This window comes from Bradyrhizobium sp. SZCCHNRI2009 (assembly GCF_032485115.1).
Lineage (GTDB): Bacteria > Pseudomonadota > Alphaproteobacteria > Rhizobiales > Xanthobacteraceae > Bradyrhizobium.
Window position 1 is genome coordinate 403,701 of record NZ_JAUEUH010000002.1, and the last position, 112,886, is coordinate 516,586.

Annotated in this window: 107 protein-coding genes, 1 tRNA gene and 1 pseudogene (2 of these 109 cut by a window edge); 64 read left to right on the forward strand and 45 right to left on the reverse strand. The window is 65.8% G+C overall.

Annotation, left to right across the window (positions count from 1 at the left end):
* Positions 1-320, reverse strand: partial view of a pantoate--beta-alanine ligase gene (gene panC / locus QX041_RS09385; RefSeq protein WP_315753003.1) — the beginning only. Its footprint begins 532 nt before the window's first position; the window shows 320 of its 852 coding nt (coding positions 1-320); it begins with the start codon at positions 318-320; its stop codon lies off the left edge, out of view.
* Positions 321-582: 262 nt separating this feature from the next.
* On the opposite strand from panC, the gene QX041_RS09390 reads away from it, so the two are divergent.
* The 4 genes from QX041_RS09390 (at position 583) to QX041_RS09405 (ending at position 4,524) form a co-directional block, all read left to right on the forward strand.
* Positions 583-1,506, forward strand: coding sequence for a division plane positioning ATPase MipZ (locus tag QX041_RS09390; RefSeq protein ID WP_315718368.1), 924 nt, complete (start codon positions 583-585; stop codon positions 1,504-1,506).
* A gap of 412 nt (positions 1,507-1,918) precedes the next feature.
* Complete coding sequence (locus QX041_RS09395) at positions 1,919-2,806, forward strand: alpha/beta fold hydrolase (protein WP_315718369.1); 888 nt, start codon at positions 1,919-1,921, stop codon at positions 2,804-2,806.
* 132 nt (positions 2,807-2,938) lie between these two features.
* Positions 2,939-3,697, forward strand: a complete 759-nt coding sequence (locus QX041_RS09400; RefSeq protein WP_315718370.1) for a VWA domain-containing protein — start codon at positions 2,939-2,941, stop codon at positions 3,695-3,697.
* A 110-nt stretch (positions 3,698-3,807) separates the two neighbouring features.
* On the forward strand, positions 3,808-4,524 hold the full coding sequence (locus tag QX041_RS09405; RefSeq protein ID WP_316165104.1) for a DnaJ domain-containing protein: 717 nt from the start codon (positions 3,808-3,810) through the stop codon (positions 4,522-4,524).
* A gap of 235 nt (positions 4,525-4,759) precedes the next feature.
* Here QX041_RS09405 and QX041_RS09410 read toward each other — a convergent pair whose 3' ends face one another.
* Positions 4,760-6,508 (reverse strand): D-alanyl-D-alanine carboxypeptidase, encoded by a 1,749-nt coding sequence (locus tag QX041_RS09410; protein WP_316165105.1) that lies wholly within the window; start codon positions 6,506-6,508, stop codon positions 4,760-4,762.
* A gap of 429 nt (positions 6,509-6,937) precedes the next feature.
* Here QX041_RS09410 and QX041_RS09415 point away from each other — a divergent pair, with 429 nt between their 5' ends.
* On the forward strand, positions 6,938-7,279 hold the full coding sequence (locus tag QX041_RS09415) for a phasin family protein (protein ID WP_315718372.1): 342 nt from the start codon (positions 6,938-6,940) through the stop codon (positions 7,277-7,279).
* A 91-nt stretch (positions 7,280-7,370) separates the two neighbouring features.
* On the opposite strand, the gene QX041_RS09420 is transcribed toward QX041_RS09415, so the two are convergent.
* Positions 7,371-9,146: a pilus assembly protein gene (locus tag QX041_RS09420; RefSeq protein ID WP_315752999.1), complete on the reverse strand. Its 1,776-nt coding sequence runs from the start codon at positions 9,144-9,146 to the stop codon at positions 7,371-7,373.
* Between the two features lie 490 nt (positions 9,147-9,636).
* Here QX041_RS09420 and clpS point away from each other — a divergent pair, with 490 nt between their 5' ends.
* The gene (gene clpS, locus QX041_RS09425) at positions 9,637-9,969 is read left to right on the forward strand and encodes an ATP-dependent Clp protease adapter ClpS (protein ID WP_008960690.1); all 333 of its coding nucleotides are present in this window, start codon (positions 9,637-9,639) and stop codon (positions 9,967-9,969) included.
* Between the two features lie 410 nt (positions 9,970-10,379).
* Positions 10,380-12,767, forward strand: a complete 2,388-nt coding sequence (gene clpA, locus QX041_RS09430; RefSeq protein ID WP_315718374.1) for an ATP-dependent Clp protease ATP-binding subunit ClpA — start codon at positions 10,380-10,382, stop codon at positions 12,765-12,767.
* A gap of 87 nt (positions 12,768-12,854) precedes the next feature.
* On the opposite strand, the gene QX041_RS09435 is transcribed toward clpA, so the two are convergent.
* From QX041_RS09435 to bla, 5 genes are all read right to left on the reverse strand, one after another.
* Complete coding sequence (locus QX041_RS09435; protein ID WP_316165439.1) at positions 12,855-13,616, reverse strand: sulfite exporter TauE/SafE family protein; 762 nt, start codon at positions 13,614-13,616, stop codon at positions 12,855-12,857.
* A gap of 5 nt (positions 13,617-13,621) precedes the next feature.
* Positions 13,622-15,049 carry an MFS transporter gene (locus QX041_RS09440; protein ID WP_315753020.1) on the reverse strand — a complete coding sequence of 476 codons (1,428 nt, stop codon included), beginning with the start codon at positions 15,047-15,049 and terminating at the stop codon, positions 13,622-13,624.
* A gap of 99 nt (positions 15,050-15,148) precedes the next feature.
* Complete coding sequence (locus tag QX041_RS09445) at positions 15,149-15,475, reverse strand: cytochrome c (RefSeq protein ID WP_315718375.1); 327 nt, start codon at positions 15,473-15,475, stop codon at positions 15,149-15,151.
* 41 nt (positions 15,476-15,516) lie between these two features.
* Entirely contained in the window at positions 15,517-15,678 is a 162-nt protein-coding gene (locus QX041_RS09450) for a hypothetical protein (RefSeq protein WP_315718376.1), read from the reverse strand.
* Between the two features lie 141 nt (positions 15,679-15,819).
* Positions 15,820-16,719: a class A beta-lactamase gene (bla, locus tag QX041_RS09455; RefSeq protein WP_316165107.1), complete on the reverse strand. Its 900-nt coding sequence runs from the start codon at positions 16,717-16,719 to the stop codon at positions 15,820-15,822.
* 94 nt (positions 16,720-16,813) lie between these two features.
* Here bla and QX041_RS09460 point away from each other — a divergent pair, with 94 nt between their 5' ends.
* Positions 16,814-17,698 (forward strand): LysR family transcriptional regulator, encoded by an 885-nt coding sequence (locus QX041_RS09460; RefSeq protein WP_316165440.1) that lies wholly within the window; start codon positions 16,814-16,816, stop codon positions 17,696-17,698.
* A 78-nt stretch (positions 17,699-17,776) separates the two neighbouring features.
* Here the strand turns inward: QX041_RS09460 and QX041_RS09465 are convergent, their stop codons facing one another.
* Positions 17,777-18,733: a helix-turn-helix domain-containing protein gene (locus QX041_RS09465; protein WP_315718378.1), complete on the reverse strand. Its 957-nt coding sequence runs from the start codon at positions 18,731-18,733 to the stop codon at positions 17,777-17,779.
* A 191-nt stretch (positions 18,734-18,924) separates the two neighbouring features.
* On the opposite strand from QX041_RS09465, the gene QX041_RS09470 reads away from it, so the two are divergent.
* Positions 18,925-19,941 carry a carbon-nitrogen hydrolase family protein gene (locus tag QX041_RS09470; protein ID WP_315718379.1) on the forward strand — a complete coding sequence of 339 codons (1,017 nt, stop codon included), beginning with the start codon at positions 18,925-18,927 and terminating at the stop codon, positions 19,939-19,941.
* A gap of 15 nt (positions 19,942-19,956) precedes the next feature.
* On the opposite strand, the gene QX041_RS09475 is transcribed toward QX041_RS09470, so the two are convergent.
* Both QX041_RS09475 and QX041_RS09480 read right to left on the reverse strand, forming a co-directional pair.
* The gene (locus tag QX041_RS09475; protein WP_315718380.1) at positions 19,957-20,418 is read right to left on the reverse strand and encodes a PEGA domain-containing protein; all 462 of its coding nucleotides are present in this window, start codon (positions 20,416-20,418) and stop codon (positions 19,957-19,959) included.
* 114 nt (positions 20,419-20,532) lie between these two features.
* Positions 20,533-21,468: a glycine reductase gene (locus QX041_RS09480; protein ID WP_315718381.1), complete on the reverse strand. Its 936-nt coding sequence runs from the start codon at positions 21,466-21,468 to the stop codon at positions 20,533-20,535.
* Between the two features lie 192 nt (positions 21,469-21,660).
* Here QX041_RS09480 and QX041_RS09485 point away from each other — a divergent pair, with 192 nt between their 5' ends.
* The 8 genes from QX041_RS09485 to nadC all read left to right on the forward strand — a co-directional run bounded on the left by QX041_RS09485 (position 21,661) and on the right by nadC (position 28,821).
* A complete protein-coding gene (locus QX041_RS09485; RefSeq protein ID WP_409977993.1) occupies positions 21,661-22,626 on the forward strand; it encodes a transglycosylase SLT domain-containing protein in 966 nt (321 codons plus the stop codon).
* A 121-nt stretch (positions 22,627-22,747) separates the two neighbouring features.
* A complete protein-coding gene (locus QX041_RS09490; RefSeq protein ID WP_316165108.1) occupies positions 22,748-23,494 on the forward strand; it encodes an AzlC family ABC transporter permease in 747 nt (248 codons plus the stop codon).
* The gene (locus tag QX041_RS09495; protein WP_315718383.1) at positions 23,491-23,835 is read left to right on the forward strand and encodes an AzlD domain-containing protein; all 345 of its coding nucleotides are present in this window, start codon (positions 23,491-23,493) and stop codon (positions 23,833-23,835) included. The genes QX041_RS09490 and QX041_RS09495 overlap by 4 nt, the downstream gene beginning before the upstream one ends.
* A gap of 78 nt (positions 23,836-23,913) precedes the next feature.
* Positions 23,914-24,396, forward strand: a complete 483-nt coding sequence (gene tsaA, locus QX041_RS09500; protein ID WP_315752989.1) for a tRNA (N6-threonylcarbamoyladenosine(37)-N6)-methyltransferase TrmO — start codon at positions 23,914-23,916, stop codon at positions 24,394-24,396.
* A 15-nt stretch (positions 24,397-24,411) separates the two neighbouring features.
* Complete coding sequence (locus QX041_RS09505) at positions 24,412-25,371, forward strand: NrtR DNA-binding winged helix domain-containing protein (protein WP_316165109.1); 960 nt, start codon at positions 24,412-24,414, stop codon at positions 25,369-25,371.
* Between the two features lie 68 nt (positions 25,372-25,439).
* Positions 25,440-26,426, forward strand: a complete 987-nt coding sequence (gene nadA / locus QX041_RS09510) for a quinolinate synthase NadA (protein ID WP_316165111.1) — start codon at positions 25,440-25,442, stop codon at positions 26,424-26,426.
* Positions 26,423-27,976: an L-aspartate oxidase gene (locus tag QX041_RS09515; RefSeq protein ID WP_316165112.1), complete on the forward strand. Its 1,554-nt coding sequence runs from the start codon at positions 26,423-26,425 to the stop codon at positions 27,974-27,976. The genes nadA and QX041_RS09515 overlap by 4 nt, the downstream gene beginning before the upstream one ends.
* Positions 27,973-28,821, forward strand: coding sequence for a carboxylating nicotinate-nucleotide diphosphorylase (nadC, locus tag QX041_RS09520; protein WP_315718388.1), 849 nt, complete (start codon positions 27,973-27,975; stop codon positions 28,819-28,821). Before QX041_RS09515 ends, nadC begins: the two co-directional genes overlap by 4 nt.
* On the opposite strand, the gene QX041_RS09525 is transcribed toward nadC, so the two are convergent.
* The 4 genes from QX041_RS09525 to QX041_RS09540 all read right to left on the reverse strand — a co-directional run bounded on the left by QX041_RS09525 (position 28,822) and on the right by QX041_RS09540 (position 31,914).
* Positions 28,822-29,247, reverse strand: coding sequence for an HIT family protein (locus QX041_RS09525; RefSeq protein WP_316165113.1), 426 nt, complete (start codon positions 29,245-29,247; stop codon positions 28,822-28,824). It lies immediately after the preceding gene.
* Positions 29,248-29,307: 60 nt separating this feature from the next.
* A complete protein-coding gene (locus tag QX041_RS09530) occupies positions 29,308-30,516 on the reverse strand; it encodes a GNAT family N-acetyltransferase (protein ID WP_316165115.1) in 1,209 nt (402 codons plus the stop codon).
* 102 nt (positions 30,517-30,618) lie between these two features.
* Positions 30,619-31,371, reverse strand: a complete 753-nt coding sequence (locus tag QX041_RS09535; RefSeq protein ID WP_316165117.1) for a glycerophosphodiester phosphodiesterase — start codon at positions 31,369-31,371, stop codon at positions 30,619-30,621.
* A 75-nt stretch (positions 31,372-31,446) separates the two neighbouring features.
* Positions 31,447-31,914 (reverse strand): RidA family protein, encoded by a 468-nt coding sequence (locus QX041_RS09540; protein ID WP_315752981.1) that lies wholly within the window; start codon positions 31,912-31,914, stop codon positions 31,447-31,449.
* Between the two features lie 205 nt (positions 31,915-32,119).
* On the opposite strand from QX041_RS09540, the gene QX041_RS09545 reads away from it, so the two are divergent.
* Positions 32,120-32,977 carry a cell envelope integrity EipB family protein gene (locus QX041_RS09545; RefSeq protein ID WP_315718393.1) on the forward strand — a complete coding sequence of 286 codons (858 nt, stop codon included), beginning with the start codon at positions 32,120-32,122 and terminating at the stop codon, positions 32,975-32,977.
* Positions 32,978-32,985: 8 nt separating this feature from the next.
* Here the strand turns inward: QX041_RS09545 and QX041_RS09550 are convergent, their stop codons facing one another.
* Together QX041_RS09550 and QX041_RS09555 are read right to left on the reverse strand one after the other, a co-directional pair.
* Entirely contained in the window at positions 32,986-34,293 is a 1,308-nt protein-coding gene (locus QX041_RS09550; protein ID WP_316165118.1) for a DNA polymerase IV, read from the reverse strand.
* Entirely contained in the window at positions 34,290-34,589 is a 300-nt protein-coding gene (locus QX041_RS09555) for a DUF3572 domain-containing protein (protein WP_316165120.1), read from the reverse strand. Before QX041_RS09555 ends, QX041_RS09550 begins: the two co-directional genes overlap by 4 nt.
* 217 nt (positions 34,590-34,806) lie before the next feature.
* Between QX041_RS09555 and QX041_RS09560 the strand changes: the two genes are divergently transcribed.
* The 7 genes from QX041_RS09560 to QX041_RS09590 all read left to right on the forward strand — a co-directional run bounded on the left by QX041_RS09560 (position 34,807) and on the right by QX041_RS09590 (position 40,726).
* Complete coding sequence (locus QX041_RS09560; protein ID WP_008964019.1) at positions 34,807-35,172, forward strand: response regulator; 366 nt, start codon at positions 34,807-34,809, stop codon at positions 35,170-35,172.
* 12 nt (positions 35,173-35,184) lie between these two features.
* Positions 35,185-36,606, forward strand: a complete 1,422-nt coding sequence (locus tag QX041_RS09565) for a PleD family two-component system response regulator (protein WP_315718396.1) — start codon at positions 35,185-35,187, stop codon at positions 36,604-36,606.
* Positions 36,607-37,483: 877 nt separating this feature from the next.
* Positions 37,484-37,654, forward strand: a complete 171-nt coding sequence (locus QX041_RS09570; protein ID WP_315740306.1) for a hypothetical protein — start codon at positions 37,484-37,486, stop codon at positions 37,652-37,654.
* 465 nt (positions 37,655-38,119) lie between these two features.
* Positions 38,120-38,527: a DUF1127 domain-containing protein gene (locus tag QX041_RS09575; protein ID WP_316165121.1), complete on the forward strand. Its 408-nt coding sequence runs from the start codon at positions 38,120-38,122 to the stop codon at positions 38,525-38,527.
* A 467-nt stretch (positions 38,528-38,994) separates the two neighbouring features.
* Positions 38,995-39,396, forward strand: a complete 402-nt coding sequence (locus tag QX041_RS09580; RefSeq protein WP_315827259.1) for a DUF1127 domain-containing protein — start codon at positions 38,995-38,997, stop codon at positions 39,394-39,396.
* 254 nt (positions 39,397-39,650) lie between these two features.
* Complete coding sequence (locus QX041_RS09585; protein ID WP_316165122.1) at positions 39,651-40,349, forward strand: aspartate/glutamate racemase family protein; 699 nt, start codon at positions 39,651-39,653, stop codon at positions 40,347-40,349.
* 146 nt (positions 40,350-40,495) lie between these two features.
* Positions 40,496-40,726 (forward strand): hypothetical protein, encoded by a 231-nt coding sequence (locus tag QX041_RS09590; RefSeq protein WP_316165124.1) that lies wholly within the window; start codon positions 40,496-40,498, stop codon positions 40,724-40,726.
* Between the two features lie 64 nt (positions 40,727-40,790).
* On the opposite strand, the gene QX041_RS09595 is transcribed toward QX041_RS09590, so the two are convergent.
* The 8 genes from QX041_RS09595 to topA form a co-directional block, all read right to left on the reverse strand.
* Positions 40,791-42,143 carry a globin-coupled sensor protein gene (locus QX041_RS09595; RefSeq protein ID WP_316165125.1) on the reverse strand — a complete coding sequence of 451 codons (1,353 nt, stop codon included), beginning with the start codon at positions 42,141-42,143 and terminating at the stop codon, positions 40,791-40,793.
* A gap of 223 nt (positions 42,144-42,366) precedes the next feature.
* Positions 42,367-42,534: a 50S ribosomal protein L33 gene (gene rpmG, locus QX041_RS09600; protein ID WP_015666342.1), complete on the reverse strand. Its 168-nt coding sequence runs from the start codon at positions 42,532-42,534 to the stop codon at positions 42,367-42,369.
* Positions 42,535-42,624: 90 nt separating this feature from the next.
* Positions 42,625-43,980, reverse strand: coding sequence for an LLM class flavin-dependent oxidoreductase (locus QX041_RS09605; protein ID WP_316165127.1), 1,356 nt, complete (start codon positions 43,978-43,980; stop codon positions 42,625-42,627).
* Between the two features lie 324 nt (positions 43,981-44,304).
* The gene (locus QX041_RS09610; RefSeq protein ID WP_315827254.1) at positions 44,305-45,642 is read right to left on the reverse strand and encodes an amidohydrolase; all 1,338 of its coding nucleotides are present in this window, start codon (positions 45,640-45,642) and stop codon (positions 44,305-44,307) included.
* Between the two features lie 44 nt (positions 45,643-45,686).
* Positions 45,687-46,445 (reverse strand): NUDIX hydrolase, encoded by a 759-nt coding sequence (locus QX041_RS09615; protein ID WP_316165129.1) that lies wholly within the window; start codon positions 46,443-46,445, stop codon positions 45,687-45,689.
* Positions 46,446-46,485: 40 nt separating this feature from the next.
* A complete protein-coding gene (locus QX041_RS09620; RefSeq protein ID WP_315711344.1) occupies positions 46,486-46,932 on the reverse strand; it encodes a DUF983 domain-containing protein in 447 nt (148 codons plus the stop codon).
* On the reverse strand, positions 46,929-49,310 hold the full coding sequence (gene rnr, locus QX041_RS09625; protein ID WP_315752971.1) for a ribonuclease R: 2,382 nt from the start codon (positions 49,308-49,310) through the stop codon (positions 46,929-46,931). Before rnr ends, QX041_RS09620 begins: the two co-directional genes overlap by 4 nt.
* Positions 49,311-49,314: 4 nt before the next feature.
* Positions 49,315-52,086 carry a type I DNA topoisomerase gene (topA, locus tag QX041_RS09630; RefSeq protein WP_315711346.1) on the reverse strand — a complete coding sequence of 924 codons (2,772 nt, stop codon included), beginning with the start codon at positions 52,084-52,086 and terminating at the stop codon, positions 49,315-49,317.
* 225 nt (positions 52,087-52,311) lie between these two features.
* Between topA and QX041_RS09635 the strand changes: the two genes are divergently transcribed.
* Positions 52,312-52,521, forward strand: a complete 210-nt coding sequence (locus QX041_RS09635) for a hypothetical protein (protein WP_315712655.1) — start codon at positions 52,312-52,314, stop codon at positions 52,519-52,521.
* Positions 52,522-52,534: 13 nt separating this feature from the next.
* On the opposite strand, the pseudogene QX041_RS09640 reads toward QX041_RS09635, so the two are convergent.
* Both QX041_RS09640 and QX041_RS09645 read right to left on the reverse strand, forming a co-directional pair.
* A pseudogene (locus tag QX041_RS09640) lies at positions 52,535-52,728 on the reverse strand (transcriptional regulator); the annotation flags it as partial.
* A gap of 126 nt (positions 52,729-52,854) precedes the next feature.
* Positions 52,855-53,466 carry an FMN-dependent NADH-azoreductase gene (locus QX041_RS09645; RefSeq protein WP_316165131.1) on the reverse strand — a complete coding sequence of 204 codons (612 nt, stop codon included), beginning with the start codon at positions 53,464-53,466 and terminating at the stop codon, positions 52,855-52,857.
* 97 nt (positions 53,467-53,563) lie between these two features.
* Between QX041_RS09645 and QX041_RS09650 the strand changes: the two genes are divergently transcribed.
* Positions 53,564-53,962 (forward strand): helix-turn-helix domain-containing protein, encoded by a 399-nt coding sequence (locus QX041_RS09650; protein ID WP_315711348.1) that lies wholly within the window; start codon positions 53,564-53,566, stop codon positions 53,960-53,962.
* Positions 53,963-53,965: 3 nt separating this feature from the next.
* Here the strand turns inward: QX041_RS09650 and dprA are convergent, their stop codons facing one another.
* The 5 genes from dprA to QX041_RS09675 form a co-directional block, all read right to left on the reverse strand.
* Positions 53,966-55,084: a DNA-processing protein DprA gene (dprA, locus tag QX041_RS09655; RefSeq protein WP_315827249.1), complete on the reverse strand. Its 1,119-nt coding sequence runs from the start codon at positions 55,082-55,084 to the stop codon at positions 53,966-53,968.
* A gap of 62 nt (positions 55,085-55,146) precedes the next feature.
* Entirely contained in the window at positions 55,147-56,541 is a 1,395-nt protein-coding gene (locus tag QX041_RS09660) for a patatin-like phospholipase family protein (protein WP_315752969.1), read from the reverse strand.
* Between the two features lie 147 nt (positions 56,542-56,688).
* Complete coding sequence (plsY, locus tag QX041_RS09665) at positions 56,689-57,285, reverse strand: glycerol-3-phosphate 1-O-acyltransferase PlsY (protein ID WP_315711352.1); 597 nt, start codon at positions 57,283-57,285, stop codon at positions 56,689-56,691.
* Between the two features lie 30 nt (positions 57,286-57,315).
* A complete protein-coding gene (locus QX041_RS09670) occupies positions 57,316-58,617 on the reverse strand; it encodes a dihydroorotase (protein WP_315711353.1) in 1,302 nt (433 codons plus the stop codon).
* Positions 58,618-58,640: 23 nt separating this feature from the next.
* Complete coding sequence (locus tag QX041_RS09675; protein WP_315740287.1) at positions 58,641-59,594, reverse strand: aspartate carbamoyltransferase catalytic subunit; 954 nt, start codon at positions 59,592-59,594, stop codon at positions 58,641-58,643.
* Between the two features lie 151 nt (positions 59,595-59,745).
* Between QX041_RS09675 and QX041_RS09680 the strand changes: the two genes are divergently transcribed.
* Genes QX041_RS09680 through QX041_RS09690 form a run of 3 tightly spaced genes read left to right on the forward strand, consistent with a single transcriptional unit; the run spans position 59,746 to position 62,958 of the window.
* Positions 59,746-60,471, forward strand: a complete 726-nt coding sequence (locus QX041_RS09680) for a M15 family metallopeptidase (protein ID WP_316165441.1) — start codon at positions 59,746-59,748, stop codon at positions 60,469-60,471.
* Between the two features lie 22 nt (positions 60,472-60,493).
* Complete coding sequence (locus tag QX041_RS09685; RefSeq protein ID WP_316165133.1) at positions 60,494-62,137, forward strand: acyl-CoA dehydrogenase family protein; 1,644 nt, start codon at positions 60,494-60,496, stop codon at positions 62,135-62,137.
* Positions 62,134-62,958, forward strand: coding sequence for a CPBP family intramembrane glutamic endopeptidase (locus QX041_RS09690; RefSeq protein ID WP_316165134.1), 825 nt, complete (start codon positions 62,134-62,136; stop codon positions 62,956-62,958). The genes QX041_RS09685 and QX041_RS09690 overlap by 4 nt, the downstream gene beginning before the upstream one ends.
* A 10-nt stretch (positions 62,959-62,968) precedes the next feature.
* On the opposite strand, the gene QX041_RS09695 is transcribed toward QX041_RS09690, so the two are convergent.
* From QX041_RS09695 to QX041_RS09705, 3 genes are all read right to left on the reverse strand, one after another.
* Entirely contained in the window at positions 62,969-63,892 is a 924-nt protein-coding gene (locus QX041_RS09695; protein WP_315752963.1) for an AEC family transporter, read from the reverse strand.
* 3 nt (positions 63,893-63,895) lie between these two features.
* On the reverse strand, positions 63,896-64,381 hold the full coding sequence (gene ruvX, locus QX041_RS09700; protein WP_316165136.1) for a Holliday junction resolvase RuvX: 486 nt from the start codon (positions 64,379-64,381) through the stop codon (positions 63,896-63,898).
* 147 nt (positions 64,382-64,528) lie between these two features.
* Positions 64,529-65,371, reverse strand: a complete 843-nt coding sequence (locus tag QX041_RS09705) for an oxidoreductase (protein WP_315827242.1) — start codon at positions 65,369-65,371, stop codon at positions 64,529-64,531.
* A 49-nt stretch (positions 65,372-65,420) separates the two neighbouring features.
* Between QX041_RS09705 and QX041_RS09710 the strand changes: the two genes are divergently transcribed.
* Entirely contained in the window at positions 65,421-66,020 is a 600-nt protein-coding gene (locus QX041_RS09710) for a TetR/AcrR family transcriptional regulator (protein ID WP_315827241.1), read from the forward strand.
* 174 nt (positions 66,021-66,194) lie between these two features.
* Here QX041_RS09710 and QX041_RS09715 read toward each other — a convergent pair whose 3' ends face one another.
* Positions 66,195-67,142, reverse strand: a complete 948-nt coding sequence (locus QX041_RS09715) for a cyclase family protein (protein WP_315827240.1) — start codon at positions 67,140-67,142, stop codon at positions 66,195-66,197.
* Between the two features lie 227 nt (positions 67,143-67,369).
* The gene (locus tag QX041_RS09720; protein WP_315827239.1) at positions 67,370-68,260 is read right to left on the reverse strand and encodes a LysR family transcriptional regulator; all 891 of its coding nucleotides are present in this window, start codon (positions 68,258-68,260) and stop codon (positions 67,370-67,372) included.
* A gap of 103 nt (positions 68,261-68,363) precedes the next feature.
* Here QX041_RS09720 and QX041_RS09725 point away from each other — a divergent pair, with 103 nt between their 5' ends.
* The 9 genes from QX041_RS09725 (at position 68,364) to QX041_RS09765 (ending at position 77,470) form a co-directional block, all read left to right on the forward strand.
* Entirely contained in the window at positions 68,364-69,350 is a 987-nt protein-coding gene (locus QX041_RS09725; RefSeq protein WP_316165138.1) for a nitronate monooxygenase, read from the forward strand.
* Positions 69,351-69,359: 9 nt separating this feature from the next.
* Positions 69,360-70,436 (forward strand): nitronate monooxygenase, encoded by a 1,077-nt coding sequence (locus QX041_RS09730; protein ID WP_316165139.1) that lies wholly within the window; start codon positions 69,360-69,362, stop codon positions 70,434-70,436.
* A gap of 107 nt (positions 70,437-70,543) precedes the next feature.
* Positions 70,544-70,831, forward strand: coding sequence for an Asp-tRNA(Asn)/Glu-tRNA(Gln) amidotransferase subunit GatC (gatC, locus tag QX041_RS09735; RefSeq protein ID WP_315711367.1), 288 nt, complete (start codon positions 70,544-70,546; stop codon positions 70,829-70,831).
* 64 nt (positions 70,832-70,895) lie between these two features.
* Positions 70,896-71,132, forward strand: coding sequence for a hypothetical protein (locus QX041_RS09740; protein WP_316165140.1), 237 nt, complete (start codon positions 70,896-70,898; stop codon positions 71,130-71,132).
* On the forward strand, positions 71,129-72,604 hold the full coding sequence (gene gatA, locus QX041_RS09745; RefSeq protein WP_316165141.1) for an Asp-tRNA(Asn)/Glu-tRNA(Gln) amidotransferase subunit GatA: 1,476 nt from the start codon (positions 71,129-71,131) through the stop codon (positions 72,602-72,604). Before QX041_RS09740 ends, gatA begins: the two co-directional genes overlap by 4 nt.
* Entirely contained in the window at positions 72,595-72,897 is a 303-nt protein-coding gene (locus QX041_RS09750) for a hypothetical protein (RefSeq protein WP_316165144.1), read from the forward strand. Before gatA ends, QX041_RS09750 begins: the two co-directional genes overlap by 10 nt.
* Positions 72,898-73,796: 899 nt before the next feature.
* Positions 73,797-75,251 (forward strand): Asp-tRNA(Asn)/Glu-tRNA(Gln) amidotransferase subunit GatB, encoded by a 1,455-nt coding sequence (gene gatB / locus QX041_RS09755; RefSeq protein WP_316165442.1) that lies wholly within the window; start codon positions 73,797-73,799, stop codon positions 75,249-75,251.
* A 1,403-nt stretch (positions 75,252-76,654) separates the two neighbouring features.
* Positions 76,655-76,921 (forward strand): hypothetical protein, encoded by a 267-nt coding sequence (locus QX041_RS09760; protein ID WP_315711373.1) that lies wholly within the window; start codon positions 76,655-76,657, stop codon positions 76,919-76,921.
* Positions 76,922-77,116: 195 nt separating this feature from the next.
* Positions 77,117-77,470 carry a hypothetical protein gene (locus tag QX041_RS09765; protein ID WP_315752952.1) on the forward strand — a complete coding sequence of 118 codons (354 nt, stop codon included), beginning with the start codon at positions 77,117-77,119 and terminating at the stop codon, positions 77,468-77,470.
* A gap of 129 nt (positions 77,471-77,599) precedes the next feature.
* On the opposite strand, the gene QX041_RS09770 is transcribed toward QX041_RS09765, so the two are convergent.
* Positions 77,600-77,693, reverse strand: a tRNA-Ser gene (locus QX041_RS09770).
* A 744-nt stretch (positions 77,694-78,437) separates the two neighbouring features.
* Here QX041_RS09770 and QX041_RS09775 point away from each other — a divergent pair.
* Entirely contained in the window at positions 78,438-79,967 is a 1,530-nt protein-coding gene (locus tag QX041_RS09775) for a porin (RefSeq protein ID WP_316165146.1), read from the forward strand.
* Positions 79,968-80,536: 569 nt separating this feature from the next.
* Positions 80,537-81,631, forward strand: a complete 1,095-nt coding sequence (locus tag QX041_RS09780) for a hypothetical protein (RefSeq protein ID WP_315752950.1) — start codon at positions 80,537-80,539, stop codon at positions 81,629-81,631.
* Between the two features lie 66 nt (positions 81,632-81,697).
* Here QX041_RS09780 and QX041_RS09785 read toward each other — a convergent pair whose 3' ends face one another.
* Positions 81,698-82,219 (reverse strand): MarR family winged helix-turn-helix transcriptional regulator, encoded by a 522-nt coding sequence (locus QX041_RS09785; RefSeq protein WP_316165147.1) that lies wholly within the window; start codon positions 82,217-82,219, stop codon positions 81,698-81,700.
* A 400-nt stretch (positions 82,220-82,619) separates the two neighbouring features.
* Between QX041_RS09785 and QX041_RS09790 the strand changes: the two genes are divergently transcribed.
* The gene (locus QX041_RS09790) at positions 82,620-84,149 is read left to right on the forward strand and encodes a porin (RefSeq protein ID WP_315752949.1); all 1,530 of its coding nucleotides are present in this window, start codon (positions 82,620-82,622) and stop codon (positions 84,147-84,149) included.
* Between the two features lie 674 nt (positions 84,150-84,823).
* A complete protein-coding gene (locus QX041_RS09795) occupies positions 84,824-86,353 on the forward strand; it encodes a porin (RefSeq protein ID WP_315827232.1) in 1,530 nt (509 codons plus the stop codon).
* Between the two features lie 80 nt (positions 86,354-86,433).
* Here QX041_RS09795 and QX041_RS09800 read toward each other — a convergent pair whose 3' ends face one another.
* Positions 86,434-88,785 carry a lytic transglycosylase domain-containing protein gene (locus QX041_RS09800; RefSeq protein ID WP_316165149.1) on the reverse strand — a complete coding sequence of 784 codons (2,352 nt, stop codon included), beginning with the start codon at positions 88,783-88,785 and terminating at the stop codon, positions 86,434-86,436.
* Positions 88,786-89,095: 310 nt separating this feature from the next.
* On the opposite strand from QX041_RS09800, the gene dapA reads away from it, so the two are divergent.
* Genes dapA through QX041_RS09820 form a run of 4 tightly spaced genes read left to right on the forward strand, consistent with a single transcriptional unit; the run spans position 89,096 to position 91,544 of the window.
* On the forward strand, positions 89,096-89,986 hold the full coding sequence (dapA, locus tag QX041_RS09805; protein WP_315752947.1) for a 4-hydroxy-tetrahydrodipicolinate synthase: 891 nt from the start codon (positions 89,096-89,098) through the stop codon (positions 89,984-89,986).
* A 27-nt stretch (positions 89,987-90,013) separates the two neighbouring features.
* On the forward strand, positions 90,014-90,430 hold the full coding sequence (gene mscL / locus QX041_RS09810) for a large conductance mechanosensitive channel protein MscL (protein WP_315711385.1): 417 nt from the start codon (positions 90,014-90,016) through the stop codon (positions 90,428-90,430).
* The gene (gene smpB, locus QX041_RS09815; RefSeq protein WP_315711387.1) at positions 90,430-90,903 is read left to right on the forward strand and encodes an SsrA-binding protein SmpB; all 474 of its coding nucleotides are present in this window, start codon (positions 90,430-90,432) and stop codon (positions 90,901-90,903) included. The genes mscL and smpB overlap by 1 nt, the downstream gene beginning before the upstream one ends.
* Positions 90,904-90,959: 56 nt before the next feature.
* Positions 90,960-91,544: a peroxiredoxin gene (locus QX041_RS09820; protein ID WP_316165150.1), complete on the forward strand. Its 585-nt coding sequence runs from the start codon at positions 90,960-90,962 to the stop codon at positions 91,542-91,544.
* An 18-nt stretch (positions 91,545-91,562) separates the two neighbouring features.
* On the opposite strand, the gene QX041_RS09825 is transcribed toward QX041_RS09820, so the two are convergent.
* A complete protein-coding gene (locus tag QX041_RS09825) occupies positions 91,563-92,246 on the reverse strand; it encodes a uracil-DNA glycosylase (protein WP_315711389.1) in 684 nt (227 codons plus the stop codon).
* Complete coding sequence (locus tag QX041_RS09830; protein WP_315711390.1) at positions 92,227-92,880, reverse strand: NYN domain-containing protein; 654 nt, start codon at positions 92,878-92,880, stop codon at positions 92,227-92,229. The genes QX041_RS09825 and QX041_RS09830 overlap by 20 nt, the downstream gene beginning before the upstream one ends.
* Positions 92,881-93,227: 347 nt before the next feature.
* On the opposite strand from QX041_RS09830, the gene rpoZ reads away from it, so the two are divergent.
* From rpoZ to QX041_RS09895, 13 genes are all read left to right on the forward strand, one after another.
* A complete protein-coding gene (gene rpoZ, locus QX041_RS09835) occupies positions 93,228-93,620 on the forward strand; it encodes a DNA-directed RNA polymerase subunit omega (protein WP_006612728.1) in 393 nt (130 codons plus the stop codon).
* Between the two features lie 169 nt (positions 93,621-93,789).
* Positions 93,790-96,090, forward strand: coding sequence for a bifunctional (p)ppGpp synthetase/guanosine-3',5'-bis(diphosphate) 3'-pyrophosphohydrolase (locus QX041_RS09840; protein ID WP_315711393.1), 2,301 nt, complete (start codon positions 93,790-93,792; stop codon positions 96,088-96,090).
* Positions 96,091-96,171: 81 nt separating this feature from the next.
* Positions 96,172-96,954: a pyridoxine 5'-phosphate synthase gene (locus QX041_RS09845; protein WP_315827226.1), complete on the forward strand. Its 783-nt coding sequence runs from the start codon at positions 96,172-96,174 to the stop codon at positions 96,952-96,954.
* Positions 96,951-97,370, forward strand: coding sequence for a holo-ACP synthase (gene acpS, locus QX041_RS09850; RefSeq protein ID WP_315711397.1), 420 nt, complete (start codon positions 96,951-96,953; stop codon positions 97,368-97,370). Before QX041_RS09845 ends, acpS begins: the two co-directional genes overlap by 4 nt.
* 285 nt (positions 97,371-97,655) lie before the next feature.
* A complete protein-coding gene (gene lepB, locus QX041_RS09855; RefSeq protein WP_315711399.1) occupies positions 97,656-98,417 on the forward strand; it encodes a signal peptidase I in 762 nt (253 codons plus the stop codon).
* A complete protein-coding gene (gene rnc, locus QX041_RS09860; protein WP_316165152.1) occupies positions 98,414-99,508 on the forward strand; it encodes a ribonuclease III in 1,095 nt (364 codons plus the stop codon). Before lepB ends, rnc begins: the two co-directional genes overlap by 4 nt.
* Positions 99,498-100,424, forward strand: a complete 927-nt coding sequence (gene era / locus QX041_RS09865; protein WP_315711401.1) for a GTPase Era — start codon at positions 99,498-99,500, stop codon at positions 100,422-100,424. The genes rnc and era overlap by 11 nt, the downstream gene beginning before the upstream one ends.
* Positions 100,425-100,426: 2 nt before the next feature.
* Positions 100,427-100,807, forward strand: coding sequence for a hypothetical protein (locus QX041_RS09870; protein WP_315752942.1), 381 nt, complete (start codon positions 100,427-100,429; stop codon positions 100,805-100,807).
* Positions 100,808-101,054: 247 nt separating this feature from the next.
* Positions 101,055-101,795 (forward strand): DNA repair protein RecO, encoded by a 741-nt coding sequence (gene recO / locus QX041_RS09875; protein ID WP_315711403.1) that lies wholly within the window; start codon positions 101,055-101,057, stop codon positions 101,793-101,795.
* 293 nt (positions 101,796-102,088) lie between these two features.
* A complete protein-coding gene (locus tag QX041_RS09880) occupies positions 102,089-103,837 on the forward strand; it encodes a phospholipase D-like domain-containing protein (RefSeq protein WP_316165154.1) in 1,749 nt (582 codons plus the stop codon).
* Positions 103,838-103,867: 30 nt separating this feature from the next.
* Entirely contained in the window at positions 103,868-104,914 is a 1,047-nt protein-coding gene (locus tag QX041_RS09885; protein ID WP_315827221.1) for a DUF2278 family protein, read from the forward strand.
* Between the two features lie 148 nt (positions 104,915-105,062).
* Complete coding sequence (locus tag QX041_RS09890) at positions 105,063-106,049, forward strand: glutathione S-transferase family protein (RefSeq protein ID WP_316165156.1); 987 nt, start codon at positions 105,063-105,065, stop codon at positions 106,047-106,049.
* A 9-nt stretch (positions 106,050-106,058) separates the two neighbouring features.
* Positions 106,059-106,469: an ACT domain-containing protein gene (locus tag QX041_RS09895; RefSeq protein ID WP_316165157.1), complete on the forward strand. Its 411-nt coding sequence runs from the start codon at positions 106,059-106,061 to the stop codon at positions 106,467-106,469.
* Positions 106,470-106,490: 21 nt separating this feature from the next.
* On the opposite strand, the gene QX041_RS09900 is transcribed toward QX041_RS09895, so the two are convergent.
* On the reverse strand, positions 106,491-107,549 hold the full coding sequence (locus QX041_RS09900; protein WP_315711411.1) for a LysR family transcriptional regulator: 1,059 nt from the start codon (positions 107,547-107,549) through the stop codon (positions 106,491-106,493).
* A gap of 155 nt (positions 107,550-107,704) precedes the next feature.
* Here QX041_RS09900 and QX041_RS09905 point away from each other — a divergent pair, with 155 nt between their 5' ends.
* From QX041_RS09905 to QX041_RS09915, 3 genes are all read left to right on the forward strand, one after another.
* Positions 107,705-109,366: an acetolactate synthase large subunit gene (locus QX041_RS09905; RefSeq protein ID WP_315711412.1), complete on the forward strand. Its 1,662-nt coding sequence runs from the start codon at positions 107,705-107,707 to the stop codon at positions 109,364-109,366.
* Between the two features lies 1 nt (position 109,367).
* Positions 109,368-110,969 (forward strand): FAD-binding protein, encoded by a 1,602-nt coding sequence (locus QX041_RS09910; protein ID WP_315711413.1) that lies wholly within the window; start codon positions 109,368-109,370, stop codon positions 110,967-110,969.
* Between the two features lie 111 nt (positions 110,970-111,080).
* Positions 111,081-111,704, forward strand: coding sequence for a glutathione S-transferase family protein (locus QX041_RS09915; RefSeq protein WP_316165158.1), 624 nt, complete (start codon positions 111,081-111,083; stop codon positions 111,702-111,704).
* 3 nt (positions 111,705-111,707) lie between these two features.
* On the opposite strand, the gene QX041_RS09920 is transcribed toward QX041_RS09915, so the two are convergent.
* Positions 111,708-112,496 (reverse strand): IclR family transcriptional regulator, encoded by a 789-nt coding sequence (locus tag QX041_RS09920; protein WP_316165159.1) that lies wholly within the window; start codon positions 112,494-112,496, stop codon positions 111,708-111,710.
* Positions 112,497-112,527: 31 nt separating this feature from the next.
* Positions 112,528-112,886, reverse strand: the 3' end of a protein-coding gene (locus QX041_RS09925) for a glucose 1-dehydrogenase (protein ID WP_315711418.1). 403 nt of this gene lie beyond the right edge of the window; 359 of the gene's 762 nt are visible here — the last part of the coding sequence; the start codon falls outside the window, past its right edge — the gene reads right to left on this strand; it ends in the stop codon at positions 112,528-112,530.

Genomic DNA, 112,886 nt, shown 5'->3' on the forward strand with positions numbered 1-112,886 from the left:
AAGCCGTCCGGATACATCGCCTTCGCGTCGGGATGCCAGATCAGATCGACGCGCTCGGCCGCGAGTTTCGCAACATCCTCCTTCCAGGTCCGGGGGTAGGACCCGAAATCCTCCGTCGGCGCGAACTGAGTCGGGTTGACGAAGATCGAGACGACCACCTTGTCGGCGCGGCGCTTCGCCAGCCGGACCAGCGAGATGTGCCCTTCATGCAGGGCGCCCATGGTCGGCACGAGCGCGATGCTGGCTTTTCTCGCGCGCAAGCTGTCGAGCTCGCGGCGGAGGGCGGAAACGGTGCGGGCGACGCGCGGGCTTCGTGACATTTTTGCTCGATCTCACAGCGAAAAATTGCGGTTGCACTGTTCGGCCTTGACGCTCGGGCGACTGCCCTTAACAAGAACGCGACACGCCGCTCAGCATACTTGAATACGCCTGTTAGCACGTCTCCGCGTCCGATGCGGAGTTGGTAAACGCGCGCGTCAAGTAGTAGCGGAGGATGCGTCCCCCGTGGGATTCACGATGACGATGCATTTCACTTGACCGCAGACGACCGTGACTCGAAGATGATCGTAAGAGGTCGACAACATGCTGGTGCAAACTAGCCAAGGACAATCGGGCTCGGCCCACGTGGTTGTGCTTGGAAACGAGAAGGGCGGGTCGGGCAAGTCGACCACCGCCCTGCACATTGCCGTGGCACTCCTGAAGGCCGGCCAGCGTGTCGCCACGATCGATCTCGATTGCCGCCAGCAGAGCTTCACCCATTACATCAACAACCGGAGCGCCTGGGCGCGCCGCACCGGCCTGCGCCTCGAACTGCCGACGCACTACTGCATCCAGCTCGGCCGGACGTTGCAGATCGACGAGAACGAGAACACCGAGTTCCAGCAGTTCATGGAGGCCGTGAGCGCCGTCGAACGCTCGTTCGATTTCATCGTCATCGATACGCCCGGCAACGACAGCTACCTGATGCGCCTGGCGCATTCGATGGCGGATACGCTGGTCACGCCGATCAACGACAGCTTCCTCGACTTCGACGTGCTGGGAACGGTCGATCCCGCGACCTATGCCGTGACCGGCGAGAGCCACTATGCGGAGATGGTGCGTGACGTCCGGCGCAAGCGCCGCCAGGTGGACGGTGCGATGACCGACTGGATCGTGGTCCGCAACCGGCTGTCGATGCTCGGCTCCCGCAACAAGCAACTGGTCGCCGACGGCCTCAAGGACCTGTCGCTGCGGCTCGGCTTTCGCGCCATCGACGGCTTTGCCGAACGCGTCGTCTACCGTGAGTTCTTCCCGCGCGGACTGACCGCGCTCGACGACATCGACGAGGCGACCCTGGGCACCCGCCCCAATCTCGGCCACGTCACGGCCCGGGAGGAGGTCACCAGCCTGCTGCGCCAGCTCAAGCTGCCGCTGGACGAGCGCGGCCGCCGCCGCGCCGCGAACCGCGCCGAATGGTTCGCCCAGGTCGACAAGCCACTCGACCTGCACGACATCATCAGCGCCTGAATACCGTCCGCATTCGGGCGAGACCTCGCCTGAGACATTGTGCGCGTTGAACGTGCGCCCGGCTTGGTTAAACAATCTGCGGACAGCGGTGGCGGGTAACGGCGCGCCCGGCCTGTTTGGGGGCGGACGGAGGAAGATTTGTCTCAGGTCAACGCCGCAGCCGCCAATTTCGCTAGATTACCGTCAAATTCATGACTGATTTGAACCTGACGTTCAGGGCTCAAGTCGCAAGAGACGGGCGGCGGAACCCAGCTATGCTGCACAGCAACTAGGTGCGGCGCACAACGAACGGGCGACGGATACACAACATTTGGTCTTCCTGTCACAGCGCCGTTACATATATTAAACAGAACGGGTCGCGAGAGTCTTACAGGTTCAAAACTACCTTTGATTGTGCTCCCGAGGGACGAACATGAAGCGTGGAATAACCGTTCTTGTGTCTGTCAGCGTGCTGGCGGCGGTCGGCTACTTCACCGCGAGCAAGTGGGCTATCCGGCACGAGACCATCAGGTTCTATGACGCCTCGCGCGACAACCGGCTGGTCGAGGTCGCCGTGGCCGTCCGGCGCGACAAGGAGATGCAGGCCGAAGCCGGCATGATCAAGCTGCCGGTCGCGATCCTCAATCACGGCAACACCGTCAAGTTCACCGAGTACTCGTTCCTGGCCAACGTATTTGCTGCGCGCGGCTACATGGCGGTCAGCATCCAGCACGACCTGCCGACCGATGCGCCGATGGTGACGAAGGTCGGCGAGCCCTATGTCGGCCGGCTGCCGCAGATCCAGCGCGGTGTCGCCAACATCCGGTTCGCCGTCGAGCAGATGCACCAGGTGCAGCCGAATGCCGACTATGATCATCTGACGATGGTTGGTCATTCGATGGGCGGCGACATCTCGATGTATTTCGCCAAGCAGTATCCCGAAGACGTCCGGAAGGTCGTCACGCTCGACAACCTCCGCGTCCCGTTCGTCACCGACGGCAAGTTCAAGATCCTGTCGTTCCGCTCGAAGGACCCGCAATTCAAGACCGATCCCGGCGTGATCCCGAGCGACGACATCTGCGAGAAGGAAGGCATCACCGTCGTCAAGACGGACTTCCAGCACAACGACATGCGCGACACCGGACCTGACGACGCCAAGTCGTCGATCCAGGCCATGCTGGACAAGTTCCTCGCCGATAGCGACAGCACCAGCGACATCGGGCCGGTCGAGACCAAGACCCCGTTGCTCGATCCGGGTCCCGTCGCGCCTTATGCGCCGGTTGGCAAGACCGCGACGCCGGCCAAGCCGCTGACGCATTGAGCGCGCAAGCCGCCGGGGCGCGCGCCAGCCTCGCCTGATCCTTGCCTGCCACGTCGGCGGGCAGATGCGTTGTCGTCGTTGAAGCCGTCCGTCCGCCTGCCCACATGATGCGCGTCCGAGCAAGGTGCGTGCATGGTCGATGATCGTTCGAAGCCCGGTTCTGCCCCGTTGACCTCGGCCGAAGAGGGATCGCGCCAGCAGCGGTTGCCCGACAATGAGCGTTCCACGGCAGACGCCGTTGCGGCGTTCGTTGCGCAGGCCAAGGCCATGGCTCCAGCCGCTCAGGGAACCAGAGGCCGTCTCGTCTTTGCGCTTGATGCGACCCTGAGCCGCCAGCCAACCTGGGACATGGCCTGTGCCCTGCAGGCCGACATGTTTCGCGAGGCCGCCGCACTCGGCAGCCTCGATATCCGGTTGGTGTACTATCGTGGCTTCGATGAATGCCGCGCCACTGGCTGGATATCCGACAGCGCTGAGCTCGCCCGGCTGATGGGCAAGATCGATTGCCGCGGCGGCCAGACCCAGATCGGCAAGGTTCTTGCCGAGGCGCGGCGCCATGCGACAGCATCCGGAATCCGCGCCGTCGTGTTCGTTGGCGACGCGATGGAGGAGAATGTCGACGTGCTCTGCGCAAAGGCCGGCGAGCTCGGCCTGCTGAAGGTTCCGCTGTTCATGTTCCAGGAGGGCAATGAGCCCGCGGCCGAGCAGGCGTTTCGCGAGATGGCGCGGCTGTCGGGGGGAGCATGGTGCCGTTTCGATCCCGGCGCATCCGCGCAGTTGCGCGACCTTCTGCGCGCCGCCGCGGCCTACGCGGCGGGTGGCCGCGCGGCGCTGCTCCGGCTGGCCGGCTCTGAAGCGGGCGCGGCGCGCCTGATCGGGCAGATGAAGTAGAGATCGATTTCGGAGGCCGCCAACGTCAAGCCCGGCGCAGCGGCTCGAGCCTGCCGGTCGCGGACGCAGCCGATCATGCTTTTTGTCCCGGCACGCCCTATATTCGGGTCATGACACTGATCGCTGGCGCCGTCGCCGTCATCACCCTTTATCTGTTGCTGCAGATGTTCCGGAACGCGAATCCGGCGGCGCTGGCGCGCGCGATCAAGGTTGCCGGCGGTATCGGCTGCCTTGCGGTGGCAGCCTTCACCGGCCTCCGCGGCGAGCTTGTGGTGGCGATCCCGATCGGGTTGTTCGGGGCGGGGCTGCTCGGCTGGTCACCCGGTGGTCTCGGCAATGTCGGCAGCATGTTCGGGCTGGGTGGGCAGCGCTCGTCCGGTCAGAGCTCGCGAGTGCGCTCGCAATTCATCGAGATGGTGCTCGATCATGACAGCGGGCAGATGCAGGGCCGCTTTGTCGCCGGCGCCCATGCCGGCCGGTCGCTGGACGAGTTCGATCTGCCGCAGCTCGCCGCGATGACGCCGAGCCTCGATGCCGACAGCGTCGCTCTACTTGAAACTTATCTGGACCGCCGGTTTCCCGCTTGGCGTCAGCACGCGCAGGGCGATGCGGCAGGGCGGCAGGGCCGCGCGGCGTCGAGCTCCAAAATGACGGAAGAGGAGGCCTATCAGATCCTTGGCCTGCAGCCGGGCGCGGGGCGAGACGAGATCGGGCGTGCCCACCGCGCGCTCATGAAGAAACTGCATCCCGACCAAGGGGGGTCGACGTACCTCGCCGCCCGGGTGAACGAGGCCAAGGATACTCTGCTTCGTACGCATCACGGCTAACTCCGGCAACGCCACCAACGCCACAACACCGAACCCGCTTTCAACGCAACTTTGTCGACGCCGGCGGCTCTCGCCCTTGCCAGGCACGATCGTTCGTCATGGTGAAAAAGTTCTAGCGGGAAATCCTTGACGAGTGGTTTGCACCCGTGCGTCCCGCCGTCGATCGCGTGGTCCGCAAACGAAAAGGCCCGCGCTGTGTCGCGCGGGCCTCATCGGAACAGGATCAGTGCCGGCGTTAGTTGTGCACGGTCATGCAGGAGATGTCGGCGCGCTTCAGCTTCTTGCAGACGGCCTCGGCCTGATCACGATCGAGCCCGGCGAAGCGGGCGCGGATCAGCTTCTTGTCGCCCTTCGCAACCGTCTCGGTGAAGGGATCGGCCTTGCTGAGGAGACCTTGCGCCGAGCTGCGGGCCGCCTCGATCCGCTTCTGGGCCTCGGCCTCGTTGTCCAGCGCTCCGACCTGGATGATCCAGCCGCTGCGCGTGACGGAAGGCTTGCTCGGAAGCTCCGGCGCAGCGCTCGCGGAGGCGATCTGCGTCGGCGCCGGCTGGGCCGGAGGCGCCGCATAGGCCATGGCCTGCGACGAGCCTGCCGGCAGGCTGGAGGCGGGCAGCACGCCGAGAATGCCGTTGCCGGTGCCATGGCCCGGCGGCTGCGGCGGCATGTCGGGACGGGCGGCCTCGGTACGGGCGATCGGCGGCGCCGGCTCGATGGCCTCGACACGCTGAGCGAAGGGTGCGGGAGCAGGGGCGGCCGGCTGCGGCGCGGCGGTCGCGAGCTTGACCGCGCCGGCCTTGACCTGGACCGTCCTGACCTTGACCGGCTTCATCGGCTCGGTCGAGCCGGGAACGATCGACATCGGCTGGCTCTGGATCACGCCGGAGGTCATCGGCGCCGGCTCGACCTTGGCCTCTCTCGGTGCCGCCGGCGGCAGGGCCGCGGTGGCTTCCGAGAGGGTTGAGATGATCTTGGAGGCGCGGCTCGGGGCCGGCGTCTCCGGCGCCGCCGAGGCGAGCTGCATCGTGCCCTGATCGGCATCGCCGCTGTCGGAGCCGCCGCGCTCGCCGATCGCCGCCACGGTGCGCCGGGTCGCGCCCTTGTCGAGATTTTCGGCGAGCAGGTTGCGCATGATGGCGTCACGCGAGCCGCCGCTGCGGCCGCCGAGTACGACGCCGATCAGATGGCGGTTGCCGCGGCGCAGCGAGGTCACGATGTTGAAGCCGGAGGCGCGGGTGTAGCCGGTCTTGATGCCGTCGATGCCCTCGACATTGCCGAGCAGATGATTGTGGTTGCGGATCGACTGGCCGCGATAATTGAACACCACCGTCGAGAAGTAGCGGTAGTACCGCGGGAAGCGGTCCTGGATCGCGCGGCCGAGGATCGACTGGTCACGCGCCGTCGTGATCTGCGCGTCGGCCGGGAGGCCGGAGGCGTTCACATAGGTGGTGCGGCTCATGCCGAGCGAGCGCGCCTTGCGCGTCATCATCTTGGCGAACTCGTCCTCGTCGCCGCCGATCGCTTCTGCGATGACCACGGCGGCGTCGTTGGCGGAGCGCGTCACCAGGCCCTTGATCGCGTCCTCGACGCGGATGCTCTGGCCGGGGCGCAGGCCGAGCTTGGTCGGCGACTGCTCGGAGGCGTGCTCGGACACCGGCATCTCGGTGTCGAGCTTCATCTTGCCGGAATCGAGCCGCTCGAACAGCAAATAGAGCGTCATGATCTTGGTGAGCGAGGCGGGGTGCCGCAAGGCGTCGGGATTGGTCGCCGTCAGCGTCGCGCCGGAATTGCCGTCGACGACGATCGACGCGAACGCCGGGCTGTAGCTGCCCTCGTCATTATGGGGCGAGTGACGCGCGTGATGCTGCCGATGGCGCCGACGCGCCTCCGCGCTGTCGACCGTGACCACTGCTGCCGTCGCGAGGGTGATCAGTCCGTAGACGCCAACTCGCAACAGGCGCGAGGAAGCCATTTTTTTGCGAAGCATGAAATCCCCGTCCAATTTCTGACGTGATCACCGGCTCGTAAGGCGAAATTGTGCCGAACGCCCCCGTAACCGTGCCTGTCGGACCTCCCGATCGCGCCGTGACGCTGCCAAGCATCGAAGGCCTCGAACTGAGGTTTTGTTAAGACGCTGTTTTAGAACAGCTTTACGGTTCGGCCGACGCTGGCCGGGACCACCGGAGAGGTTAGGACGGTCGAGTTGCCAAAGGATTAAAGAAACCTTGCGGCGATGGCTGGTATTTCTGCCGAACTGCCCCGGCTTGGGGCGTCCGACGGTGCGTCGAGACCGCAATGCCCGGGATGGTGCATTGCACAAGATTCTTGATTTTTTTGTGCGCTGCACTATATTATGAATGCGTCAGGGAGCCGGGGCTTCCCTGAGGGCGCTCAAAATCAGGGAAAGGAATGCCACATGTTTAAGGTTGAAGACTTTCAGAACTACGGCAAAGAGCAGTTCGAGACCGTCGTGAACTCCGCGACCACCGTGCAGAACGGCCTTCAGGCCATCGCCACCGCGTATGGCGACTACACCAAGAAGTCGTTCGAGGACACCAAGTCGTTCGTCGAGAAGCTCCAGGGCGTGAAGTCGCTCGACAAGGTGCTCGAGGTGCAGACCGAGTTCGCCAAGTCGGCCTACGAGACCTTCGTCGCCGATTCGCAGAAGATCGCCGGGCTGTATTCGGATCTCGCCAAGCAGGCGTTCAAGCCGCTGGAAGGCATCGCCGCGAAGTTCACCCCGCCGGCCGCGCACTGACCGTTCGCGCCTGCAGGGAGCACAAAGCCCGGCTTGCGCCGGGCTTTTTTGTTGGCTGAAGGTGGAGCGCTGTCGGTGCCCGGCGCTTCTGTTATTTGGCGACGCGCAGCTTCGACAATGCGGTGCCGATCGAGTTGAACGTGGTCACGATCTGGCTCGAGCTCGTCAGCATGTAGAACTTGTCGGGACTGCTGGCGCAGTTCTGCAGCACGGCCGAGGTCGGATCGGCGGGCGAGCTCGTGTTCACCTGGATCGTGTAGATCGTGTACATCGCGTTGCCCTTCGAATCCTTGGTGTTCTTCAGGTTCGAGCAGAGCAGGGCCTGGCGCGCGTCGATCGGGTTGCCCGAGGCTTGCGACGAGCCGTTGCCGTATTCGGGCCAGCGGTCCTCGGTGTTCAGGCCGTCCGACAGCAGGATGATGACACGGTTATAGGTGGTGTTGACGTCCTCCGCCGGCGCGCCCAGCACGCCGTTTGGAATCAGCGACTGCACGGCCCAGGCAAGTCCGATCGCCTGGTTGGTGCCGCCGGTCGGCTGCATGGCGTTGACCGCGCTCTTCAGCGAGCTCCAGCTGTAGCTGAGCGGCACGATTTCCGCGAGTTTCGTGGAGGCCGTGCTGCTGCAGTACTGGATGTTGTTCTCCATGTGCTGGTTGGCCGGGAACAGCGTCGTCACGTCGGAGGTCGCCGGTGACACGGCATTTGCGTCGTTCGGCTGGGTGCGGTCGGCGACGCATCCGGTCCAGGTGCTCTTGGTGTTGGCGACCCAGGTGTGGGTGAAGGTGTTGACCTTGCACACCGTGCTGGATCCGCTTCCCGTGCAACTACACGTGTTGTTCGGAAGATTGCTGCCGCTGGTCGGGCAACTGCAATAGCTGCCGGTGCACCAGTTCACCCGCGTGCTGGTCTGAACGCTGTTCCAGCAGCCGTTGTAATAGCTGTGCGAGGCGGAATCGTAGCCCGGGCAGATGTAGCCCGTGTAGCTCCCACTCGTCGGAATCCGCGAGGCGCTCGAACTCCCGGTCGCCGGGTCGCTGGTGCAGGAGAAGTAGGGAAAGCCGTTGCCGGACTTGAACGGACAGGAGGATCCCGGTCCCACCATGTCCCATTGCGATTGCGTGTAGCTGCCGTTCGGGATTGCGGCCTGATAGGAGCCATTGGCAGGCTGGATCGTGGGCGGATTCTGCCAGTCGGTCCAGTCGATCCAGTCCTTGGCGTAATTGCTTGCGCCGACGTTCACGACCTTGGCGAATGGAACGACCGAGATGTAGACGTCGCCCGGGGTCTTGGCCAGCGCGCTGAGCTGGTCGATCAGCCCGCCGCTGCCGGCCACGGCGTTCTGCAGCGCGGACATCTTGCCGCTGGATGCCATCGAGCCGGTATTGTCGAGCGCGAGCGCCACCCGCATCTTCACGTCGCCCCAGGTCGATGTCGTTTTGGCGCCGAAGTCCATGGTCGGAAAGCCGGCAATCTTCATGAACTGGGTGACGATCTGACCGTTGGCCGACAATTGGATGTTGGAGGCCGACGAGCTGGTCGAGGCGGTATAGCTGGCCGTCACGGTGACGTTCTGTGCGTCCGTGCTGGTGTAGAGCGCCTTGAAATAGGCGCTTGCCTTGGTTCCGATGTCGGCTGCGCTGATCGTGCCCTGCGCCAGGTCGCGCGACAGCATCAGCGAGGTGGAGTCGAGCGCCGCCTGCATCGACGACCGCGCGGCATTCAGCCGGCTGTAGTCGACGCCTGCCCCGACGAAGGCCAGGATGGGGACGAGCGCGATGGCGAACAGCATGGAGATATTGCCACCGCGGTCGCAGGCGAACCGTCGGACGGCGCGGCGGCAGAGTCGAATGAAGGAGACATCGGTCATGTCGCTCACCAATTATGGTTTTCTGCAGGTGTTTTCGGTTCGGCTTCGTCAAGGACGGGTAAATCGAAACCGCGAAACACCGGGCCAATGCCCGCAGCGTGGCGCCGCGCCCGCAACCGGGCTGGTTCCCTGTCAATGCCCGCTGAATGGGCTTTGTAAAATGCGACCGGTTTGATTAACCTTGCGCCTCATCGCCGGGGCAGGGAATCGGTCCTGCCGGAGCGTCGGTCCGTCCTGGGCCTGCGCTTGCGGCAAACCGGGCGCTGACCCATATTCCCGGTGTCGGTCCGACCGGACCGGTCGGCTGGGACAGGCGATCTGGAAAGCAGGACCGGGTGGCGGAAAGCGGCCCGGCAGGGGACAGGTCGGGGGGCACCCCTTATTGAGAGCAACCCGCCGAGGGAAACTCTTTATTGGGAGCCTCGCAGCCATATCTAACGCGTGCAAGATGTCGCAGCCAACTTCCAGATTGAACCGATCCGCGCCCAGGATGAGCAATAACGACAACAAGTCCGGTGGCACCGGTGGCCCGGTCACGTCCGTGATCACCAAGGTCAAGCCGAAGACCAAGCGCCCCAACCTCTACCGCGTCCTGATCCTGAACGACGATTACACGCCGATGGAGTTCGTCGTTCACGTCCTGGAGAAGTTCTTCAACAAGGACGTCGAGGCCGCGACCAAGATCATGCTCCACGTGCATCATCACGGCATCGGGGAGTGCGGCGTCTTCACCTACGAGATCGCCGAGACCAAGGTGACGCAGGTGATGGACTTCGCCCGCAAGCACCAGCACCCGTTGCAGTGTGTGATGGAGAAGAAATAGCCGGCTCCCTCCGCGAAGGGAGCCGCCGACGCGCGCATCTGCGAGCCAGGGGCGGGGGCTGGGGCGCTGCCCGATTGATCACCGCGAATCGGCATTGGACGAAGGGTCATCGAAAGCCGCAAATTGCCGCAGACGAGGTCAGCGCAATCCGGGCAGGTTTCACTTCTCGTCCGAAGAATTACGGCCGCTCTGGTCCTTATCTCTCCCCGCTCGGCGGCGCGCGCCGTTCGGTTGTCGCAGCCGGATTTGCCGCAATCGGAACGGGTTTTGCATTGACGATCCGGTGAACCCGTAATCGAGCGGCTCGGCCGGTCTTTTGTCGCACTCGGTTATAACTATATTTGACGAAGGTTGTTGTTGCCTGACCGGGCGGCGGCGATCATGATGGCAAGGGGCCACAGAGGACGCGCATGCCGACTTTTTCTCAAAGCCTTGAACAATCCCTGCATCGTGCGCTGGCGATCGCCAACGAGCGTCATCATCAATACGCGACACTGGAACACCTCCTTCTGTCCTTGATCGATGACTCCGATGCAGCGGCCGTGATGCGCGCATGCAGCGTCGACCTCGACAAGCTGCGCGGCAGTCTCGTGAACTACCTCGAAACCGAATTCGAAAATCTGGTCACGGACGGCAGCGACGACGCCAAGCCGACCGCAGGTTTCCAGCGCGTGATCCAGCGCGCCGTGATCCACGTTCAGTCGTCGGGCCGCGAAGAGGTCACCGGCGCCAACGTGCTGATCGCAATCTTCGCCGAGCGTGAGAGCCACGCCGCGTACTTCCTGCAGGAGCAGGACATGACGCGTTACGATGCCGTGAACTACATCAGCCACGGCATCGCCAAGCGCCCTGGTGTCTCCGAAGCGCGCCCCGTTCGCGGCGTCGACGAGGAGACCGAAGCCAAGGGCAACGAGGACTCCAAGAAAAAGGGCGAGGCGCTGGAAACCTATTGCGTCAATCTCAACAAGAAGGCGCGTGACGGCAAGATCGATCCGGTGATCGGCCGAAACTCCGAGATCAACCGCGCCATCCAGGTGCTGTGCCGGCGCCAGAAGAACAACCCGCTGTTCGTCGGCGAAGCCGGCGTCGGCAAGACGGCGATCGCCGAGGGCCTCGCCAAGCGCATCGTCGACAGCGAGGTTCCGGAGGTGCTGTCGGCCGCGACCGTGTTCTCGCTCGACATGGGCACCTTGCTCGCGGGCACGCGCTATCGCGGCGACTTCGAGGAGCGCCTGAAGCAGGTGCTCAAGGAACTCGAGGCGCATCCGAACGCGATCCTGTTCATCGACGAGATCCACACCGTGATCGGTGCCGGTGCGACGTCGGGCGGCGCGATGGATGCGTCCAACCTGCTCAAGCCGGCGCTGGCCTCGGGCTCGATCCGCTGCATGGGCTCGACGACCTACAAGGAGTATCGCCAGCACTTCGAGAAGGACCGCGCGCTGGTGCGCCGGTTCCAGAAGATCGACGTCAACGAGCCGTCGGTCGAGGATGCGATCGCGATCCTGAAGGGGCTGAAGCCGTACTTCGAGGACTATCACCGGCTGAAATACACCAACGAGGCCATCGAGGCCGCGGTGCAGTTGTCGTCGCGCTACATCCATGACCGCAAGCTGCCGGACAAGGCGATCGACGTGATCGACGAATCCGGTGCGGCGCAGATGCTGCTGGCCGAGAACAAGCGCAAGAAGACGATCGGCATCAAGGAGATCGAGACCACGATCGCCACGATGGCACGGATCCCGCCGAAGAGCGTGTCGAAGGACGATGCCGAGGTGCTCAAGCATCTCGAGCAGACCCTCAAGCGCGTGGTGTTCGGCCAGGACAAGGCGATCGATTCGCTGTCGGCCTCGATCAAGCTGGCCCGTGCCGGCCTGCGCGAGCCGGAGAAGCCGATCGGCTGCTATCTGTTCTCGGGTCCGACCGGCGTCGGCAAGACCGAGGTCGCCAAGCAGCTCGCCTCGACCCTGGGCGTCGAGCTGCTGCGCTTCGACATGTCGGAGTACATGGAGCGGCACACGGTGTCGCGCCTGATCGGCGCGCCTCCTGGCTATGTCGGCTTCGACCAGGGCGGCCTCCTGACCGATGGCGTCGACCAGCATCCGCACTGCGTGGTGCTGCTGGACGAGATCGAGAAGGCGCATCCGGACCTGTACAATGTGCTGTTGCAGATCATGGATCACGGCCGGCTCACCGACCACAACGGCAAGCAGGTCAACTTCCGCAACGTGATCCTGATCATGACCACGAATGCGGGCGCGGCCGACATGGCCAAGCAGGCGTTCGGCTTCCATCGCTCGAAGCGGGAAGGTGACGACCACGAGGCGATCAACAGGCAGTTCGCGCCGGAATTCCGCAATCGGCTCGACTCCATCGTCTCGTTCGCGCACCTCAACGTCGAGGTGATCGGAATGGTCGTCGAGAAGTTCGTGCTGCAGCTCGAGGCCCAGCTCGCCGACCGCGACGTCACGATCGAGCTGTCGGAACCGGCCAAGGCCTGGCTGATCCAGCACGGCTATGACGAGCAGATGGGCGCGCGGCCGATGGGCCGTGTGATCCAGGAGCACATCAAGAAGCCGCTGGCCGACGAGGTGCTGTTCGGCAAGCTGAAGGGCGGCGGTCACGTCCGTGTCGTCCTCGTCAAGGACGAATCCGGCGTCGAGGAGAAGATCGGCTTCGAGTTCGTCGAGGGCCCGGTCACGCCGAAGTCCGAAGTTCCGGCCGCGCGCAAGCGCAAGCCGAAGTCCGGCGGCGGCTCGAAGGGGCCGGCGCCGAAGGGACCGCTGGTCAAGGCGTAAGCCTGACGCGACGAGATGACTACGAAAGGCCGGCCATCGCGCCGGCCTTTTTCGTTTGACGCGGGGTTCTTTGATGCGACGTCCGGCTCAGGCCGGCTTGACGAAGAAATACACCGTCAGGCCGCAGCCGACGGCAATGATGAAGCGGCGCACGTGGGCTGGCGGGATGATCTGGCCGAGCCGCGCGCCGACGAAGCCGCCGGCCATGGCAGCGCCCATCATCGTCAGTGTCTCCAGCCAATGCACGCGGCCTGAGAACGCAAAGACGGCGGAGGCCGTCATATTCATGAGCGCAGCGAGCAGCACCTTCATGCCGTTCATGGCGCGAATGTCGCGCATGCCGTAGAACACCAGGGCCGCCAGCATCAGGATGCCGATGCCGCCGCCGAAGTAGCCGCCATAGATCGCGATCACGAACTGCACCGTCTGGATGGTCCGCGGCCCGAACCAGTGCGCGCCATCCTTCGGCGTAAAACGCATGCCGAATGCGAACACGATCGTGGCGAACAGCAACAGCCAGGGCACCAGCCGGCTGAAGGCGGCCGACGGTGTGACCAAGAGCAGCACGGCGCCGAGCGTGCCACCGAGCAGGCTGATGATCGACAGCCGCACGAGGTCGTGGCGCCAGGGCGCCTTTGCGTCGTTCAAGATCTCACGGGAGGCCCAAGCGCTGACGAACTGGCCGGGGCAGAGCGCGACGGTGCTGGAAGCGTTGGCGTCAATCGCGGGAATGCCGGCGGCAAGCAGCGTCGGGAAGGTCAGGAACGCGCCGCCGCCGGCCAGCGCATTGACGATGCCCGAGCCGAAGGCGGCGAGGGCGAGCAGGGCCAGCATCGTCCAGTCCGTCATCGCTGTCACGACTCGCCCTTCAGCCGCTGGCCGTCCTGGACGCGGACGCGCTCGGCGCCGCGCGCGCCGGCCGGCGACAGCCTGAGCATGCTCAGGAACGCGCCGACCAGCGCGAAACCGACCCCGGTCAAGAGCGACAGCCGCGTGCCGTCGGTCGCGTCGATCGCGAGAAACATCGCGACCAGGGCCGCGCCCGTGGTCTGGCCGAGCAGGCGCGCCGTGCCGAGCATGCCGCTGGCGCCGCCGGCGCGCTCGCGTGGCGCAGCGGCGATCATGGTGCGGTTGTTCGGCGTCTGGAACAGGCCGAAGCCGCAGCCGGCCAGCGCCATGCGCCAGACGACATCCCATGCCGACGGCTCGCGCGGCAGCAGGCCGAGCGCACCGAGCCCGCATGCGAAGATGACGAGACCGATGCCACCGAGCAGCCCGGCCGGCACGCGCTCGACCAGCCGCCCCGCAATCGGCGCCGTCAGGCCGACCGCAATCGGCCACGGCGTGATCAGCAGGCCCATCTGCACCGGCGAATAGCCGAAATGGCTTTCGAGATAGAAGGGGATCGCGACGAAGGCGAGCATCTGGCCGCAGAACGACGAGATCGAGGTCGCGATCGACAGCGCGAACACCGGAATGCGCAGCAGGTCGACCGGCAGCAGCGGCGAGGCCATGTGGGTCTGGCGCCAGACCAGCCACACGCCGGCCGTGACGGCGACGACGAACTCGATCGCGCAGGTCACCAGCGCCTCGCCATGGCCGAGGCTGTCCACGGCGGCGATCAGGAAGCCGAAGGCGACTGCGCTCAGCGCCGCGCTCTGCCAATCGAACATGTGCGGCGCGCGCGGCGTATGCGGCAGGAAGCGGAAGCCGAAGACGAAGGTGACGATGCCGAGCGGCACGTTGATCGCGAACAGCCACGGCCAGCTACCGACGGCGAGGATGCCGGCGGCGATGGTCGGACCGAGCGCGGCGGAGACCGCGACCACCATCGCATTGATGCCGATGCCGCGGCCGAGCAGAGCGTGCGGATAGGTGAAACGCACCAACGCCGAGTTGACGCTGAGGATGCCGGCGGCGCCAAAGCCCTGCAGGATGCGCGCGAGCGTCAGCAGCAGCAGGCTGTCGGCCAGCGCACAGAAGGCGGAGGCAGCCGTGAACAGCACGAGGCCGGCGAGATAGACCCGCCGATAGCCGATGATCTCGCCGAGCGAGGCCAGTGGCAGCAGCGAGATCGTCACCGCGAGCTGATAGCCGTTGACGATCCAGATCGAAAAAGCAGGACTCGCATGGAGGTCGCGGGCGATCGTCGGCAGCGCCACATTGGCGATGGCGCCGTCGATCACGGCCAGCACGATGCCCAGGGCGATCGTCACGATCGCCCAGGTACGCTGCGGCAGCGGCAGTCCGTCGGCGTGCAGACCCGTGGTCGTCGGCGTCATCATGCGGGCTCCGGTCGCAGCCGGGCCGCGGACAATGAACGGGAACGGGCAACCGGGCCGTACAAGTCCCGTTCCACGCCAGCGGAGCGCGCCGGCGCGTCACCGCCGTTTGGGGCGGACCTGGATCGCCTTGAGGTAATTGACCGCGGCCTCTGCCTCGGGCCGATCGAACTGGAAGCTCGGCATATCCTTGTGAATGGTCGACAGGCCGGCCTGCAGCCGCTGGGCGAAATCCTCGTCGTAGAGCTTGCTGTCACCGAAGGTCCTGAACGGGGGCGCGTCGGGGTGCCGGCTGGCGCCTGTGAGACCTACCGCATGGCATCGGCTGCAAAGGCTTTGCAAGAGCGCTTTTCCACGCTTCTGCTCGCTGTCCAGCGCATGGCTGGCGGTCGACGCGAACGCCAGCAGCAGGCAGGCGGACCCCATTCGTCGTCTCATGAACTCGTTCTCGCGTGTCTTGCGCCCGGCTACCAGCGGCCCTCGGCCTTGCTATAGGCATATAGGGCGATCAGCCCGATCGTCACCAGGGTCGAGCCGATCAGGACGATCCGGTCCCAGCGCAGCTGTGTCTCGTCGTCCCGCTGCAAGGTCAGCAGGGAGAACAGGGCCTTCATGGCAAAGCGGCGCATCGGATCGATCCCGGCAGCGGCCGCACATTCCGATGACGTGGGCCGGCCGCAGCTTAGCCTGCCCAATCGTTGCGCCGCCATGGCGAACATCTTGGGTCTGATGTCCGGCTTCCGGAGGGGCTCGGAAGCCGGATGCTGGAACTACCCAGCCTGTCCCATCACGACGTCTGCAACCGCCCGCGCGACTTTCGCGATCGTTGCGTTGCGATCCTCGGGAGACGCCTGTGAACCAGTCAGATAGGCCGTGACCAGAACCGGTTTGCGGCCCGGGGGCCAGAGAATGCCGATGTCGTTGGTCGTGCCGCGGTCCCCAGCGCCCGTCTTGTCGGCGACGCGCCAGTCACGCGGCACACCGGCGCGAAGCCGAGTGTCGCCGGTCTTGTTGGCGATCATCCAGTCCGTCAATCGCTGGCGCATATTCGTCGACAAGACCTCGCCAAGGAGCACGCGGCGCAGGTTCTGTAGCATGGCGGCCGGACTGGTCGTGTCGCGAGGGTCGTCGGCCAGCGCCTCGTTGAGCTCAATTTCCCAGCGGTCCAGGCGGCTGATCTCGTCGCCGATCGATCGGGCAAAACGCGTCAGACCCGCAGGACCGCCGATCTGCCGCAACAGGAGATTTCCCGCGGTGTTGTCGCTCTGGGTGAGCGCAGCTTCGCAGAGCTCGGCGAGTGTCATGCCGCGGCCGACGTGCTCCTTGGTCACCGGCGAATATGTTACGAGATCCTTCGCCTCGAACGGGACGCGCGTGTCGAGATGCAGTTCGCCGGCGTCGACGCGCTTCAGGACAGCCGCGGAAGCCAGACACTTGAACGTGCTGCACATCGGAAAGCGCTCGGCCGAGCGCAGGCCCGCCTCGAACCCGCTTTCGGAGTCGAGGACGGCGATGCCGAGCCGTCCGAGGCTCTCGCGCTCGATGCGGGCGAGTTCCCCTTCCAGATGCGCCCTTCGGTCGGCCGCCGCCTTCGCCGCAGGTGATGGCAGCCCGCTCGCCGCAGCCGCCATCCCGAGGATTCCAAAACCCAGACGCCGTCTCGTCAGCATGTTCATTCTCCAGTGACTGCGCGAACCTGCCGAACGAGGTGACGACTGACAAACGATCATTTATTCGTCGAGCCATGAGCAGAACTTGGTCATCATGCCCATCCGCAGCCATCTCCCTTTGAACGCCTTGCGGGCCTTCGAAGCATCCGCCCGGCATCTGAGCTTCACCAAGGCAGGCTTGGAGCTCAGGGTCACGCAGACCGCGATCAGTCACCAGGTGAAACAGCTCGAGCAGATGTTGGGCGCTCACCTGTTCCGGCGCCTGCCGCGTGGCCTCACGTTGACTGACGAAGCCCTGGCTCTGTTTCCCGTCCTCAACGATGCGTTCAGTCGCATCAGCGGCGCGATCGATCGCATCGAAGCGAAGGGAACCCGCGAGGTCGTGACCGTCGGCTGTGTCGGCACCTTTGCAACGGGATGGCTGTTGCAACGCCTCGACGGTTTTCGAGATGCGCACCCCCATATCGACCTGCGCCTCCTCACCAACAACAACCGCATCGATATCGCCGGAGACGGGCTCGACATCGCGCTTCGCTTCGGCGACGGATCCTGGCACGGCACTGAGGCCATCCATCTGATGTCTGCCCCGCTGTCGCCCGTCTGTCATCCCGATGTCGCGAGTCGTCTGCGCGCGCCGTCGGACCTCGCGGGCGAAAATCTCCTGCGGTCGTATCGCGCCGAGGAATGGCCATTATGGTTTGCAGTCGCGGGCGCTCCATGTCCGATGATCCAGGGGCCGATCTTCGACAGCTCCGTCGCGATGGCCGAAGCGGCCGCGCGCGGCGTCGGCGTTGGCCTGGTTCCGATCGCCATGTTCAACTGCGAGCTCGAGACGGGTCGGCTGGTCCGGCCGTTTGCGGCTGGGGTCGCCACCGGTTCTTATTGGCTGACCTGGTTGAAGTCGAAAGAACCGACGTCCGGCATGCTTGCCTTTCGTGACTGGCTGGTCGATGCCTTGCGCGCCGATCCGCCGCGCTGACGGCCGGGCGCCACCGCGCACAAGCCGAGGGCGCGAACAGCGCCACGAGGCGCGTGAGGCGGGCGCGTTGCCGCCAGCTCAGCGCTTTACGGCGCTGCGCCGCCACTCGCGTGGCGACAGGCCGAACTGCTCGCGGAACACGCGGCCGAAATGCGAGAGGTCATTGAAGCCCCAGCAAAACGCGATCTCGCTGATCTGACGATGCGCCAGCATCGGCGAGCCGAGATCGCGCCGGCACTGCTTGAGCCGCTCGGCCAGCACGAAGCGTTGGAACGACGTCTCCTCGTCCGAGAACAGATCATTGACGTAGCGCGTCGATAGCCCGAGCTCGCGTGCGATCTCCGGCAGTGAGAGGCCGGCGTCGGATAGTCGGGTGCGGATGTGCGCCTTGATCCGATAGAGCAGCGTTGCGCGATGGCTCGAGGCGGGCAGGGGTTGTGCGCGCAGCCGCTCGGCCAAGGTCATGGCGAGCAGGTCGGCGGCCTGGTTGGCCAGAGGTTCGGCATGCTCGGGGCCGATGTGCTCGACGCGTTCGCAAAGCCTCACGATGAACTCATGGGCGAGGGGCTGGAGCGGACTGTCGGGGCCGAAGCTGATCGCCGTCACGGTCTCCGTCGGGCCGATCCGGCGCTGCAGCATCTCGCGCGGGAGCTTGAACACGATCTGCTTGAACGCGGCGTCGAACTGCAGCTCATAGGGGCGGGTCGTGTCGTAGATCGCGAACTCGCCGGGCCGGATCACGGTGTCGCGGCCATCCTGGACGACGCCGCCGATTCCCTCACGTCCGAATGCGACGAGAACGAAGTCGGCATCCGCCCGGGAGATCCGCTGCGAGGTCCGGTGCACGCGCTGCCGGTCCGAGGCAACCTCGGAGCAGACAGCCCGTCCCAACGTGGTGTGGGTCACCGAGCCGCGAAACGCGCTGCCGAGATCGGACGTGCAATCGAGCCCGACATAGACGTCGCAGACGATGTCCTGCCACCGCGCCAGCCGGCGGTGGCCCGGGCTTCCGTCGGTGGTGAACAGGATCGGCATCGCTCCGTCTCCCCCTGCACCTGTGCCGGCTTGATCTGTGGCAATGCAGCAAATTCCGGGCCGGCTGGGATCTTCGTCTCGGCCGCAGTCGAATTTTCGTTCCCTGGCAGACGAGCGCGAAAGCCGGCTGGCGTCAATAGTCGGCCCGGTCGCGGCGCCACCGCCGCGCACGGCATCAGGGAGCAGCAGCGATGGGACTGGCACATCCGAAATACAAGGTGGCGGTGGTGCAGGCGGCACCGGCCTGGCTCGACCTCGACGCCTCGATCAAGAAGACCATCGCCCTGATCGAGGAGGCGGCCGACAAGGGCGCCAAGCTGATCGCGTTTCCGGAGGTCTTCATCCCCGGCTATCCCTGGCACATCTGGATGGACTCGCCGGCCTGGTGCATCGGTCGCGGCTTCGTGCAGCGCTATTTCGACAACTCGCTGGCCTATGACAGCCCGCAGGCCGAAGCGCTGCGGGCTGCCGTGCGCAAGGCCGGGCTGACGGCCGTACTGGGACTCTCCGAGCGCGACGGCGGCAGCCTCTACATCGCGCAATGGCTGATCGGCCCGGACGGCGAGACCATTGCCCGGCGCCGCAAGCTGCGGCCGACCCATGCCGAGCGCACCGTCTACGGTGAGGGCGACGGCAGCGACCTTGCTGTGCATGATCGTCCCGACATCGGCCGGATCGGTGCGCTGTGCTGCTGGGAGCATCTGCAGCCGCTGTCGAAATATGCGATGTACGCGCAGAACGAGCAGGTGCACGTCGCCGCGTGGCCGAGCTTCTCGCTGTACGATCCGTTCGCGCCGGCGCTCGGCGCCGAGGTCAACAACGCCGCCTCGCGCGTCTATGCGGTCGAGGGCTCGTGCTTCGTGCTGGCGCCGTGCGCCACCGTCTCGCAGGCGATGATCGACGAACTGTGTGACCGGCCCGACAAGCACGCGCTGCTGCATGTCGGCGGCGGCCACGCCGCGATCTTTGGTCCGGATGGCTCTTCGCTCGCCGAGAAGCTGCCGCCGGAGCAGGAAGGCCTGCTGATCGCCGAGATCGATTTGGGCATGATCGGCATCGCCAAGAATGCCGCCGATCCGGCGGGACACTATTCGCGCCCCGACGTCACCCGGCTGCTGCTCAACAAGAAGCCGCTCAACCGGGTCGAGCAGTTCGCGTTGCCGGTCGACACGGTCACTCCCGGCGAGGCGCCATCGGCGGCTGGCTGACAGGCTTGGCGGGCGCTAGGTCCCGGCCTCCGGTTGTGCCGGCGGCGGGGCCGACCGCCGCGGCGGCCGCTGCGGACGGCCTGCCGGCGCCGCCATGCGCGGCTGCAAGGTGACGATCACCGGGTTCGGCTTGTGGTCGGTCGCCGCGCCCGTCGCTGCGTCCACACCCATGCCGATCAGGCCGCCCGCCAGGATGTTGCCGGCGAAGCCGGCCGCGCCGGTCGCCGGGATGTCCTTGGTCAACGGGATGATCTGGGTCTCGTAGCCCGGTTTTTCGATGGTGACGGAGATGTCGGCATTGCGTTTGGCGACGAACGAGCAGGGCGTCGTGCAGGTCATCGGCGCTTCGAGACCGGCGATCGTGGCTTCGGCCCCGGACGGCGTCGACGCGACACTGATCGTCTCGGTTGTACCCCGCGTTACGGACGCGCAGCCTCCCAGCGCGGCGCACAGCGCCACCAACGCTACAACTCTCATTTGGTACTGCCCCCTTCAAACGCGGGGGAACTCAAGCGCAACTGGAGCGGGACGGCAAGCGCAATCAGCATTATCCGAAGAAATTCCCGGGCGAGTTTCGCGCGAGTGTGGCTTTCACACCTGCTTTCCACGAACCTGCCGCGCGATCGCCTTCTGCGCATCGAACTCGGCGCGCCGCCGTGCCAGCTCGTCCGGCGCGAGCATGGCGGGATTGCTGTAGTCGCGCTTCCAGCCGTGATCGTCGCTCCACTGCAAAGGCGATTGCACGGTCGTGCGTGCGGCTGGTGAACTCTCGAGGACACGCAAAGCCAACTCGAGCGTGAAGGCCTGTGAGGCCGCGTCGTGCGGCTTGCCGGCGGAATTGCCCAGCGGAAAATCCGAGAACAGGAAGCGCGGCGCGGCGGCGTGCTCGACGATGTCCTTGGCGCAGCCCATGACGACGGTCGCGACGCCGTTCGCTTCGAGATGCCGTGCCACCAGGCTCACGGTCTGGTGGCACACCGGACAGTTCGGCACCAGCACGACGGCATCGATCTCGTCGGCGCGGCAGCGCGCGAGAATCTCCGGCGCATCGGTCTCGATCGTGACGCGGTGGCTGCGATTGGTCGGCGCGCCGAAGAAGCGCGGTCCGACCGCGCCGATGCAGCCTTCACCTGCCAGCCTTAGGAGCTGTGGCAGCGGAAACCAGGTGCCGGAATCCTCGGCCGAGGTGTGCGCGCGATCATAGGCGATGTGGGAAATGCGCAGGTCGTGCTGCGCCGACGTGTCGCCGTCATAGACGGAGTAGAACTTGGCGCCGCCATTATAGGGCGCGCCGGGGCCTTGATCGCCTTTGGCGGGATCGAAAGGCGCGGCCGTGGTGACAACGGTGACGCGCGACTGCGCGAGCGGCTTGCGCAAGGGATGGAACGGCGCCGACGTGTAGTGAGCCCAGCGATAGGGCGTGTCATAGCCGATCGCGAGATAGTAGTCGCGCGTGCGCGCCATGTAGGACAATGGCGCATCGCTTTCGGGCGCGAAGCCGAGTCTGTCGTCGGTCGGTGCGGTCATCCGTCGCGCTCCCTGCGGCACTCGGGGATTGCTAGCCGGCTCGTTCGCTGTGTCAAGGCGCCGCGCGGTGGAACCCCGCATGGTCTTCGGCTTTGTCTGTCGGCAGAATTCAACCATTGCACCGCGCTCACGATGCTTTCCATGGTTTCGGTTGCTCGCATTGCCTGTCTCGGCCTTGCCTTGATGCTGACCATGCCCTTGTCCGGCGTGGCGGCGGAGCAGGCCTCCGACCGTGACGCTGCCGTGCCGGCTGATCCGAAGGACGGCGCCCGGCAGGATTCGCCGCAGGAGGCTGCCAAGCCGGCAGACGCTGCGGCAGAGGGCTCGGAGAACAAGTCCGAGGAGGCCAAGGAGAGCGGTACGCGCGAGGCGATCTGCCTGATGATCGAATCCGCAGCCAAGGCGAATGATCTGCCGCTCGAATTCTTCGCTCGCGTGATCTGGCAGGAGAGCCGCTTCCAGAGCGATGCAGTCGGGCCGGTCACGCGCAACGGCCAGCGCGCGCAGGGAATCGCGCAGTTCATGCCGGGCACGGCGAACGAGCGCCAGTTGCTCGATCCGTTCGATCCGGTTCAGGCGCTGCCGAAGTCGGCGCAGTTCCTGGCCGAGCTGCGCGACCAGTTCGGCAATCTCGGGCTCGCGGCGGCGGCCTACAATGCGGGGCCGCGCCGGGTGCAGGACTGGCTCGCCGGCAAGGGGCAGATGCCCTGGGAGACCCGCAACTACGTCTCCGCCATCACGGGAGCCACGATCGATGAGTGGGCGGCCGCCGGTAACGGCGGCAAGACGCCGCCGAGTCCGCCACCGACCTCGTGTCGTCAGCTGATGGCGATGTTGAAGCGCGCGCCGAATCCGTTCGTCACGGAGCTCGAGCAGCATGTGGCGCTGTCGGCCGCGAAACCGTGGGGCGTCCAACTGGCTGCAGGCTTCGACCGCAACAAGGCGCTCGCGATGTATTCGCGGGCGATCAAGGGGCTTGGCCCGGTCATTGGCGACCGCGACCCGAGCCTGCTGTCGTCGGTGATGCGCTCGCGCGGCAACCGCGCCTTCTACCAGGTGCGGATCGGCGCCGAGACACGGGCCGAGGCCGACGCGCTCTGCAGTCGGATCCGCGAGGCCGGCGGTGCCTGCTTCGTGCTGCGCAATCGCTCCGGATAGAGCTGCCGCAGCGCGGCGTGTGGGGGATGGCTGCGCCGGACGCAGACCCGCGCGCGCCTGATGGCGGTTGACGCGAGCGGCTTTCGCCAGCCTTATCGCGGTTCGTTCCGCTGGGCCGCCCGTGACACTTCCTCCGCTCGATTCGCCGCAATGGCATGGTTCACTGCGCGCCTTCGGCTGGGGGCTGCGCGCGACGTCAGCGACCATCCTGTCACTGGTGCTGTTCGTCACCTTCATCGGCATCGGCGCGCTCGCCCACGATACCCGTTTCAGCATGCTCTGGGCGATCCTGAGCACGGTGCTGGTATGGGCCGGTCCAGCGCAGATCATCCTGGTCTCCACGCTCGGCTCCGGCCAGACCATTCTGCAATCGGCGATCGCGGTCACGATGAGCGCGATCCGGCTGTTTCCGATGGTGGTGGCGGTGCTGCCCCTGATCCGCTCGCCGCAGACCAAGCGGCGGCACCTGGTGCTGATCGCCCATTTCACCGCCGTGACCCTGTGGGTCGAATGCTATCGCTTCCTGCCGCATGTGCCGCGCGATCGCCGCATCGCCTTCGTGCATGGGCTCGGCAGCGGCCTGATGGGGATTGCGCTGATCGCGACCATCATCGGGTATCTTCTCGCCGCCAATCTGTCGCAGACCTTCGGCGCCGCGGTGCTCTTGCTGACGCCGCTGGCCTTCCTGTTCTCGACCCTGCGCAACGCCAGGGAGCTTGCCGACGTGCTCGCGCTCGGTCTCGGCCTCGTGCTGTATCCTCTGGCCGCCCAGCTCGACAGCGGCGTCGACATCCTGGTCAGCGGCGTCGTCGCCGGAACGCTCGCGTTCGGCGCGCACAAATGGCGCGAGCGGCGGGGGCTGGCATGAGCGACTTCATCGGCGATTGGCATGCGCTCGTGGTGCTGCTGGTGGCGGGCGTGATCCCCAACCAGATCTGGCGCCTGCTCGGACTTTGGTTCGGCAGCGGGCTCGACGAGGGCTCGGACCTGCTGATGTGGGTCAAGGCGGTCGCGACCGCCATCTTGGCGGGGGTCATCGCCCAGATCCTGGTGCAGCCGCCGGGCGCGCTCGCCAGCGTGCCCTGGGGCCTGCGCTATGGTGCCGTCGTCGCCGGCCTTGCGGCCTTCATGGCGAGCCGCCGCTCGATCTTTGCCGGTGTCGTCTGCGGCGAAGCCGCGATGCTGGCCGGCAAATGGTGGCTCGGCTGAGTTGCGCGATCTTGCGCGACCGCAATTGCGGTGAGCCGAGGTTCGGATAGATTGCCGGGAGGATCCAAGGACTCCGCAATGACCACTGATTCCGATCTCCGTCCGGGAGAAGTCGCCGTCGACGCGCCACAGCCGCGCGACGCCACGTTGTATTTCATCGGCCGCATCCGCACGCCCTGGACCTCGCGGCTCGAGACGCCGCGGCAGGGCAGCTTCGAGGGGCCGGTGTGCCGGCTCGAGATCTTCGCGCCCTGGGTGCCGGCGCTGCAGGGCATCGACGCCTTCAGCCATCTCCAGGTGCTGTACTGGCTCAACCGGGCGCGCCGGGATCTCGTCAAGCAGAGCCCGCGCCATCATGACGGCGAGACCCGGGGCACCTTCGCGCTGCGCTCGCCGGTGCGTCCCAATCCGATCGGCGTGTCGACGGTCCGCTTCGTCGCGTTGGAAGGCAACACCGTGCTGGTGCGCGGTCTCGACTGCCTCGACGAGACGCCGCTGATCGACCTGAAGCCGGATCATTGCGCGTTCACGCCGGCGGCGAAGGGTGAGGATGACAAATAGGACCGACGGATCCGGATGTCGAAGGTGAACAAGCGGCCGCAGAAAACGGTGACGGCTCAGGATGCGATCACGGCGGACCTCGTCGCCGTGCTGGTGGCGGTGACCGACGGGCACCCGAAGATCATGACGATCGAGCATGCTGCGGCGCTGCCGAGCGGACCGTTTCAGTTCGCGCACCGCTCACTGCAGATGGGGCTGCGCGCCTGGGTCGAGGCGCAGACCGGCCATCCGCTCGGCTATGTCGAGCAGCTCTACACCTTCGCCGACCGCGGTCGCGGCGGCGATCCCGACGCGCCGCACCGCATCTCCATCAGCTATCTCGGCCTGACCCGCGAGGAAGAGGGGCGTGAGGGCGCGGATGCGCAATGGTCGTCGTGGTACGACTACTTCCCGTGGGAGGATCATCGCGACGGACCGCCGACGATCCTGGCCAAGATCATCGCGCCGAAGCTGAAGGCCTGGGCGCGAGCCGCCGACGAGCCGGCGCTGCAAAAGACGAGGTGGCAGCGCGCCGCCATCACCTTCGGTCTCGATGGCCGCGAGTGGAACGAGGAACTGACGCTGCAGCGCTATGAGTTGCTGTATGAGGCGGCGCTGATCCCCGAGAGCGTGCGCGAGAAGGGGGCCAGCCAGCCGATGCTGCCCGGGCGCGCCATGATCGGTGATCACCGTCGGATTCTCGCCACCGGCATTGCCCGCCTGCGCGCCAAGATCAAATACCGGCCGGTCGTGTTCGAGTTGATGCCGGAAGAATTTACACTGCTGCAATTGCAGCGCAGCGTCGAGGCTCTCGCCGGCCGGCTCGTGCACAAGCAGAACTTCCGCCGCCTCATCGAGCAGCAGGAACTGGTTGAAGAGACAGGCGCAATTGCTGCCGACACGATTGGCCGGCCGGCCAAGCTGTTCCGCTTCCGGCAGGGCGTGCTGGCCGAGCGGGCGGTGGTCGGAACCAAGTTGCCGCTCTCGCGATCTTGATCTCCCGCTCTTGACACAGCTTATGCTCAGGATAAGTATAAGCCATCTTATGCTCATGGAGAGTATAAATGGTCGATCTTGTCCTGCCCGCCGTCGCGCCGAATGCATCGCTTGCTGAGCGTCTGAGCCGGGTGATCCCGCCGCCGGAATGGGCTGTCTTCGAGGACGATGTCGAAGCCATTCTGGCGCTGAAGCGCCGGCGCAATGCCGTGGTGCTGGCGCACAACTATCAGACGCCCGAAATCTATCACGGCGTCGCCGACATCGTCGGCGACAGCCTGCTGCTGGCGCGCGAAGCGACCAAGGTCGATGCCGAGGTGATCGTGCTCGCCGGCGTCCACTTCATGGCCGAGACCGCCAAGCTGCTCAATCCCGACAAGACGGTGTTGATTCCCGACGTAGAGGCGGGCTGCTCATTGGCGGAGTCGATCACCGCCGACGACGTGCGGCTGATGCGCGCGCGCCACCCGGGCGTGCCCGTGGTCGCCTATGTCAACACGTCGGTGGCGGTGAAGGCCGAGTCCGACGTCTGCTGCTCCTCCGGCAACGCGCGCGCGGTGGTCGAGTCGCTCGGTGTCGATCACGTCATCATGCTGCCGGATGAATATCTCGCGCGGAACGTCGCCACGCAGACGAAGGTGAGGATCACGGCCTGGAAAGGGCATTGCGAGGTACATGAGCGCTTCAGCGCCGAGGACGTCCGCACGCTGCGCGACAACCATCCTGGTGTCACCGTGCTCGCCCATCCGGAATGTCCTCCAGAGGTCGTGGCGGAGGCGGACTTCGCCGGCTCCACCGCGGCGATGTCGGACTTCGTCGGAGCAAGAAGGCCGGCCCGGGTGGTGCTGCTGACAGAATGTTCGATGAGCGACAATGTCGCCGTGCTCCATCCCGACATCGAGTTCATCCGCCCCTGCAATCTGTGCCCGCACATGAAGCGGATCACCCTGAAGAACATCCGCCACGCGCTCGAGACCAACACGCACGAGGTCACGATCGATCCCGCGATGGCCGAGCGCGCGCGGCGCGCAGTGGAAAGGATGCTGGCATCATGAGCATCGATGTTTCGAAGTTGATCGGCCGTCCCGTGATCATCGGCGGCGGTGCCGCAGGTCTGATGACGGCGCTGCAGCTTGCGCCCGAGCCGGTCGTGCTGTTGTCGAAGTCGCCGCTCGGCGCGGAGGCGTCGAGCATGTGGGCGCAGGGTGGACTGGCTGCGGCGGTTGGCGATGACGATGATCCGGGGCTGCATCTGAAGGACACGCTCGCCGCCGGAGCCGGATTGTGCGGCGAGGCCGCCGCGCGCCGCATCATCGATGCGGCGCCGGCCGCGGTCGAGCGCCTCGCCCAGCTTGGCGTTGCGTTCGACCGAGGTGCGGATGGACGTTGGCGTCTGGGCCTGGAGGCCGCACACAGCCGCAACCGGATCGTGCATGCGACGGGCGACGGCACGGGACGCGAGATCATGCGCGCGCTGATCGCGGCTGTCAGGCGTTGTGCTTCGGTGACCTTGCTCGAAGGCGTCGAGGCGCGCCGGCTGATCGTCAATGACAACGCGATCCAGGGCGTGGCTGCGGCGCGCGGCGATGAGGCTCTGATCCTCGCCACGACGCGCGTCGTGATCGCAACCGGCGGCATCGGCGGCCTGTTCCTCGACAGCACCAATCCGGCCGGCTGTTTCGGCCAGGGCCTCGCGCTGGCGGCGCGGGCCGGGGCCGTGCTGTCCGATCTCGAATTCGTGCAGTTTCACCCCACCGCGTTCGACGGACCGTCGCGGCCGCTGCCGCTGCTCACCGAGGCGATCCGCGGCGACGGCGCCGTCCTGATCGACGACACCGGCACGCGCTTCATGGCCGACGAGCCCGGCGCTGAGCTGGCGCCGCGCGACGTAGTGGCGCGGGCGGTATGGCGCCGCCGTGCGCAAGGCCGCCGCGTGTTCCTCGATGCGCGCAACAAGCCGGGCAAGGATTTCGCCGCGCGCTATCCCGTGATCAGCGCGTTCTGCCGCATGGCGGGCATCGACCCCGCGCGCGATCCGATCCCGGTGCGGCCGGCCGTGCACTATCATATGGGCGGCATCGCTGTTGACACGATGGGACGCAGCACGGTCGAGGGCTTGTGGGCCTGTGGCGAGGCCAGCCGCACCGGCCTGCACGGCGCCAACAGGCTCGCCAGCAACTCGCTGATGGAAGCGATCGTCTGCGCGCAATGGGTGGCCGAAAGCGTGGCCGGCGCGCCGCAGCGTGCAGGCAAGCCGTGCGCGGTGGCTGCCATTCCGCCGGCGTCCGATCCGTCGGCCGCACGGCCGCTGCTGTCGCATGCGCTCGGCGTGATGCGCGAGCATCGCACGATCGCGGCTGCCGTCAGCGGCCTGCTTCCGCTGGCAGAGCAGGCCGGGCCCATGGCTGACCCGGCGCTGGTCGGCTTGATGCTCGCGGTCGCGGCCCATGCGCGGGAGGAGAGCCGCGGCGCGCATTTCCGCAGCGATCGTCCGGGCACGCTGCCCGTCGCGCAGCCATCCAGCCTCACTCTGCCCGAGGCGATCGCGGTTGCCCGCGACATTGTCGAGGCGGAGCAGACGCCGTCCAGGAGCGCAGTGCCATGACTCTCAATCCTCTCTCGCCTTTGCTCTACGAGCCGCTGGTGCGCATGGCTCTGCTCGAGGATCTCGGCCGCGCCGGCGACATCACCACCGATGCCATCGTCCCCGCCGAGCAGCGCGCATCGCTGAAGCTGCGGGCGCGCCAGCACGGGGTGATCGCGGGCCTCGATGTGGCGCGCTGCGCCTTCCAGACCGTCTCGCCGGACGTGCGCATGGAGATCGTGCGACCGGACGGCAGCGTCGTGACGCCGGGAGACGCGATCGCGACCATCAGCGGCCCGGCACGGGCGCTCCTGACCGGCGAGCGCGTCGCGCTCAACTTCCTCTGCCGCTTGAGCGGGGTCGCCAGCGCGACGGCGTCCCTGGTATCGGCGGTGAAGGGGACGAAGGCGCAGATCGTCTGCACCCGCAAGACCACGCCGGGCCTGCGCGCGCTGGAGAAATATGCGGTGCGCGCGGGAGGCGGCGGCAATCACCGGTTCGGGCTCGATGACGCCGTCCTGATCAAGGACAACCACATCGCCATTGCCGGCGGCATCAAGGCTGCCATCACGCGCGCAAAGGCCCATGCCGGCCATCTCGTCAAGATCGAGGTCGAGGTCGACACTCTGGCTCAGCTCGAGCAGGCGCTGACGCTGGGCGTCGATGCGGTGCTGCTCGACAACATGACGCCGGCGGAGCTCGAAACCGCGGTCGGCATGATCAGCGGCAAGGCCATCTCCGAAGCCTCGGGCCGGATCACCGTGGAGACCGCGCCCGCGATCGCCGCGGCCGGCGTCGACCTGATCTCGGTCGGCTGGATCACGCATTCGTCGGCCGCGCTCGACATCGGGCTCGACGAGGCCTGATCAGCCCTTCAGCGCCGCAATCAGCTTGGCGGCGTTCTCCTCCAGCACCTTCGGATCTTCCTTGCGGCTCGCCGGCGGCAGCAGGAAATCGCCGTTGCGGCGAGGCATGATGTGGACGTGCAGGTGGAACACCATCTGGCCGCCGGCATGCTCGTTGAACTGCTGCACCGTGATGCCGTCGGCGGCGAACGCGGTCTTGGCGGCACGGGCGATGGTGCGCACGGCACGGCCGACGTGGAGATAGTCCTCCTCGGTGATGTCGAGGATGTTGCGTGCGGCGGCCTTCGGGATCACCAGGGTGTGGCCGGGCACGCGCGGCATGATGTCGAGGAACGCCAGCACGTGGTCGTTCTCATAGACCTTGGTGCAGGGGAATTCGCCGCGCAGGATCTTCGCGAACGGATTGTTGGGATCGTAGGCGGTCATGGGCAGTCCCTTAAGCGGTTCCTCTTGGTGCGCCTTACTCTCACCGGCACGTGTCGCCGGTCAAGACGGCTCGTCCATGCCTTTCCGGAACGGGGCGGATTCGGCGAGTTCGCGGCCGGCTTCCTCGACATAGGCGCGCTCGCGCTTGAGATAGTCGTCAATGGCCCGGCGCAGGCCGCGGTCGGCGATGTAGTGCGCGGAGTAGGTGGTCTGCGGCAGGTAGCCGCGCGCGATCTTGTGCTCGCCCTGAGCGCCAGCTTCGACGACTTGGAGCTTGTGCTGGATCGCAAAGTCGATCGCCTGGTAGTAGCAGACCTCGAAATGCAGGAACGGGTGGTGCTCGATGGCGCCCCAGTTGCGCCCGAACAGTGTGTCCGAGCCGATGAAGTTGATCGCGCCGGCGATCCAGCGGCCCTCGCGCTTGGCCATGACCAGCAGCACGTCGTCGGCCATGCTCTCGCCGATCAGCGAGAAGAACTTGCGGTTGAGATACGGCCGGCCCCACTTGCGTGAGCCGGTCTCCATGTAGAATTCGAAGAATGCGTCCCAGGCGTCCTCGGTGATGTCCTTGCCGGTCAGCCAATGGATGGTGATGCCGGCGGCCAATGCGTCGCGCCGCTCGCGCTTGATCGCCTTGCGGTGGCGCGAATTCATCGTCGCCAGGAAATCGTCGAAGGTGGAAAAACCCTGATTGTGCCAGTGGAACTGCTGATCGGTGCGCTGCAGGAAGCCCTGCGCGGCGAGCCGCTCCCATTCGGCCTGCCGGGCGAAGGTGACGTGGACCGAGGACGCCTCGCTGATCCCGCACAGCGCCTTCAGTCCCTGGGCGAGGGCATTGCCGATCATGTCCCGGTCCTGGTCGGCGCGGATCAGCAGCCGCGGCCCTGTGGCCGGTGTGAACGGCACCGAGACCTGCAGCTTCGGATAGTAGCGCCCGCCGGCCCGCTCATAGGCATCGGCCCAGCCGCGGTCGAAGACATATTCGCCCTGGGAGTGGGACTTGAGGTAGCACGGCACGACGCCGAGGACCTCGTCACCCATCTTCGCCACCAGATGGCGCGGCGCCCAGCCGGTGCGCAGGGTGGCCGAGCCGGAGGCTTCGAGCGCCGAGAAAAACGCGTGTGAGATGAACGGATTGTAGGCGCGGCCGCAGGCGGAAGATGAGCCGGGACTGACGCGGCCCTCGGGATTGGCACAGGCGTCCCATGCTGCGGCCGGGACCTCGTTGATCCCGGGAACGGCTTCGAGCGTGATCTCAGGCGATGCCATCGAATCCTTGTCAAACGGGCCGGCACGGCACGCCCCGGCCGGGACGCCCCAGATGCCACGCCCTGAAGATCGTGCATCGCAGCAGCGAGTTCAAGGCCGGCGTCACGTCCCCGGCGTAAACCCCTCGAAGATCATCTGATCCGCATAGCGGGCTGCGGCGGCACGCTGCTCGGGGGTGCGGACGGTCCAAGTCAGCAGCGGGCAGCCGAACACGTTGCGCGCGATCCAGGGGGCAGGCGCAGGCAGCTGCTCGATCCAATAGGCGACGAAATGCGGCTGGCTGCTGAAGCCATGCTTGAGATGCAGCATGCTGTCGCGCTGCGCCTGGGTCAGCTTGGCCCAGTAGCCGTCCTCGTAGCTGCGCTGCGCGACGATGCCGCGCGTCAGCGTCGGCATGGTCTCGCGCAAGGCGCGGACCTGGTCCGGATCGAACGACATCCCGACCACCGGGCCGGAGTAGGACGCCAGCACCTCGGCCATGCGCCGGACCAGCCGGCGATCGCCCTGGAACGTGCTCTTGACCTCGATGACCAGCGGCACGCGCCCGGCGATCAGGTTGCAGAGGTCACCGAGCGTCATCATCTGCTCGTCGGTCTGCTTGAACTTGATCGCTTTCAGCTCTGCCGCGGTCTTCTCGATCAGCGGGCCGGTGCCCTCGGTGAGGCGGCCGAGATCATAGTCGTGATGCACCATGGCCTCGCCATCGGCCGACAGCTGGATGTCGCATTCGATGGCGAAGTTGCCGGCCACGGCGCCGCGTGCGGCGGCCGGCATGTTCTCGATGATGCCGCGATCAGCATCGTGCAGGCCGCGATGGGCGACGGGGCGGGCCGTCAGCCAGTCAGGTGCGCGCATTCGCCCCGTCCGTTTTGCTGGCGCATGATCTCGTCGGAAAACCGCCGCGCACTATTCCGGATCATGCGCTCTCTCTCACTCAACCTCGAACACACCTTCGACTTCCACCGCCGCGTCCGACGGCAGCGCCGACACGCCGACGGTGGTGCGGGCGTGCCGGCCCTTGTCGCCGAACGCTGCGACCATCAGGTCGGAGGCGCCGTTGAGCACCTTGGGCCCGTCGAGGAAGTCGGGCGCCGAATTGACGAAGCCGCCGAGCCGGACCACGCGCACGACCTTGTCGAGATCGCCGACCGCCGCCTTGACCTGGGCGAGCAGGTTGATCCCGCAGCCCTTCGCGGCCGCATAGCCGTCCTCGATCGACACGCCGCCGCCGAGCTTGCCGGAGGCGATCATCTTGCCGTCGGCGCCGAGGCAGACCTGGCCCGACACGAACAGCAGGTTGCCGGTGCGCACGAACGGGACGTAATTGGCCACCGGCGCCTTTGGTGCCGGCAGTGTGATGCCCTGTGCCGCCAGATTCTGTTCAACCGTACCCGCCATCTCGAATCCCCGTTCTGTCGCCTGAAAGCCGGTCCCGTGCCGGACCGCGGCCCTGTTTGGCGCAGTTGCCAGTGACATGCAAGCAGCCAGCACCGACGCGATTCCGGCGCTTTAAGCGCACGTTTCCGTGAGACAGCCGCAGTTGCGACGCAATGCAGCGATCTCTAATGTGACGGTTCAGCGATACGTCCTCCGAGGAAAACTCATGGCTCATTCGTTCCGACTGTCGATGGGAGCGCTCGCCGTCGCGGCGATCACGTTCGGTCCGGCGCAGGCCGGGGCGGCTGTGCCGTTCCTGCCGCATCAGGCGCTCTATGACCTGAGCCTGGTCAAGTCGCGCGGCTCGAGCCCCGTCAACAGCGCGCGCGGTCGCATCCTCTACAATTTCTCTGGCAACGCCTGCAACGGCTACACTTCGGAATTCCGCCAGGTCTCGGAGCTCGATCTCGGTGAGGGCAAGGTGACCCTGAGCGACCTGCGCTCCACCGCGTGGGAGGACGGCGCCGGCAAGAGCTACCGCTTCAAGATCGACTCGCGCATGAACGAGCAGGCCTCCAGCCCGGTCGACGGTATCGCCGAGCGCACCGGCGATCACATCACCGTCAAGCTCAAGCAGCCCGAGGCGAAGACCTTCACGCTCGACGGCTCGACCGTGTTTCCCACCGAGCAGATTCATCGCATCATCGCCGCCGCGCGCGAGGGCAAGTCGCTGCTCGAGCTGACGGTCTATGACGGCTCGGACAATGGCGAGAAGGTCTACAACACGCTGACCGTGATCGGTGCGCCCGTGCCGGCCGACAAGGCGGCCGCCAAGCCCGACGCCTCGACCGACAATGACGAGATGAAGAAGATGACGCGCTGGCCGGTGACGGTCAGCTATTATGACCGCGACGCCAAGCGGGCCGAGGGCGAGCAGACGCCGGTCTACGCGATGTCGTTCGAGCTCTACGAGAACGGCGTCTCGCGCGCGCTCGTGCTCGACTACAATGATTTCGTCATCGCCGGCGCGCTCGGCAAGTTCGACGTCAAGGACGTGAAGGACGGCAAGCCCTGCAGCAATTGACCGGGGCATCATTCCGTCTGCTCCGGCCCGTCATAGGCGATGCCGCGGATGACCGCGGCCTGGCCGAACTTCTTGCGTAGCGCATCGATCGCGCGCTCGGCCGAGGCCGAGCGGCGGTCGAGCATGTCGGTGTCGGAGGCCTCCGAGCCCGGGCGCAGCGCGCTGACGCCTGCGCCCATCAGCCGGAACGCCGTGCCGTCGGTCTCGCGCGCCAGCATCTCCTTGCAGATTGCGAAGATCTTGCCGGCGAGCTGCGTCGGCGCCGCGATCGATTGCGAGCGCGTTCGTTGGCGGAAGTCCGCGGTCTTCAGCTTCAGCGTTATGGTCGACCCGGCGAGCTGGCTCGCCTTCAGCCGTGCCGACACCTTCTCCGACAGCCGCCACAGGGTCTTTTCCAGGGTCGCGTAGTCGCGGATGTCGGTGTCGAAGGTGGTCTCGCTGGAGATCGTCTTGGCGCCGCGATCAGCGACGACCTTGCGGTCGTCGATGCCGCGCGCCAGCCGCCACAGTCTGCGGCCGTCACCGCCGAACTGCTTCATCAGCTCGATCTCGTCGGCACGCTGCAGGTCGGCGATGGTGCGGAAGCCCTGGTTCGCCAGCCGCTGCTGCGTGGCGGGGCCGACGCCGAAGATGAAGCCGACGGGCTTGTCGGCCAGCATCGCCGGTGCCTCGTCCTGGCCGAGCGCGGCGAAGCCGCGGGGCTTGTCGAGATCGGAGGCGATCTTGGCGAGGAACTTGTTGCAGGACAGCCCGACCGAGACGGTGATCCCGATGCGCTGCTCGATCTCGCGGGCGAAGCGCGCCAGCACCTTTGCCGGGATCATGCCGTGGACGCGCTCGGTCCCGGACAGGTCCAGGAACGCCTCGTCGATCGACAGCGGCTCGACCAGCGGCGTCAGCGCCTGCATGGCCTGCCGGACCTCGCGGCCGACGCGGACATATTTCGCCATGTCCGGGGGAATCACGACCGCCGCGGGACACAGCTCCAGCGCCTTGAACATCGGCATCGCCGAGCGCACGCCATAGGTGCGGGCGATGTAGCAGGCGGCCGACACCACGCCGCGCTTGCCGCCGCCGATGATGACGGGCCGGTCGGCGACCTCGGGATTATCGCGCTTCTCGACGGTCGCATAGAACGCGTCACAGTCGATATGGGCCAGCGTCAGCGCGGGCAGGGCGCGATGGCGGACGAGGCGCGGCGAGCCGCAGACCGAACAGCGGCGCGCGCCATCATCGAGGTCCGTCAGGCAGTCGCGGCAGAAGCAGGCCGGCCCGGCGACCGCGCGCGACCCGCTCGCTGGCGCTGACTCGGTCACGGCACGTCGCGCTCCCACTGCCGGTCGCCCAATACCTGCCGTGCTGCCATGATATTGGTCGGATGTAACTTGGAGTGGGCGGCAAAAGCCTTTACCGTCTCGTCGTCGCGCAGCATGAAATCGAGCACGCTGACCAGGAAATTGGGGTCGGCGGCCGAGGATCGCAGCGTCTCCGGCCCAATCCCGGTCTCGGCCAGGAAGCGGCCCAGCCGCTCCGGTTCGCCGGCCAGGAAGCCGAGGGCCTGAACTGCAACGATTTCAGCGACTTCGCGCGGATTTCGAACGGGCTTTTTCAACGGCGGATTTGCCTTTCCGTTAACTTGTCGGCTCTACTTTGCGCCCATCATGCCCGAGTCTTCGGAATGGGTTCAAGCAAGTGGAAACCATCTCGGGGAAAGATCGAATACCGACTTAACGGCTTAGAACGAATCTGGGGCTAGTTTGAATTAGATGAGTAGCGGTGGACAGGCGTCCGCCAGAGGACATGCCGGTGTCAGTGATTCGGAGGGGCGGATGGGCAAGACCGTCCTGATCGTGGAAGACAATGAGCTCAACATGAAGCTCTTCCGCGATCTGTTGGAAGCCCACGGGTACCAGACGTCCGGTACGTCCAGCGGCGTGGAGGCGCTCGACATCGTGCGCCGGACCCGCCCCGATCTGATCCTGATGGACATCCAGCTGCCGCAGGTCTCGGGCCTGGAAGTGACGAAATGGATCAAGGACGATCCGGATTTGCGTGCCATCCCGGTGGTGGCAGTGACGGCCTTTGCCATGAAGGGCGACGAGGAGCGCATCCGCGAGGGTGGCTGCGAAGCCTATCTTTCCAAGCCGATCTCGGTCGGAAAATTCATTGAAACGGTACGCCGCTTTATCGGCTAAGGAGTTTCTGCAGTGTCCGCGCGTATCCTCGTCGTCGACGACGTCCCGGCCAACGTCAAGCTGTTGGAGGCGCGGCTGTCGGCCGAATATTTCGACGTGCTGACCGCCGCGAACGGCGCCGAGGCGCTGCAGATCTGCCAGCGCGCCGAATGCGACATCATCCTGCTCGACGTCATGATGCCGGACATGGACGGCTTCGAGGTCTGCCGCCGGCTGAAGTCGAATCCGGCCACGCATTTCATTCCGGTTGTCATGGTGACGGCGCTCGACAGCCCGTCCGACCGCGTGCGCGGCCTGGAGGCCGGTGCCGACGACTTCCTGACCAAGCCCGTCTCCGACGTCGTGCTGATCGCGCGCGTGCGCTCGCTGACGCGGCTGAAGATGATGACGGACGAGCTGCGCATGCGCGCGCTGACCTCGCTCGAGATCGGCGTGCAGGCGCCCGAGCGCAACGCGGTTGCCGACGCCGGCAAGGGCGGGCGGGTGCTGCTGGTCGACGACCGGCCGTCGTCCTACGAGCGGCTCGGGCCGATGCTGGCGACCGAGCATGCCATCGACGTCGAGACCAATCCCGCCGAGGCCGTGTTCAACGCCGCCGAAGGCAATTACGACCTCGTCATCGTTTCGCTCGACCTGAACGATTACGACGGCCTGCGGCTGTGCAGCCAGCTGCGCTCGCTGGAACGCACCCGGCAGGTGCCGATCCTCGCGATTGCGGAAGCCGAGAACAATTCGCGGCTGCTGCGCGGCCTGGAGATCGGCGTCAACGATTATCTGCTGCGTCCCGTCGACAAGAACGAGCTGCTGGCGCGCGCCCGCACCCAGATCCGCAAGCGCCGCTACACCGACCATCTGCGCGACAACGTCCAGAACTCGATCGAGATGGCGATCACCGACGCGCTGACGGGCCTGCACAATCGCCGCTACATGGAGACGCATCTTTCGACGCTCGCCGACCAGGCCGCGAGCCGTGGCAAGCCGCTGGCGCTGATGATGCTCGACATCGACTACTTCAAGTCGATCAACGACAATTACGGCCATGATGCCGGCGACGACGTGCTGCGCGAGTTCGCCATGCGCGTGCGCAAGTCGATCCGCGGCATCGATCTCGCCTGCCGCTATGGCGGCGAGGAGTTCGTCATCGTGATGCCCGAAACCGACCTGCACGTCGCCGGCATGGTCGCCGAGCGCTTGCGGCGCTCGGTCGCCAACGAGCCGTTCTCGGTGCACAAGGGCGAGAAGCGCATCGAGGTCACGACGTCGATCGGGCTGTCGACCCTGGAGCAGAAGGGCGAGCCGATCGCCGACGTCATGAAGCGCGCCGACAATGCGCTCTACCGCGCCAAGAACGAGGGCCGCAACCGCGCGGTGGCGATCGCCCCCGTGCATCAGCCGGCGCCGTTCCTGCCGCAAGCCGCCGGCCGCGGCCGCTAGAGGGGCAGGGCGGTGGAGCCGTGTGACCGCCGCTGAGCATCCGTTGCTGGCGAATAGCGTCATCTTTCTCCACATCGTCATTCCGGGGCGCGCGGAGCGCGAGCCCGGAATCCATAACCACGATCGGGAGTATGGATTCCGGGCTCGCCCTACGGGCGCCCCGGAATGACGGCGAGTGCGGAGCCGATTGTTTCCACACATCACTCTTCATCCTCGCCGCGCCTCCGCGCCCGAGCTGTGCCATTGAAAACCCTCTTCGAGAACAGAGGGCGCAGGGAAGGCCGGGTGCAGGTCGCACCCATGGTCCGCGTGCAGAAAAAAGCACGCGGCAGAACCACAGGTACGAGCCGGACATCCGGCCCTCCCTGCGCGATGGCTTTACGGCTTACTCCGCGCTCTCCCCGGGGACCGGCGTTCTTGCCCCCGTCGCGAGCGCGCTTCGTCGCAGCGCCCGCTTGGCCTCAGCATCGGGAGGCCAGGACCACACGGCTTGACCGTGCGCACCGGATCGTTCGTCGGCGCGGACAAGCCACGCTGCAACCCGACACGCCCACCGCAGCCCACCTCACGCTCGTGACGATCGCGATGCGCCCCTCTTGGCGAGGTGGGATGTGCAGGGGGATAGCATGAATTCTGGAAAAGCGAAAGTGAAAAATTGCGATCTGGATAGCCGGCGAGAGCGATCTCGTTGAAAGCGTTCGAAAAGTTAGTCTTCGGCGCAGGACCATCTCGGGGGCGCTCGATGGGAAGATCGCTTCCTCATCTCAATGCTTCAGGATGGACCCCTGATGATCAGGCCGACGCTGATCGGCCCTACGAACTTCAGGCGTCTCATGTTAGCTTAGTTGCGGCGTTGCTCTCTTGTTAGGGAAAAGGCATGAAGCCGCTTCGCATGGGTGTTTTGGCCGGCGTGCTGATGTTGTGTGGAGTCTTGGTCCTCGAAGCGCTCGGTGTGCAGACCAACCTTTTGGTTTTCATGGTCTTGGGAGGCGTTTCGGGCTCGCTGGCTGACATCTTGGATCGGTTCATGGCGGGGCGCGGTACGTAGCGCTGGTCAGCGCGCAAGGCCGGATGGTTGTCGACTCATTCCGATGTATCTCGGACGAGAGAGCGTCTGATGTTTGTGGAGTGTGCCCGATGTGGACATTTCAGCTGGTAGTCCGCACTCCGTAGGGCGGATCAGCGCGCCGCTTCACGTTCGCCGCAAATCGGCAGATTGAGCTGACGCCAATCCGCCCGCCGTGCTCGCGCGGTCGATCTACAACAACTCGCCGCCAGGATGTGGGGCGCCCAAATAACCCTTGATGTTGCGTGCGTGCCATGATACCTTACGTGACATGAGCAAATCGATCCGCATCGTCAACTTCGATCACATGACCCGCTTCGGCCGGGCCATGGAAGGAGTCGCGCGCTAGGAGATCGACGACGCGATGTTCTCACCAGGCCCCGCCGGCATCGGACGGGGCCTTTTGTTTGGCCACGCTCCCTGCCGGCATAACAGCAGGAGCAGAGGATGCCACCCCATCAGACCGACGCGACGATCGACGCTGCGCACGTGTCGGCGCTCAACGTCGATCTCTCGATCGCGTCAATCACCGACGCGATCGACAGCGTGCAGCCATCGATGCAGTCCGAAGCGTCGATCGCAGCGTTGCGAGACGTGTCGCCAGAAAAGGACGCGGCCGGTCCGCCGGCAACGCCGACCTGGCCGATCATCCGCTTGATCGGCTGGTGCTGGCGCGCGATCCAAGAATGGCAACGCCGCGAGAGCGTGCGGGACTGCCTGCATGACCTGAGCGAACGCGAGCTCACAGATATCGGCATCACGCGCGCCGAGATCGAGCACATCGCCGCGCTGCGGACGCTCGACAGGTTGAGGGATGATCCATATCCGGGCGGCGTCTCGCGTCGGGGAATGTAGTTGGTCGTTGAAAGTGGCGACGCAGGGATAACCGACCAACAGCGCGAGATGGTCGCCGCGACGTCATTGCGAGCGTCAGCGAAGCAATCCAGGGTCCCGCACACGACTCTGGATTGCTTCGCTGCGCTCGCAACGACGGAGGTGAGATCGCGCTTATCTATGGACACTATCCTGCCGGAGACGTCGTCTGCGGGAGTTCGGCAGAACACAAGCCTCGCATAGGTGCTCATCTGCGAGCGCAGGAACTACATGCCTTGATCTGGCGCAATCATCGTGGTACCGACAAACCATGATCAACGTCGTGCGCAACTCCAACCGCAAACATGCGGCCCGCCGCAGCTGGGCCGTGGGAGGAGTCGTGCGCTAGGATTTCGACGACACGATCATTCCACCAGGCCCCGCCGGCATCGGACGGGGCCTTTTGTTTGGCCACGCTCCCTGCCGGCATCACGCAGCAGGAGCGACCGATGCCACCTCAGACCCATCTCACAGACGAGATCGCGCGCAATGCCGCCACGCGCGATCGCCCCCTCTCATTGGTGAAGAACGCGGTGCACCAGGCGCCAGCCGCGCCGCGACCCAACGCATCCGTCACGGTGCTGCGTGACGCGTTGTCGGAAAAGAATGCGGCCGGGCCGCCGGGCATCTCGGCTCCGGGGCTGTTCGGCCTGCTCGCGGGCTATTGGCTGGTGTTTCAGGAAGGCCGTCGGCTCAGGCGGATGAGAGTCCAGCTATGCGACCTGAGCGAGGCGCAACTGGTGGATATCGGCCTGACGCAAGGCGATCTCGACCATATCGCAGCCCACCGCGCGCTCGAGCGCCTGAGATTCGACATAGCGAACACCATGATGTCCCGCGGCGTGATGTAGCTGCGAACAGGCCAGTGCGAACAAATGTCTCGGCAGGGCGGATCAGCGTGTGATCGGCCCTGGCGATGTCGTGCGCGCGATCTGTTGCAACCGCGTCATTGCGAGCACAGCGAAGCAAGCCAGGGCTCAGCAAGGACTCTGGATTGCTTCGCTGTGCGCGCAATGGCAGAGGATGGTGCGCGGTGGGGTGATGTTCACCCTCGGCCGCTTTTCGCGCTATCATCGTCGGCAACGTTGATGGAATGGAACGACGAATGGCAAAACATATCGGCATCGTCGGCTGCTCCGCCGAGGGCGCGGCGCTCTGCTATCGCACGATCTGCAAGGAGGGCGCCGACCTGCTCGGGCCGCATGCCCATCCCGAGGTGTCGATGCACACGCCGTCGCTCGCCGACTACGTGGCCTGCCTCGATCGCGGCGATCTCGCTGGAGTCGCCGAGCTGATGCTGACCTCGGCGCGCAAGCTCGCCGCGGCCGGCGCGGATTTCCTGATCTGCCCGGACAACACCATCCACCAGGCCCTGCCGCTGGTGCTGCCGCGCTCTCCGCTGCCGTGGCTGCACATCGCCGACGTGGTCGCGACGGAAGCGGTCAGGAGAGGCTACGGGCGTATCGGCATCACCGGCACCAAATGGCTCGTCGACAGCAATGTCTATCCGGATAGCTTGACCGCACACGGGCTGGCGTTCGCGCGTCCGGAAGAAGCCGATCGCATCGAAGCCAACCGCATCATCATGGATGAGCTGGTCTACGGGCGGTTCGAGCCGCCCTCCGTCGCCGCGTTTCAGGCGATCATCACGCGGCTGAAGGAGGAAGGTTGCGATGCCGTCGCGCTCGGCTGCACCGAGATTCCGCTGATCATCGACGATGCCAACTCGCCTCTGCCGACGTTGGATTCGACGCGTCTGCTCGCGCGTGCTGCGCTGGCGCGGGCCACGTCCTGCGCCGGCTGAGAATTGCGGCAAGGCGCTGACCGTTCAGAGCGGGAGGTGCAGGCAGCATTGGCTGCGACGCTCGCCATCCGGCCTTCGGACGCGCAGTTCCGTCGGAACCCCCTTGGGCGGGAAACGTTTTGTTTCAGCCCAAGGAGGAGCGCCCAATGAAGAAGCTGATGTTCGCGGTTGCCGTGTCGCTGTCCGTTCTGCCGTCGTTCGCCATGGCTCAGGGCCATATGGGGACGCCGCAGGAGCAGAAGGCGTGCGCGCCCGACGCCAAGCGTTTCTGCCGCGCTCAGCTCGGCGACGACTTCGGGGTCCAGAACTGTCTGACGCAGAACCGGGCCAAGCTGAGCAAGCGCTGCTCGGCGGTGTTCCAGAGCCACGGGATGTAAGCCGGCGCGCAGCGTCTCGACGTCGCAGGGCGGACGGCCAACGCCGATCCGCCCTTCTTTGTAGTCAGGCCGCACGGACCCTGCGCAAGAATTTCTCCAGCTCATCCTTGAGGTGATCGCTCTCGCGCGACAGCGAGTGCGCGGATGACAGCACCTGCGCGGAGGCGGTGCCGGTGGCGCTGGCGCCCTTGCTGACGTCGCCGATGTTGCCGACGACGCGCGCGGTGCCGCCGGCGACCTCCTGCACGTTGCGCGAGATCTGCCCCGTCGCGGCGCCTTGCTGCTCGACGGCGGCGGCGATGCCGGCGGCGATCTCCGAGATCTGCTGGATGGTGCCGCCGATCTGCTTGATCGAGGCGACCGAGGACTGCGTCGCGCTCTGAATGCCTTCGATCTGCTGGCCGATCTCCTCGGTGGCCTTGGCGGTCTGCGACGCCAGCGCCTTGACCTCGGAGGCCACCACCGCGAAACCGCGGCCGGCGTCGCCGGCGCGCGCCGCCTCGATGGTCGCGTTCAGCGCAAGCAGGTTGGTCTGGGCGGCGATCGAGGTGATCAGCTTGAGCACGTCGCCGATGCGCTCGGCGGTGCGCGACAGCTCGCTGATGCCGACATCGGTCTGCTCGATCTGGCGAACGGCCTCCTTGGCAATGGTGGTCGATTCCCTGACCTGCCGCCCGATCTCATGGACCGAGGAGGTCATCTCCTCGGCGGCCGAGGCGACCGACTGCACGTTGGTCGAGACCTGGCCCGAGGCCGAGGCCGCGCTGGCCGACAGGTGCTGGGTCTGCTCGGCGGTCTTGCTCAGCGTGTTGGCCGAGACCTCGAGCGTGCGCGCGTCCGCATGGACCTTGTTGATGATCAGGCCGACGGTGGCTTCGAACTCGTCGGCCATGCGTTGCATGGCGACGTGCTGCTCGGTCTTGGCCGCATCGAGATAGACCGAGATGGCGAGATCCATGTCGATCATTGCCGCCTTGGTGATCGCAGCCTGCAGCGCGGCCTTCTTCTCGCGGGCCGCCTGGCCGCCGAACCAGCCGTCCGCGATCTCCGTCTCGATCGCCTTCTGCAGCCCGGTCACGATCAGCGAATAGCCGGCGATGTACCAGCGCGGCTCCAGCCCCATCCGGTTGTGCGCCTGGCCGATCCTCGTCACGGACTTCACATAGGCATCGTCGAACTTCGCGGTCGCCAGCGACATCCAATGGTCGAGCTGGGCCTTCGAGGCGTGCCGCATCGCGGCCTGGCTGGAGAACATCTTGGCGAGATGCGGGACCTTGCCGACATGGGCGTAGAACTGCTCGAGCAGGCCGGGCAGCACCTTGCCGATCAGCGGCCGCAGCTCCCGCAGCGCCTCTCGGGTCGCATTGTCGATGCCGATGAAATCGAGACGGGACTGCAAAGTCTGAGGATCGGTCATCGCTGGTCTGCCGGTAAGATAAGGAGGGAGACGCTACGGGGGGTGCGCCGCTACCCCAAATCGCATGGGTTTGGTTGATGGCTCCTTAAGTCGGGAACCAGATTCAGCCGCTGCCAAATGGACCGATCAGAAGCGGACGGCCCGTGCCCCAGGAGAGGCAGCATCGGGCGCAATAAAAAACGGGGCCGAAACGGCCCCGTTGAAGTCGCAGCAGACCGCGATCTTACTTGATCTTGGCTTCGCGGAATTCGACGTGCTTGCGCGCGACCGGGTCATACTTCTTCTTGACCATCTTGTCGGTCATGGTGCGCGAGTTCTTCTTGGCAACGTAATAGAAGCCGGTGTCGGCGGTCGACACGAGCTTGACCTTGATGGTGACCGCTTTGGCCATGTCTTGAACCTCTGGAATCGGGATCGGGGGTGGGCACCGGCCAAAGAGGGGGCGCCGTTGGCCGGCAACCTACCCAGCCAGCCCCCAAAGTCAAGGTTTGAGGGCCAGATTCTGGGGTCCCTGGGCCGCGAAGAAGCGGTTTTTCGGTCGGGGCAGGCCGAGATTGTCCCGCAGGGTCGGCCCCTCATACTCCGTCCGGAAGATCCCGCGGCGCTGCAGCTCGGGAATCACCTTGTCGACGACGTCGTCGAGCCCCGCGGGGAGGAACGGGAACATGATGTTGAAACCGTCCGACCCACGGCTTTCCAGCCACTCCTGCATCTGGTCGGCGATCGTCTTGGCGGTGCCGACGAAGGACAGACCGCCGTAGCCGCCGACCCGCTGCGCCAGTTGCCGCACCGTGAGCTGGTCGCGCGCGGCGACATCGACCAGGCGCTGGCGGCCGCTCTTGGAGGCGTTGGTCTCGGGGATATCAGGCAGCGGACCGTCGGGATCGAAGCCGGAAGCGTCGGTGCCGAGGATGACCGAGAGCGAGGCGATGGCGCTGTCGTAATGCACCATGCTGTCGAGCAGCGCGCGCTTCTCCTTCGCCTCGTCGACGCTGTCGCCGACCACCACGAAGGCGCCGGGCAGGATCTTCAGATGCTCAGGATCACGGCCGATCTTGTCCATGCGGCCCTTGATGTCGGCATAGAGCTTCCGTCCATCGGCGAGGCTGCCGCCGCCTGTGAACACGGCCTCCGCCGTCTCCGCCGCGAGCTGCTTGCCATCCTCCGAGGCGCCGGCCTGTACGATCACCGGCCAGCCCTGCACGGGGCGTGCGATGTTGAGCGGGCCGCGGACCTTCAGATATTTGCCCTTGTGGTCGAGCACGTGCATCTTGTCGGGATCGAAGAACAGCCCGCTCTCGACGTCGCGCACGAAGGCATCGTCGGCGAACGAATCCCACAGGCCCGTGACGACGTCGTAGAACTCGCGGGCCCGCTTGTAGCGCTCGGCGTGCTCCATGTGATCGTCGAGCCCGAAATTCAGCGCGGCATCCGGATTCGACGTGGTGACGATGTTCCAGCCGGCGCGGCCGCCGGAGATGTGGTCGAGCGAAGCGAAGCGGCGGGCGAGGTGATAGGGCTCGTCGAAGGTGGTCGATCCCGTCGCGATCAGGCCGATATTCTCGGTCACCGCCGACAGCGCCGAGAGCAGCGTGAAGGGCTCGAACGAAGTCACGGTGTGGCTGCGCTTGAGCGCATTGATCGGCATGTTCAGGACCGCGAGATGGTCGGCCATGAAGAAGGCGTCGAACTTGCCGGCCTCCAATTTCCGGATGAGCTGCTTGAGATGCGCGAAGTTGAAATTGGCGTCCGGCCAGGCGCCGGGATAGCGCCACGCGCCGGTGTGGATGGAGACCGGGCGCATGAAGGCGCCGAGCTTGAGTTGACGGGGAGCCATGGGGTGTCCGTGGATGGTTGATCTCTTGAGCAGATAGGAACTCGCCCGATCCGCGTCAGCAACCCACGGCAGAACACGATTTCGTTTTTGCGGTCGTGCGCAGCACGCTCATTCTGTCGTGAGGCAATACAGGTTACGCAGCAAATGGTGTCGTCCCGGCCTTGAGCCGGGACCCATGCTCCGTGAACTACGCCATGTGAGCACAGTCTCGACCACCGGGGCCCACGACAGATTCCGCGGTATGGGTCCCGGCGTTCGCCGGGACGACACTTTTTGGTGGCGTAGGGCTGCCCGTCTCATGGCAAGTCATTCGTGGCCGGACAACTAATGCCTCCGTGCGCGTGCATCGAACGCCGACAGCACGGCGAGCGTCATCGCGGTGACGCCGGTCTCGATGGTCGGCTTGGGCACTGGCGCGAATTGCGGGGAATGGTTCGGCGGCAGCGGCGGGCCGCTGCCGTCGCGCGCGGCGGCGACGCGCTCGGGCTCGTAGACGCCGATGCCGAAGAACATCGAGGGCACGCCGGCTGACACGAACTCAGAATAGTCCTCGCTGGTCGTGCTCGGCGGCACCAACATCAGCTTGTCGCCGAAGGCGGCGCGCAGCACCTTCTCGCCGGTCGCGACGACGCCCGGATCATTCATGACGGCCTTCGCGCCCTCGCTAATCTCGATCTGCGGCGGCGGCGCATCGGCCATGGCGGCCACGGCCTTCGCGGTGCGCTCGATGCCCGCCACGAGCTTGGCGCGGACCTCAGGCTTGAAGCTTCTGATGGTGCCGACCACGAGCGCGTTGTCGGGGACGATGTTGCCGGCGGTCCCGCCATGGATCGCGCCGATGCTGACGATGCCGAATTCGGTCGGGTCTTTCTCGCGGCTGATCACGCTCTGCACATCGATCACGAAGCGCGCCGCCATCATCACCGGATCGATCGTCTGATGGGGAGCTGCGCCGTGCCCGCCACGGCCGTGGAAACGAACGAACAGTCCATCCACGCTGGAAGAGCCGATTGCCGTGCGATAGGTCAGCGAACCGTAGGCGAAGCCGCCGTCGTGGAGCGCGAAGCCGACATCGGGCTTCGGAAACCGCGTGAACAGGCCGTCGGCCAGCATCGCCTTTGCGCCCGCAACTTCTTCCTCCGCGGGCTGCGCGATGAACATCAGCGTGCCCTTCCATGTGTCTCTCAGGCCGACGAGCGTCTTGGCCGTGCCGACCCAGCTAGCCATGTGCACGTCGTGGCCGCAACTATGCGCGACGAAGGTCTCGCGTCCGTTCCAATTGGCCTTGTCGCGGCTGGCATAGGGCAGGGCGGTCTTCTCCTCCATCGGCAGCGCATCGAGCTCGGTGCGCACCATGACCGTCGGTCCCTCGCCATTGCGATAGAGCGCGACCAGACCCGTCTTGCCGACCTTCTCCGTCACCTCGAAGCCGAGCGCCCGCATCTGCTCCGCGAGCTTTGCGGCGGTCTTGACCTCCTGGAAGGCCAGCTCGGGATGGGCGTGCAGATCCTTGTAGAGCGCGTCGAGCGCGGGATAGTCGCGCTCGAGCGAGGCGGCAATCGTGCTTTTCAGTCCTGAGACATCGAGCTCGGCCCGCGCGGGTGCCGCGGCGAGGGCGATCAGGGCGGCGGAGGCGAGCAGAAGGCGGCGAGGCTGCGTCATGGATCGGCTCTCCGATGAACGCAGCCAGTCTAGCCCCGTTCAGCTCACGCGCCCAGGACGTCCTTCTGCATCTTGCCGCCGTAGAAATGGAAGAACGGCACCGGGGCGTCGTGGCGCAGCGGGCCGGTGGCGAGGCGGCGGTCGAGCTCGTGGAGCACGTTCTTGGTCATCGGGTGCAGATCGGCGAGCGGCTTGGAGCCGAGCTCGACCCAGACCAGCTCGACCAGCTCCGCATCGGCGTGGATCACGCCGTCGACGCGATGGGTGATGGCGGAGGCATCGGCGGTGAAGAAGCGCGTGTCGAAGCGCTTGATGCGGCCGGGCGGGGTGATGGCGCGGGCGATCAGGAACAGGCCGGAGGGATCGGGCAGCAGGCCGGCGTCAGCGAACGGCGCCCATGGCCCGTCCAGTTTCGGCGCGGAGCCGCCGACCTTGCGTCCGAGACAGAGACCGGTTTCCTCACAGGCCTCGCGGATCGCGGCGACGGCGAGCGACTTCGCGCGCGAGGCCGTCGTCTGCGGCTTGCCCTTGAACAGATTGGCTTCGAGCTCGGCCGGCATCGGCGCTGCGACGGGGATGCGATGATCTGACTTGTCGACGCGGCCGCCCGGGAAGACGAACTTGCCGGGCATGAACACGACCTTGTCGTGGCGCTTGCCGACCAGCACCTTCGGCACCGTGCCGCTGCGATCCACCAGGATCAACGTCGCAGCATCCTTCGGCTTGGTGTAGGGATGATGGTCGGCTTCCTTCTCGGCCGGCTTGCCCGCCGCTGCGCCCGTGGCCTGTGCCGTCTCGCTCATGTCCTCCCCGCTTTTTCTTATTCGTTGATTGTCTGGTCGCTCAGACCGGCGGAATGCCTTCCACCGGATTGTCGTCGAAGCCGTGCATGCGGAACGCCCATTGCAGCCCGACGACGGCGCCCTTGACCGGCTGAATCAAGGCGAGCGCGGCGACCAAGGTCACCGGCAGATAGATCGCGAGTTGCAGCGCCACCGGCGGCGCGTAGTTGGTCTCGATCGAGAGCACCAGCGGCACGATGATGTGGCCGACGATGACGATCACGAGATAGGCTGGAAGATCGTCGGCGCGATGCCCGGAGAAATCCTGGCCGCAGCGGTCGCAGTTGTCCGCGACCTTCAGGAAGGCGCGGAACAGCTTGCCCTCGCCGCAGCGCGGGCAGCGGCCGCGCAGGCCGCGCTTCATCGCTGTCCAGACGTCGCGCTTCTCGGCGAGGCCGGTGTCGCGCGTCCACGTCTGCGGGGGCAATGTGCTGGGCGTTGAGGTCATGGCGTCCACGATCTGCCTTTCTTCGATGTGCCGGGCTTGCGTTTTGCCCCTGCCGTTTGACTTTCCTTGCGGTTCTTTTCTTTGTGCTTCGGCCGCGCCTCGGCCTTGGCGCGCTTCGTTGCCTTGCTCTTGGCCCTTGCCTTGATCCCGGCCTTGCCCTTCGGCCGCTCGCGGCGGCCGTGGCGCGAGACAAGCACGTCGGCCTGCGTCAAGAGTTCGAAGCGCAGCGCGCCGGCCACCGGCTGAGCTTCTACCAGACGCACGTCGACAACGTCACCCAGCCGGTGCATGGCACCGCTGCGCTGGCCGATCAGCGCATGCCGCGTCTCATCATAGTCGAAATATTCCGTGCCGAGGGTCCGGATCGGAACCAGGCCGTCGGCGCCGGTATCGTCGAGCTTGATGAAGAGGCCGGCGCGGGTGACGCCGGAAATGCGGCCCTGGAACGTCGCGCCGATGCGGTCGGCGAGGTGGTGGGCGATCAGGCGGTCGGCTGTCTCGCGCTCGGCCTTCATCGCCCGCCGCTCGGTGACCGAGATCTGCGCCGCGACCTCGGTGAGATGATCCGGCGTCTCGCTGTCGGGCAGGGCGCCGTCACCGAGGCCCAGCGCGCGCAGCAGGCCGCGGTGCACGACGAGGTCGGCATAGCGGCGGATCGGCGAGGTGAAATGCGCGTAGCGGCGGAGGTTCAGGCCGAAATGTCCGTAATTGTCGGTCGAATATTCCGCCTGCGCCTGCGAGCGCAGCACGACCTCGTTGACGAGATGCTCGTAGTCCTGGCCGGCCACCAGCGTCAGCACGCGGTTGAACAGCGATGGCCTCAGCGCGCCGCTCTTGGCAAAGGGCACGTCGAGCGTCTTCAGGAATTCCTGCAGCGCATGGATCTTCTCCACCGTCGGCTCGTCATGCACGCGGTAGATCAGCGGCAGCGCCTTCTTCTCCAGCAGTTCGGCCGCGGCGACGTTGGCCGAGATCATGAACTCCTCGATCAGTCTGTGGGCGTCGAGGCGCTCCGGCACGACGACGCGGTCGACCGTGCCGTCTTTCTTGAGCAGGATCTTGCGCTCGGGAATGTCGAGGTCGAGCGGATCGCGCGCGTCCCGGCCGCGCTTGGCGACCTCATAGGCGGCATAAAGCGGCTTCAGGATCGGCTCGAGCAGGGGACCGGTGACGTCGTCCGGCTTGCCATCGATGGCGGCCTGCGCCTGTGCGTAGGACAGTTTGGCGGCCGAGCGCATCAGCACGCGGTGGAACGAGTGCGAGCGCTTGCGGCCGTCGGCCCCGAGCACCATGCGCACGGCGAGCGCGCCGCGCGCTTCGCCCGGCACCAGCGAGCACAGATTGTTGGAGATGCGCTCCGGCAGCATCGGCACGACGCGGTCGGGGAAGTAGACCGAGTTGCCGCGGATCAGCGCGTCGCGGTCGAGCGCCGATCCCGGCCGCACATAGTAGGCGACGTCGGCGATGGCGACATGGACAATGAAGCCGCCGACATTGTTCGGATCGGGATCCGGCTCGGCATGAACCGCGTCGTCGTGGTCCTTGGCATCGGGCGGATCGATCGTGACCAGCGGCAGCTCGCGCCAGTCCTCGCGGCCCTTCAAGGTCGCGGGCTGCGCGGCTTCGGCCTCAGCGACGGCTGCGGCCGAGAAGTCCATCGGGATCTCGTGGGCATGGATGGCGATCAGGCTGATCGCCTTCTCGGTCGCGACCGAGCCGTAGCGCTCCTTCACCCGGCCCGAGGGCAGGCCGTAGCCGCGGCCGCGCAGCAGGTCGACGCTGATGAGATCGCCGTCCTTGGCGTCCTTGGTGTCGGCGGGGGCGATGGAGAGCTCGCGTCCGGCCTGCTTCTTGTCGACCGGAATCAGGCGGCCGCCGCCGCCTGGATTGCTGCGGAAAATGCCGAGCACGCGCGGCCGCGCCTGATCCAGCACCTTGAGGACGCGGCCGCGATAGGAGACGCCGCCATCATCCTTGATCGGCTCGACCCGCAGCAGCGCGCGGTCGCCGACGCCGGCCACCGAGCCCGGCCCGGCATGACGCGGCGTGTGGATGCGGATGCGCGGCGGCTCGGACTGCTCGGCCTCGTCCCACTCGGCCGGCTTGGCGATCAATTCGCCGTCACTGTCGCGCCCGGTGATGTCGGCGACCAGCGTGGCCGGCAGGGACGCGGTCTCGACGACCTTCTTGCGGCCGCTCTTCTTCACCGTGCCGTCGGCGACGAGTTCGCGCAGCAACTGCTTGAGCGCGACGCGATCGGCGTTCTTCAGGCCGAACGCGCGGGCGATGTCCTTGGTGCCAACCTTGCCCGGATTGGCGCGGATGAAGGCGACGATGGCCTCCCGCGAAGGGAAGCCGATGTCGCGCTTTTGGGTCATTTTCTCATCCGCGGGCCTTGCCGGCGCTTTTCTTGGGCGTCGCCTTGGTCGCAGGCTTGGCCGAGGTCTTGGCGGCCTTGGCAACCGGCGCACGCGCCTTGCTGGTGGAGTCTGATTTCGGTTTGGCGGCCGCCTTCTTCGCCACGGCCTTTTTCGCCGGCTTCGGCGTGTCGTCGTCGCCGCCGGTCTTCGGCTTGGCCTTGCTGGCAGCCGCTTTGCTGGCAGCCTTGGCCGGCTTCGCAGCAGCCTTGCCCTTGGCCTTCTTGCCGCCGCCCTTGGCGGCGCGCTCGTCGAGCAGGACGATCGCCTCGGCGAGCGTGATCGTATCCTTTTCCTTGTCGCCGGGAATGGTGGCGTTGACGCCGCCGGCGGTGACATAGGCGCCGTAGCGGCCGGCCTTGACGGCGACAGGGCCGAGCGAGGGATGGTCGCCGAGCGCCTTGCCGGGATCGGCGCCGAACCGCTTGCTCGGGCCCTTGGCGATCTTCTCGGCGATCAGGGTGACGGCGCGGTTGAGGCCGATGTCGAACACCTCGTCGCCGGCCTCCAGGCTCGCATACGTCTTGTCGTGCTTCACGAACGGCCCGAAGCGGCCGAGATTGGCGATGATCGGCAGACCCGTCTCCGGATGGATGCCCACCTCACGCGGCAGCGACAGCAGCTTCAGCGCGTAGTCGAGCTCGAGGCTCGCGGGCGACGTCCCTTTCGGGATGCCGGCGCGCTTCGGCTTCTCGCCCTCGGCGTAATCCTTCTGCTCGCCGAGCTGGATGTAGGGGCCGAAGCGGCCGGCCTTGACGACGACGTCGAGGCCGGTGTCCGGATCCTGGCCGAGCACGCGGTCGGCCGCGGCCTCGCTGTCGGCGGCGAGCGGGCGGGTGTAGCGGCATTCCGGATAGTTCGAGCAGCCGACGAAGGCGCCGAACTTGCCGGCCTTGAGGTTGAGCCGTCCGGTGCCGCAGGTCGGGCACTGCCGGACATCGCCGCCATCGTCGCGCGGCGGGTAGATGTGCGGCCCCAGCATCTCGTCGAGCGCGTCGAGCACCTGCGCCACGCGCAGATCCTTGATGTCGTCGACGGCGCCGATGAAGCCGGTCCAGAAATCCTTCAGCACCTGCTGCCAGGCGATCTCGTTGTTGGAGATGCGGTCGAGCTGCTCCTCGAGATCCGCCGTGAAATCGTACTCGACGTAGCGGCGGAAGAAGTTCTCCAGGAAGGCGATGACGACGCGGCCCTTGTCCTCGCCGTGCAGCCGCTTCTTTTCGAGCTTCACATAGCCGCGGTCCTTCAGCACCTGCAGGATCGAGGCATAGGTCGAGGGCCGGCCGATGCCGAGCTCCTCCATGCGCTTGACCAGCGAGGCCTCCGAGAAGCGCGGCGGCGGCTCGGTGAAATGCTGGGTGACGGCGAGATTCTGCCGCTTCAGCGGCTCGTTCGGGCTCATCTGCGGCAGGCGGCGGCCGTCCTCGTCCTCCTCGTCGTCGCGGCCTTCCTGATACAGCGCGAGGAAGCCGTCGAACTTGATGACCTGGCCGGTGGCGCGCAGCTCCAGGGTGCGGGCGCCGGCCTTGGCGATGATGTCGACGGTGGTGCGCTCCAGCTCGGCGGATTCCATCTGGCTCGCGATGGTGCGGGTCCAGATCAGCTCGTAGAGCTTGGCCTGGTCGTCATCGAGCCGCTTGCGCAGCTCGGCCGGCTTGCGCGACAGGTCGGTCGGGCGGATCGCTTCGTGCGCTTCCTGGGCGTTCTTGGCCTTGGCCTGGTACTGGCGCGGGCTCTCCGGCACATATTTGTTGCCGTAGATCTCGCCGATCACCTTGCGGGCCTGGGTGATCGCCGAGCCGTCGATCTGCACGCCGTCGGTTCGCATATAGGTAATGAGACCGGTGGTCTCGCCGCCGATGTCGATGCCTTCATAGAGACGCTGCGCGATGCGCATCGTGTGCGCCGGTGCGAAGCCGAGCTTGCGGCTCGCCTCCTGCTGCAGGGTCGACGTCGTGAAGGGCGCCTGCGGGTTGCGGCGCGCCGGCTTGGCGTCGACGGTCGCGACCGTGTAGCTCGCCGCGTTGAGCGCGGTCTTGAAATCCTCGGCCTCCGCGCCGGTGCCGATGTCGAGCCGCTGGATCTTCTTGCCATCGGCGCCGACGAGACGCGCCTCGAAGGTGTCGCCGCGCGGCGTCGCCAAGGTTGCGATCAGCGACCAGTATTCGCGCGGCACGAACTTCTCGATCTCCAGCTCGCGATCGCAGACGAGGCGCAGCGCGACCGACTGCACGCGTCCGGCCGAGCGGGCGCCCGGCAGCTTGCGCCACAGCACGGGAGAGAGAGTGAAGCCCACGAGGTAATCAAGTGCGCGGCGCGCCATGTAGGCGTCGACCAGCGCACCGTCGATCTGGCGCGGGTGCTTCATCGCCTCAGAGACGGCCTGCTTGGTAATGGCGTTGAAGACGACGCGCTCGATCTTCTGATCCTTGAGCGCGCGCTTCTCCTTCAACACCTCCAGCACATGCCAGGAAATCGCTTCGCCCTCGCGATCAGGGTCGGTGGCGAGAATCAGCCGGTCAGCGCCCTTCAGCGATTTGGCGATGTCGTTGAGTCGGCCCGCCGCCTTGGGATCGACCTCCCAGATCATGCGGAAATTCTCGTCCGGATCGACGGAACCGTTCTTGGCCGGAAGGTCGCGGACATGACCGAAAGAGGCCAGAACCTCGTAGGAGGAGCCCAGATACTTGTTGATCGTCTTGGCCTTGGCAGGCGACTCCACGATGACGATATTCATGTATTTCCAATGGCTTAGTGGAAGGATTGAAGCTGGCTTCGCGGGATTCGCGCCGGCTGCGTTGACCCGAACATGGGTGGTGAGGGGGTTCCTGTCAAATCGAGGGATGTTGAAAGGCGATTGCGTTGGACCGGCGAAGTACCTATCAGGTTGTACGGAGCACGATGAGAACCGCGCTCTCTTGAGGTTGTTTTTCGTCAAATTCCTTATGCTGGGTGACGGTTGTTGGCCAAGGCAGCGGACAAAAGCGACCCGGACGTCGAGGCGATGGTGGAGGATCCCGACGCCGCGGCGGCGCTGATCGCCGAGGTGACGGCCAGCCTGTCGCATCTGGCGCAGCGCCATCGTCTCGACATGCTCGATTACCTGCTGCGCATGGCGAACCTTGAGGCCGAGGAGCATCTGAGGCTGCGCAGCCGCCGCAGGCTCTGCTGACGGCCGCCCGCGCTCACCGCGGGGCGAGGGCGGTTTCCTCCGGCGCCGGCATCCGGCCGTCCTCCGCGGTCAGCAGCGCTTGCGAACCGGCCTGCGGTTCGCGCGGTCGACGAGCGCGGTGGCGATCTCGTCGGGGTGCTCGTCGAATTCCTCGCTCCACTGCCGCAGTGCGACCAGGATCGGAAACAGGCCGCGGCCCTTCGGCGATGGCGGTGCCACGAGCTCGCCGGCCGGAGCGCCGATCTTTCGGGGCTAACCGGCCGGGTCGGTGGCGGTTTGAGACCTGCCCCCGGGATTGAAAGCGGTGGCTGCCGGCGGCAGCCACCGAGGGACTCAAGCGGCGAGACCGCCGGCCGTCTGAATCGCCTTCGCCAGCGCCTGCTCGCGATGCTCCGGGCCGATCTGGACACCGTCGGCCGCAACGAATTCGAGATCCGTGACGCCGATGAAGCTGAAGACACTGCGCAAATAGGTCTCCAGGTGTTCGAATGCCGCCATCGGCGTGTCCGCGCCGTAATGGCCGCCGCGCGAGACCGCCACGATAATACGCTTGCCACCGGCCAGGCCTTGCGGGCCGTTCGGGCCATAGGTGAAAGTCTTGCCCTTGACAGCGATGCGGTCGACCCAGGCCTTGAGCTGGCTCGGGATGGAGAAGTTGTACATAGGGGCGCCGATCACGACGATATCGGCGGCCAGGAACTCCTCCAGGACGGCCTGTCCGGCCGCGACATCAGCTTTCACTGCGGGATCCTCAACGGGCGCACCGTATGCGACGGCGACATGCGTTCCGGACAGATGCGACAGCGGCTCGGCTGCGACATCTCGGTAAGTCACCTCCAGCCCCGGCGTGATCTGGCGCAACCGTGCGACGATCGCGGCGGACACCTGACGGCTGACGGAGTTGGGGCCGAGCACGCTGGAGTCGATGTGGAGGAGTTGAGTCATGGGTCAGTTACCTCGGTATTGGTTTGTAACTGGCGCACTATGAGTGACTGTGCTGTAACCCCACAAGAACGCACATTCTTGAAACCCGGGCACAGCCATGACCCCTGCTGACAGCGATGATCCCGACCTCCCGACGCAGCCAAATCATAATGATTGCCGGGGTGTGGCCTCGATCCTGGCGCGTGTCGGCGACAAATGGAGCGTGTTCGTCATCATGATGCTTCAGGACGGGCCGAAGCGCTTCAATGAGCTGAAGCGGCTCGTCGGCGGCATCTCCCAGCGAATGCTGACCTTGACCCTGCGCGGCCTCGAGCGCGACGGGCTGGTGACGCGGACGGTGTTTCCGACCATCCCGCCGCGTGTGGATTATGAGCTGACCGATCTCGGCCGCGGGCTGTCGCAGCCGGTGCAGGCGCTCGGACAGTGGGCCATGCAGCACCAGGAGCTGATCGAGCAGGCGCGCTCGCGCTTCGACGCGCGCAGGGATGCTGACTGAGAGTCAGGTCAGCGACACCATCCCGCCGCCGTGGCGCTCTAGGCGGCCGGCCAGCTCGAGCTCGAGCAGCACCATGCGCAGCACGGCGGGTGACAGGCCGCTGATCCGGATCAGGTCGTCGATCGAAACCGGGGTCGGGCCGAGCAGGGCTGTGATCTGCGCGCGGTCGTGGCTTTCGGGATCGGGGGCGAACAACTCCTCCTCCGGCTCGCGCAGCGAAAAGGGCAGCGGCCGCTCCATGATCGGGCCGACGGCCTGAATGATGTCTGCGGCTTCGGTGACGAGCGCGGCGCCCTGCTTGATGAGATCGTTGGTGCCCGCGCAGCGGGGATCGAGCGGCGAGCCCGGGACGGCGAAGACCTCGCGGCCCTGTTCGCCGGCCATGCGCGCCGTGATCAGCGAGCCCGATCGATGCGCGGCCTCGACGACGACGACGCCGAGCGAGGCGCCTGATATCAGCCGGTTGCGGCGGGGAAAGTCGCGGGCGCGCGGCTCGTGTCCGAGCGGCATCTCGGAGATTGCGGCGCCGCTGCCACTGATGATGGCGCCGAGCAGGTCGACGTGCTCCGGAGGATAGATCCGGTCATGGCCGCCGGCGAGCACCGCGACCGTGCCGCTGCCGAGGCTCGCGCGATGCGCAGCCTGATCGATGCCGCGGGCGAGGCCGGAGATGACGACGAAGCCGGCCTGGCCGAGCTCGTGGGCGATCTGGCCGGCAAATTTCAGCCCGGCGGCGGAGGCGTTGCGCGAGCCGACGATGGCGATCATCGGGCGCATCAACGTCTCGCGGGCGCCACGCACCGCGAGCAACGGAGGCGCATCCTCGCAGGTGGCGAGGCGGGGCGGATAGCCGTCCTCGTCTGGCGCCCGCAGTTCGACGCCTTGCCGTTTGCAGGCTTCGAGTTCGGCCTCGGCTTCGCCGACCGTGCAGATCCGGCCGGCTCCGGCCGCGCCGCCGCGGCGTGCCAGATCGGGCAGCCGGTCGAGCGCTACGCGCGCGGTGCCGAAATGGTCGAGCAGCGAGCGGAAGGTGCGCGGGCCGACATTGTCGGACCGGATCAGGCGCAGCCGGTCGCGCCGCTCGGTGTCGCTCAGCTCGATCGTCGTGTTGATGGCATCCACGCAAAGCCCCCTTTACCGGGGACTAGAATGGAGCAACCCGAGGACGCAGGGAAGAGGGCGCGCTACGCCGGCGCGACGTCGCGCACATCCTCGGACTCGGACACCGGAGACGATAGCACCGGCTGATCGCCCTGGATGGCTGGCGTGGTGCCGACCGGAGCTTCGCGCAGCCAGCGCTCGGCTGCGTCGCGTCCGCGCTGGTACAGCAGCTCGACGAAGTCGCTGCCGAGATCGGTCGCATCGCGCTGAGCCAGGGCTTCGATCTCGTCCTCGGCCGCAAGCCGATGGACGCGCGGCGGATGCAGGCCGTCGCTGCGCGCCCATTCGAGCGCCGCGAGTTCGGCGTTCAGGACCGCATTGCCGGCGATCTGGTCGAGGCGGCGATCGATCGCGGCCGAGGTCATCGGGACATGGCCGTCGCGCGCGGGCGTGACCTGAACGACCAGCAGGTCGGCGGCGCTGGACTCATGCGCGATCTGGATCAGCGGCGGATTGGTGACGTAGCCGCCGTCCCAATACGCTTCGCCCTCGATGTCGACAGCGGCGTGCAGTTGCGCGGGACAGGTGGAGGCGAGCAGTGCATCTGGCGTGATGCCGGCATTGCGGAAGATCTGCGGCAGGCCGTCACGGGCCCGGGTCGCCGCAACCAGCAGGCGGGGCGCGGCCGGGCCCTGCACGGCGTCGAAATCGATCGTCTCGCGGAGGATGTCGCGGAGCGGATCGAGATCGAGCGGGTCGGCGCGTCCGCCGCGCAGCCCCGCACCGAACGACACCGAGCTGCTCGCCGGCGAGTACGCGCCGATCACCAACAGCGATCGGAACGACGCCTCCTCCATCAGCCGGGTCCAGAACAAAGCGAGCCGGTTGCGGGCTTCGTCGCGGCCGCCCTTGGCGAGCCCGCTCGCGAGCAGCGCGGCGTTGACCGCACCGGCGCTGGCGCCGCTGATGGTGTCGAAGTCGCAACCGGGTTCCTCGAGCAGGCGATCGAGCACGCCCCAGGTGAAGGCCGAGAACGTTCCGCCGCCCTGCAGGGCCAGCGACAGCTTGCGCGGCGGCCATGTCCGGGGCGGCGGCGGCAGCTTAACCGTTGCGATCGTCTCCGCGAGCGTTCGCTCGGGCGCCTCTGCGGTCTTTGTCTCGCTGATCACGGGCGTGCTCGTGGCCGCCATGATCATCTCGGCGACGGCCGGCGCGCCATCGGCTCGTTCCGGCGCAGGGCTGGGCTCGGATATTTCGGCGGGGAGCGCGACGTCCGACATGACCGGCCCGGCAGGCGTCTCGGGCGTCTGCGCCGGTTCTGCAGCGGCCGTGATGCCGGTCGACCAGATCTCAGCGGCCGATAGCAGCAGGCTGGCGTTCGACCGGGCCGGGGCCGCCTTCTGCTGCGCCGGAGCCTGATCAGTACGGTCATCGTGCGTGGCCGACGAACCGCTGGAGTTGGTCTTGCGTAACCACATGCAGGAATCATGACAGGCAATCATGATTCACGCCAGAGTCCCGCGTTAACTTATGAGCTGATGAATCGCCGGTGTTGCTGCGCAGCCGCTGTGAAATCAGGGCGCAACACAGGTTTTCCGTATTTGCTCCGTATTTGTCCGGAGCGACTACTTCTTCGCCCCGATCTTGCTCTCGGTGCCCAACTGCAATCGCTTGATGTTTTCGCGATGCATGTAAATGAGCAACAGTGTGAGCAGGGCGAACAGGGCCGCCAGCGCGGTGTGGCCGAATGCCCACAACACGATGGGTGTCAGCACGCTGGCGACGAGTGCCGCGAGTGATGAGTAGCGGAGCGCGAATGCGGTGGCGAGCCAGACCAGGCAGAAGAAGATCGCGCCCGGCCAGAACAGACCGATCAAAATACCGATGTAAACGGCGACACCTTTGCCGCCGCGGAACTTCAGCCACACCGGGAACAAGTGACCGAGGAAGGCGCCGAGGCCCGCGATCATCGCGGCATTCGGGCCGCCGAGATAGCCCGAGATGATGACCGCCGCCGTACCCTTCAGCGCGTCGCCGAGCAGGGTTGCTGCCGCGAGCCCCTTGCGTCCGGTGCGCAGCACGTTGGTGGCGCCGATATTGCCGGAGCCGATGCTGCGCAGATCCTGCGTGCCGGCCAGCTTGGTCAGGATCAGGCCGAACGGGATCGACCCCAGGAGATAGCCGATGATGAGAGCGACCGGCAGGAAGGCTTCGGAACCCATCACACCACTCCTTCCAAGCTTCGCCTTGCGTCAGACATGTTCGAACACGGTGCGGCCGCCGACGATGGTGCGGACCACGCGGCCGGTGAAGCGGGCTTCGTCGAACGGCGTGTTCTTGCACAGCGATTTGAGGTCGGCCGGATCGAGGATCCAGGGCACGTCCGGATCGATCACGATGATGTCGGCCGGCGCGCCTGCCCGCAAGCTGCCGCCGGGCAGGCCGAGCAGCTCGGCGGGCCGCGTCGACATGGCGCGGATCAGGGTGGTCCAGCTCAGCTCGCCATTGTGCACGAGCCGCAACGCCGCCGGCAGCATGGTCTCGAGCCCGACCGCGCCGCTCGCAGCCTCCGCGAACGGCAGCCGCTTGACCTCGACGTCCTGCGGCGTGTGGTCCGACATGATGACGTCGATGAGGCCCGAGGCCAGCGCTTCGACCAATGCGCGGCGGTCGGCCTCGGTGCGCAGCGGCGGCGTCAGCTTCAGGAAGGTGCGGTAGGGGCCGATGTCGTTCTCGTTCAGCGTCACGTGGTTGATCGAGACCGACGCGCTCACGGTGAGGCCGGCTTCGCGCGCGCGCCTGAGAATGTCGAGCGAGTCGATCGAGCTCAGCGCGGCCGCGTGGTAGCGGCCCTTGCTGAGCGCCACCAGGCGCATGTCGCGTTCGAGCACGACGGCTTCCGCTGCGGGCGGGATGCCGTAGAGGCCGAGCCGCGAGGCAAACTCGCCTTCGTTCATGACGCCTTCGCCGACGAGATTGGGATCTTCGGTGTGATGCACGATCAGGGCGTCGAAATCCCGCGCATAGGTCAGTGCGCGGCGCATCACCTGCGCGTTCATCACGCTGGTGTGGCCGTTGGAGAAGGCGACGGCGCCGGCGGCGCGCAACAGCCCGATCTCGGTCATCTCCTCGCCGCGCAGGCCCTTGGTCAGCGCCGCCATCGGCTGGATGTTGACGATCGCGGTGTCGCGGGCGCGGCGCAGCACGAAGTCGACGGTCGCCGAATTGTCGATCACCGGCTCGGTGCCGGGCTGGCAGATGATGGTGGTGATGCCGCCGGTGGCGGCGGCCTGGCTGGCGCTGGCGAAGGTCTCGCGATGGCCCAGACCCGGCTCGCCGACGAAGGCGCACATGTCGATCAGGCCGGGGGCCACGATCTTGCCTGCGCAGTTGACGACATCGGTGCCCTCGGGCACGCCCGCGGCGCCGATGCCGCGCTTGAGGTCGCGGATTACGCCGTCGGCGATCAGCACGTCGCCGGGGCCGTCGAAGTCGCGGGAGGGATCGATCACGCGCGCATTGGCAAGCAGGATCGGGCGGCGGTCGGTCAGCATGGCGTTTGGTCCCGACTTCTGTATCACGCGTTGGGCAGGTTGCGGGCCAGAGCCTCGAGCACGGCCATGCGCACGGCCACGCCCATTTCGACCTGCTCCCGGATCAGCGATTGCGCGCCGTCGGCGACGATGGATTCGATCTCGACGCCGCGGTTCATCGGTCCCGGATGCATGACCAGCGCGTCCGGCTTGGCGTAGGCGAGCTTCTTCTGGTCGAGCCCGAAATACTGGAAATATTCCGACGAGGACGGCACGAACGAGCCGTTCATGCGCTCGCGCTGCAGCCGCAGCATCATGACGATGTCGGCGCCGTTGAGCCCTTCGCGCATGTCGCGCGCGACCTCGACGCCCATGCGCTCGATGCCCGGCGGCAGCAAAGTGGAGGGCGCGACGATGCGGACGCGGGCGCCCATGGTGTTGAGCAAGAGGATGTTGGAGCGCGCGACGCGCGAGTGCAGCACGTCGCCGCAGATCGCGATGACCAGCCCCTCGATGCGGCCCTTGTTGCGGCGGATGGTCAGCGCATCGAGCAGCGCCTGGGTCGGATGCTCATGCGCGCCGTCACCGGCATTGATCACGGAGCCGTCGACCTTGCGCGCCAGCAGCTCCACCGCGCCGGAGGCGTGGTGACGGACGACCAGGATGTCCGGATGCATCGCGTTCAGGGTGACCGCGGTGTCCATCAGGGTCTCGCCCTTGCGCATGGACGAGGACGACACCGACATGTTCATGACGTCGGCGCCGAGCCGCTTGCCAGCGATCTCGAACGACGACTGGGTCCGCGTCGAGGCCTCGAAGAACAGGTTGACCTGGGTGCGGCCGCGCAGCACGGTGCGCTTCTTGTCGACCTGACGATTCAGTTCGACATACTCCTCGGACAGATCGAGGAGGCCGGTGATGTCGTGGGCGGAAAGGCCCTCGATTCCCAGCAAATGCCGGTGCCCGAGGACGAAAGTCGATTTCGGAGAGGTTGCCATTAAAGCCAGAGCTATAGGCGCGGTTTCCATGGGGGGCAAGGCCGAAAGCCGGGGTTCCGAGTTTTCCCCCGTTCCGTCTTCCGAGCCTCTCGGGGGGCTCCAAACCGGGGACTGGCGGGCCATCGCCGGAAGAGGTCCGCTCCGATACGCCCTGATCCTGCTGGCGGCGATCGTGCCGGCCGGCGCGGCCGCGTTGCCGTTCGATTTCGTCTATCTCCGCGACATCGACCCGACGATCCTCCAGGACATCCGTTATGCCGGCAGCAACAATTTCGTCGGCCGACCCTTGCCGGGCTACGAGGCGGCCGAATGCGTCGTGACGCGTGACGTGGCGCGGCGGCTGCAGGCGGCTCAGGCCGAGCTGCGGCCGCGCGGCCTGTCGCTGAAGATGCTCGACTGCTACCGGCCGGTGCGTGCGGTCGCAGAGATGCTGGCCTGGTCGCAGGACGGCGTCGAGACCACGGCCGGCCGCCGCTACAGTCCGCGCATTGCCAAGCAGGACCTGTTCCGTCTCGGCTACATCGCCGTGCGTTCGAGCCATTCGACCGGTGCGGCGCTCGATCTCACGCTGGTCGAGCTCGCGGCCGACAATTCCGCGGCGTTCGACCCGGCCAAGGACTACGCGGACTGCACCGCGCCCGCAGCGCTACGCGCGCCCGAGGGCGGCGTCGACATGGGAACCGGCTACGATTGTTCCGACGTGAAGGCGCATACCGCCGCGCAGAACCTGACACCGGAGCAGCGCCGCTGGCGCAACGAACTGGTCGCGGTGATGGCGCGGCAAGGTTTTGTGAACTATGCCAAGGAGTGGTGGCACTTTTCGCTGCCGGGCGCTGGCGCGACGACTTATGTTTTTCCCATTCGGCCGCGCCGATGATCGATCTCTGTAGGGCACGGCCATGAGGCAGTCTTCCTTCGCGACCCATGAGGTCTTCAACCAGTCGCCGCCATTCGAGGACGTCAATCTGTTCACGGCCGACCGGCCGTTGATGGATGCCTTGAAGGCCAATGATGGTGCCGGAGCCGGGCAGGAGCTGTCTGCATTCGGTGCGCTCTGGGGCTCAGCTGCGATGGCCGAGCAGGGCCGGCTCGCCAACGAGAACACGCCGAAGCTGCGCAGCTTCGACGCCAAGGGCTTTCGGCGAGACGTCGTCGAATTTCATCCGGCCTACCATGCGATGATGACGCGCTCGGCCGCAGCCGGCCTGCACAATTCGACATGGACGGCAGAAGGCCAGCCCGTCGGCGGCTGCTCGGAGGTGGTGCGCGCCGCGAAGTTCTATATCGCCTCGCAGGTCGAGAGCGGCCATCTCTGCCCGATCACCATGACGCGGGCCTCGGTGGCGGCGCTGGCCGCCCAGCCTGATCTGCTGGCAAGAGCGATGCCGGTCATCGCGACCGATGACTACGATCCGGCGTTTGCGCCGTGGTGGCAAAAACGCGGCATGACACTCGGCATGGGCATGACCGAGAAGCAGGGCGGGACCGACGTGCGCGCCAACCTGACGCGCGCTGAGCGTACGACCGATGGCTATCGCATCACGGGGCATAAATGGTTCATGTCGGCGCCGATGTGCGACGCCTTCCTGGTGCTGGCGCAGGCCGATGCCGGCCTGACCTGCTTCTTCATGCCGCGCTTCAAGCCGGATGGCTCGGTGAACGCGATCCAGTTCCAGCGCTTGAAGGACAAGCTCGGCAACCGCTCCAATGCCTCGTCGGAGGTGGAGTTCGTCGGCGCCTATGCCGAGCGGGTCGGCGACGAGGGCAGGGGCATCAGCACCATCATCCAGATGGTGCAACTGACGCGGCAGGATTGCGCGATCTCGTCTGCCGGCCTGATGCGCTCGGGGCTCGCGCACGCGCTGCATCATGCGCGCCATCGCAGCGTGTTCCAGAAGCATCTCGCCGACCAGCCGCTGATGCAGGCGGTGCTCGCCGACATGGCTCTCCATGTCGAGGCGACGGTGGCGCTGGTGATGCGGCTGTGTCAGGCGTTCGATCGCGCGCCTCTGTCGCCGCGGGAGGCGAACTACGTGCGGCTGCTGACACCGGCGATCAAATACTGGGTCTGCAAGAGCGCGCCGCCGTTCCTGTATGAGGCGATGGAATGCCTGGGCGGCAACGGCTATGTCGAGGACGGCATCCTCGCCCGCCATTTCCGGGAGTCGCCGGTCAATGCGATCTGGGAAGGCTCGGGCAACGTCATGTGCCTGGACGTGCTGCGGGCGCTGGCGCGCGAGGCGGAAGCGGCCGCGCACGTCCTGATGCATCTCAAAGCAGAGACCAGCGGGTTGCCCGGCGCGGCGGAGGCGCTCGCTTTCATCGAGACGAGCTTCCGCCGGCCGGATTCCGAGCGCGTCGCGCGCCTCGCAGTCGAGAAGTTGGCGCTGCTCGCAGCCGCCGCCGCGCTCAACCTCGTTATGCCCGCTCATGCGGAGCTTTTCGCCGCTACGCGGCTCGCCAATGTTCACCCGAGCATGTATGGCGCGGTCGATCTCGATCGCTCAGACATCCGTAGCTTGCTGGAGCGCGCGCTGCCTTGACCGACACTCCCGAAGCCGCCGTGATGGATTCGCTCGATCCGGGCAACCCGCCGCAGCAGGTCGTTCCGGCGCATCATCAGCCGCGCACGCTCGGCTTCTGGCGCACCTTGCTGTGGGGCCTCCTCATCATCGTCGTGTTCTTCATCGGCCAGCTGACTCCGATCGTCTATTTCCTGCTGCGCCATGAGGGTCCAATCGACAGCATGGCCGCGTTTCAGTTGGCCATGATCCAGATCGCGAGCCGGTCGCTCACGGTCTCGCTGTCGGCGATCATGGGCGTCCCGGCCATTTTGATCCCGATCTATTTTGCCGTCCGCCACACCCGCATGTCGTTCGTCGACTATCTCGGCCTGCGCTGGACCGGCTGGAAAAATTTCGTCTTTGGCGTTGTCGGGATGGTCGTGATCCTGGGATGCTGGGAGCTGGCGGCACAGCTGACGGGACGCGAAGAGAAGTCGGCGAGCTTCATGGTGGACATCATGAAGACCGCCAGAGGCGACGGCGTGGTCTGGCTGATGGTCATCGCCTTCTGCGTCGCCGCACCGGTGTCGGAAGAGCTGATGGCGCGCGGCTTTCTCTACCGCGGCTGGTCGGACTCCTTCCTGCGCGTGCCCGGCGCCATCGTGCTGTCGTCCTTGCTGTGGACCGTGCTGCATCTGCAGTACGACTGGTTCGCCCTGATCAACGTGTTTTCCCTCGGCGTGTGGTTCGGCTATCTGCGCTCTCGAACCCACTCCACCTATCTGACCATGGTGCTGCACGGCCTCAACAACCTCGCCGCCACGGTGCAGACCATGTGGCTGGCCAGCGGTTCTTCCTGAACGGACGCGTTCAGCTCGCCCAGGCGATCGCGAGCGGCATGGTCAGCGCCGCCAGCACCGTTTGCAGCGAGATGATCTGCGCCAGCAGCGGCGCGTCGCCGCCCATCTGCTTGGCCAGCACATAGGCGCTCGGCGAGGTCGGCACCGCCGCGCAGATCGCGACGACGACGAGGCTCGGGCCGGTGACGCCGAACCATCCGGCGAGCCCGATCGCGAGGAGGGGCATCAAGACCAGCTTGAGCACGACGCCGAGCGCAGCGGCCGGGCCAGCGCGGCGCAAGCCTTCGAAGTGCAGGCCGGCGCCGGTCACCAGCAGGCCGATCGGCAGCGAGGCCTGTCCGAGCGCATCGGCGGCATCGTGCCAGAGCTTTGGCAGCGGCATATGCGCCACGTTCAGCGCGAGCCCGGCGATGCAGGCCCAGATCAGCGGATTGCGCACGATGGTGGCAAGGATCTCACGCATCGAGCGGCGGGTCGGCGAGGCGTAGTGGGCGAGCACGGCGACGCTGAACACGTTGACCATTGGGATGATCGCGATCATCGCCACCGACGCCGCCGCAAGCCCGGACGCGCCGAACAGGCTGCCGGCGACGCTGAGCGCGACGTAGGTCTGCCAGCGGGTTGCCCCTTGGAAGATCGAGGTGAAGGCCGGACCATCGATGCCGGAGCGGGTGAGCAGCGGCCGCAGCACGAGGCACAGCGCCGACATCGCCAGCATCGCCAGGAACAAGGCGCCGCCGATGCCGGCGACCGGCACCTTGCCGAGATCGGCCTTCACCAGGCTCTGCATCAGCAGCGCCGGAAACAGCACATAATAAGTCAGCCGCTCGAGCCCGTGCCATTGCGTATCCAGCCGGATCAGGCTGCGCCGCAGGCCGAAGCCGACCACGATCAGCAGGAATACCGGCGCGAGCGCCGCGGCGACGGGGCTCATGGGCTAGCGACCGGACTGGCGCAAGGTCGCAAGCCGATCGAGCGCTCCCTGCAGGATGAAGATCGCCGCATGCGTGTCGATCACCTCGGCGCGCCTGGCGCGGCTGACATCCATGCCGATCAGCTCGCGCTCGACCGCCGCCGTCGACAGCCGCTCGTCCCACAGGCCGATCGGCAGGTCGGTGAGGCCGGCGAGATTGCGCGCGAACGCCCTGGTCGACTGCGCCCGCGGCCCCTCGCTGCCATCCATGTTGATGGGCAGGCCCAGCACCAAGCCGATCACCTTGCGCTCGGTGCAAATCGCCAGCAGTCGCGCCGCGTCGGCCTTGAAGGCCTTGCGCTGGATCGTCTCGACGCCGGTGGCGAGCCGCCGGTCCGGATCGGACACGGCGACGCCGATGGTCTTGGTGCCGAGATCGAGGCCGACGAGCGCGCCGCGCTCGGGCCAGCGGCCGGCGGCTTCGATGAGGGGGAGGATGGGGGCGGGCATGGCAATGCGCTTAACACGCAGGTGCGTGGCGGGCCAGCAGGTGAGGGCGTGCATCGCTTCGCCGCCCCGATGAAGCTCGCGCACGCGAGTCGACCGGCTCAGATGTCGAGCGTTGCAGTCTTTCCCGGATGCGCCGGCTTTGGATCATCAAGCGAAGCTGGTGGAGCGCGAGAGCTTGTTCCAGGCACTCACTTCGGCTTTCATGCCCTCGATCTTCTGCTCGACCAGGGCCAGCGCGTCCTCACCGAGGAACAGCCGCACAGGCGGTTTTTTGGCTTCCACGAGGGCAAGCAATGCCTGTGCGGCCTTCGCGGGATCGCCGGGTTGGTTTCCGCTCTTGGCCAATCGGGCGGCGCGAATCGGATCCATGACGGCGTCGTAGTCCGAGATGCTGCGCGGCGTGCGATCCATGGACCGTCCTGCCCAATCGGTACGAAACTGACCGGGCGCAAGTGCAATGACGCGGATGCCGAAGGGGGCCACTTCCTTGCCGAGCGACTCCGAGATGCCCTCCAGCGCGAACTTGCTGCCGCAATAGAAGCTGATCCCGGGCATGGTGATGAAGCCGCCCATGGATGTCACATTGACGATATGGCCGCGCCGCCTCGCGCGCATCCCCGGCAACACGGCCTTCATCATCGCGACAGGGCCGAACACGTTGGCGGCGAACTGCCGCTGCAGATCGTCGAGCGAGGACTCCTCCAGCGTGCCCTCGTGACCGTAGCCGGCATTGTTCACCAGGACGTCGATCGCGCCAATCTGCTTCTCGGCCTCTGCCACAGCAGCCGGGATTGCATCGAAATCGGTAACATCGATCACGAGAGGATGAGCCTTGCCCGCTGCAAGCGCGGCAAAAGCCTCGGCATCCCCGATCCTTCGCACGGTCCCGATCACCCGATGGCCGGCGGCCAGCGCGCCCTTTGCGAACGCTCGGCCCAAGCCCGAACTGACGCCAGTGACGAGGAAAATCTTCGATTCGGCAGCCGCCATCGTACAACTCCGCATGACAAGGTTATCTATATCATGATATAGATATTGCATGGCACCTCGCAAGACCGAACATTCATCCATTGGCATGAGAGGCGAGCCGCTTCGTCGGCACGTCCTCGATGCGGCAGAGCGGCTTCTCCGTCAGGGCAGGGCCGATTTCTCGATGCGAGACCTTGCCGCTGAGGCGGGGGTCAGCTTCGCGACGCCGTTCAATCAGTTTGGCAACAAGGCGGCGATCATGCAGGCTCTCTCCATACGTCGGATCGACACCATGGAGACGCGGTACACCGCCGCGCCACCATCGAGAGATGCGAAGACACGCGTGCTATTGGCTATTGATACGGCGGTGGCGGTGATGTTGGAGAATCCAGACGTGAACCGGACCGTGATGGGATGGCTGGGTGCCGCCCAGGCTTCGCCCGGTCAGACGTTTTCCCGATCCACTGCCTTCTGGGCACTGGCCTTGGGAAAGGGAGAGGGACTGACGGCCAGCCGGCGAGAACAAGCGCTGCGCTGCCTTCCAGAGCAACTCGCCTTCAGTTTCCGCGGCGTGTTGTCCTTCTGGACTGCGGGCGAATTGTCGGACGCGGCGCTCGCCCCGCGTGCGCGAGACATGGCGAGTGCCTTGTTGCTCGCCTACCTCCATTAACGTCCGATAGGGGCGGCTTGATCGACTGACCGACCGATCCCAGGTCTGTGTCGGCCGGCTCCAGGCGCGCCTGTGGCGGACTCCTTGTCCAAGGCTTGCTTTCGCAGGACGATTCCAGACTCCTCGTGAGGACGCGGCGCTCCCGGGATGCCCTCACGAGGAGATCGGCGGAGCTTAACGGATCGCGATCGGGTTGATCATGCCCTGGACGCCGCCGCGCCAGCGCGGCTGACCCAGCACGAACAGGAACTCGTAGCCCTTGTCCTTGGCGAGGTCGGCCGTGTTCATGTTCTCCAGGATGTAGGTCCCGTTCATGGCGAGCAGGATCTGGTGCACCTCGAACAGGTTCGGCGACTCGAACGGGATCGCCTCCACCGCCCAGTTGTCGGCCCCGACCGCGACCACGCCCTTCGAGGTCAGGTATTTGGCGCCCTCGACGCCGAGACCGGGCTCGCCGGCGCCGTAACGCTTATCGTCCTTGCCGATCAAACCAAGCCAGCCGGTGTGGAAGATCACGATATCGCCCTGGCGGATCTCGACGCCCTGCTTCTTGGCAGCGTCCTCGATCTCCTTGACGTTGAACGCGGTGCCTTCCTTGACCACGTCGGTGTTGTAATAAGCCGCCATGTCGAGCAGCACGCCGCGCGCCACCAATGGCGGCACCTTCTCGATGCCGAGCTTCTTCAGGCCGGTCGGATCGGCGAAGTCGAGCAGCTTGTTGCCGTTGTAATAGACGTGCTCGATGCCGAGATGGCCGAGCCCGTCGATCTGGCTGCCGACGCCGACCCAGCCTTCGACGATGTCGTCATTGTAGGTCGCCTTGTTCGGGCCGAGGCCGGGAATTCCGGCCTGGCCCGGCTGCACCACGGTGATCTTGAACGAACGCGGCGGATAGGCCGGCGTCTTGGAATCGACGATCATGCCGAGCGGGTAGGTCTTGCCGGTCTTCACCAGCGAGGCGGCTTTGACCACGAGCTCCGGCGTGATGTAGTTGGCCGCGCCGATCTCGTCCTGTGGGCCCCATTTCGATTTCGTCCAATCCGGGGTCTTGTCCTGGGCATTCGCCGTCCCGATCGCACCCATCATGGCAATCGAGCAGCACAACACGAACGCGTTGCGCATCGCATTTCCTCCGACATGTTGACGTTTGTTCGTTTCGCGCTGGCCAGCGCTGCATCCTAACGTAGTAAAGGATGGCCAGACAAAGCTATTTCGCGCGCGTGCGCTGCACAGCGCCCGAAAGTCGCATCGGTCGAAATGGCTGTTTTTCCCTGCGCGAAAACGTCATTTCGCGCAATGGAATGCGCCGTTCGCTGGCGATGCTCAGCACAATCTTTGAATGAATCGCGTCAGGCTGCGATGTCGTGGTCCCGGCCGGCGAGTCCGGCCATGAAGGCCGAGAGGCCGCTGCTGCGATGCGCCGCGCGGCGGTGGATGAACAGGGTTTCGACGCGTCCATGACTTGGATCGAGCGTGTGCAGGCTGACGCTGCCGATCATCTCGTTTCGCGTCACCACAGCGCGTGGCAGCAGCGCGACGCCCATGCCAGCGGCGACGCAGCCGATCATGCCGTCGAGCGTACCGAGCTCGATGCGCGCGGCCGCGGGCCAGCCGAAATCGTTGAAGACCTGCTCCAGCCGCTGCCGGTAGGTGCAGCCGGCCCTGAACACCAGCGCCGTCGGGCCGGAGGCAGCCGTGGCCGCACGCAAGGCTGACAGGCTTTCAAAGCGCCGGGCCGTCACCAGCACCAGCTCTTCCTCGAAGGCGATGATACCCGAGAGCTCGGGATGTTCGATCGGGCCGGCCACGAAAGCGCCCTCGAGCGTCCCGTCGAGTACGGCGGCCACGAGCTCGGCAGTTGGCGCCGTGCGCAGACCGAGGGCGACAGCCGGGAAGCGCCGATGAAAATCCGCGAGCAGCGTCGGCAGGCGCACGGCGGCGGTCGTCTCCATCGAGCCGATCGTCAGCGGTCCTCTCGGCTCGCCGTCATCGCGCGCGGCGAGCAGCGCTTCGCGCGACAGCGCCGCCATCCGGTCGGCGTAAGGCAGAAGTCGCAGCCCGGCATGGGTCAGGGTCATGCCGCGGCTGTGCCGCTCGAACAGTGCGGTGCCGATCTCGCCTTCCAGCGCCTTGATCCGCTGGGTCACGTTGGACTGCACCGTGTTGAGGGCCTCAGCAGCGCGGGTGATGCCGCCGCTGCGCGCCACGGCTGCAAAGGTTTCGAGGTCGCTCAGTTCCACGCCGATCTCCGTTTTGAATCTGCGATGGCAGAGTTCTCAAGTATTCATTTTGAGAGAATGCTAGCCGCGCCTAAAGTCGCCGTCCAGAGTTGAGGAGACTTTCATGGCACTGCGGACGGCGTTGACGGAGAAGCTCGGCATCAGCCAGCCGATCCTGCTGGCGCCGATGGATCTGATTGCCGATGCGCGCCTCGTGCGCGCGGTCAGCGACGCCGGGGGATTCGGTATTCTCGGTGGCGGCTATGGCAATCGAACCTGGCTCGCGCAAGAGACCGCACGGCTTGAAGGCCTGCCTGCGCCGTTCGGCATCGGCTTCATCACCTGGTCGCTGGCGAAGCAGCCCGATCTGCTCGACGTGGCGCTCGCCGCCAGGCCCGCGGCGATCATGCTGTCATTCGGCGATCCCGCGCGGTTCGCGCCGGCAATCAAGCGGGCCGGTGCGTTGCTGATCTGCCAGGTGCAGGACGAAGCGATGGCAGAGCAGGCGATCGCGGCGGGTGCCGACATCCTGGTTGCACAAGGAACCGAGGCGGGTGGTCATGGCGCCTCGCGGACCACGCTCGATATCGTGCCGGCGATCGTCGACCTCGCCGCGGGGCGAGTGCCGGTGGCGGCGGCCGGCGGTCTTGCCGATGGCCGCGGCCTTGCGGCGATGCTGATGCTGGGGGCGGAGGGCGTGCTGCTCGGCACGCGCTTCTATGCCAGCCGGGAGGCTGCCGGCGCCGACGAGGCCAAGCGGCGGATCTGCGCGGCAAAATCCGGCGAGACCGTGCGCGGCATCATCTTTGATCTGTCGCGCAACAATGTCTGGCCGGCGCCGTTCACCGGCCGCTGTCTGGTCAACGATCATGCGCGCCGCTGGATGGGGCGCGAGGTCGATCTGCTGCAGCAGGTCGAGAACGTGTCGGCGGACTATGTGAAGGCACGGACCGAAGGCAATTTCGACATCGCCGCCGTCATTGCCGGCGAGGCGGTCGGCCTGATCCATGATATCCCGCCGGCCGCCGAGATCGTCGCGCGCATCGTCGATGAGGCCGAGCAGATCCTGCAAGGGCGGCGCAACTCGTCCGCCGTCTTCGCCAAGCAATAGGAGCAGCCCATGTGGCCCGACCGCCGCTTCCTGGATCTCGTCAAGACCGAGCACCCGATCGTGCTCGCGCCGATGGCCGGCGTGATGGATGCCGATCTCGTCATCGCGGTGGCGCAAGGCGGGGGGCTCGGCTCGCTTCCCTGTGCCATGCTCTCCGCAGACAAGGCGCGCGAGCAGGTCAACATCATCCGCCAGCGCGTGTCGGCGCCGATCAACGTGAACTTCTTCTGCCACACGCCGGTCGAGGCCGATGCGGCACGTGAGGCCGCATGGAAGCAGAGGCTCGGCGCCTATTACCAGGAGTATGGCGTGGATCCGGCGGCTCCGGTTGCGGCCGCCAACCGCGCGCCGTTCGACGCGGCGATGTGCGCGGTCGTCGAGGAGCTTAAGCCGGACATCATCAGCTTCCATTTTGGCCTGCCTGAGCCGGGCCTGCTCGCGCGCGTGAAGGCGACCGGCGCGGTCGTGATGGCGTCCGCAACCGTGGTGCGCGAGGCGGTGTGGCTGGAGCGGAACGGCGCCGACGTCATCATCGCGCAAGGCGCGGAGGCCGGCGGCCATCGCGGCATGTTCCTGACCGACAAGCTCGCCGAGCAGGTCGGCACGTTTGCGCTGGTGCCGCAGATCGTCGATGCGGTGAAGCTGCCGGTGATTGCAGCCGGCGGCATCGCCGATGCGCGCGGCATCGCCGCAGCGTTTGCGCTCGGTGCATCCGGTGTGCAGATCGGCAGCGCGTTTCTGCGCTGCCCCGAGTCCAAGGTCAGCGCGATGGCCCGCGCCGCGCTTGCCGCCGCCGATGGCGAATCCACCGTCATCACCAACGTGATGACCGGCCGGCTCGCCCGCGGCGTCGCCAACCGGGTGATGCGCGAGGTCGGGCCGATCTCGCCGGATGCGCCGGCGTTTCCGCATGCCGCCACCGCGCTCGGTCCGCTCAAGGCCGCCGCGGAGAAGCAGGGAAGGGTCGATTTCACCAATCTCTGGGCCGGGCAGGCGCTGCCGCTCGGGCGCGCGCTACCGGCCGCCGAATTGACGCGGACACTGGCCGAACAGGCCCAGGCGCGCTTGCGGCGGATGGCGGGCTGACGCTGCGGGCAGGGCGCTGCCCCAGAAAGTCCGGAGGCTGCCGGTTGCGGCGCGAAAGCGGGCTCTGCTATAGGGCGGGTTCACCTTGTCCCGTGAGGCCCTATATAATGTCGGTCGATGCCGCCACCGTCCGCCGGATCGCGCAATTGGCGCGGATCGCTGTCACTGACGCCGAGGTCCCGCATCTGCAGGGCGAGCTCAATGCGATGCTTAACTTCGTCGAGCAACTGTCGGAGGTCAATGTCGAGGGCGTCGAGCCGATGACCTCGGTGACACCGATGGCGATGAAGAAGCGCCAGGACGTCGTCACTGACGGCGAGATCGCCGACGACATCGTCAAGAACGCGCCCATGACCGAGAACAACTTCTTTCTCGTGCCGAAGGTCGTGGAATAGCCAGGGCAGGTCCGCGCTTATCGCGCGTGATCCGCTCCTTCAAACCGACAAGCGAGCCAACGCCATGTGCCTGCTCTGCGACGATGAAGCGGCCTACAAGGCCTATATGGACTATCTCGACGCCATGGAGCGGAAGGGCAAGGCCGCCGATCCGGACAAGGCCGTCAACGAGATCCTCGACCAGCTCGAAGCGGCCGCCAATACCAAGAAAGCCTCCCCTGCGAAGAACAAGTTCTTCGCGGACGACCCGGCCGACGACAAGACACTTTCTCCTTTCTTCTGCAGCCCGATCAACAAATGACCGATTTGACTTCGCTGACGCTCGCGGAGGCCCGCAAGGGTCTCGCGAGCAAGACCTTCACGTCGCTCGAGCTGACCGACGCCCATCTCAAGGCGATCGAGGAGGCGCGGGCGCTCAATGCCTTCGTGATGGAGACGCCGGACCAGGCGCGCGCGATGGCGCGCGACGCCGACGCCAAGATCAATCGAGGCGAGGGCGGACCGCTGGCCGGCATTCCGCTCGGGATCAAGGACCTGTTCGCGACCAAGGACGTTCGCACCACGGCCTGTTCGAAGATCCTCGGTAATTTCGTGCCGACCTACGAGTCGACAGTGACCTCGCAGCTTTGGCGCGATGGCGCGGTGATGCTCGGCAAGCTCAACAATGACGAGTTCGCGATGGGCTCGTCGAACGAGACCTCGTACTTCGGCCCGGTCGGCAACCCCTGGCGCCGCGAGGGCTCCAACACCACGCTGGTGCCGGGCGGTTCGTCCGGCGGCTCGGCGTCGGCGGTGGCGGCGCTGCTCTGCATGGGCGCGACCGCAACCGATACCGGCGGCTCGATCCGCCAGCCGGCGGCGTTCACCGCGACCGTCGGCATCAAGCCGACCTATGGCCGCTGCTCGCGCTGGGGCATCGTCGCCTTCGCTTCCTCGCTCGACCAGGCCGGGCCGATCGCGCGCTCGACCCGCGATGCGGCGATCCTGCTGCGCTCGATGGCCGGCCACGACCCGAAGGACACGACCTCGGTCGACATCCCCGTGCCGGACTACGAGGCCGCGATCGGGAAGTCCGTGAAGGGCATGAAGATCGGCATTCCCAAGGAGTATCGGCTCGACGGCATGCCGGCCGAAATCGAGAAGCTCTGGAGTGAGGGGCGCAAGTGGCTGGAAGCCGCCGGTGCAGAAACCGTCGAGGTGTCGCTGCCGCACACCAAATACGCGCTGCCGGCCTATTACATCGTGGCGCCGGCGGAGGCGTCCTCCAACCTCGCCCGCTACGACGGCGTCCGCTACGGCCTGCGCGTGCCCGGCAAGTCCATTGGCGAGCTCTACGAAAACACCCGGGCCGATGGTTTCGGGCCCGAGGTGCGCCGCCGCGTCATGATCGGCACCTATGTGCTGTCGGCCGGCTATTACGACGCCTATTACATCCGGGCGCAGAAGGTCCGCACCCTCATCAAGAAGGACTTCGAGGACTGCTTTGCGAGGGGCGTGAACGCGATCCTGACGCCGGCGACGCCGTCGGCCGCGTTCGGCATCGGCGAGAAGGGCGGCGCCGATCCGGTCGAGATGTATCTCAACGACATCTTCACGGTGACGGTGAACATGGCGGGCCTGCCTGGCATCGCCGTGCCCGCCGGCAAGGACAGTCAGGGGCTGCCGCTCGGGCTGCAGCTGATCGGCCGTCCGTTCGACGAGGAGACGCTGTTCTCGCTCGGCGAGGTCATCGAGCAGGCGGCGGGACGCTTCACGCCGGTCCGGTGGTGGTAAGCGTCGCCGAGTTCAAGACGAGTCTCGCGGGCGACGCGCCCGCGGCCGGCCTGACGCCGGTGCTCACCGGCCTGTGGTGGCTGGCGAAGGGCGACTGGGACCGGGCGCACAAGATCATCCAGGACGAGACCGGCCGCGACGCGGCCTGGGCGCACGCGCATCTGCATCGCGTCGAAGGCGATCTCGGCAATGCCGCCTACTGGTATCGGCAGGCCGGGCAGCCCGTCGCCAAGGATGCATTGGATATCGAATTTGAGCGGATCGTCTCCGCGCTACTTGAATACAGAGAATAGCCTATGTCGATTGGGGCAAAAGCTGTTCTGTTGGTGCTAGGGAAACGCACATGACATTCGAAGTACGGCAAATTCTGGATGTAGGCGTAAGTCACCCGGTTGTGGCACGGCTTGGGCCCCAAACCAGCGAACTCACGAATTGGCTCAGCATCTCTAAAGAGAAGAAGCTTGAGCTCTCGCACGTCTACGCGATCACGCTTACCCAGCGGCTCATTGAGTGCCACAAGGTTCGCGACTCTCTAGCCGAGAAAATGAACGAAAGCCTTGAAAGGTTAGGCGATAAGCAAAGTCGGCAAGCCCGCGAAGTTCCTCACATTATTGGGCTCCAGAAGTTCGTCGAAGGCTTCTTATACGACGCCAAAGACTATCTTCGGGACTTGCTGAAGTTTTTTGAAATTCTCTATGACTGCAAGCTCAACGAGGCCAGCGCCTTTGCTGACCTGCAGGAAAAAGGAGAGAGCAAGCTCTCCAAATGGGCTTGCCTCAAGTTTGGCGATGAGCATCGTCTGACGAAGCTCATTCGATCCGAAGAGAGTTGGACTTCCGAACTTGTTCGCAAGAGGAATGCCATCGAGCATCCCGGAGAAAAGTCTGGAACCCTGAAGATTGAGAATATTCGATCGGCCGATCAAGTCGGACGCTATATTCCGCCTACCTGGACGCGCGCGGGTAAGCCGGATAGTAGCATCCTAACGGATATGGACATCTACCTAGACAATATGCTGACTCTTGCAGAGGATCTGTTGGCGTCCGTTGTTTTGGAAGAGTTAGCGCCCAGAGGGCTTACGATTCAAGAAATACCGATCGAGCTGAGGGATCGGCAGTGTCCGATTAGGCTCAGGGTTGTCTTGTTGGAGAACCTCCCGTTACCGCTGGGGCGCTCTAACCAAGGCAAGCTGATGAAGGGCGCCACCGGCGACTGGGAGGTCGTGATCGGCATGGAGATCCACGCCCAGGTCACCTCGAAGTCGAAGCTGTTCTCGGGCGCCTCGACCGCGTTCGGCGGCGATCCCAACAGCCACGTCTCGCTGGTCGACGTGGCGATGCCGGGCATGCTGCCGGTCATCAACGAGGAGTGCGTGCGCCAGGCCGTGCGCACCGGGCTCGGGCTCAATGCCAAGATCAACCTGCGCTCGGTGTTCGACCGCAAGAACTATTTCTATCCCGACCTGCCGCAGGGCTACCAGATCAGCCAGTACAAGGACCCGATCGTGGGCGAGGGCGAGGTCACGGTCGAGCTCGACGGCGGCAAGACCGCCACGATCGGCATCGAGCGCCTGCACATCGAGCAGGATCCCGGGAAGATGCTGCACGACCAGTCGCCGTCGCTGTCCTATATCGACTTCAACCGCTGTGGCGTGGCGCTGATGGAGATCGTCTCCAAGCCGGATATCCGCGATGCCGAGCAGGCCAAGGCCTACGTCACCAAGCTGCGGTCGATCATGCGCTATCTCGGCACCTGCGACGGCGACATGGAGAAGGGAAGCCTGCGCGCCGACGTCAACGTCTCCGTGCGCAAGCCGGGCGGCCCGCTCGGCACCCGCTGCGAGATCAAGAACATCAACTCGATCAATTTCATCGGCCAGGCGGTCGAGGCCGAGGCGCGCCGCCAGATCGAGATCATCGAGGACGGCGGCGTGATCGAGCAGGAAACCCGCCGCTTCGATCCCGACAAGGGCGAGACGCGCTCGATGCGCTCCAAGGAGGAGGCGCACGATTACCGTTACTTCCCGGACCCGGACCTGCTGCCGCTGGAGTTCGACCAGGCTTTCGTCGACGAGCTGAAGGCGGCATTGCCGGAGCTGCCGGACCAGAAGAAGGCGCGCTTCATCGCCGATGTCGGCCTGTCGCCCTATGACGCTTCCGTGCTGGTGGCCGAGCGCGAGAGCGCGGCGTTCTATGAGAGCGTGCTGGAGGCGCTGTCCGACCGGGCGCGCGACGGCAAGCTCGCCGCCAACTGGGTGATCAACGAGCTGTTCGGCCGGCTCAACAAGGAGGGCCGCGACATCGCGTCCTCCCCGGTGTCGGCTTCCCAGCTCGCGGCGATCGTCGCGCTGATCGGCGAAGGCACCATCTCCGGCAAGATCGCCAAGGATCTGTTCGAGATCGTCTGGAGCGAGGGCGGCGACCCCCGCGAGCTGGTCGAGAGCCGCGGCATGAAGCAGGTCACCGACCTCGGCGCCATCGAGAAGGTGGTCGACGAGATCATCGCCGCCAATCCGGACAAGGTTGCGCAGGCGAAGGCCAAGCCGCAGCTCGCCGGCTGGTTCGTCGGTCAGGTGATGAAGTCGTCGGGCGGTAAGGCCAACCCGCAGGCGGTCAACGATCTCCTGAAAAGCAAGCTCGGCATCTGAACGACGATCGCCCGTCTTCGTTCCAGCGGCGCGCACATGGTGCGCGCCGTTTGTCTTGGCGTCGCGGTCCGGCGAATCGCCGCACGCGATTCGCAAAAAAGCCACCATTGCCGAGCGTTCGAACGCACACGAGGGCGTGTGCAATGAAAATTTTTTCATTGCCAAAATTTACGACTCAGAGTCCGCGCGTTGCTCTCACCATGCGAGTCTGCACGCCGACACGCCGGCGTCGTCGCGTGCGACGTGCCGCTCAGCCGTTCAGAAAAATACTTGCAGCACAGGCTTTTTGCGCAATCTCGATTAGTTGCGATCGCGGCCTTGCGCGGGGAGACGTTTGTATTTTCTCGATCGATCGACGCGCTGCTTCGCGCGTTTCGTCAGCCGCACACGCGCGCGCCTGTCAACACTTCCTTAAGCCGGAAGCTGTTTTTTTTCACTCGTTGGTGTATCGATGAGGAGTGCAGCTCGATTCCCGAGTGCACGCATCGACTAAGCCATCTCACATCGGAGGGCAACATGGCCAAGAAAGCGAAGAAGGCGAAGAAGGCAGTGAAGAAGGTCGCGAAGACCGCGGCGAAGAAGACTGCCAAGAAGACCAAGAAGGTCGCCAAGAAGAAGTAACTCTCGCAGTCCTCTGCGAGATGAGTCCGGCAACTGATGCCGGCACGTCGTTGGAACGCAGGTCGGCATAGCTCCTCGAGAGCCGGGCGGATCTCCTGAAGCTCCAACAGACGATAGAGGGTGTCGGCGAGACATCAGGTCAACGGTCGGATCGAACTCGAGGGCGGCTTCGCTCGCGGTACGGTCCGGCAGAAGAAACAGGATTTCTTCGTTCGGTGCAGATCGCGTTTCCGGTCTGCAATCTCACGAGCGGCTATCAGCCAGAGTGGGATCTGATCCTGACGTGTTCGCCGACGCCCTCGATCCTTGAGCACCGCGCCTTTGGCGACTGTGTGCCTCCAACCTTCCCATAGACGAACGGCATCATCATCATCATCAGCAGCTCGGCGCAGCCGTGCTCGTACCGCGCTGCGCAATCCCCCGCACGTGCTGTCGAGACGTGTCCAGTCCCGGTGCGGCTGTTGACCAACGGCGTGGTGCGCTCCGCGCCAGCGCGGTGAGGCGCTTTCGCGGATGGTTATGAGTTTGCCAAACAGAACGGTAAACCGCTCTTTGCCGAGTTGAAGAATCCATTTCGAATCAATGCATTGAAGCCGGCCCGGGAAAATGCGGGGCTCCGCGTTCAGGGCTCGTTCAGCACGATGTTTAAACTGCCTTTCAAACTTGATCGGTCATCCTTCGCGCATAAGCCGCGAGACGGCATGGGGATAACCAGGCGTTGAACAGTTGGACGGGGGCGTGCTCGGGTGACCGGCCGCCTCCTCGAGCGAAGGAGAGCGACGATGTTTCAGGGACAACTCAATTTTGATGACGTGACCACCGCGGAGCAGGGCGCCAGCGGCGATGTGCTGTTCGAGCTCGGCATGCTCTATGCGAGCGGTCGCGACGGTATGGTCGATCTGATCGCCGCGCACAAATGGTTCAATCTCGCCGCCCTCAGGGGGCGCGTCGACGCCGTGGCAATGCGCCGCGAGGTCGCCGAGCAGATGTCGGACGCCGAGATCGCGACCGCGCAGCGCGAGGCGCGCGCCTGGATGACCGCGCACTGAGCGAGCTAAGCCGCGGCTTGGCGGCTCTCGCTTTCGGCGCGAGGTATGCCGCACGCGCCAGAGTTGCCGGCCGCGAACCGGGGCGCTGGATGACCCGCGCCCGATCGCTCATTCTCGTCGGAAGCGGGCCTCGTCGCGCGCCCATAAATCTCCTATCTGTCGTTCGGCGTGACGCAGACAAGCGGGATTGACGGCATGGGCCAGGCACGGCGACAGGCGCGGCGGCAAGAGCTGATCGACTGCCATGACTGCGGCAGCGGTGTCTCCTTCAGCGCAGTGGCGTGCCCGCATTGTGGATCGACCGAGCCGGCCGGGCCTGCGGTGCAGAGCCGGCGCGAGTTGAAGCGTCTGCGGGTCGAGGCTCATAATGACCGCCGCCTCGTCGTGGTGACCGCCCTCTGTGCGGGTCTCGGCGCCATCTATGGTGCCGTGATGGGAGCAGGAGGCGCAGCGTCATGGTGGGCTGCGCTCGGCTATGGGTTCGTCGGCACCATCATTGGCGTGCCCGCCGCCTTCGTGATCAACATCAGCCGTGGCTTGTTCGATTGAACCGCGCGTGATTGAGCGGCAGCCGTGATCACGACGGTCACGCTCCGTTGCGATCCGGCAGGTGCGTGAACGGCTCGGCGTTGAGGCGGATGGTCAGGGGGAGGGGGCTGTTGGCCGCGCAGGGACGGCTGGCGGAGACGGAGGGATTCGAACCCTCGATAGGGCTTTACAACCCTATAACGGTTTAGCAAACCGCCGCCTTCAGCCACTCGGCCACGTCTCCGGCGAGGGTCGGTATGCCCGACGCCGCGCTGAGCCGCAAGCGGCAGATTGCATGCGGTTTCGAAATCCTCACAGGGCCGCGGCTTCGCTGGACTGGTGTGGACGGTGCTCTTCACCTTCGGCCATCGATGCGAGCTGAGCCTGCCGTTGATCGGCCGCGGCACGGCATGGAAGTCGACGGGCGGCGCCGGCCCTCTCGATGGTCCCTGACACGGAGGACCCCTAATATAGAGGGTCGTCTGCAAAGGCGGCCGGTGGCAGGGGCGCAGACGGCATCGTCCTCCAGCCCGATTCTCGTTCAGCGCGTGGGCTGGATTCGTGGTCCCAGACGCCTGACTTGGGGCGGGTTCCTGGCGGGCGAGTGCTCGCGGCCTTGAGCACCCCAAATTGCGTTGTCACAAAACGACAACATAAACAGCCACTTAGGTGTTCCCGCAGAACCACGGTTCCGTGCCTTTTGTGCAACACCGGTCCGAAAAGGCGCCGCTCGAGCGCCGCAATGATGGTTCCTTTGTTGCGTGTGCAAAGGCCTTCGGTAATTCTGCTCGCACGACGAAGGGGGGCATCCCAACGTCGTCCCGTTTAGGTCGTTCGCTCAAGTCCCTCGCGTTCATGCGGGTGTGTCCGATAGCGCGAAGCGGCTGAGCGACGGGTCGAAGAGGGATAACGGGTCCAACCCCAAGGGTGTCTCTCACCCAGCGGAGGCGGAACCTTCCCTGACTGAGCAACTTGGAGGTTTAACATTATGAACACGATCAAGAGCCTTGTCCTGGGCTCGGCGGCCGCTCTCGTCGCCATGTCTGGGGCTCAGGCAGCTGACCTTCCGATCAAGGCCAAGGCGGTCGAATATGTGAAGGTCTGCTCGCTTTACGGCGCTGGCTTCTACTACATCCCCGGCACCGACACCTGCATCAAGCTGGGCGGCTACCTGCGTGCTGAAACGTCGTTCGCCAGCAACGGCCAGTACAACAACGCCGTCAACGGCGTTGCCGGCGGCATGAACCGTAACAGCAACTACTACTACAGCCGCGCTCGTCAGGACCTCAACATCGACACGCGCACCGCGACCGAGTACGGCGTGGTCCGCACCTTTGCTGACCTGACGTTCACCTGGACCAGCGGCACCTACGCTGGCTCGGGCTCCGCGACCGGCGCGACCGCCTACTCGACGGCTGGCGCTCCTGGCGCTCAGGCCGACGGCAATATCGCCCAGGGCGGCATCGGCGTGTACTACGCCTTCATCCAGTTCGCTGGCTTCACGATGGGTAAGGCCGTGTCGCAGTTCGACGCGCCCTGGACCAACTACCCGGGCAACAACTTCGACGGCCTGTGGGGCGGCGGCGGCACCGTGACCGGTGTCAACCAGTTCACCTACACCGCCGACTTCGGTTCGGGCATCACTGCGGCGATCTCGGCGCAGGACGCGAGCCAGTACTACACCACCAACATGTGGAACGTGTCGGGTATCACCGCGGCCGGCATCATCGGCGGCTCGTATGGCACCAACAACTTCGGTGGCAACGTGTCTCCGGACATCGTCGGCATGGTCCGTGTCGACCAGGCTTGGGGTCTGTTCCAGGCGTCGTTCGCGGCGCATGACAACCACACCGGCTACTACGGCGCCACCGAGCTCACGGGTCACCCGGCTGACAAGTGGGGCTGGGCTGCTCAGCTGGCCTTGTCGATCAAGAACATCCCGACCGGCCCCGGCGACACCATCAACATCCAGGGCGTCTACACCAACGGTGCGAGCCGCTACAACGCTCAGAGCCTGGTGCCGACCACCTACGCGATGTACGGCGGCAGCAGCACGGCTGGTGTCTACGGCACGCTCGGCTTCGCTGGCGTCAGCGATTCGGTCTTCGTGACCGGCGGTGAGCAGCAGCTGACCACGACCTACGGCTTCCGTGGCGCCTACACCCACAACTGGAGCCCGACCTGGAACTCGGCGATCTACGGTTCGTGGGCTGCCGTGAGCTACAACAACACTGCCAAGGGCCTGATCTGCGGCAGCGCGGCGATGGGTACGATCGCGGGCGCAGGCTTCACCTGCAACCCCGACTTCAACATCTCCTCGCTCGGCTTGATCACCCGTTGGACCCCGGTCAAGAACCTGACCTTCTCGGCCGACGTGGCCTGGACCAACCTGGACCAGAAGTACTCGGGCAACATCGTTTCTCCGGCCACGACCACGACCTCCAAGCCGGCTGCGGTCTATCAGCTCAAGGACCAGAACTCGGTGTCCTTGCTGCTCCGCGCTCAGCGCAACTTCTGATCCTGATCGTCTGATCGGGTTCAAGAGCCCCCGGCAGGAAACTGCCGGGGGTTTTTGCTTGTGTGCGGGCGCTCATTCCGGCGCGGCACCGGGTCTGGTTCGCTCAAGCAGCGATCGATGCCAAATCGGCGGATCGAGGCAATTGAGCAAGGGATCCGATTGCCTGTGGCTCGAAAATCGCATTCGTTTCAGTAGTTTGGCTGCATGCTGGTATTTTTTTAAAAATGGTGTTGAAAACAGATGAGTTGATAAGCTAATTTTGTCATGCCTGAGTAATCATTCACCACCTACGCAAGACGACGATCATACGATGTTAGACCCCAGGAAGCCTCTGGCGATGCCCCGCCGGAGGCTTCTTCATGTCGGGATCTCCTCGCCGCCCAGCATCTGACGTTGCGTCTCGATTGCAGAGCCTCGGCGTGATCTCCGCAGGCCGTGCCGTCAGCGCAAACATCGATCGTCTCTCCAAAAATCGTTGCGCATCGGCTTGACCGGGAAATGCCGGATGGTCACCATGACCGCTAGATGACGGGGCCACACCGTCACGCCAGCGAGGAATGAGTCCAAAGATGAGTTCGGAAGGCTCTGTGGGAGTGCTGCGTCCGTGGTCCGACCAAGACGATCTGGCGGGCGCCATCACGCGGCTGCTGGAAGCGCGGCCCGAGGGCCGGGCCGAGCTTGCGGAATGTCTGGCGGTTGCGCAGCGGATCGAGGCCAGCGACGACGAGTCGTGGTACCGCGAGTGGATGCAATGCGCGGATGCGATGAAGGCTGCCGCCGCCGACGCCGTGAGCAGCGGCCGTCCCGAGCTGGCGTTTCGCAAATGGTCGCGCGCGATCGATTGTTATGAGGCTGCGGCCTGTCCGTTCAGCAGCTCACGCTCCCGCCAGGCCGTCGTGCTGTCCCGCATGCGCGAATGTGCGCGCGAATTCCTGCGCGGTGCCGATCCGCAAGGAGAGGTCGTCACAATTCACTGGCGCGCCGACTACCCGCTCGAAGCCTATTTCCTGCCGGCGCGTTGCGAGGCAGGCAGGGCGCCCACCGTCATCTGCATCGGTGAGCCCGGCCGTCGCAAGGAAACCTCCCTGTTCAAGCTTGCAGGCCATGCGGAGCAGCGCGGCCTGGCGCTGCTGGTGGTCGATCTGCTGGGCAGCGGACCGGACTGCCGCTTCGAGGAGATCGTCGGCCGTCGCGATCTCGAATCAGCCATCGCAAGCGTGATGGACTACGCGACGTCCCGTGACGACGTGGACGAAGGCCGGATCGCGATCCTGGCGGATGACTGGAGCTCGTCCTTCGTCGCGCGCGGCATCGCACTCGATCCGCGCTATGCTGCAGCGGTCTGCGACGCCGGCTTGTGGGATATTCACGAGCGCGTCTTCCTGTCGCGCCGACCCGGTGCGGGCGAGCGGGGCAGGCTGTCGATCGCCAGCGATGGGCTGGCGGCCCGGCAGATCATGTGTCCGCTGCTGGTGACGGTGCCGGAGCGTGGCTGGCTGCGGGCCGACATCGCAACCCGGCTGATCGCGCAGATCAAGCGCGAGCACCCGGACATCACTCTGAAGATCGTCTCCAGCGCGGGCGCCGATTGGCTCGAGGCCGATGCCTTCGTCTTCGACTGGATCGCCAAGCGTCTGGCGGGGTCTCAGCGGCCTCCAGGCTGACGCGACCGCATGTCTGTTCCAGCTCCCCCGTAAGAGGCGGTCGGGCCGTGACCGCCTCGGGGGGGCTCAGAGTCCCATCGTGAGTCGCGCGCTGGCCTTCTCGAAACGGTCCTTGAGGCCAGCCAGCTTGTCCGTGAAGGTCGCCAGCTCGCGAGCGTCGAATTCCTCGAAGATGAAGCTGAAGATCTGCGCCTGCTGAGCTTCCAGCTCGGCGAACTGCTCCGATGTCTTGGTGGTGAGCGACATCCGGACCACGCGCGCATCGTTGGGGGCGGGCTTGCGTTCCATGAAGCCCTTCTTCTCGAGCAGCTTCGACTGCGTCGTGACGAACGAAGGGTCGACGTGCAGCCGCTTGGCCGCCGCATTCACGGCGACTCCCTCGCCTTGATCCAGCTCGGAGATCGCCATCAGGATCATCCATTGCGGGCCACTGATGCCGATTCTCTTGGCCCAGAAGTACCTCAGCTCCTCCAGATGGACGTTGATCGTGGAGATCTCCCGGGCGAAGCGAAGAATGGCGTCGCGATTCTTCGGCAGATGTTCGACAGTCTTCGGTTGCGCGTCCGCTTCCACAGGTGCGGCAGACATGTTCTTCAAGGGCGCCATTGCTCAGGAGTTCCAGTACGAAGCTCGACCCTAAAGAAAAAAAATCCGCAACAAAATCACTTATCTAGGAGGACATCGGCCGTCCCCCGTGCGCTGCACAACAAGCTGCCATTGTGTTGCCCCCAAGACACATTTCGGCTTCATTCAATTACCTGACTGCATAAACTATTTTGCTTACCGAATGAGCGAAGGCATAGTTCCTGATGACGGTGGGGGGTTACTCGATCGTCCCGTGACAGGTGGTTCGCTTAAGTCCCTCGCGTGATGCGGGTGTGTCCGATGGCGCGAAGCGGCTGAAGCGGTTTTTCGGGAGCAGAGGAAGCGGATCGTCCTGGGGGATCTTGGTCCGGTTCTTTCTCAAAAGAGCAACTTGGAGGTTTAAATGAAGACGGTTAAGAGCCTTGTCCTCGGCTCGGCGGCAGTTCTGCTCGCCATGTCCGCGGCTCAGGCGGCCGACCTTCCGATCAAGGCCAAAGCGGTCGAGTATGTGAAGGTTTGCTCCCTGTATGGTGCGGGCTTCTACTACATCCCCGGCACCGACACCTGCATCAAGCTGGGCGGCTATCTCCGCGCTGAAACGGCGATCGCCACGAACAGCGACTTCAACGGCACGTTCAGCGGCCAGGGTGGTGCGCATAACCGCCTGAGCAACTACTACACGGCCCGCGCTCGTCAGGACATCAACATCGACACGCGCACGGCGACCGAGTACGGCGTGGTCCGTACCTTCGCTGACCTGACCTTCAGCTGGACCTCCGGCGGCTATGCCGGCACGGGTTCGGCCACCGGTGCGACCGCTTACTCGACGGCTGGCGCGCCGGGCGCACAGGCTGACGGCAATATCGCGCAGGGTTCGGTCGGCGTGTACTATGCCTTCATCCAGTTCGCCGGCTTCACCATGGGTAAGGCCGTGTCGCAGTTCGACACGCCCTGGGTGAACTATCCGGGCAACAACTTCGACGGTCTCGCCGGCGGCGGCGGCACGGTCACTGGCGTCAATCAGTTCAGCTACACCGCTGACTTCGGCTCCGGCATCACGGCCACCGTTTCGGCTCAGGATGCGACCGCCTACTACCAGAACAACCTCTGGAACGTGGCGGGTTCGACGGCGGCTGGCGTGATCGGTGGTGCTTACGGCACCAGCAACTACGGCGGCAACGTCTCTCCGGACTTCGTCGGTATGGTCCGTGTCGACCAGGCCTGGGGTCTGTTCCAGGCGTCGTTCGCGGCGCATGACAACCATGTCGCTTACTACGGCGCGTCCGAGACCTCCGGCCACCCGGCCGACAAGTGGGGCTGGGCGGCTCAGCTGGCCCTGTCGATCAAGAACATCCCGACCGGACCTGGCGACACGATCAACGTGCAGGGCGTCTACACCAACGGTGCGAGCCGCTACAACATCCAGAGCCTGATGCCGAACAGCTACGCGATGTACGGCAGCACGGGTCTGGCTGGTGCCTACCAGAGCCTCGGCATTGCCGGCGTGGGCGACTCGGTGTTCACCACGGGTGGCGAGCAGCAGCTGACCACGACCTACGGTGTGCGCGGTGCGTACACCCACAACTGGAACCCGGCCTGGAACACTGCGATCTACGGGTCTTGGGCTGCCGTCCGCTACAACGGCACGGCCAAGGGCCTGATCTGCACCAGCCCCGGCGTGGTTGCGACCTTCAACGCGGGTTCGACCTGTAATCCGGACTTCGATCTGGCCACCATCGGCCTGATCACGCGCTGGACCCCGGTCAAGAACCTGACCTTCTCGGCCGACTTCGCCTACTCGTGGCTCGACCAGAAGCACTCGGGTTCGGTCACGGCCCCGGCTGCCGCCGCTGTCGCCAAGCCGGCTGCGGTGTATGAGCTGAAGGATCAGCAGTCGGCTGTCCTGCTGCTCCGCGCTCAGCGCAACTTCTGATCCAGACCGTCTCACGACGGTTTGACCAACCCCCGGCAGGCAACTGCCGGGGGTTTTTCTTTGCCTCGCCAGCGCGTGCTCCAGCACCGAGACCCGCATTCCTCACCGTGCCGCTTTGTCGCTGACAAACATGCTGCAGACCCGCCCGAGAACCACACCGCGCGGCCACGCGACGCAATACGATCTGGATGGAATTTCGCGACCGCCTCGTGGCCATGCGGCTCAAACATCCGTGAGAGGCGGTCAGCGGGTTCGCTCGGTTCGACCGCGCGTTTGAGCCAAGCTTGGCCTGCGTGATCTCGGGCGGGCGAGGGCCCGTGCCACGATCGCCGGGATGACGGGGCCAGAGAGTTTGAGCCTCGCGCTCGCCGCGGTTCTCGACGTCCGTCCTGCTGCATTCCCGCCACGACCGCGACACGCATTCGGCGGCGAAAGTCTTCCCCGACACATTACTCTTGGAGATCCGGCGACCGCGCGCCGTGCCGCGGCCGTGCCACATGCGTGATCCGGCCGGTCACGAGAATGGTCCGATAAAGCACCAACTCTGCCTCGCGATCGTTCCCACTGCAACGCTATGCGCGGGCACTGTGGTGCAGCTGGAGACGGGCTGACCGTTGGGGCGGTCGTTCGATGTCGAGCCGGGCCGGTCTGAACTGAGCAATTTGGAGGTTAGTATGAAGACTGTGAGGAGCCTTGTTTTGGGCTCAGGGGCGGCGTTGCTCGCCATGGGTGGGGCTCAGGCCGCCGACCTTCCGATCAAGGCCAAAGCGGTCGAGTATGTCAGGGTCTGCTCGATGTACGGCGCCGGATTTTTCTACATTCCGGGCACCGACACCTGCATCAAGCTCGGCGGCTATCTGCGGGTCGAGGCCGGCTTCGGCACGAATACGATCTTCCAGAATGCCGTGAACGGCGTCGCCGGCGGGCGAAATCGTCTCAGCAACTACTACACGACGCGTTCGCGCGCCGACCTCAACATCGACACCCGCACCGCGACCGAATATGGCGTCGTGCGCACCTTCTTCGACGGTGTCTTCCAGTGGACCGGGGGCAGCTATGCCGGGACCGGCTCCGCCACGGGCGCAACTGCCTATTCGACGGCGGGCGCGCCTGGAGCGCAGGCTGACGGCAACATCGCACAAGGCGGGATCGGCGTCTTCTATGCCTTCATCCAGTTCGCCGGCTTCACCATGGGTAAGGCCGTGTCGCAGTTCGACGCGCCCTGGGCCAACTACCCCGGCAACAATTTCGACGGTCTGACCGGAGGCGGCGGCACCATCACCGGCGTCAACCAGTTCACCTACACCGCGGACTTCGGTTCGGGCATCACGGCCGCGATCTCGGCCCAGGATGCGACGCAGTATTCGCAGTCGCAGATCTGGAATACGGCGGGACAGACGGCCGCCGGCGTGCTCACCGGCAGCTATGGCACGTCGAATTTCGGCGGCAACGTCGCGCCCGACATCGTCGGCATGGTGCGCGTCGATCAGGCCTGGGGCCTGTTCCAGGCGTCCTTCGCGGCACACGACAATCACGCCGCCTTCTTCGGTGCCAGCGAGACGACCGGGCATCCCGCCGACAAATGGGGCTATGCCGGTCAGCTCGCCCTGTCGATCAAGAACATCCCGACCGGCGCCGGCGACACCATCAATCTGCAGGGCGTCTACACCAACGGTGCCAGCCGCTACAACTTCCAGAGCCTCGCGCCGATCAACTATGCGATGTACGGCGGCAGCAACATGGCCGGCGCTTTCCAGAGCCTGGGCTTCGCCGGCGTGTCGGATTCGGTGTTTGGGGCGAATACCCAGCAGCAGCTGACCACCACCTACGGCTTCCGGGGTGCCTTTACCCACAACTGGGATCCGTTCTGGAACACGGCGGTCTACGGCTCCTGGAGCGGCGTCAGATACAACAACACCGCGAAGGGACTGATCTGCAACGGTGCGGGCATGGTCGCTCTCGGAATCACGCCTGCGAATTGCAACCCCGACTTCAACATCTCGACGGTGGGTGTGATCACGCGCTGGACGCCGGTCAAGAATCTGACCTTCTCTGCGGACGTCGCTTGGACCCGGCTGGACCAGAAGTTCACCGGCGTGGCGAACGCACCGGCGGTCGCGGCGGTCGCCAAGCCGGCCACGACCTACCAGTTGAAGGACCAGGACTCGGTCTCGCTGCTGGTGCGTGCCCAGCGCAACTGGTAAGTGCGGGCGAATGGCGAATAGGGAGTAACGAACAGCAGTTGACGACGGAGCGGAGCCCAGGCTTCGCTACTCGCTACTCGCTACTCCACCACAGCGCCGCGGCGCAGATCGGCCTCGATCTGCAGCCGCGAGCCGCCGCCGAAGCGGGCGCGATAGACCTGCAGGTTCTCCATCACCCGCTGCACATAGTTGCGGGTCTCCGCGAACGGAATCAGCTCGACCCAATCCACCGCGTCCACCTTCGGATCGCGTGGGTCGCCATACCGCTCGACCCATTTCCGTACGCTGCCGCGGCCGGCATTGTAGGCCGCGAACGTCATGATGTACGAGCCGCGATAGTCCTCGAGCAGGCCGCCAAGCTCAGCCGCGCCGAGCTGCGCGTTGTAGACCGGGTCGGTCTTCATCCGGTTCAGATCGAAGCTGACGCCGGCGCGCTTGCAGACGTAGCGACCCGCATCCGGCGTGACCTGCATGAGCCCGTAGGCCTGAGCCGGCGAGACCACGGCCTGGTTGAAGGCGCTCTCCTGGCGCGCGATCGAGAAGATCACGCTCTGCTCGACCTCCGGCCCGAGCGCCCGGAACGCGGGGATGCCCGTGACCGGATAGGCGTAATGATCGAACGGCAGTCCGCGATTGAGCGCGGCCTTGCCAACCAGCAGCATCGCTCGCGCATCGCTGTTTCGCGCGGCGATTTCCGCGATTCCGACCAGCACGTCGGGGTCGCCGTTGTCGCCCATGTCGGCAAAGATCGGGATCGCGACCTCGCCCTCGTCGAGCTCGTAGAGCAGTTGCACCGCGCGCACCACCTCGAGCCGTTCGACGCCGCGTCCGCGGCCGCTCGGCGCGGCATTGAGGCCGAGCTGCGGCAGGCCGAGCTTCGCGCGCGCCAACTGTCCGTAGTAGCTCGTGGACTGCTCGGCGGCCGACGTATAGGCCGCGCGCGCCTCCTGCATGCGCCCCATCGCTTCTGCCGCGCGGCCCTGCCAATAGCCGGCCCGCGCCAGGGTGGTCGGATTGACGCTGCCGACGCCAATCCGTGCAAAGTGCTGGGCCGCGGTGGCCGGATCGTTGAGGAAACGCAGCGCGATCCAGCCCGCGGTGAATTCCTGCTCGGTCTTGTAGATGTCGCGGTTCGGCAGCGCCGCGTCGCGCGCGATCAGGTAGGCGTTGCGATATTCGCCGGTGTCGATCATCTTGCGCGCCAGCAGCCGGCGCTCGATCCACCATTCGTCCAGATTGTGCAGGCGGCCGGGATCCTTGGGCGCGTTCAGCATCAGCTGCGCCGCCTCGGCGAATTTTTCATCGCGCCGCAGCAGTTGGATGCGGCTGAAGATGTAGCCTGCATCGCCGTGGAGTTCGCGCGGCACGGCATCGAGCAGGCTCTGGCTGTTGGAGGCTTTGCGGTAGGCCGCGATTCGCGCTTTTGCCAGCGCCACGTGGCCCGAGCCAAGCCGCCGGGCAGCGCGCATGGCGGCCTCGTGCTCGCTGCCATACAGCAGCGTGTCCATCCGCGCCTTGTGATCGCCGCCGGACAGCAGGGCACCGTACTGGTCCAGGATGTTGTTCTCGGTCTCCTCGGACATCGCGTCGTTGCGCCAGGCATCGCGCACCAGGCGCTCGGCATTGGCGCGGTCGCCGCGATTGAGCATCACCCGGGCCAGCGCGAACTTGCCCTTGGCCGACAGCGGCGATTCGTTCTCGAACCAGGACCACACCACGGCATCGTCGCGCTTGTCGTCCCACAACGCGGCCTCGAGCCGGCGCCGCAGGAAGGTCTGTGACGGCCAGGACGGGTTGGCGGCGATGAACGCGCGGTAGCGCTCCACGCTGGCATTGTTGTTGTCGCTGCGCAGGATCACCCACTCCGCGAGCTTGCGCGCCACGGGATCCGAGATCGCCTGCACGACCTCGGTGGCATCGCTGGGCTTGCGCTTGCGGACGAGCTCGATCACGTTTTCGAGCGCGTCCTTGTCGGACTGCGAGGTCGAGGACGTCACGGCGATCGCAGCCGGCACCACGAGCTTACGGGAGGCGGGCAGGGCGGCATGCTGGCGGGCCGGCAGGCTTGCAGCCGCCGCGCTGGGGGTGATGTCCCTCGGGGCCGCGCGCGGCGTCTCGCCGGCGCCCTTGGGGCTGTTCTTGACCTCGGCCTTCGCTTCGGCCCGCGCGTCGACCTCGCTCTTGGTCCCGGCGGCCTCGTGGGTGTTCGTCTTCGGGACCACGCTGCGCGCGATTGGACGCGCCTTCGGCACGGGAACCTTGGTCGCGGGAGCCTTGGATCCCGAAACCTTGGACCCAGCGGCCTGGTCCTTGGCGAGAGCGCCATGTCCGGCGAGAGCCCATCCGAGTGTCAGGCCGGCGGCCAAGGACACCGAGAGTGACACCGACAGGGCGGTCGATCGCAATGCAGTGGCGCGGGCAGAAAAGGGCACGGCGTTCCTTTTGCGGCGGATGACTTCGATCCCCTGACCAACATGGGTCTATCGAAAAGGTGAACAAATCCTAAATATACCGGGAAGGACTGCAACCTGCGCCAACACCGCGGCGAAATCACGACCGAAGGGCGGCGTGCGGGCCGTGGGGCTTCAGCGAAGGGTGATCGCGGGCCTCGGCAAAGCGATTCGCGCGATTCGTGTGCCTGTTGAGAAGGCAGCCCAGCCGCGGGCGGGCCTTCCGCCCCGTCGGTAGACCCGGTATGAAGTGGCTCGCACAGGGGCCAAACGGCGTTTGGGAGGGAGTTTCATGGCAGCCAAGACGAATTTCCGGGGTTCTTTCACCGCCTTGGTCACTCCTTTCAAGAACGGGTCCGTGGACGAGGCCGCTTTTCGCAGCCTTGTGAACTGGCAGATCGACGAGGGCACCAACGGCCTCGTGCCGGTCGGCACGACGGGCGAGAGCCCGACGCTCAGTCATGACGAGCACAAGCGGGTGGTCGAGTGGTGCATCGCCGAGGCCCGGGGACGCGTGCCCGTCGTCGCCGGCGCCGGCTCCAATTCGACCAAGGAGGCGGTCGAACTCGCCCAGCACGCCGAGAAGGCGGGGGCGGACGCGGTGCTGGTGGTGACGCCCTATTACAACAAGCCGACGCAGGAAGGCCTGTATCAGCACTTCAAGGCGATCAACGACGCGATCGGCATTCCGATCATCATCTACAATATTCCGCCGCGCTCGGTGATCGACATGTCCGTCGACACCATGAAGCGCCTGTTCGAGCTGAAGAACATCGCCGGCGTGAAGGATGCCACCGCGAGCATGGTGCGGGTGTCGCAGCAGCGCGCCGCGATGGGCGAGGAGTTCAACCAGCTCTCGGGCGAGGATGCGACGATCATCGGCTACATGGCGCATGGCGGCCATGGCTGCATCTCGGTGACGTCGAATGTCGCGCCGCGGCTGTGCTCGGAATTCCACCAGGCCTGGCAGAAGGGCGATGTCGCAACGGCGCTGAAGATCCACGACAAGCTGATGCCGCTGCACACCAATCTGTTCATCGAGTCCAACCCGGCCCCGGTGAAATACGCGCTGTCGCTGCTCGGCAAGATCGAGGAGAAGCTGCGGCTGCCGATGGTGCCGGTCTCGGAGCCGACCCGGGTCGCGGTGCGCGAGGCGATGGTTCATGCCGGACTGATCAACTGAGCCGACGTATCTGAGGGGGACGCGAGCATGTTGAAGGAATTCCGTGAATTCGCGATGAAGGGCAACGTCGTCGACCTCGCCGTCGGCGTCATCATCGGCGCGGCCTTCGGCGCCATCGTCACCTCGCTCGTCGCCGATGTCATCATGCCGATCATCGGCGCCATCACCGGCGGCCTCGATTTCTCGAACTACTTCATCCCGCTGTCCAAGACGGTCAATGCGAGCAACCTTGCGGACGCGAAGAAGCAGGGTGCCGTGCTGGCCTATGGACAGTTCCTGACCTTGACCCTGAACTTCTTCATCATCGCTTTCGTGCTGTTCATGATCATCCGTGTGATAAACAGGTTGAAGCGGAACGAAGCGGCAGCCCCCGCGGCGCCGGCGAAGCCCTCGGCCGAGGTCGAGCTGTTGACCGAGATCCGTGATCTCCTGAAAAAGTCCTGATGGCTGAAAAGAACGAACCCAAGATCACGGTCGCCGCCGAGAATCGCAAGGCGCGGTTCAACTACGCGATCGAGGACACCATCGAGGCCGGCATCGCGCTGACCGGCACCGAGGTGAAGTCGGTCCGCGGCGGCAAGTCGACGATCGCGGAATCCTATGCGGATTCGCGCAACGGCGAGATCTGGCTGATCAACGCCAACATTCCGGAATATCTGCAGGCCAATCGCTTCAATCACGAGCCGAAGCGGCCTCGCAAGCTGCTGCTACATCGCAAGCAGATCAACAAGCTGATGGGCGCCGTCGAGCGCGAAGGCATGACGCTGATCCCGCTGAAGCTCTATTTCAACGAGCGGGGCCGCGCCAAGCTGCTGCTCGCCGTCGCCAAGGGCAAGAAGCTGCACGACAAGCGCGAGAGCGAGAAGAAGCGCGATTGGGGCCGCGAGAAGGGCCGGCTGCTGCGGGCGCGCGGCTAACGAGACCTTTGCCGCGCGCTCCTCGGCGGCACGCCTGAGCCTTGGGAAAGCATCCGATGAATCAGAAGAACCTCTTGGACGTCGACTGGAGCCGGATTCCGGCTCCGACCGACGACGGCGCAGCCGATCATCTGGTCGGGACGATCATTCCCGCGATCGGACTGCGTGCGACCGACGACACGCTGGTCACGTTGTCCGACCTGCCAGGACGGACCGTCGTGTTCGCCTATCCGCGGACCGGCGAACCCGGCAAGGTGTCGCTGGTCGAGGACTGGGACATGATCCCGGGTGCGCGCGGCTGCACGCCGCAGACCTGCAGCTTCCGCGACCTGTTCGGCGAGTTGAAATCGGCCGGCGCCGCGCATGTGTTCGGCCTGTCGACGCAGAGCAATGCCTATCAGACCGAGATGGCCTCACGCCTGCACCTGCCGTTTCCGGTGCTGTCGGACGAAAAGCTCGAGCTGACCAATGCCCTGCGGTTGCCGACGATGGAGATCGCCGGGCTGACCATGATCAAGCGGCTTGCCATGATCGTGGACGACGCCCGGATCACCCACGTGTTCTATCCGGTGTTTCCACCGGACAGGAACGCGGACGACGTGCTGGCGTGGCTGAAGGACAACCGCGCATCTGCCGCGTGAGGATAAGGGCGGGCCGAACTAATCCAGATCCGCCTTCACGCGCGCGAACACGGCGTGGAACATCTCGGTCGTGAGCACGCCGGTGTTCGTATTGTAGCGTGAGCAGTGATAGCTGTCGTACAGCCGGATCCCGCCGGCCTGGTGCACGGCGCCATGGGCGAACGGCGCCGCGACCGCGCGCAAGCCCAGCAGCTTCAGCAGCGTGTCGTGGGAGATGCGGCCGAGCGCGACGATGCTGCGCAGCCGAGGCATCGCGGCGATGGTGGCGCCGAGGAAGCTCCGGCATTGGTTGATCTCGGCCGGCAGCGGCTTGTTCTGCGGCGGCACGCAGCGCACCGCGTTGCTGATTCGGCAGTCCACCAGCGTCAGCCCGTCGTCGGGGCGGGCTTCGAAGCGGCCTTTTGCAAATCCGTAGTGCAGCAGCGTCCCGTAGAGCAGCTCCCCGGCATAGTCGCCGGTGAACGGGCGCCCGGTGCGATTCGCACCCTGCAGCCCTGGCGCGAGGCCGACGATCAGGAGGCGCGCGTCGGGATCGCCGAACGACGGCACCGGGGCGTTGAACCATGACGGCTCACGCGCGCGCTGCGCCTCGCGGAACTCAACGAGGCGAGGGCACAGCGGACAGTCTCGATCGGGATTGGTCGAAGACGGGGCAGGCGGCGCAGGCTGAGTGCCCGTCCGCCTAGTCCTCGAAATCGTCATCGTTGGGCGTGGTGGTGGTGGTGGTCGTGGCGCGGGCGGGCGCCGTGGTCGAGCGCTGCAGGAATTGCGGGGAATGGTGGCGCGGCTCGCGCGGGGCGGGGCGCTCCGACGGGTCGCGGCCGAGCTTGGACTGCAACTCCATGAGGTCGGTGAAGACGTCGGCCTGGCGGCGCAACTCGTCGGCGATCATCGGCGGCTGGCTGGAGATGGTCGAGATCACGGTGACGCGAACGCCGCGGCGCTGCATCGCTTCGACCAGCGAACGGAAGTCGCCGTCGCCCGAGAACAGCACCATCTGGTCGATATGCTCGGCGAGTTCCATGGCATCGACGGCGAGCTCGATGTCCATGTTGCCCTTGACCTTGCGCCGGCCGCTGGCGTCGATGAATTCCTTCGTCGCCTTGGTGACGACCGTATAGCCGTTGTAGTCGAGCCAGTCGATCAAGGGCCGAATCGACGAGTACTCCTGATCCTCGATGATCGCGGTGTAATAGAACGCGCGGAGCAGCGTGCCGCGGCTCTGAAATTCCTTGAGCAGGCGCTTGTAGTCAATGTCGAAGCCGAGCGTCTTGGCCGTGGCGTATAGGTTGGCGCCGTCAATGAAGAGCGCAATCTTGTTGGTCGAAGATGACATTCAGTGTCTCGCGTTCAGTTAGATTCTATTTTTGGCGCGACTCCAGTCGGTCGCGCATTCCATTTCAAGATACTGCCAAGGCGTCGGCGGTCCATCTGGTGTGAGGTTACCGCAAACAGGAGTGGTCGGGGCAACAAAGGCGCACTTGTGACGACGTAATGAAGCGTTTTCTTGTCCAAGGCCCGAATTCCGCGGGTCTGGACGGAGCGCCAGTCAAGGTTGCCGAATTCGGTACTCCTTGCCCCTTACCGAACCCTGACGCCAGTTTTGCCTTGCGAAAGCCGGCCAGCCTCTATAACTAGCCCAGCATAATCAGCATATTAAGCACACAAAGGACCGGAGCGACAATGGCGCGCGTCACTGTGGAAGATTGTATCGATAAAGTCGACAACCGGTTCGACCTGGTTCTCCTGGCCGCGCATCGCGCGCGCATGATCTCATCAGGATCGCAACTTACAATTGATAGAGATAATGACAAGAATCCCGTCGTCGCACTCCGGGAAATTGCGGATTCGACCATTTCTCCCGAGGATCTGAAGGAAGAACTGGTGCATTCGCTGCAGAAGTTCGTCGAGGTCGACGAGCCGGAGCCGGACACGGTGCCGTTGATCGGCTCGGCCGGTGCCAGCGTCGATGCCGACGACACCGAGGTCGCCGTCGAGCGCATGACCGAGGAAGAGCTGCTGAAGGGCCTCGAGGGCCTCGCTCCGCCGGAAGAGCAGCCGGAAGAGGACGAGTGACGGTCTCGTCACCGCCAGCGCGAGCTCCAGCTAACTTGTGAGAATGTGAAGGCCCGGACCACGTCCGGGCCTTTGCATTTGAACGTGATTCCGTGATTACCATAGGGCTGCGCCAAGCGCCTGCCATCCGGCAGATTTGGTCACGAAGATAAAGGTTTAGTCATTTTCCATGGTGGTTTCGGGCCACACTCCTCAGCAGATGCAGGCGGCGGCCGAATCGGCCGCGTTGGCGCCTCCGCCGCCGGCTGAGCGGCCGCGGCCGCCGAAGCCGCGCTCCCGCATGATGCGGCAGTACGATCTCGTGGAACGGGTCCGCTCCTACAATCCGGATACGAACGAGGACCTGCTCAACCGCGCCTACGTGTACGCCATGAAGGCGCATGGGTCGCAGACCCGCGCGTCGGGCGACCCGTATTTTACGCATCCGCTCGAGGTCGCGGCCATTTTGACCGACCTGAAGCTGGACGACGCCACCATCGTCGCGGCGCTGCTGCACGACACGATCGAGGACACCGAGGCGACCCGTGCCGAGATCGACCGCTTCTTCGGCCCCGAGATCGGTGCGCTCGTCGAAGGCTTGACCAAGCTGAAGCGGCTCGAGCTGGTCTCGCGCGAGGCCAAGCAGGCCGAGAATCTGCGCAAGCTCCTGCTGGCGATCGCCGACGACGTGCGTGTGCTGCTGGTCAAGCTCGCGGATCGCTTGCATAACATGCGCACGCTGGAGTTCGTGCCGGAGGCATCGCGGCGGCGGATTGCCGAGGAGACGCTCGACATCTACGCGCCGCTGGCGGGCCGGATGGGCATGCAGGAGATGCGCGAGGAACTCGAGGATCTCTCGTTCCGGACGCTCGACCCGCAGGCCTATAGCGTGGTGATGCAGCGGCTCGATGCGCTGGCGGAGCGCAACCGCAACCTGATCGGCGAAATCGAGAGCCAGCTGGCCCGCAAGTTTCGCGAGCACGGCCTCACCGCGCGGGTGTTCGGCCGCCGCAAGCGGCCATTCTCGATCTGGACCAAGATGGAACGCAAATCCATCGGCTTCGAGCAGCTGTCCGACATCTTCGGCTTTCGCGTCATCATGCCGGATCTGGAATCCTGCTATCGTGCGCTCGGTATCGTGCATACGACCTGGCCTGTCGTGCCCGGCCGCTTCAAGGACTACATCTCGACGCCGAAGCAGAACGACTATCGCTCGATCCACACGACCGTGATCGGCCCGGGCAAGCAGCGCGTCGAGCTGCAGATCCGCACCGAGGAGATGGATCAGATCGCCGAGCTCGGCATCGCCGCCCACGCCTTCTACAAGGACGACCTCGCCTCGCCGACGGAACGGCTGAAGCGCGAATCGAACGCCTTCGCCTGGCTCCGCCACACCATCGGCATCCTTTCGGAGAGCGCCAACCCCGAAGAGTTCCTCGAGCACACCAAGCTCGAGCTGTTTCACGATCAGGTGTTCTGCTTCACGCCGAAGGGCAAGCTGATCGCGCTGCCACGCCACGCAAACGTGATCGACTTCGCCTATGCCGTGCATACCGACGTCGGCAACAGCGCCGTCGGCTGCAAGATCAACGGCAAGTTCGCGGCGCTGTCGTCGGAGCTGCAGAACGGCGACGAGGTGGAAGTGCTGACCTCGGATGCGCAGTCGGCGCCGCCCTCGGCCTGGGAAACGCTCGCCATCACCGGCAAGGCACGCGCCGCCATCCGGCGCGCCACCCGAACCGCCGTGCGCGATCAATATGCCGGGCTGGGCCGGCGCATCGTCGAACGTCTGTTCGAACGGACCAAGCTCGAATATGCCGACGACAAGCTCAAGGGCGCGCTGCCGCGTCTGGCGCGCGCCTCGATCGAGGACGTGATGGCGGCGGTCGGCCGCGGCGAGATCAAGGCCTCCGACGTCGCGCGCGCGATGTATCCGGACTACAAGGAAGAGCGCGTCGTGCGCTACGGCGCCAAGAAGACGGCCGCCGCGCCGGCGGCCAAGGCTGCCGCGCCCGCGGCCGAGCCCCACCGCGGCCCGTTCGCCATCCCGATCAGCGGGCTCAATTCCGGCCTGCCGGTGAAGTTCGCGCCGAACGGTGGCGCCGTGCCGGGCGACCGCATCGTCGGCATCGTGACGCCGGGCGAGGGGATCACGATCTATCCGATCCAGTCGCCGGCGCTGAAGGATTTCGAGGAGGAGCCGGAGCGCTGGCTCGACGTGCGCTGGGATGTCGACGAGACCTCGCCGCAGCGCTTCCCGGCGCGCATTCGCGTCGAGAACGTCAACGAGCCCGGCAGCCTCGCCCAGGTCGCCACCGTGATCGCCGAGCATGACGGCAACATCGACAACATCAGCATGAGCCGCCGCTCGCCTGACTTCACCGAGCTCACGATCGATCTCGAGGTCTACGACCTCAAGCATCTCTCGGCGATCATCAACCAGTTGCGCGCCAAGACCATCGTGGCGCGGGTCGACCGGGTGAATGGCTAATCTGCGGGGATGGCTGCGGCGTTCTGCTTCGGGATGCGCTAAACAAGCCGAAGTCTATTCGAAAGTCCTGCGAGCCGGCCCATGTCCGATCCGTCGAAGTCACATCCTCCGAAGCTGCGCCTCGGCGTCAACGTCGACCACATCGCCACCTTGCGAAATGCCCGCGGCGGCCGCAGCCCCGATCCGGTGCGCGCCGCGCTGCTCGCGATCGAGGCCGGGGCCGACGGCATCACGGCGCATCTGCGCGAGGACCGCCGGCACATCCGCGACGACGACATGGCGCGGCTGAAGGCCGAGATCTCCAAGCCGCTGAACTTCGAGATGGCGGCCACCGAGGAGATGGTGCGGATCGCGCTCGCGACGCGCCCGCATGCCTGCTGCCTGGTGCCGGAGCGGCGCGAGGAGCTGACCACCGAGGGCGGCCTCGACGTGGTCGGCCAGCACAAGGCGCTGGCGCCGGCGATCGCCCGGCTGAGCGATGCCGGCATCCGGGTGTCGCTGTTCATCGCCGCCGACCCGGCGCAGATCGAGATGGCGGCGCGACTGCGCGCGCCCGTGATCGAGATCCACACCGGCGGCTGGTGCGATGCCATCACCGACGGCCACCACGACAAGGCGGAGGTGGAGTGGGAGCGGATCGTGACCGGCGCCCGGCAGGCCTATGCGGCCGGGCTCGAGGTCCATGCCGGCCACGGGCTCGACTATGTCACCGCCGAGCGGATCGCGGCGTTGCCGGAGATCGTCGAGCTCAACATCGGCTACTTCATGATGGGGGAGGCGCTGTTCGTGGGCCTCGCCGAGACCGTCCGGACCATGCGCGCGGCCATGGATCGTGGCCGGGCGCGGCTGGGGACATCGGCATGATCATCGGCATCGGCTCCGACCTGATCGACATCCGCCGCGTGGCTGAGGTGATGGACCGGCACGGCGAGCGCTTCCTGAACCGGATCTTCACCGCGGCCGAGCGCGCCAAGGCCGAGCGGCGGGCCAAGAACGAGAAGATGGTGGTCGCCACCTACGCCAAGCGGTTCGCCGCCAAGGAGGCCTGCGCCAAGGCGCTCGGCACCGGCATCCGTCACGGGGTGTGGTGGCGCGACATGGGCGTCGTCAATCTGCCCGGCGGCCGGCCGACCATGCAGCTCACGGGTGGCGCAGCCGAACGGCTGAAGGCGCTGACCCCCGAGGGCCACGAGCCGCGCATCGACCTGTCGATCACCGACGACTGGCCGCTGGCGCAAGCCTTCGTCATAATTTCGGCGGTGCGCCGCGAGACATCCTGAAGGGCGGCCGCCCGCAGGAAAAACAAAAATGCGATCGATTCCAGCGAGTTATGTAGTTTTGATACGGCGATTGATTGCGCGGCCCCGCGCAGTCGTCTAAAACCCGCCGGGATCGAACCGGCTGCATCACGGGCGGATTCTGGGTCAAACCGGAGTTGGCCTTAACCACCAGAATCAGGACAGACTCCCTTAAGCCGCGGAACGGTATGGTGTTCGCGGACGGAGGGGTGTTCGGCAACGGCTGGCGAATCGTCGGACCATTCGCCAAGGGACATTGAAAGAGCGATGAGCGTGACCTCCGGAACCAAGACTGAGAGCGGCCTCGGTGAAACCGTTCGTGTCGTCGTTCATGCGCTGCTGATCGCGTTGGTGATCCGCACCTTCCTATTCCAGCCGTTCAACATCCCCTCGGGATCGATGAAGGCGACCCTGCTGGTCGGCGACTATCTGTTCGTATCGAAATATTCGTACGGCTATAGCCACTACTCGATTCCGCTGTCGCCCCCGATTTTCTCGGGCCGCATCTTCGGCTCGGAGCCGAACCGCGGCGACATCGTCGTGTTTCGTCTGCCCAAGGACGACACCACCGACTACATCAAGCGGGTGATCGGCCTGCCTGGCGACCGCATCCAGGTGCGCGAAGGGCTGCTCTACATCAACGACAAGCCGGTGCAGCGCGAGCGGCTCTCCGATTTCATCGGCGAGGATCCCTGCGGGCAGCCGGACTCGACCGCGCGCGTCAAGCGCTGGAAGGAGACCCTGCCGAACGGCGTCAGCTATGAGACGCTGGACTGCGTCGACAATGGCTATGTCGACAACACCGCGGTGTATACCGTGCCGGCCGGCAACTTCTTCATGATGGGCGACAACCGCGACAACTCGACCGACAGCCGCTTCCTCAGCCAGGTCGGCTACGTGCCGTTCGAGAACATCGTCGGCCGTGCGCAGCTGATCTTCTTTTCCATTGCCGAAGGCGAGCATGCCTGGGCGTTCTGGCGCTGGCCGGTATCGGTGCGCTGGAATCGAATCTTCAAATTCGTGCGATGATCGACGACTCACCCGAAATCCAGACCACGCAGGCTGCCGCATCGAGCCCGCAACCCGGCACGGGTGCGCTGGAGGCAACGCCCAAGGCCGCGTCGCGGCCGAAGTCCGAGATCAAGCCTGAGCAGAAGAGCGAGCCCAAGGCCGAGCCCAAGACCGAGCCAAAGGCCGATTCCAAGACCGACGCGAAGCCGGTCTCCAAGCCAGACATGAAGACCGTCGAGTCCGAATCGGTGCCCGCTCGCCCGACCGAGGATGGGGCGGACCCGACCGCGCTCGTTGCCGAGGCCGATTCCGACGGCAAGCCGCGCAGCAAGGCGAAGGGCGGTCGCCGTACCAAGAGCGCGGGGACCAGCGCCGCCAAGGGCGCCAAGGGCGCCAAGGCCGCGGACAAGGCCGCCAATGCCGCGATCGAGGCGCGCATCGGCCATCACTTTGCCGATCCGTCGCTGCTCAGCACCGCTTTTACCCACGTCTCGGCGCTGAAATCGTCCAAGAAGCGCGGCGACAGCTATCAGCGGCTCGAATTCCTCGGCGATCACGTGCTCGGCCTGATTGTGTCCGACATGCTGTACCGCTCGTTTCCGAGCGCGGACGAGGGCGAGCTGTCGAAGCGGCTCGCCGATCTCGTGCGCAAGGAGAGCTGTGCCGACGTCGCCAAGTCGCTCGGCCTGCTCGACGACATCAAGCTCGGCGCGGTCGGCGCCGGCGCCGGGGCGCGGTTGCGCAAGTCGGTGCTGGGCGACGTCTGCGAGGCGGTGATCGGCGCGATCTTCCTCGACGGCGGCTACACGGCCGCCGCTGGATTCGTCGAGCGCAACTGGACCGAGCGCATGCACAAGCCGCGGCGCCCGCTCCGCGATCCGAAGACGGTGCTGCAGGAATGGGCGCAGGGCAAGGGCCTGCCCACCCCGGTGTACCGGGAGGTGGAGCGCACCGGCCCGCATCACGATCCGCAGTTCCGTGTCGCCGTCGACCTGCCGGGGCTGGAGCCGGCCGAAGGCGTCGGCGGCTCGAAGCGGGCGGCAGAAAAGGTGGCGGCATCGGTCATGATCGAGCGCGAAGGCGTCAGCGGCGGCAGCAATGACGGCTGAACAACAATCGGTGCCGGCTGCCGGGACCCGCTGCGGTTTCGTCGCGCTGATCGGCGCGCCCAATGTCGGCAAATCGACGCTCGTCAACGCGCTGGTCGGCTCCAAGGTCACGATCGTCTCGCGCAAGGTACAGACGACGCGGGCGCTGATCCGCGGCATCGTCATCGAAGGCGCGTCTCAGATCATCCTGGTCGACACCCCCGGCATTTTCGCGCCGAAGCGCAGGCTGGACCGCGCCATGGTCACGACGGCCTGGAGCGGGGCGCATGATGCCGATCTCGTCTGCGTGCTGCTCGATGCCAAGAAGGGCATCGACGACGAGGCGCAGGCCATCATCGACAAGGCGGCCGCGGTCGCGCACGAGAAGATCCTGGTGGTCAACAAGGTCGACCTGGTGCCGCGCGAAAAGCTGCTGGCGCTGGTCGCGGCTGCCAACGAGAAGCTGTCGTTCGCGCGCACCTTCATGATCTCGGCGATCTCCGGCGACGGGGTCGACGATCTCAGGCGGGCCTTGGCGGAGATGGTGCCGCCCGGTCCGTTCCACTATCCCGAGGACCAGATGTCGGACGCGCCGATGCGGCACCTCGCGGCCGAGATCACCCGTGAGAAGATCTATTCGCATCTGCATCAGGAGCTGCCCTACCAGTCCACGGTCGAGACCGACAGCTGGACCGAGCGCAAGGACGGCTCGATCCGCATCGAGCAGACGATCTTCGTGGAGCGGGACAGCCAGCGCAAGATCGTGCTCGGCAAGGGCGGTGCGACGATCAAGTCGATCGGCGCGCAGGCGCGCAAGGAAATCGCAGAGATCACCGGCGTGCCGGTGCACCTGTTCCTGTTCGTGAAGGTGCGTGAGAACTGGGGCGATGATCCCGACCGCTACCGGGAGATGGGGCTCGAGTTCCCCAGGGAATGACAATGAGCGTGCCGCGCAACGTGTTGTGGTTCGAAGTGCTGCTCTACATCTCGCTGATGCTGGACGCGCTGTCGGTTGCCGTCTCCGACCGGACGCCGACCTTCGACGTAACCGAGGACATGATCACCGCGCAGACCGTGCTCAACGGGGTGGTCATCCTGCTGCTGTTCTATTTCGTCTATCTGGCGGCGCAGCGCCGCAGGAACTGGCCGCGCTGGGTGCTGCTGGGGGCGCTGGTGCTGTCCGACATCTCCCTGGTGCAGGTGATCGGGCAGAAGGGCATGACGCTCGATGCCGGCATCGAGGTCATTTCCTGCGCGCTGACGACGATGGGCTTGTACTATTCGTTCACGGGCGATGCGCGCGGCTGGTTCAACGCGTGACGCGTCGACCGTCGGGGCCGTAGGGCACATCGCACCCACCAAGGTTAGGGGCTGGCGCAGAACGCCGCCAAGACGTCATTGCGAGCGCAGCGAAGCAATCCAGGGCTGCGAACCCGACTCTGGATTGCTTCGCTGCGCTCGCAATGACGGTGTTTGCGGTGGCAGCGCGCACCAGCTACGTTGATTGTCCACCCGCGGACGGCGCTAGGGGACGAGCGCGTGTGGAATCAGTCGGGCGGCTCGTGAGATGGAATGGACCGACGATGGCATCGTGCTGGGCGTGCGGCGGCACGGCGAATCCTCGGCGGTCGTCGAGCTGCTGACCCGCGAGCATGGCCGGCATCTCGGTCTCGTGCGCGGGGCGAGCGGCAAGCGCATGCGGCCGGTGCTGCAGCCGGGCAACACGGTGCGCGCGATCTGGCGCGCGCGGCTCGACGAGCATCTCGGCATGTACGCCATCGACGCGCTGACCTTGCGGGCGGCGGGGCTGATCTCCGCGCAACACGGCGCCTACGGCGTGACGCATCTTGCCTCGCTGGCCCGGCTGTTGCCGGAGCGCGATCCGCACGAAGACATGTACCTGCGGCTCGAACATGCGCTCGATGATTTCGAGGATGCGGGCGGCGCCGCCGCCCACATCGTGCGCTTCGAACTGGCGATCCTCGCCGAACTCGGCTTCGGGCTCGATCTCGACTCTTGCGCTGCGACCGGCGAGACCTCGGACCTGATCTACGTATCGCCGAAGTCGGGCGGCGCGGTGTCGCGCACGGCCGGGGCGCCATGGGCCGACCGGCTGCTGCCGCTGCCGCCCTTCCTGCGCGAGAGCGAGCAGGGCCATGGCTGGTCGCAGCAGGATCTGCTCGACGGTTTCCGGCTGACCGGCCTGTTCCTTCTCCGTCACGTGTTGGAGCCGCGCGGGCAGGGCCATTCCGACGCCCGCGAGGGCTTCATCAACGCCGTGACGCGGGCAAGGCCCGCCTCGCGATAGGGCTCGTTTTCGACGTTCGTCGTCATGCGCCCGCGCGCTCGTTCGCCAACGTCGAGACTGACGACACACGCGCCGGCATCACGGCAAAGCTGATCCGGATACCGTCTCCGACTGTGACGTCATTCACATCCGCCTTCACATGACCGACGTAGGATCATGCAACAATCCTGGTTGATGACAAGTTTCACATCATTTTGAAGTTGCGTCGTCCGCGGCTCATGGCGAAGATTGCAGCCCTTCGGCGAGATGCGTTTCGTGCGCGCCTTTTTTCATCACCGTGGGGCATTTCGATCATGAGCGATTTCGAGAACAGCAAATCCAGCAACGGGTTCACGTCCAAGCTGTGGCGTGGAGAGCGCATGACGATGATCGGCTTCGACGTCGCCGAGCCCGAACCCGATCTTGTCGGATTCTCGATCGAGGTGAAGTCGCCGGGCGCGCGGGATTTTTCCCAGTTGCGCAACAGGATCGCGTTTTCCTATCCGGCCGGGGCCGGCGCGGAGGTCGACGGCAACCGGAATTTCCCGTCGACCGAGGCACCGTTCCAGAAATTCCGCTGGATCCACTTTCCCTACCGGCCCAAGGATGGCGTCTATACGTATCGCGTCGCCAAGCAGCACATGCGCAACGACGGCACGCTCGTGGCAGGGACCAGCCTCACGCTCGACATTGCGCAGAGCGCGGTCACCTATGATGGCCTCATCGACATCGGTTTCACCCGCAACTTCGCCTCGTCTCAGGCCTATCGCGATCAGTTCGGCAACAATGCCGAGATCATCCCCGTCGAGAGCCGCGACGGGCCGAGCTTCGAGAAGCTCGACCTCGCCAACGAGGCCGGCGACAGCGTCTATGAGTGGCTGGGGTTCGAGGCCTACGACCTCCTGTTCGGCTTTTTGAAAGACGCCCTGGCGGATCCCGGGCTCACGCTCGACGTGATGGCCTATGACCTCAATGAGCCCGACGTGATCGGCCTGCTGGAGCAGTTCGGTCCGCGGCTGCGCGCGATCATCGACGACTCCAACGCCAAGGATAACAGCCACAAGCTGCCCGGCAGCGCGGAATCGCGCAGCGCCAAGCGCTTCAAGCAGGCGGGTGCTGCCGTGCTGCGCACGCATTTCAGCAATCTCCAGCACAACAAGGTCCTGATCACGCGCCGCAACGGCAAGCCCGAGAAGGTGCTGTGCGGCTCGACCAATTTCACGTTCCGCGGCCTCTATATTCAGGCCAACAACATGCTGGTCTTTCATTCGCCTGATGTCGCCGGGCTGTTCGGCGAGATGTTCGACATCGCCTTCGAGGACCCCTCGCTCTTCCGGAAGAATGATTTCTCCAAGAAATGGCACGCCGTCCATTCCGAGGGAAAGCCGACCGTGCAGCTCTGCTTCTCGCCGCACCAGGCCACCGATCTCTCGCTCAATCCGATCCGGGCCGCGATCGATCAGGCCTCCTCGTCGGTGTTCTACTCGGTCGCGTTTCTGAGCCAGCTCGGCGACGGTCCGACCAAGGAGGCGTTCGACCGCGTGATGGAGCGGCCGATCTTCAGCTACGGCACGGTCGACAAGCGCGGCGCCCTGGAGCTGCGCAAGCCCGACGGCTCGATCGGTCTCGTCGATTTCGCCTATCTCGCGAGCAAGGCGCCGGAGCCGTTCCGCAGCGAATGGTCCGGCGGCAAGGGCCGCAACATCCATCACAAATTCCTGGTGACCGATTTCAGCCTGCCGACAGCGAAAGTGTTCACCGGATCGAGCAACTTCTCGCCGAGCGGCGAGAAGGGCAACGGCGACCATCTCATCATGATCGAGGACCGAAAGATCGCGACCTCCTATGCGATCGAAGCCACCCGCGTGTTCGATCACCTGCAGTTTCGCAATCGGATGCGCGACGCGTTCCACGGCAAGTCCGAGCGGCAGCGCGCTGCATCCGCGCCTGCCGCGATCACGCTGCGCAAGCCGACCGCATTGTCCGGCAAGCCGGCCTGGTTCGAGCGCTTCTATGTCGAGGGGTCGCAGGCTGAACGCGATCGATTGCTGTTCTCGTCCTAGATATCGCTACGGACAGAGTTGGAGACGACCATGCCATTGAATGACTATTCGCTTCTCAAGGGGCGGCCCATCAACAATCGTCTGGCGACGGGAAGCAGTCCGCACTATCAGGTGCAGGTCTCGGCCGGCGGTGAGCTCTATCGTATCGCCATCAATGTCCGCTCCCAGGATGGCAGCGAGGTCGAATTCCTGGTTCGCTCGCGCTTCGAACATCCAATCGTCGACGACCTGAAGGCGTTTTCGGAAGGGCTGCATCCGTTGGAGAGCAAGCCCGGCGGCGTGGCGCTCGATTTCATCCGGGGCAATCTGATGCAGCCATGGGAGCTGAAGCCGCTGCCGCTGTCGGCCGCGGGCCCCGACAACGATCTCAACGAGAAGATCGACGCCTACGTTCAGCGCGCCATGTCCGACGAGACGGCTCTCATCTATGCCTTCGGCGTCGCATGGGGACCGGAGGAGAAGGCGGACCGCTATTTCGGCTTCAAGCCCGGCCGCGGTATCCACGACATCCATTTCAACCAGGGCAATCCGCCCGGCCAATATGCCAAGGACAACGGTCCCTGGCAGGATGGCGGACTGCTCTTCGAGTTTCCCGACCAGCAGCAATGGGTCGCCATCTTCCTGAAATTCCAGACCCAGGCCTGGCATTCGGACGATGCCAGCGGAGGGGTCATCCTTCCGCCCGATCCCGATTACCCGAACGCGCCGCATACGCCTCCCGACCGCGACCACATTCCGCCGCTCGACGTGCCCGACGGGCTGGTGCGGATCATCGCGGCCTATGTCAACGACGTGCGCACGCCGGAGCACGAGACGGTCACGCTGCTGAACACCGCCGATGTCGACGTCGATCTCACCGGCTGGCAGATCAAGGACAAGCAGAAGAACGCCATGCAACTGAGCGGCATGATCGGGCGCGGCGCCACCCTGGTGGTGCCCATCGTCGCGCCGGTCGCGCTGTCGAACCGGGGCGGCATCATCACGCTGTTGAATGCCGCGGGCGTGAAGGTGCACGGCGTCTCCTATACGCGGGAACAGGCGGCGCAGCCGGGGCGCACCATCCCGTTCCAGTCGTGACCGCGTGTTCGGCGGAGCCGTCTTCCGGGAGCGTGCTCTCTGCTGGCGCAGCGGCGGGGTGACGTGTACTCCTGTCACGTAAGGGCCCAGGCGAAGGGGCTGCAGGTTGCAGTCCTGTGCACAGGCCACGGTGTGAGAGGAGAGCGTCATGGGAGTCCTGGTCGACGGCCAATGGCACGACGTCTGGTACGACACGGCGGCGTCCGGTGGCCGTTTCATCCGCAAGGATTCTGCGTTCCGCAGCTTCGTCACGGCTGACGGCCGTCCGGGCCCATCCGGCAGCGGCGGCTTCGAGGCCGAAGCGGGCCGCTATCATCTCTATGTCAGCCTGGCCTGCCCGTGGGCTCACCGCACCCTGATCATGCGCGCGCTGAAGGGGCTCGATGACATGATTTCAGTATCGGTCGTGCACTGGCTGATGCGCGAGCAGGGCTGGACGTTTGCCGAGGGTCCGGGCGTCGTGGCCGACAGCGTCAATCACGCCGGCCTTCTGCATCAGGTCTACACCGCCGCGGAGCCGCGTTATTCCGGCCGCGTCACCGTGCCCGTGCTCTGGGACAAGCAAAACCGCACCATCGTCAACAACGAGTCGTCAGAGATCATCCGCATGCTGAACTCGGCGTTCGACGGCGTCGGCGCCAGGCAAGGCGACTATTATCCGCAAGCCCAGCGCGATGAGATCGACGCCATCAATGCGCGCGTCTACGATACGCTGAACAACGGCGTCTACAAATGCGGCTTCGCGACCACGCAATCCGCCTATGAGGAGGCGATCGGCCCGCTGTTCGCCACGCTCGACTGGCTGGAGGAGCGGCTGTCGGCGCGCCGCTTCCTGCTCGGCGACACCATGACCGAGGCCGACATCCGGCTGTTCACGACGCTGATCCGCTTCGATGCCGTCTATGTCGGCCACTTCAAGTGCAACATCCGCCGCATCGCCGACTATCCGCATCTTTCAGCCTACATGCGCGATCTCTACCAATGGCCGGGGATTGCCGCGACGGTGAATTTTGAGCACATCAAGCGGCACTACTACGAGAGCCATCGCACCATCAATCCGACCGGCATCGTCCCGGTCGGGCCGCGGCAGGATTTCACCGCGCCGCACGACCGTGCGCGCCTCGCCGGGTCCTGACGAGCTCCGATGTTCGGCGAGCGCGATCTCGACACGCTGCTGCGCACGATGTCGCCGGAGCTGCAGGATGGCGTCTTCGTGTTCTGCACGCTCAGCGCCAGCGATGCGATGGCCGCGATGCTGTCGCCGCTGATGCTGTTCCGGGAGCGCGAGGGTGACACTCTCATCGTCCGGCGCGAGGACGCCGAACGGGCAGGGCTGGCGTATCGCTTCACCTCGCGCCTGATCACGCTGTCGGTGCTATCAGCGCTCGACGCGGTGGGCTTCCTCGCCAGGGTGACAGCGGCGCTGGCTGCTGCCGGCATCAGTGTCAACGCGGTCTCGGCCTTTCATCATGATCACCTGTTCGTACCCGAAGCGCAGGCAGAGCAGGCAATGCGGGTTCTAGAGGAGATGTCGCGCCGCGCGGCCGTCGGATGATCGCGCAGGGCCACGCCCCGGTCAGGCTTTGCTCCTGGTATGACTTCGCGACCGGTTGCGCCGGGGTGCACCCGGCTTCTTGCGTGATCTCGGCCGAGATCGATGCGCGTTGCGTGCGGCGCGCGGAGCCGGCGGCCGGCGCGGTCCGGTCAGCATTTGCGCGGCTTGCGCGCGCACCATGTCCATCAGCATCATCGCCGCCGGCGACAGGGTGCGGCCCTTTAGGCGCAGGATGCCGAACTGCGCCAGCAGCAGGTCGGATGCGCGCGGCTCTTTCAGCTCGGCCACATTGAGCCGGACCAGCTGACCGGAGGCCAGCTCGTGGGTGACGACCGCATCCCCCGCGACGAGCACGACGTCCGAGCGGACCGCCATTTGCACCAGCAGGCCGGCGTTCTCGGATTCGAGGGCGACATTGAAACCGCGTCCCCGTGGCGCGGCGATCAGGTCGTCCAGCCGCCGGCTGAAGTCCGGCGGCAGCGCGACGGAGGCGAAGTGCTGGCCGGCCAGATCGCGCGCCGACAGCTCCCGTCGCCCCGCCAACGGATGGGTCGGCCGGCAGTAGAAGTAGCCGGGAAGGCTTCCGAGCGGCTCGAGGTCCAGGCTGTCGTCGGTCCTGATGTCGGTGATGTGCGCCAGGAAGAAATCGAGCTTGCCTTGTTGCAGCACGTCCATCAGGGCGCGCCAATTGTCCTGCACCAGCTTGATGCGCACGGATGGATGCTCGGCATACAGCTGCGCCATCGCATCCGGCAGCAGCACTAGGCCCGTGAACGCGCCGACGCCCACCGTCACCTGGCCGGCATCGCCCGAGCGCAACAGCCGCATCTCGCGGCCGAGATCGTCGGCGCCCGACAACAGCGAGCGCGCCCGCGCCACCAGCCGTTCGCCGACCGCCGTGATCTCCACCGAGCGCGAGCTGCGGTCGAACAGCCGCATCCCCGCTTCGTCCTCCAGGGTCTGCAGGCTGCGGCTCAGCGCCGACTGGGTGACATGGGCGCGCTTGGCGGCCCGGGCGAAATGCCGCTCTTCCGCGAGGTAGACCAGCTGCTGCAACTGACGCAACGTTGGTGTGTGCATCGATGACCCCAGCTCATTGATCAAAGCATAACAATTCATTGGATTTCTGAGACCGTCAATTCCAAAATGGCACAAATACAAACAGGGGAAATGCCATGGCGGGGCCGGCCAAGTCGCCCCGAGCTGCGGCAGTTTCCCCGCAACAGGCTTTTCTCATGCCCAACGGCGCACAAGCTCTGATACGGACCCTGGTCAATTCCGGCATTCGGGTCTGCTTCACCAATCCTGGCACCTCCGAGATGCATTTCGTCGCGGCGCTGGACTCCGCGCCGGAGATGCGCGCCGTACTGTGCCTGTTCGAAGGGGTGGCGACCGGTGCGGCGGACGGCTACGCCCGGATGACCGGCACGCCCGCGGCAACGCTGCTGCATCTCGGTTGCGGCCTCGGCAACGGCCTCGCCAATCTGCACAATGCGCGCAAGGGCAAGGTGCCCGTCGTCAACATCGTCGGCGACCACGCCACCTATCATGTCCCTTATGACGCGCAGCTCCAGTCCGATATCGAGACCGTCGCGCGCAACGTCTCGCCGGAATTCGTCTGGACCTCGCAGGTGACGTCGGAGCTGTGCCGCGACGCGGTGGCGGCCGTGAAGGCGGCGTGCTCCTGGCCCGGACAGGTCGCGACGCTGATCCTGCCGGCCGACGTGTCCTGGGGTGAGGGCGGCGTCGCCGAGCCGGCGCCGGTGATCGAGCCGCCGGCGCCTGCGGACGATGCGACCGTGCAGGCCGTCGCCGAGGCGATCAGGGCGGGCGGCCGCAGCGCTTTTCTACTCGGAGGCACGGCGCTGCACGAGGAGTCGCTGCTGGCGGCCGCGCGCATCGCCGCGACCTGCGGTGTGAAAGTCTACGCCGAAACGTTTCCGACACGCATGCAGCGTGGAGCGGGCCTGCCGGCCGTCGAGCGGATCGCCTATCTCGCCGAGATGGCGCAGATCCAGCTCAAGGAGATCGACACCCTGATCCTGGTCGACGCCAAGGCGCCGGTGTCGTTCTTCGCCTATCCCGGCAAGAAGAGCTATCTGCCGCATGACGGCTGCAAGGTGCTGACCTTGTCGACGCCGGCGCAGCACGCCGCGTGCAGCCTGACCAGGCTTGCCGCCGCCCTGGAGGCCGGGCGCGCCACGCCGGCATTGTCGCCGGCCTCGCGGCCCGGGCGTCCGCGCGGCAAGAAGCTGACCGCGGAAAAGGTCTGCAAGGCCGTTGGTCATCTCCTGCCCGAGAACGCCATCATCATCGACGAGGCGATCAGCTCCGGCCTGATGCTGTCGAAATTCACCGCGGGCGCGCCGCGCCACGATCTGATCACTTTGACCGGCGGCGCCATCGGGCAGGGGCTGCCGAATGCGATCGGGGCGGCGATCGCCTGTCCCGACCGGCCGGTGATCGCGCTGATCGGCGACGGCAGCTCGATGTACACGATCCAGTCGCTGTGGACGATCGCGCGCGAGCGGCTCAACGTCACCGCCATCATCTTCAACAACGCCTCCTACTCGGTGCTCAACGTCGAGCTGGAACGGGTCGGCGCCGAGGAGATCGGACCGAAGGCGCGGGCGCAGCTCGACCTGCACGGGCCGGTCCTCAAGCTCGCGCAGATCGCCGACGGCATGGGCGTACGATCGACCCGCGTCACCACGCCGGACGAACTCACCAGCGCCTTGCAGGGGGCGCTGGCGCGGCCGGGGCCCCATCTGATCGAGGCGATGGTGCCGCCGGCGCTGACCGGCCTCAAGCTGAAGCTCCTGCCGCACCTCCTGGGATCGCTCGACCGCGTTCCGTTGCCGGTCGCGCGGATGCTCAAGCGCAAGATCGCGCCGTGACATGAGCGCGACACTGCAATCCGATGTCGTCATCGCCGGCGGCGGTCTTGCCGGCATCGTCACCGCGCTGGAGGCACTGCGCGCCGGCAAGTCGGTGACGATCGTGGACCGGGACACGCCCGAGCGGCTCGGCGGGCTGGCGCTGTGGGCATTCGGCGGCATGGCGCTGATCGGCACGCCGCTGCAGGCGCGCATGAAGATCCCGGATACGCCGGAGATCGCGTTGCGCGACTGGATCAGGTTCGGCGAGCTCGATGCCGCCGAGCACTGGCCGCTGCAATGGGCGCGCTACTACGTCGCGCATTCGCGCAGCGAGGTCTACGACTGGCTGCTGGCGCACGGCGTGACGTTCATGCCGGCAGTGAACTGGGTCGAGCGCGGCCGGTACGGCGACGGCAATGCGCTGCCGCGCTATCACATCGTCTGGGGCACCTCGCAGCGGCTCACGCGCGTAATGATCGAAGCGATGCGCGCGGCCGACGGTGGCGGCAGGCTGACGGTGCTGCACCGTCATCGCGTCGTCAGCCTCGATCGCGCTGCCGGCGCGGTATCGGGCGTGGTCGCCGTCAACGAGGAGACGGGCGCCGAAATCCGCATCGCCGCGCCGCTGACGGTGCTGGCGATGGGCGGCCTCAATGGCAGCCATGCGGAGGCCCGCGCCAACTGGATCAAGGGCCGGCCGCTGCCGGCGGCGATGCTCAATGGCGCGCATCCGTTCTCCGACGGCAAGTTGCATCACCACGCGGCCGAGGCGTTCGGCGCCGAGATCACGCATGCCGGCGAGATGTGGAACTACGCCGCCGGCATCCCGCATCCGTTTCCGCATTTCGAGGGCCATGGCCTGTCGCTGGTGCCGTGCAAATCGGCATTGTGGCTCAATCACAGGGGCGAGCGCATCGGGCCCGAGCCGCTGGTGACCGGCTTCGACACCCATGATCTGTGCCAGCGCGTCGCGGCGCAGGAGAAGCCGTATACGTGGCATTTGTTGAACTGGCGCATCGCTGCCAAGGAGTTCGCCATCTCCGGCGCCGAGCACAATCCGCGCATCCGCGACCGGCAGATGCCGATGTTCCTCAAGGAGACGCTGCTCGGCAATCATCGCCTGGTCAGGCAGATGCAGCGCGAGAGCCGGCATTTCCTGGTCGACGAGACGCTGACCGGTCTCGCCGCCAAGATGAATGCGCTGACCGGCACCGGCGACGTGAAGCCGGAGGTGCTGCAGGCCACCGCCGACGCCTTCGACGCGAACTTTGGGAATGGCGACAAGCTCCACAATGACGATCAGTTGCGCCGCATCCTGCACGCGCGGCAATGGGGCCCCGACAAGCTCCGCACCTGCAAGCCTGCGCCGCTGCAGGCCCCGGGCGCCGGGCCTTACATCGCCATTCATATGCAACTGATTACCCGCAAGAGCCTCGGCGGCCTCAAGACCGATCTGCAGAGCCGGGTGCTCGACACCACGGGTGCGCCGATCGGCGGGCTCTATGCGGTCGGCGAAGCCGCCGGCTTCGGCGGCGGCGGCGCGTCGGGCAAGCGTTCGCTGGAGGGCACGTTCCTGCCGGGTTGCATTCTCACCGCACGGGCGGCGGTGCGCGCGATGTGACGGCTACGGGAACCGTACGAGTCGGCGGAACCGCCGCTGAATTTTTGCTCCGTCACTGTCGATCCGGTGCTGCGACGTTCGTCTTCAAGGCACAGGAGATGGAGACCCGTCATGAAGATCTACTGGATCAAGGCCCAGGCGCCGCGCCGCGTGCTCGCGCTGGTCAAGCATCTCGGCGTGCCCGCCGAGTTCATCGACATCAGCCGCGGCCTGAAGACGCCGGAGTTCGCCGCGCTCAACCCGAATATGAAGGCGCCGGTGCTGGTCGACGGCGACACCGTGCTGTGGGAGTCGACCGCCATCATGGCGCACCTCTGCATCCGCGAGAGCTGCGACATGTGGCCGGCGCGCAATCCGCAGGAGCAGATCGAGGTGCTGCGCTGGCTGGCCTGGAACGACTGCCACTGGGCGCCGGCGGTCGGACCGTTCTATTTCGAGCACATCGTCCGCAAGACGTTCGGCCTCGGTGCGCCCGACCGTGCCGCGCTGGCCGGCAAGGTCGCCAACCTGAAGACCTTCGCCGCCGTGCTCGATGCGCATCTGCGGGCGCGCAGCCACATCGCCTGCGACCGGCTCACCATCGCCGATTTCGCGGCCGCCTCGATGGCGACCGACTGGCGCGAGGCCGAGATGCCGATGGAGTCGTTTCCGAACATCGTGCGCTGGCTCGATGGCCTGATGCGGCTGCCGGCGTGGGCCGAGCCGTGGCCGGAGAAACGCTCGGTCGCGGCCTGAGCGTCACGGCTGCGCGATGCCGTGGCCGAGCTGCTTGGAGATCTCGGCCGCACACGCGCGCAGGCGGTTGGCGAGCGGGGACTGCCAACCGGCGTCGAAGGTGCCGGCCGGGCCCATCGCGGTGATGACCAGTGCGACGTGGCCGGCGTGATCGAACACCGGTGCGGCGAAGGCATTGACGCCGGGCAGCGGATCGCCGATGGCGCGCGCCAGGCCCTGTGCGCGCACCTCGGCCAGCATCTCCGCCACTTTCGGGCTCTTCGGCGCGCGCTTCGGATTGTAGCCGACACCGAGATGATCGAGGCCGGTGTCGAGCGCGGCCTTCACGGTCTTCGGCGGCAGGAACGCCGCGAACGCGCGGCCCGTCGCCGTCTCCAGCAGCGCCATGATCGAGCCGACGCGCATCACGATGTGCACCGGATGGCTCGGCTCCTCAAGCCGCACCACGGTTGGGCCGTTGGTGCCCCACACCGCGAGCGACACCGCGTGATCGATCGCGCCGGCGAGCGCTGCGATCTTCGGGGTGGCGATCCGGACCGCCGACAGCCGCCGCAGGCTGATCAGGCCGAGCTCGAGCGCGAGCGGGCCGATCTCGTAGCGGCCGGTGGTTTCGTCCTGCTCGATCAAACCGATGCGCGAGAAGCTGACGAGGTAGGGATGTGCCTTGGCCGGCGGCAGCCCGGCCTCGCGCGCGAGGTCGCGCAGCATCATCGGCTCGCCGCTGCGCGCCAGTGCCTGCAGCAAGGTGCCGCCGACCTCGATCGACTGGATGCCGCGGCTCTCTCGTCCCATGTCTTGTTGTGCCCCTGGTCCGGCGCCGTGCCTACACCGCCAGGAAGCCGCCGTCGACCGGCAGCGTGACGCCGTTGACGTAGGACGCCATGTCGGAGACCAGGAACGCCACCGGGCCAGCGAGCTCCTCGGGCTGGCCGACGCGGCCGAGCGGCGTGCGGCTCATGAAGCCGGCGAGCCGCTCGGGATCGTTGCGGGTCGACTCCGTCATCGCGGTGGCGATCACGCCTGGCGCGATCGCGTTGACGCGGATGCCGTCGGCGGCGAGCTCGCGCGCCAGCGCCTGGGTCAGCGACTTCACGCCGCCCTTGGACGGCGAATAGCCGAGCGTGTTGCTGATGCCGATGAAGGAGGCGACGGATGCGATGTTGACGATCGTGCCGCGCGTCG

Coding starts and splice junctions, on each gene's coding strand:
- QX041_RS09505 (WP_316165109.1), top strand. CDS start 24,412: ATGTCGAAGGTGAACAAGCGGCCGCAGAAAACGGTGACGGCTCAGGAT.
- tsaA (WP_315752989.1), top strand. CDS start 23,914: ATGACCACTGATTCCGATCTCCGTCCGGGAGAAGTCGCCGTCGACGCG.
- rnc (WP_316165152.1), top strand. CDS start 98,414: ATGATCGACGACTCACCCGAAATCCAGACCACGCAGGCTGCCGCATCG.
- QX041_RS09885 (WP_315827221.1), top strand. CDS start 103,868: ATGCCATTGAATGACTATTCGCTTCTCAAGGGGCGGCCCATCAACAAT.
- QX041_RS09795 (WP_315827232.1), top strand. CDS start 84,824: ATGAAGACTGTGAGGAGCCTTGTTTTGGGCTCAGGGGCGGCGTTGCTC.
- topA (WP_315711346.1), bottom strand. CDS start 52,086: ATGAATATCGTCATCGTGGAGTCGCCTGCCAAGGCCAAGACGATCAAC.
- rpmG (WP_015666342.1), bottom strand. CDS start 42,534: ATGGCCAAAGCGGTCACCATCAAGGTCAAGCTCGTGTCGACCGCCGAC.
- QX041_RS09525 (WP_316165113.1), bottom strand. CDS start 29,247: ATGACCGCCTACGATCCCAACAATCCGTTCGCGAAGATCCTGCGCGGC.
- QX041_RS09445 (WP_315718375.1), bottom strand. CDS start 15,475: ATGGGGTCCGCCTGCCTGCTGCTGGCGTTCGCGTCGACCGCCAGCCAT.
- QX041_RS09900 (WP_315711411.1), bottom strand. CDS start 107,549: ATGCACACACCAACGTTGCGTCAGTTGCAGCAGCTGGTCTACCTCGCG.
- QX041_RS09530 (WP_316165115.1), bottom strand. CDS start 30,516: ATGGCATCGCCTGAGATCACGCTCGAAGCCGTTCCCGGGATCAACGAG.
- clpS (WP_008960690.1), top strand. CDS start 9,637: ATGAGCAATAACGACAACAAGTCCGGTGGCACCGGTGGCCCGGTCACG.
- QX041_RS09890 (WP_316165156.1), top strand. CDS start 105,063: ATGGGAGTCCTGGTCGACGGCCAATGGCACGACGTCTGGTACGACACG.
- QX041_RS09660 (WP_315752969.1), bottom strand. CDS start 56,541: ATGTGGTTACGCAAGACCAACTCCAGCGGTTCGTCGGCCACGCACGAT.
- ruvX (WP_316165136.1), bottom strand. CDS start 64,381: ATGCCCGCCCCCATCCTCCCCCTCATCGAAGCCGCCGGCCGCTGGCCC.
- clpA (WP_315718374.1), top strand. CDS start 10,380: ATGCCGACTTTTTCTCAAAGCCTTGAACAATCCCTGCATCGTGCGCTG.
- QX041_RS09575 (WP_316165121.1), top strand. CDS start 38,120: ATGCCACCCCATCAGACCGACGCGACGATCGACGCTGCGCACGTGTCG.
- QX041_RS09560 (WP_008964019.1), top strand. CDS start 34,807: ATGGGCAAGACCGTCCTGATCGTGGAAGACAATGAGCTCAACATGAAG.
- plsY (WP_315711352.1), bottom strand. CDS start 57,285: ATGGGTTCCGAAGCCTTCCTGCCGGTCGCTCTCATCATCGGCTATCTC.
- QX041_RS09540 (WP_315752981.1), bottom strand. CDS start 31,914: ATGGCGGGTACGGTTGAACAGAATCTGGCGGCACAGGGCATCACACTG.
- rpoZ (WP_006612728.1), top strand. CDS start 93,228: ATGGCGCGCGTCACTGTGGAAGATTGTATCGATAAAGTCGACAACCGG.
- QX041_RS09390 (WP_315718368.1), top strand. CDS start 583: ATGCTGGTGCAAACTAGCCAAGGACAATCGGGCTCGGCCCACGTGGTT.
- smpB (WP_315711387.1), top strand. CDS start 90,430: ATGGCTGAAAAGAACGAACCCAAGATCACGGTCGCCGCCGAGAATCGC.
- gatC (WP_315711367.1), top strand. CDS start 70,544: ATGTCGGTCGATGCCGCCACCGTCCGCCGGATCGCGCAATTGGCGCGG.
- QX041_RS09895 (WP_316165157.1), top strand. CDS start 106,059: ATGTTCGGCGAGCGCGATCTCGACACGCTGCTGCGCACGATGTCGCCG.
- QX041_RS09395 (WP_315718369.1), top strand. CDS start 1,919: ATGAAGCGTGGAATAACCGTTCTTGTGTCTGTCAGCGTGCTGGCGGCG.
- QX041_RS09645 (WP_316165131.1), bottom strand. CDS start 53,466: ATGACTCAACTCCTCCACATCGACTCCAGCGTGCTCGGCCCCAACTCC.
- QX041_RS09775 (WP_316165146.1), top strand. CDS start 78,438: ATGAACACGATCAAGAGCCTTGTCCTGGGCTCGGCGGCCGCTCTCGTC.
- QX041_RS09915 (WP_316165158.1), top strand. CDS start 111,081: ATGAAGATCTACTGGATCAAGGCCCAGGCGCCGCGCCGCGTGCTCGCG.
- QX041_RS09610 (WP_315827254.1), bottom strand. CDS start 45,642: ATGACGCAGCCTCGCCGCCTTCTGCTCGCCTCCGCCGCCCTGATCGCC.
- QX041_RS09480 (WP_315718381.1), bottom strand. CDS start 21,468: ATGACCGCACCGACCGACGACAGACTCGGCTTCGCGCCCGAAAGCGAT.
- QX041_RS09495 (WP_315718383.1), top strand. CDS start 23,491: ATGAGCGACTTCATCGGCGATTGGCATGCGCTCGTGGTGCTGCTGGTG.
- QX041_RS09905 (WP_315711412.1), top strand. CDS start 107,705: ATGCCCAACGGCGCACAAGCTCTGATACGGACCCTGGTCAATTCCGGC.
- QX041_RS09780 (WP_315752950.1), top strand. CDS start 80,537: ATGAGTTCGGAAGGCTCTGTGGGAGTGCTGCGTCCGTGGTCCGACCAA.
- QX041_RS09410 (WP_316165105.1), bottom strand. CDS start 6,508: ATGCTTCGCAAAAAAATGGCTTCCTCGCGCCTGTTGCGAGTTGGCGTC.
- QX041_RS09730 (WP_316165139.1), top strand. CDS start 69,360: ATGTGGCCCGACCGCCGCTTCCTGGATCTCGTCAAGACCGAGCACCCG.
- QX041_RS09785 (WP_316165147.1), bottom strand. CDS start 82,219: ATGTCTGCCGCACCTGTGGAAGCGGACGCGCAACCGAAGACTGTCGAA.
- gatA (WP_316165141.1), top strand. CDS start 71,129: ATGACCGATTTGACTTCGCTGACGCTCGCGGAGGCCCGCAAGGGTCTC.
- QX041_RS09840 (WP_315711393.1), top strand. CDS start 93,790: ATGGTGGTTTCGGGCCACACTCCTCAGCAGATGCAGGCGGCGGCCGAA.
- QX041_RS09590 (WP_316165124.1), top strand. CDS start 40,496: ATGAAGAAGCTGATGTTCGCGGTTGCCGTGTCGCTGTCCGTTCTGCCG.
- QX041_RS09845 (WP_315827226.1), top strand. CDS start 96,172: ATGTCCGATCCGTCGAAGTCACATCCTCCGAAGCTGCGCCTCGGCGTC.
- QX041_RS09620 (WP_315711344.1), bottom strand. CDS start 46,932: ATGACCTCAACGCCCAGCACATTGCCCCCGCAGACGTGGACGCGCGAC.
- QX041_RS09515 (WP_316165112.1), top strand. CDS start 26,423: ATGAGCATCGATGTTTCGAAGTTGATCGGCCGTCCCGTGATCATCGGC.
- QX041_RS09450 (WP_315718376.1), bottom strand. CDS start 15,678: ATGCGCCGCTTTGCCATGAAGGCCCTGTTCTCCCTGCTGACCTTGCAG.
- QX041_RS09485 (WP_409977993.1), top strand. CDS start 21,661: ATGCCCTTGTCCGGCGTGGCGGCGGAGCAGGCCTCCGACCGTGACGCT.
- QX041_RS09650 (WP_315711348.1), top strand. CDS start 53,564: ATGACCCCTGCTGACAGCGATGATCCCGACCTCCCGACGCAGCCAAAT.
- lepB (WP_315711399.1), top strand. CDS start 97,656: ATGAGCGTGACCTCCGGAACCAAGACTGAGAGCGGCCTCGGTGAAACC.
- QX041_RS09580 (WP_315827259.1), top strand. CDS start 38,995: ATGCCACCTCAGACCCATCTCACAGACGAGATCGCGCGCAATGCCGCC.
- QX041_RS09420 (WP_315752999.1), bottom strand. CDS start 9,146: ATGACCGATGTCTCCTTCATTCGACTCTGCCGCCGCGCCGTCCGACGG.
- QX041_RS09820 (WP_316165150.1), top strand. CDS start 90,960: ATGAATCAGAAGAACCTCTTGGACGTCGACTGGAGCCGGATTCCGGCT.
- nadA (WP_316165111.1), top strand. CDS start 25,440: ATGGTCGATCTTGTCCTGCCCGCCGTCGCGCCGAATGCATCGCTTGCT.
- QX041_RS09535 (WP_316165117.1), bottom strand. CDS start 31,371: ATGCGCGCACCTGACTGGCTGACGGCCCGCCCCGTCGCCCATCGCGGC.
- QX041_RS09715 (WP_315827240.1), bottom strand. CDS start 67,142: ATGCGCAACGCGTTCGTGTTGTGCTGCTCGATTGCCATGATGGGTGCG.
- QX041_RS09465 (WP_315718378.1), bottom strand. CDS start 18,733: ATGCCGATCCTGTTCACCACCGACGGAAGCCCGGGCCACCGCCGGCTG.
- QX041_RS09705 (WP_315827242.1), bottom strand. CDS start 65,371: ATGGCGGCTGCCGAATCGAAGATTTTCCTCGTCACTGGCGTCAGTTCG.
- QX041_RS09880 (WP_316165154.1), top strand. CDS start 102,089: ATGAGCGATTTCGAGAACAGCAAATCCAGCAACGGGTTCACGTCCAAG.
- QX041_RS09870 (WP_315752942.1), top strand. CDS start 100,427: ATGAGCGTGCCGCGCAACGTGTTGTGGTTCGAAGTGCTGCTCTACATC.
- QX041_RS09760 (WP_315711373.1), top strand. CDS start 76,655: ATGTTTCAGGGACAACTCAATTTTGATGACGTGACCACCGCGGAGCAG.
- QX041_RS09825 (WP_315711389.1), bottom strand. CDS start 92,246: ATGACGATTTCGAGGACTAGGCGGACGGGCACTCAGCCTGCGCCGCCT.
- QX041_RS09740 (WP_316165140.1), top strand. CDS start 70,896: ATGTGCCTGCTCTGCGACGATGAAGCGGCCTACAAGGCCTATATGGAC.
- era (WP_315711401.1), top strand. CDS start 99,498: ATGACGGCTGAACAACAATCGGTGCCGGCTGCCGGGACCCGCTGCGGT.
- QX041_RS09675 (WP_315740287.1), bottom strand. CDS start 59,594: ATGGCAACCTCTCCGAAATCGACTTTCGTCCTCGGGCACCGGCATTTG.
- QX041_RS09615 (WP_316165129.1), bottom strand. CDS start 46,445: ATGAGCGAGACGGCACAGGCCACGGGCGCAGCGGCGGGCAAGCCGGCC.
- QX041_RS09405 (WP_316165104.1), top strand. CDS start 3,808: ATGACACTGATCGCTGGCGCCGTCGCCGTCATCACCCTTTATCTGTTG.
- QX041_RS09790 (WP_315752949.1), top strand. CDS start 82,620: ATGAAGACGGTTAAGAGCCTTGTCCTCGGCTCGGCGGCAGTTCTGCTC.
- QX041_RS09400 (WP_315718370.1), top strand. CDS start 2,939: ATGGTCGATGATCGTTCGAAGCCCGGTTCTGCCCCGTTGACCTCGGCC.
- bla (WP_316165107.1), bottom strand. CDS start 16,719: ATGCTGACGAGACGGCGTCTGGGTTTTGGAATCCTCGGGATGGCGGCT.
- QX041_RS09830 (WP_315711390.1), bottom strand. CDS start 92,880: ATGTCATCTTCGACCAACAAGATTGCGCTCTTCATTGACGGCGCCAAC.
- QX041_RS09670 (WP_315711353.1), bottom strand. CDS start 58,617: ATGCTGACCGACCGCCGCCCGATCCTGCTTGCCAATGCGCGCGTGATC.
- QX041_RS09435 (WP_316165439.1), bottom strand. CDS start 13,616: ATGACGGACTGGACGATGCTGGCCCTGCTCGCCCTCGCCGCCTTCGGC.
- QX041_RS09725 (WP_316165138.1), top strand. CDS start 68,364: ATGGCACTGCGGACGGCGTTGACGGAGAAGCTCGGCATCAGCCAGCCG.
- QX041_RS09475 (WP_315718380.1), bottom strand. CDS start 20,418: ATGAGAGTTGTAGCGTTGGTGGCGCTGTGCGCCGCGCTGGGAGGCTGC.
- QX041_RS09920 (WP_316165159.1), bottom strand. CDS start 112,496: ATGGGACGAGAGAGCCGCGGCATCCAGTCGATCGAGGTCGGCGGCACC.
- QX041_RS09460 (WP_316165440.1), top strand. CDS start 16,814: ATGCCCATCCGCAGCCATCTCCCTTTGAACGCCTTGCGGGCCTTCGAA.
- QX041_RS09415 (WP_315718372.1), top strand. CDS start 6,938: ATGTTTAAGGTTGAAGACTTTCAGAACTACGGCAAAGAGCAGTTCGAG.
- QX041_RS09545 (WP_315718393.1), top strand. CDS start 32,120: ATGGCTCATTCGTTCCGACTGTCGATGGGAGCGCTCGCCGTCGCGGCG.
- QX041_RS09595 (WP_316165125.1), bottom strand. CDS start 42,143: ATGACCGATCCTCAGACTTTGCAGTCCCGTCTCGATTTCATCGGCATC.
- mscL (WP_315711385.1), top strand. CDS start 90,014: ATGTTGAAGGAATTCCGTGAATTCGCGATGAAGGGCAACGTCGTCGAC.
- QX041_RS09685 (WP_316165133.1), top strand. CDS start 60,494: ATGAGGCAGTCTTCCTTCGCGACCCATGAGGTCTTCAACCAGTCGCCG.
- QX041_RS09605 (WP_316165127.1), bottom strand. CDS start 43,980: ATGGCTCCCCGTCAACTCAAGCTCGGCGCCTTCATGCGCCCGGTCTCC.
- QX041_RS09470 (WP_315718379.1), top strand. CDS start 18,925: ATGGGACTGGCACATCCGAAATACAAGGTGGCGGTGGTGCAGGCGGCA.
- QX041_RS09710 (WP_315827241.1), top strand. CDS start 65,421: ATGGCACCTCGCAAGACCGAACATTCATCCATTGGCATGAGAGGCGAG.
- QX041_RS09585 (WP_316165122.1), top strand. CDS start 39,651: ATGGCAAAACATATCGGCATCGTCGGCTGCTCCGCCGAGGGCGCGGCG.
- rnr (WP_315752971.1), bottom strand. CDS start 49,310: ATGACCCAAAAGCGCGACATCGGCTTCCCTTCGCGGGAGGCCATCGTC.
- QX041_RS09765 (WP_315752952.1), top strand. CDS start 77,117: ATGGGCCAGGCACGGCGACAGGCGCGGCGGCAAGAGCTGATCGACTGC.
- QX041_RS09910 (WP_315711413.1), top strand. CDS start 109,368: ATGAGCGCGACACTGCAATCCGATGTCGTCATCGCCGGCGGCGGTCTT.
- acpS (WP_315711397.1), top strand. CDS start 96,951: ATGATCATCGGCATCGGCTCCGACCTGATCGACATCCGCCGCGTGGCT.
- QX041_RS09440 (WP_315753020.1), bottom strand. CDS start 15,049: ATGACGCCGACGACCACGGGTCTGCACGCCGACGGACTGCCGCTGCCG.
- nadC (WP_315718388.1), top strand. CDS start 27,973: ATGACTCTCAATCCTCTCTCGCCTTTGCTCTACGAGCCGCTGGTGCGC.
- dapA (WP_315752947.1), top strand. CDS start 89,096: ATGGCAGCCAAGACGAATTTCCGGGGTTCTTTCACCGCCTTGGTCACT.
- gatB (WP_316165442.1), top strand. CDS start 73,797: ATGAAGGGCGCCACCGGCGACTGGGAGGTCGTGATCGGCATGGAGATC.
- recO (WP_315711403.1), top strand. CDS start 101,055: ATGGAATGGACCGACGATGGCATCGTGCTGGGCGTGCGGCGGCACGGC.
- QX041_RS09695 (WP_315752963.1), bottom strand. CDS start 63,892: ATGAGCCCCGTCGCCGCGGCGCTCGCGCCGGTATTCCTGCTGATCGTG.
- QX041_RS09570 (WP_315740306.1), top strand. CDS start 37,484: ATGAAGCCGCTTCGCATGGGTGTTTTGGCCGGCGTGCTGATGTTGTGT.